This is a genomic window from Arthrobacter sp. SPT-J7, from assembly GCF_059089965.1.
On the sequence record NZ_JBNHFF010000007.1, the window covers coordinates 113,608 to 196,377 of the forward strand.

An 82,770-nucleotide genomic window follows, 5' to 3' on the forward strand; every position below is an offset into this window, starting at 1 on the left:
ATGCGCGCGTTACAGCTCGATGGGGTTGACGAGAACGAGCAAGCTTTCGGGGTGCGCCGATTCGGCTGCATCGGTGGAGGTTGCATGGGCCATGGATGCGAACGGGCAGTCTGTCGCCACCCGTTATGAGTACCTGCAGCTCTTCGGCCGTGGGGAGGATCTTAGGGGATCAGTCCGGTCCGGTGCATCAGCCAGGTCATGTGCCGGGGCAGTTCGGTGCTCCACATGCGCCAGCTGTGCCCGCCGGGCACCTTGTCGAACCGGACGTGCATCCCTGCTTGCCGTGCCGCAGTGTAGAGGGGGTCGAGTTCTGTCCCGTACTTGTTGTCAGCGGTACCGGACACGAAGAAACCGGCGGTTTCGGGAAACTTGTGTCGGTTCAACACATTCAGAGCGTTCTGGCGGGTGAAGGCTTTTTCGTTGCCGTCGAAGTATTCGTCAACCAGTAGCCCGCGGCCGCCATGGATCGAAGGTTCGGACTCGCCTGACATGTCCAGGAAGGTGGAATAGGCGCGCGGGAAGTTCACCGCGATCTGGAAGGCGCAGGTTCCGCCGGAGGAGAGGCCGCCGATGGCCCATTGCCTTCTGCCGGCGGTGCCGGCGCCCAAAGTGTTGCGCACCCAGTGTGGGACGTCCACGCCGAGGTAGGTGGCTGAGTGGTCTACCTGCGAGTCCAGGCACAGCGGCAACTTGGAGGCACCTCGCGCGGTCAGGTCCGGCATGACCACCACGGGGGCGAGACCGCGGTGGGCGGCGGCGTAGTTGTCCATGGTTTCGGCGAGGTTACCGGATGATATCCAAGAGCCCGCTCCGCCCGGGGTGCCATGGATCATGACCAGCACCGGCAGGTTGCTGCGGTGCGGGTCGGCCACGTACGCCGGCGGCAGGTAGACGTAGGCATGGCCGCCCCGGTACCCGGAGACTGTCCCGGGGATCGGAACCGAGTAGACATTGCCGTGGGCGGGCAGATCCTTCGGCGGGGTCCAGTTCGCTTCCGTGGTGGCAGGGACGGTGGCGGTGGAAGCCGGGCTCCCGTTGCCGGCTACCGTCGTGATGGGACCTTGGACCAGATCTTGGGTCGTGAACATGCTGGCCACGGTGGGAAAAGCGGCATACACCACGTTGGCCTGTGCGACGGCGGCCAACACCACGCACACCGCCGCCGGTACTGCGAGAGCCCGCCAGAGCGCGCCGCGCCCGAAGAATATGCGGGGGACCATCAGGATGACCGCAGATACCGCCGCAGCGGTCCAGATGTAAAGAAAACGGGGGAACGTCTGGTCCCACCACCCGTAGGCGACTTCTGCCACGCACCACAGCAGCAAGGCACCCACTGCGCCGCAGAGGAGCGCAGGCAGCACAGCACGCAGCCAGTACCGCCTTCCTCCGGCCAACAGCCAGAGCCCTCCGAGCGCGGCCAAAATGTTGAACATCAGCGGCAGCGTGCCGTCCACGAGTGAGATGCTCGGCATCCTGGCTCCTTTCGCAAGGCCGGTCGGCCCGGACTTCAGGGATTGCGGTTCAGGTGCAGGACCTTGTGCAGCAATCCCACCGTCTGGCGCACCAAGACATCTGGGAGGTGGCGAGGGCGACGGCGCTGCCGATCCTGGGCAGGGCCGCCGCGTCCGGGTACAACAGGAACAAGGGTAGGTAGCTTGGCTGGAATTTCTCCTTGAATACCAGCCAGGGAGAGGAACCCGTAGACCGGCTCCAAGGCCGAGCCCAGCCATTCCAGGAAATTGTCGAGGCTCCCGGCCGGGGCGCCGAGCACGATCAAGTCCGTGCCCGGAGCTCCGGAGACGTCCATCGTGGACCCCATCATGCGCCTGCGTCCCGAGGCCGGCATGAGGCAAACGTTCCGTGTCTGGAGGAAGACGTTCGTCTCGTTCTGGCTGCGGACGAATGGCTGCGGGTGTTTGTAACTTATCTCGACTCTGCGGCTTCGATGGCCGGTTGGGCCTACTCCACGAGCTTGCCGGCTACCGAGTCGTCGGCGTCGGTCTCGGCCAGCGAGCGGAAGGAGTCCGACGCGGGGGCCAGAGCCTCGAAGCTGACTCCATCTCCTGGCGACCAGACGAAATTGCCTCGCAACCCCGGATCAATGTGGGGGAAGTCCGCACGGTTGTGGCATCCTCGGGTCTCACGGCGCTCCAGGGCGCATTCGAGCGTTGCGCGGGCCGCGAGCAGCGATCCCAGCAGGTCATAGGCGTGGGCCAGGTCGTCGAACCCCGCGATGTCGGGGTGGGCGGTCACGTGCTGGGCACGCTCTTCTAGGTCGGCCAGTTTGCGCAGGCCTTCCTGCAGTCCCTGTTCGGTACGCACGACGCCGGCGTGATCGGTCATGAGGTTTCGCACTTCGCGCTGCAGCCGCCGGGCTGACTCAATTCCGCGTCCACTGAGCAGTGATTGCATTTCGGTGCGGGCCAGCCCGACGGCGGAGGGATCCCGGTGGACAGCGGTGCGGGAGGTGACGTACTCGGCGGCGTGCTCTCCAGTGATGCGTCCGTAGACGAGCAGCTCTATCAACGAATTCCCGCCCAGGCGGTTGGCACCGTGAAGTCCGGAGGAAGCTTCACCGATTGCGTACAGCCCGTCCACGCCCGTGCCGTGGTCTTCCGGGGCTACCCAAACCCCGCCCATGGAGTAGTGGGCGGTCGGAGCGATCTCCATCTTCGTTGTGGTGATGTCCAGCATCTGCAGGTCGATCAGGGTGCGGTAGACACGCGGCAGCTTCTGCAGGATGACCTCCCGGGGCAGGTGGGAGACATCCAAATAAACGCCGCCCTTCTCGGTCCCGCGGCCCTCGGCGATCTCGGTGTACCCGGCCAGGGCCACCCGGTCACGGGTGGAAAGTTCCATGCGCTCGGGGTCATAGCGATCCATGTAGCGTTCACCCAGCGCGTTGGTGAGGATGCCGCCTTCGCCGCGCGCTGCCTCGGAGACGAGGGTGCCGGCGGCGTCGTCGGGCTCCAGCAGTCCGGAGGGGTGGAACTGGACCAGTTCGGCGTCCCGAATCCGGGCCCCGGCCAGGGCGGCCAGGCGGAAGGAGTCCCCGGTGTTCTCGTCGCGCCGGGAGGAGGTGTGGCGCCAGATGCGGGTGTGCCCGCCGGCGGCCAGGATGACCGCATCGGCATGGATCTGCACGGGCGTGCCGTCCACTATGTCGAATCCATAGGCGCCGAAGACTGTACCGTCGGCCACCAGGAGGCGGGTGATGTAGATGGTGTCGATGATCTGCACGTCCAGTTCGGCGGCACGGCGCATGAGGGTGCGCTGGATTTCCAATCCGGTGTAGTCACCGGCGTAGGCGGTGCGGCGGTACTTATGGGCGCCAAAGAAGCGCTGGGAAATCCGCCCGTCTTCCTCCCGCGCGAAGGGCATTCCCCATTTTTCCAGGTCCCGGATACCGTCGGCCGCGTTGCGGGCCACGGTCTCGACGATGGCCGGGTCGGCCAGGAAATAGGATTCGCGCAGCGTGTCGGCGGCGTGCTGCTGCCAGCTGTCCTCGGGATCCATCGTGCCCAAGGCGGCGTTAATGCCGCCGGCCGCCAAGGTGGTGTGCGCATCGTGCTTGCGCCGCTTGCCCACCGCCAGCACCTGAACTCCGCGCTGGGCCAGTTCAATCGAGGCCCGCAGGCCGGCACCGCCGGTGCCGATGACGAGGACGGAGGTGGACAGTAGTCGTTCAGAGGGGTGGTGGGTGCTCATATCGACAATGCTAGGAACCCGCGTATGATGAGTCCAATGCATTGTTCTGCTCACGCTGATGCGAAAGCGCTATGATGAAACTCGACCAGTTATCTTCCTTTGAGGCCGTGGCCCGAATAGGTCACTTCACTCGGGCTGCCGAGGAGCTCTTCCTCGCCCAACCCTCGCTGAGCCGGCAAATCGCAGCTCTGGAGGCTGATCTGGGTGCAAAACTGTTCCGTCGTGGACCGGCCGGGGTGACGCTGACCGACGCAGGCGAAATCCTGTTGCCCATCGCCCGGCGGATGCTCGGCGACGCGCGCTCCGCCCGCGAGCAGATGGACGAATTGGCCGGGCTACGCCGCGGCCATGTCCGGTTAGGTGCCCCGCCGACCCTCTGCGTGTCCCTGGTAGCCGACGTGCTCGCAGCCTTCCGGACTGCGCACCCCGGAGTGAGCCTGCACATCACCGAGGCTGGCTCACGCTCCCTGGTCGACGCGCTGAATGAAAACGCCCTGGACCTGGCCCTGATGGTCACCCGTGACACGGACCCATCCGTACCGGGCACCGAACTGATCCCCTTGCTTTCCGAGGAACTGGTGGTGGTCTCGGCCGCTGGCTCACCCCTGCCAAGCAACGTGCGGGAGCAACGCGGCGAGAGCCTGGCACCGACCGAGATCACACTGGCGGAGCTGGCGCAGATCCCGCAGGTCGCGTTCAACCGCAGCTACGACCTGCGCCTAGCCACAGACGCCGCATTCTCCGCCGAAGGACTGACCCCTACCATCGCCGTCGAGGGCGCCGAGATGGACGCCGTGCTTCGTTTTGCAGAACGGGGAGTGGGAGTGGCAGTGGTCCCGGCGATGGTAGTCATCAACCGTCCCGGCCTGCAAAGCACGCGCCTGGTAAACCCGCAACTGACCCGAACCGTCAATCTTGCCCGGCGCACCGATGTCGAACCCTCAGCTGCGGCCTCGGCCATGCAACAGTTCGTCTTCGACACCGTGGACTCGCTCACCGCCCCCGGCACGGACCTCGCACGCCTAGTCACAGCCGCACCGCGAAACCGGCGGAGCGCGTAGTAGACGAGGGCCAGACAGGCAAATGGGGGCAGCCCACTACCATCCGGCGAGGGTGTACAAAAGGATCCCGGTCGGCACAGCGGCCGCCAGAAGCCCGTCGATAAACGTCACCCTGCCCTCGGCAGTCAGGACTCGGCTGGGCGCGGTGCTCGGCGGCCAAAACAAGTCCTGACTGGATGGCCAGCTAGATAGCCAGGTCAAGGAACGCCCAGGCAGTCAGCCTCAAGGCGGTCCGTTGTCGAACTTCGCCGGCACCGGAGAGCTCACAGATCACCACGGTGCTGGCACCGATTTCGATCAGAGAGTCCAGGCCGAACCCGGCCAGTGCCACCGGCCCGGGCATGGCGGAAGCGACGGCTAAGACGGAGGCCGGGTGGTGGGGAGCGGGCCGCGGTTTTCATTGTTGTGTCTGCCCGGTGGTGGGAAAATGGTCGGAGAGTTGGGCTTGCCCCGACCAGGGATGCCGGCAGTACGAACGGCACGCGCCCAGCCTGAAGACAGAGGCGGCGGTGACTGAGCCATGACAGAGCACCATCTGCAGCAGCGGCGGCTGCGCGTGTCCGACATCAACGTTGTCAACCACCGCACCCTGCGGAAAGCGCTCGGCGGGACCATTGTGGGCAACACGATGGAATGGTACGACGTCGGCGTGTTCGGCTACCTGATCACCACCATGGGGCCGGTGTTCCTACCCGAGGCGGACCGGGCGGTGCAGAACCTGTTCCTGCTGGGCACATTCGCCGCCACGTTCATCGCCCGGCCGGTGGGCGGCATTTTCTTCGGCTGGCTTGGTGACAAGATCGGTCGGCAGAAGGTCTTGGCAATGACCCTGCTGCTGATGGCTACGGCGACATTCGTCGTCGGCCTGCTGCCGGGATACAACGTGCTCGGCATCTGGGCCGCGGTGCTGCTGGTGGCCACCAAGCTGGTCCAGGGCTTTTCCACCGGCGGCGAGTACTCTGGTGCCACCACCTTCGTCTGCGAGCACGCGCCTGACCGCCGCCGCGGCTTCTTCGTAAGCTTTCTGGACATGGGCAGCTACCTCGGCTTTGCACTCGGCGCGGCGCTGGTGTCCGTTCTTCAGTTGCTCTTGGGGGAAGCGCAGATGGTGGCGTGGGGATGGCGCATCCCGTTTCTGATCGCAGGTCCGCTAGGCGGGGTCGCCATCTACTTCCGTCTGAAGATCGAGGAGTCGCCTGCCTTCAAGGCGACGCTGGAGGCCGAAGCCGTGGCCGCCGCCCGTCACGAGGAAGGGGACAAGCTCCGTCCGGTGGGCCCGGTGGGGATCTTTAGGGACCACTGGCGCAGGATCGTGCTGGCCATGATTCTTGTGGCGGCCGGAAACGCGGTGGGCTACGCGCTTACGTCCTACATGCCTACATATTTGACGAGCACCAAGGGATACGACGAGATCCACGGAACGCTGCTGACCGTTCCAGTCCTGGTGGCCATGGCTGTGTGTATCCCGCTCGCCGGACGCCTCGCCGACCGGATCGGGCGGCGCCCCGTGCTCTGGATTGGGGCCATCAGCACAGTGGTGCTGTCACTTCCGGCGTTCCTGCTGATCGCAATCGGAACGGTACCGGCGACGCTCGCCGGCCTGGCACTGGTCGCGTTCCCCGTGACCTTCTTCGTGCCCAACCTGGCCTCGGCGCTGCCTGCGCTGTTCCCCACGGCCCACCGCTATGCGGCCATGGGCATCGCGTACAACTTCGCGGTGGCGATCTTCGGCGGCACCACGCCGTTCATCATCGCCTCGCTCATCCAGGTGACGGGCAACGACCTGACGCCTGCCTTCTACCTCATGGCGACGTCGGCCATCGCCGCCGTCACCATCTATTTCCTGCCGGAATCCGCCCGGCGGCACCTGCCCGGTTCCATGCCCAGCGTGGACTCGGATGACGCGGCCCGGGAGCTGGTCGCGACGCAGGACGCGAACCCCCTGCTCGAGATGGACACACTGCCGTTCGACAGCAGTTACGAGGCGGCGCGAGCGTCTCATCGGAGAGGCACTGACCGGCCGACGGTCATGTGAGCACCGCGAAATTTTCCGGCGATCCGAACCTTGTTGGCGGAGGGGAAGCTCCGTAGGTGCCGCGGAGCCGGAACGCATGCTCGTCATCGGTTTGGGTGACGGTCAGCCGACGTGTACCCATGGGCGTCTGGTGACGTCCGGTTCTGCTTCCCGTAGCACCTCGCGGGTGACGGGTGCGATCTCGCCCTCGCCCAGGAAGAGGAAACGCAGGAGGTTGATGATGGGGTTCCCTCGGTCCAGCGGACGGTGACGTTTCGAGTGCGGAAGTCCAGCCGGCCCTCGCCGCAGGCACTCCCCGGTAGGCAGGAGCCGCACGGGAAGCGGACGACCGTGGTTGAGGAGGGGACGCGTATCACCGTGGCCCTGGTAGACGACCAGCCCTTGTTCCGGTCAGGTATCCGCATGCTGATCGAGAGCCAGGAGGATCTGGAATTCTCGGGAGAGGCCGGTGACGGGGAGGCATCGGTGGACCTTGCAATCGAACGGCGTCCGGACGTGATGCTGATGGACCTGCGCATGCCGGTCATGGATGGCGTCGAAGCCACCCGGCGGATCGTGCAGCACGCCGCGGCGGCCGGAACCGACAAACCAAAAATCATTGCGCTGACCACGTTCAACAGGGATCAGGCAGTGGTCCAGGCCGTGCAGGCCGGGGCGAGCGGGTATCTGCTCAAGAGCGCGGAACCGGAATTTCTACTGGCAGCGATCCGAACCGTTCACTCCGGCTACTCCGTCATCGCCCCAGGATCCGTCCACTCTCTCTTTGAGCATGCAGCCCGCAACGTTCCCGCTATCGGTCCGGACTTATCGGTACTAGACGTGCTGTCCGTGCGGGAGCGGGACGTCTTCCTGCTCGCAGCAAAAGGCCTGAGCAACGGATGATCCCGTTCTTGTGGAACGTCTACGTCACCTGGCGCAGTGGCAAGAAATTCGAAGTCGACGACCCCTGGGGGTTCGGTGCCTCAGTGGAATGGGCCACCTCGTGCCCGCCGCCGCGGCACAACTTCTCCTCCATTCCGCGGATCCGCTCCGAACGTCCCGCATTGGACCTGCACCACCCAGAAATGGCTCCCCGGTTCCACGACGCCAGCCACTCCCCGGCAGCGGCTGTGTTGGGAGCGGCTGACATCGGAACCGGAGATACCAACAACCCAAACGCCAATGACTAGCTGGGGAAGCCTTGCCGCCGGCGTGAAGGAGTGGATCGTGCAGCACAGCGAAAAGCCGGGCGCCCGGCGGGCATCCGCTAGTGGCACCTGTAGTGCATGATGGATGCTGCGCGGGCCTATGCAACGATTATCATTATCTTCACCCCAAACAGCACCGGTGATGCACCGAAGCTGGCGGAGCCGCTCCGCGACGGGCTGAAGGAACTGCTGCCCTACACACCGGACATCAGGGTGCGGCCGACCGGGCATGCCGGCCATGCCGTCTCACTGGCGCGCGAGGCGGCTGCCGGAGACCGTAACGTTCTTATCGTGTCCGTCAGCGGTGACGGCGGGTACAACGAAGTGGTCAGCGGCGTCATGCAAGGCGGCAACCCCGATGCCCTGTGCGCTGTCATGGCGGCAGGAAACGCGAACGACCACCGGCGGACCACGGGCACGATGCCGCTGGCAGAAGCCATCGCTCAGGTCCGGGTGCGGCATTTCGACCTGCTGCGCATCCACACGGGCCAGGGACCGGAAGCCCCGGGTGAATATGCGCACTCCTATGTCGGATTCGGCGCGGGTCATGGCCATCGATCTGGAAAAGGGAAGCAAGGGCGCGTTCAAGGAGATGTTCTCCGTGGTGCGGACGTTATCAAAGTTCCAGCCCTTCCAGATATACGCCGGCCACACGGTCAACGGCCAAGCGACGCTGAACTACATCACCACGAACATCTGGTGCAGGAGGGCAAGTCCTGGGGCATGACTGAGTCAGCGGCGGCATCCGCGGTGACCGAGCTGCTGGAGAAAGTAGCCGCAATCTCTTCCGGTGTACCCGCCGCCGCGGCGATCGGCTTCGTGCCCGGGCTGGTCAACTTAGAAGGGTTCCGCTTCTCAAGGTCGTGACAGGACAGCCCGAGAAGTGTCAGTTGAAGGATTCACAGGGTCGGGGATGATCAGTCATGACGCCCGGGCCGGGGCCATCCGAGGAGTGCCCGCCAGCATGGCGCCGCGCTGCCGGGGCCGTGGCCGTTGCCGGCTGTCTGGGGGGGTGCGGTGCGGCCAACGGCCGTTTGCGGGGGTGCCTGTGCCGGCGGCGCGCTGATGGAGCATATCTGTACGGTCACGTTGATGTTCTGGTCCGGAGCCGGGGCGCCGAGCTGCGCGCGGATAGCCGCGGCAACCTGCCGGGCCGCTGCGGGGGCGGGCGTGCCGGCGTGGATGCCGAGGCGGACGGTGACATTGATGCCGGAGCTGTCGATGCTCACCGCGACGGGCGGGACGGCGTCGGGGGAGGGGGCTCGGGCCGTCTTTTCCGCCGCGGTGAGCAGGGACGGGCGGGCAGGATAGAGGGTGGCGACGGCGTCGAGAGCCAGAATGATCTCGGTCAGCCGTGCCGCGGTCTGTGCTTCGGGGGTGGTCACGGGTCGCTCCCTTCGGCCGGGACGGCCTGTGCGTGGATGTCCGTGACGGTGATGTCGATCCCGGTGATGTTGAGCTCGGTGTGGCGTTCGAGTGCATCGAAGATCCGGCTGCGCAGTGTCCGGGCAAGTCCGGGGAGCGGATGGCCCCAGAAGGCGGCGACGTTGACGTCGACCCGCACTTCGGCGCCGGGCGTGCCGAGGTCCCCGTGCAGCCGGCACCTGCCGATGGTTGCCCCGTCGATGGTGTCTCCGACGGTGCGGATGAGGGCGATGACGGAGCCCTCTGTCTGGGAGAGATGGTTCTCCGGGCGGGAGGAGGTGAGCGGGATGGTTCTGCCGGTTCTGGTTTCGAGGCGGAGATTGTCCAGGATGGTGGTGAGCCAGGGTTCGTCTCCCGTCCCGGCACGGTTGATGTCGTCCTGGATGAGGGCATCGGTGAGTTCATGGAGGCGTTTGAGAGCGCTGAGTGCGGCCTGGCATTCGGGGCACGCCGCGAAGTGGGGTTCAAGGTCGGAGTGGCCGGTGCGCAGGTATTCGTCGAGTTCTTCGAGGCTGTGGCCGCAGCCGGGTCCGCTGGCGGCGGTTGTCATCGCCAGGCCTCCATTTCCTTGATTAGGGCAGTGCGTGCTCTGGAGAGGCGTCCGCGGACGCTGGCGGTGCTGATGTTCAGGATGGCGGCGATGTCCTCGTAGGACTGGCCGCCGATTTCCCTGAGTATCCAGCATTGCCGTTGTGTGTTCGGCAGCCGCCGGAGCGCTTCGGAAAGGGCGCGCATCCGGGCTGCGGCGATGGCAATTGTTTCCGGCGAGGGGCCCTGATCGGCGGGTTCGGGTCGGTCCTCCAGGCGCCCGCTGTGGCTGCGACGGCGCAGCAGGTCAATGCTGCGGTGGCCCGTGATGGCCATGAGCCAGCTGCGCAGCGCTGCGGCGTCCTTGAGGTGCGGCAGCTGGTTCCAGGCCTGGAGCAGGGATTCCTGAACGATGTCGTCGGCGTCGGGAACGGAATTAGTCAGTCGCCGCGCGTAGGCGCGCAGCGCCGGAGCGTGCCGGCGGGCCAGAACCTCGAAGGCCGCCACGTCACCGTCGGCGGCGCGTTCAGCGAGCAGGGCATCGGTCAGCGACGCCAGACTCCCGGCGGGCTTCGGCTCCGGGCGCTCCATCTTGTTTCCCCGTCCGTTGGATATCGGTTTGCGTGATGGCTATGGGCACATCCTACCGAGCGGCGGGAGATGCGGGTCATGGGTCCCGGCCGCCGCCGGGAGGGGTTCTGCCGAACGGGCCGGGGCACTGAAGGACGGAGGTGCGGGGCAGGGGTGCCGCGGTGTCAGCGGACGCGTTCAGGGCGGGCGAAGCGGGTGCGGGTGCCGGCGCCGATATGGACCAAAACCGGGATCTGCTCACCGAGCAGCGTGTCCAGCCCGGTGATGATTTCCTCCGCCTTTGCCGCGATCTGCCCGGGTGAGACGTCTCTGCGGACCTGGATCGCGATCCTCAGCCCGTCGGTGCCCCTGACCTTCCATGAGGACAGGTCGGTGGACAGGATCCGGGGATCCTCGGCCATCGCCTCCCGGATGGCCCGGGCAGCCAGGGTCGTGTCCACCGTAGTGATCCCGTCTCCGCGGCTGCTGCCGTGTGCTCCAACCTGGTCGGTCCGGCCTCCGCCCTGCGAGGCGATCCAGCAGATAAGAAGAATGATTGCCAGGATCAGGGCGGCCAGGATGGCCACGGTCCACCAGCTGATGCCCGTGTCGGCAATGGGTGCGGAGCGTATCTGCTGCAGGGCCCACGCCTGGCCGTCCGCTCCTGTCCGGGTCCAGGTCCGGGCAATGTCCGGATTGATTCCCGCAGCTGCCGTCAGTACCCCGGCAGCGATCAGGATCAGGCCCAGCAGGACCAGGAGCAGCCGGTTCAGGCCGCGGTGCGTGCCGCTCATACGCCCACGGCTCCCCGGTCGCTGATACGGATTTGCACTGCCGGCTCCGGCCGGAGGCCGTAGGCGGAGAGCTCGTGCCGGACCGTCTCGCCTATCGCCTCTTCATCAAGCGGGATCCCGGAGGTGGGGCGGATCGTCAGCTGCACGCTGTCCCGCCGCACCAGGGTGGTGACCTGCTCCGGGGTCAGTCCGGCGGTCCGGCAGGCGGCGCGGGAAAGCGCCGCGTCGATGACCCCGTCATCGACGACGATGGCGCAGCGGTCACTGGCGATGATGTGGCGGGCTCTGGCTCCGGGGAGCAGCCCGAGGAGGACGAGCAAAAGGCCGGCAAGGGCCAGCACAGCCCCGGCACCGACGAGGAGCGCCGGCAGGGTGTTCTCCGGTATCCCGGCCAGCCACCGGACCATCTGGACCGGCGATGCCAGCAGGGCCGGTGCCCCCACCGCGGAGAGCACGGTTTCGGTGCCCAGCCACACCAAAACCGCGATCAGCAGGGCCGCGGTAATCACGGAGGCCGCGGCCCTGGAGGAGTGGGTTGCCCTGCGGCATATCCAACGCAGGTGCGGCCCGGTGCCCGCCCGGGTGGTCAGCTGGGTGCTCATCGAAGCTTCGCCTCCTTTTCCCTGTGCAGCCCCGACAGGCGGATATCCACCCGCCCCACCGTGTAGCCGGTGAGCTGGCGGGCCCTGTCGATGATGCGCTGCCGGGCCGCATCGGCGCGGTCATAGAGCGAACCGCCGTGCTCGGCTGCGGCGGCCGGGTTCCGGGCGGCCTGTGTCAGCGGCGGGATGGCCGCCGGCACGGCAACGGAAACCCAGATTTCACCCCGCTGGTCCCGCAGCCGGGCCTGAACGCTTTTGACCGGGGTCGCAAAGGCATCGGCCGTGATCGCCTCCAGAGTCCGGGTCAGGGCGTGGGAGCTGATTCTGGTATGCCCGGCACGCGGCTGGCGGCGGCCGGGTGCCGGCGCGGTGGCCGGGGCCGCGGAACTCATGAGTAGGAGCTCCTGCCGCGGATGGCATTCATGACTCTGGCAGGATCCAGCCGGCCTTCGGCGATCCTGCCCAGAACGGCCCCAATGGCCATCGCCACGGCGACCAGCAGCAGGCCCCAGAAGCCGAAAACGAGGGCCGAGATGGCAAGGGTGGCCCCGATAGCCGTGCCGGCGAGGGTGGCGCTCATGAGACCCGCTGACCCTTCGCCTCGACGTCATCGATTTCCGGGATGTGGATGTCGCTGACGGCAACATTCACCTCGGTGACCTCCATGCCGACCAGGTCCTCGATCGTACCGTAAACGGCGTCGCGGACGTTTTCCGCGACTTCGTGCAGCGGGTGTGGGTAGTCGACAACAAGGTTCAGATCCACGGCCACCTGAGTGTGGCCGACCTCGACCTTAATCCCTTGGCCGAGGTCGTGCTGTCCCAGAGCATCACGGATTGAGCCCATGGCACGCGCCGCACTGCCGCCGACAGCATAGACTCCCGGGACCTTCACCGTGGCATTGCCCACGAGCTTCGCCACCACAGTGTCGGCGATGGTGGTAGTGCCCCGGTCCTCGTCTTTTATCACGGAGGTGGAACCGACGGAGGTGGAACCGGCGGGGGTGCCCTGCGTGTTCATGGTTGGATTGTCCTGCGGCTGACTGGTCACAATGATCACTCCCGGATCGGCTGGACGACCATCCGTGCGGATGGTCACATATATAAGGCGGATCCCGGGGGCAAACCTCCCGCACCCCGGCGCGTGATCTGTGTCACATCAAATCCCCATGCCGCGTGGACCCTGCCGGGGTCGTAAGTTGCCGGTCAAAGACAGGCCGCCGTTATGGATGGGCCGGGAGTGGCAACGGTGTTGCCCGCGTGGATGACGCGGCCACCGGGCCCGTCCGCGACCTGCTCCTCGCGGCGGTCCTCGCCGGATCAGTGGTCCACGAAACGGCCACGAGCGCGCCCTTTGCGGGTGCCTCCCATCCTTTGGTCGTGTCGCTGGACGATCAGCTTGAGCGTTTATTAGAGTCCTTTACTACGGAAACCGGCAGGGCGCGTTCAGCGCCCAGGGAGGAGGAGCGCATCACCGCTGACCAATACCAGATATCAACTTCCGAACCCGCTGAAAGCCCCTCTCGAGGGGCTTTCCCTTTTTGTCGGCCGGTACTACGCAGTCAGCCTGGGCTCTATCACTTAAGGACGGGTCCTGCTGAGGCCAGAAACTGCTGAGTTTGAGCAGCGAAGGGTTTACGTCGGTGGTCGTAGGAACCGCCTAGGACGAGGACTTGTGCATCGCCGATAACCGTGAGTGTGTCTGAAGTTTTTAGGAGTCACCGCTAGCTGGAAGCGGTCAGAGGAATTGGCGCCAGCGCAAGCGGCCGGAACCGGCTCCCTTGTTCTGGAGGCGAGACCGGAGGGTTCGCGTACCCGGGCCGTCGAGCTCGTCCAGATAGGCTTCGCGGCCCGCCATGGCCGCCCTGAGGGATTGTGTTCCTGCTGGGTGGCCGGGCGTCCCGAGGCGGCGAGGGTCCCTGAGATAAAAGCTGGTACTCAAGGTGCCAACTGATCCCACACGGCGTCCGCCCACATGACATGCCCGGACTCGTTGGGATGGAAAAAGTCTCTGGCCAGCGTCTTCATATACTGCGCCATGGAAAGCCTGACACTGGGGGTGTAGACATCGGCGACTCTATGCGCTCTCGTGGCAGCTGCATCCCGAATCGCCTCGTTGACGAGTTGTACGCGTTTGTCATAGGGCCAATGACCGAAACGGGGCACTAGACCCATCACGGCGCCGACAGGCAGGCGCGCAGCGATCATCTCCATGGTTTGGGCGAAGGCCTGGGCGTCAAATCGCAACCGGGCCACATCGTTGCCACCAACAACACATGTCACGGCCATGTTGCCCGACGGGTCGGGCATATTGGGTATCTGATCCCGCAGAAGGTCCTCGGCGGTAGCACCACTCACAGACAGGTTCACGACACGCACGTGGCTGCCCGTGGTGCTCTGAAGTCGTTGGGCCAGGAGGGCCACGTAGCTGCGGCGGGGGTCATGAAGGCCCACCCCAAGTCCGGCGGAATCACCAAGCGCCACGTACGTCAGCGTCTCCGACTGAGGTTGGTCCCAGTACGCGCGGTGTGTGTACGACTGTTTGTGGCTTCGTCCAAGCAACGCTCCCATACGGTAAATATACCCCCCACGGGTATAAAGTTTCGACTCGGGCGTGCAGCCACGCACATCCCAACGCCGCTCAGTTAGGGAGCGAGGAACTCCATAGTGCTGTTCAACGGGCGATGAAAGGTGAGTCAGGGTGATTACTCCTGGACCTGGCACCCTCAAATCGAAGGCGTAGGCGCTGGCGGGTTGTCCACCTCGATGGTGGAGCGCGTGCCATCTCAACTGGGGCTAGTGTCGCGGTGGAGGACCGGCTAACGGGCGCCTTCCTTGGTGACGCTCAGCGCGGGAAGGTGAGGTCGCGCATGAGGGTGAGTTCCTCGGTCTTGCCGGTACGGCGGGCGAGTGAGACTGCCGCCAGCGGGGCGAAGATGCGACACCAGAGCCACAGCCGGTCTGCGTCTACGGGATCAGCGATGTCTGCAAGCTGCCGGCATCGATTGCGGATCTCCGCTTCGCTGGCCGCTCCAATCGTGGCGAGGTCAGTGAGGTCCATCGCCGGATCGCCGATGCAAGGGCGTGGGTCGATGGCAACGATCCCGCGACCGTCGTGGACCCGCAGAAGATTGCCGAGGTGCAGATCGCCGTGAAGCAAGGACTCACCTTCACCCGCCATGTCCAAAGCAAAAGCGTGCGATCGACGCCACACGCTGTCGTCGATTGGAGAGTCCGGGAGGGACCGGCGGCGGCGATCCCACAATTCGAACACGAACTCCACGCGCTCACGAGCGAGGGGAACATCAGGTGGCGGAGGTGTCCGCGGCGAGAAGAGATCAGCGATGAGATCCTCGACCTCGGCGATGTCCCAGGTGTCGGCAGTCAGCTGGGTGGCCTCGGGGAGCCACTCAAGCAAAATCGCGCTGTGCGTGATGTCCGCGTCCATCAGATCGACCACCGTGTTCGCGTCTGCCCAGTACCTCAACGCGGCAGCCTCCTGCTCTGTTATTCCGCGGTCAGGTGAGAGCTTGAGTGCGCGCCGCGTTCCGTCCTCGGCCGATACGCACTCGACAACGGCGCCTGTTCCACCCGCGTGAACGGTGCGTGGGTCAAGTGCCCACTTCTGGCAGAGCCCGCTCACGATCACTCCGAAGTCGTCGATCCAGGACGCGGCCGCACCACCGAATCGATTAAGAAGTCGGTCCCTGGCAGCAAGAGGCATTGCAACTTGTGTCATGTACCGACGCTACGTGATCCCTCGTCGGTGTCGCGCGGGTCCACCGGCTTACGGGACGGTTTGAACGGGCGCGAGTGAGAGACATGATTCGCTGTGTTTCGTGGGGTGGTGGGTGCCCTGAAAGGTAACTCGATGGATCGGGCCGCTTCTTGGTCCGGTTTGGCCCCCTCTACGTTGGGGGGAGGACATCGAGAGCTGCCTGCAAGAATGGGGCATGCCTCCGCATAACTTTCCGATCAGACGGGTGGGCGAAGACCCAGCGCACCTCCTTGACCGAGGCCGGTGGCCGGGGGTCTTGCCCCCTGTCGCCCAGGTACTAGACCACGGGCTCGATTTGACGCCCGCGACGATCTTCGTCGGCGAAAATGGGTCGGGAAAATCCACTCTCGTGGAAGCCATCGCGCTGGCCTATGGCTTGTCTCCTGAAGGCGGGTCTACAGGAGCCCGCCACAGCACCAGGTCTACGGAGTCCACACTTGCCGATCACCTGCAGCTTGTTCGCAACGCCGGCGCCACAAGACGCGGCTACTTCCTGCGCGCGGAAACCATGCACGGGTTCTTCACCTACCTCGAGAAGAACCCGAGCACCTCGGGTCCGGACATCTCGTTCCACGACATGTCACACGGCGAATCGTTCTTGGAACTGGCGGTGGACCGCTTCCGAGGACGCGGATTATGGGTCCTCGATGAGCCGGAATCGGCGTTGTCCTTCGCAGGATGCCTCAGCCTCCTCGCGGTCTTGAAAGATCTCCTCGCCGAAGGCTCCTCGCAAGTCATCATGTCCACGCACTCCCCGGTTCTTGCAGCACTTCCCGGCGCGTAGATTCTCGAAGTCGGCCCGTGGGGACTCCGGCAGAAAAAATGGTCCGACCTCGATCTGGTTTCGAACTGGCGATCATTCCTGGACTCACCTGAACGATACCTGCGACACCTCTAGGGCCAGCCCGGTCCGGGATCCTCAATCGGCACAGCAATGAGCCCTGATGGAACGCGCATTCCATCGCCCAATGGCTACTCACGTACTTGCATAAGCTCTCGCTCATCCATGACGCGGTGGGGGGACCGGCTTGCGCGACACTAAGCCGGCGGTGGTATCGCTAACGCTGCCCGGTCCGGCCGGCGTCTAGCCGACAACGACGAGTACGGTTCCGACGTTGCGGATTTTGCTCCGTACGGCGTCCTCTACGGAACGTTTGAGTTCGGCCAGCTCGGCCATGCTCCACTGCGGGTCGGCCGGGACGGTGACTTCGACGTGGAGCCGGTGGCCGCTCCAGCGCAGGCGGACGGCCGAGGCCGGCGGCGCCACGGGCGAGATGGCGGCCTCGGTGCATTCCACCAGCTCGGGGTCGACACCGTCCATCAGCCGCCGACCGATGTCACGGGCGGTTCCCCAGAGCAGGACGAAGATGGCGATGGAGATAAGGGTGCCGATGATCGGGTCTGCTAGGGGGAAGCCGAGCCACACACCGATGACGCCCGCGACGACCGCCAGGGAGGTGAACCCGTCGGTCCGGGCGTGGACCCCGTCCGCGACCAGTGCCGCCGAGCCGATCTCCTTGCCGACCCTAATCCGGTAGACCGCCACAAGCTCGTTGCCGGCGAAGCCGATCAGGCCCGCGGCCAGGACCCAGCCGAGGTTTTCCAGATGCTGCGGCTGGAAGATGCGGATCACGGACTCGACCGCTGCCACGATGGCCGACAGCGCCACCACGGCGATGATGAACAGGCCTGCCAGGTCTTCGGCCCGCCCGAATCCGTAGTTATAGGTCCGCGTTGCCGCCCGCCGGCTCAGGATGAACGCTATCCACAGCGGTACTGCGGTCAGGGCGTCGGAAAAGTTGTGGATTGTATCGGCCAGCAGGGCGACCGAGCCGCTGAACAGAAACACCACCAGCTGCAGCAGCGCGGTCACGGCCAGAACCGCCAGAGAAATCTTCAGCGCCCGGATGCCCTTGACCGAGGACTCCATCGCCTCGTCCACCGAATCCGCCGCATCATGGCTGTGCGGAACAAAAAGGCCCTGGAGGAAGCCTCTTAGCCCCCCGGGATGCTCGTGGTCGTGGTCGTGGTCATGACCGTGCTCGTGCCCATGACCATGACCATGCCCGTGGTCATGGCTGTCGGTCAGTCCCTCAGCGCCGTGGCTGCCGAGGACGTCTTCTCTGCGTTTCATGCCGGGTTAGTCTCCGTCTGCGGGTGGTGGTGGCGGGGCGTGCCTCCCAGAGAATGTTCGGCCTGGAAGATGGCATCGGCCACCAGCTGGCGGGCGTGCTCGTTTTCCAGCCGGTAGTACACATGCGTGCCGTCCTGACGGGTGGAGACGATGCGGGCCAGCCGCAGCTTCGCCAGGTGCTGGGACACGGCCGCCGGGGACTTCCCCACGGCCTCGGCGAGCCGGTTCACTGGCAGTTCGCCCGCGTCCCTGAGGGCCAGGATGATCCTGACCCGGGTAGCGTCGGCAAGCATCGCGAACACCTCCACGGCCAGCTCGACGTACTGGCTGTCGGGGAACCGGCCACACACAACGCTGTCTGCATCCATACGCAGATAATTGCATTATCTCGGCGGGAGTCCAAGCCGGGCTATTCTGCCGCCGCGTCTTCAGGCGCCGCCCTGCTGCGGGTGGAGAGGCGCCGGGTATTGGGGCTGTGAGCCAAGTCTCCAAAGGGACGACGCCAAAGATGACCAGGGACAGGGACGGGCATTGGAGCGTCACTATGCTCCAAGCCGATGATGTGCCGGAGCAGGCCTGACGGCAACCGCACGCTTGGGAGGCGGCCGTCAGCGCGTAGTGTCCCGGCACAAAAGGCCGGTGGGGCGGACACGGTGCAGGCACGATGCGGGAAGGCTTTTCGCTGACGGAGTCCTGCGCGAATAATGAGAGAAGGTGCGGGCGCACGGGCGTCGGCCTGGCGCCGACACCGGGCCTGTCGCCGCGGGATGGCCGCCTTCCTGTGCCATTGCCCGGACCCTTGACGGGCCGCAGGAAAGGGTAAGGAGGCGGGATCATGGAATCCAGGTGCCGCCGAGTGTCACTGCTGGTCTGCCTGCCACCCTTCCTGCTGCTCGGGCCCGTGGCCTGCGCGGTGCCCGCCTCTGGGCCGGAGTCGCTGCCGCTGACCCTGGTCCGGGACGTGGAGCTGCCCGGCGGGGCAACCCGGCTCGATTACCAGGCTGTCGACCCTTCCGGGCGCCGGCTGTATATCGCCCACCTGGGTGACGGCACGGTGCACGCCGTCGACCTTGCCAGCAACACCGTGGCGGGCACGGTCACCGGCCTGGAATCCGTGCGTGGGGTCGCCGCCGCCCCGGACCGTCACCTGCTCCTGGCTGCTGCCTCGGGCAGCAACGAGGCCGTCCTCATCGATACCCGGACCCTCGCCGTCACCGGTCGGGTGCGCACAGGCGAGGGCCCGGACGGGATCGCCTACGACCCGGACCACGGCAAGGCCTACGTCTCCAACCAAGGCGGCCGCGCCGAAACCGTCATCGGCGTCGGGGCAGGCACGGCCGTCGGCTCGATCGACATCGGCGGAGAAGCCGGCAACACGGTCTTTGACCCGGCCGACGGAAACATCCTCGTCAACTCCCAGGCCCGGAACGAATTGCTGACTATCAACCCGGCCACCGATGCCGTCACCGGCCGCATCGGGCTCGACGGCTGCCGCGGCAACCACGGCTTGGCCGTCGACGGCCAGGCCCGGCTCGCGTTCATCGCCTGCGAGGACAATGCCACGCTGCTCGTGGCGGACCTGCGAACAGGCAGGCCCACGGAACGGTTCGCCACCGGGGATGGCCCGGACGTGCTCGCCTTCGACCAAGGCCTGCACCGCCTCTACGTCGCCTCCGAGAGCGGGGTGGTGAGCATCTTCGACGAAAAAGACAGGTCACTGCAGCCCATTGCATCCGGCAAGCTCGCCGACCGTGCCCACACCGTGGCCGTCGACCAGGCGACCCACCGGGTCTACTTCCCGCTCCAGGACGTCAACGGGCATCCGGTCCTGCGCATCATGGCCCCGCCCCAATGAGTCCCCGCTGGACACCGGTGATATCTACCGGACAGGCCGCGTGGCCGGTTCCTTGTTCCGGCGGGCAACCGTGGCAAGCCAAATGATCCACACCAGCATGAGGACATAGCCCGCCAGGGTCGCGAACGCCCTTGGTGTCGGTCCTGCGACTTCAAGCTATGTCGAGTTCGATGGGCGCCAGAAACGGGAAATTTCCCCTGAAGGATACGAGATGCGGGGTGGCCCGAGCCCGCGCCAATCCGAGGCTGGGTATTCAGCGCCTGGTCTCATACCTGGTCAGGAGTACGCCGTCGGGAAACGTCCGGGTCTCCACCAGGTTCAGGTTCGCCCAGTTGTCCAGGGCGGTGAAGAACGGCGTACCGCCGCCCACCAGGACCGGGTGGGTGACCATCGCGTACTCGTCGATCAGCCCGGCCCGCATGGCCGCTGCAGCGAGGGTGGCACCGCCGACGTCCATGGGACCGCCATCCTCAGTCTTGAGCCGGGTGATCGCGGTGACCGCGTCACCGGTGACGAGGCGGGCGTTCCAGTCCACCCCGCTGGTCGTCGAGGACAACACCACCTTCGGCATGTCGCGCCAGCGGCGGGCGAACTCGATCTCCGCCGGTGTGGCGTCAGGATGTTGGTCGGCGGTCGGCCAATGGGAGCTCATCGTCTCCCACAGTTTGCGCCCGTAGAGCGCCAGGCCCGTCGCTTTTACCCGGTCGGACCACCACTGGAACAGCTCGTCGCTCGGCGCGCTCCAGCCGAGGTCGCCGCCGGGCGCGGCGATGTAGCCGTCCACGCTCACGTTCATGCCAAAGGTCAGTTTCCGCATGGTGATAGCTTCCCGCGGTTGGTATTCGGCGTACGGATGGTACAGGCGGTCTGTTGCCGTTTGGGTGGGTGGCAAGTCGCGTCAGCTTCACGAACTCATCGATCCTTCTCATTGGTAATCGTGGTTTCACGCTCGCAGGGTGAGGCAGCAGGGTGGTTATACGGCTGCCCAGTCCGATGGCCGCGACCCGAGTGGGATGTCAAGCACGAAGCACAACTCGGCCAGCGACCGCCAGCCAGGGTCGTAGTGGGCCGCCAAAATAGCCCCTGAATATCCGTCGGTTACCGTGGTCAACTAGTTCTTCCCGCGCGGACCGCCGGGGCGTAGCATGTGCCTACCAGCGTCCCAAGGACGCAGACCGGGGGAGTCAACGTGCTAGGTGAAGAAGCCATTTTGCAGCGTTTCCAGAAGCATCCTGATCGCCGCATACGGCTGTGGTCGGTTGTGCTGTGCGCGGCACTGGTCGGCAGCGTTGCCGCCTGTACGGACGAGCCGCGGCCGCCCGTGAGGGTGGAGGCCCCGCCGGACCCGTCTGTGGTTCGGGAGGTGGTGGAGCCCAGTGCGCTGACCCGGCACCTGGAAGCGCTGCAGGCGGTGGCAGACGCGAACGGCGGGAACCGGGCCAACGGCACCGGGGGATACGAGGCGTCCGCGGACTACGTCGAGAAGCAACTGCGTGCGGCGGGCTACGAACCGCGGCGGCAGGAGTTCAGTTACGGCCGGCGCAACCCGGTGGACGCGTTCAACGTCCTGGCCGACACCGGCGGCGATTCCGGGAGCATTCTGGTGCTCGGGGCGCACCTGGATTCGGTCGAGGACGGGCCCGGGCTCAACGACAACGGCAGCGGGGTCGCCGCGGTGCTCGAGGTCGCGCAGCGGCTCGCGGCGGAGGGCGCCGTGCCGCGGGATCGGATCCGGTTCGCGTTCTGGGGCGGCGAGGAGGACGGACTGCACGGCTCGGAGCACTACGTCGAGGAGCTCTCCGGCGCGGAGGCCGCCGCGCACGTCGCGTACCTGAACGTCGACGTGGTGGGCTCGCCGAACGCGGTGGCGTACGTCTACGACGGCGACGGCTCGGACAGCGAGGAGGCCGGGCCCGAGGGGTCGAGCGCCGTCGAACAAGTACTCGTGGACATCCTGCGGGGCGAAGGGGTTCAGGCGCTGCCGTTTGGGTTCATCGAAGATTCGGACTACGACGCGTTCGTGAAGGCCGGCATCCCGGCCGGGGGTTTGTTCACCGGCGACGCGGGGACCAAAAGCGAGGCCGAGGCGAAGACGTTCGGCGGGCAAGCCGGGGAGCAGTACGACGAGTGCTACCACCGGGCCTGCGACACGATCAAGAACGTCGACATGACCGTATTGGAGCAGATGACCGAAACGCTCATGAGCGCGACGGTCTCGCTCGCCGGCGTCAAGGGCGGCCTTGCCAAGGGCGCGACAGACCCGGCAACGGGGCAGGGCGCCGGCTGAGGCGCCGCGTACTTAAACCTGCATGAGGGCCGGCGCCTCATCGTTGGCGATGGTGCGCGAGGCGAGGTAACGCTCGATGCTGACGGGACAGTATCCCAGCCCGCCGCCCTGTCCCCGGCGGCGGAAGTTGACGACCTGGCCGGTTCTCCCGCACCCGCAGGTGCCGGTCTCGACGTCGCCCACGTCGTCGGTGAGGAGGAAACCGGGGTAGCTGGTATTGAGGGCGTCCAGTACGGCGATGATGCCGGTGTTCCCGGGGGCGAGCTCCTTGCTGATCTGGCCGGGGTCCCGGATGGAAATGTAGCACCACGGCGGGACGTGCTTGCGATGCAGGTGGCATTCGACGGCCAGCATGTTCGACTCGATCATCCCGTACATGTCTCGCACGTTTCCCGGGCGCACGGCGAGCAGGTCGTGGCACCGCTCCCGGAAGCCTTCGTCAGGGATGGCCTCCGCCGTGTGCCGCTTCCAACCGCCCAGAGTGATGATCATGCTGTACGGGTCCAAGCGCACATTGATCTTCTCCTGCTCGAGGAACCGGAGGAGCCGGCCGATGAGGAACGGCGGACCGACGATGTGCCGGGTCATGTGGCCCTTCCACCGACGCAGGTGCTCCAGGGCCTCCCGGGCGTCGAACGCCTGCTCGGCAACGAGGTATGCGTGGTGGTCGAAGACGCTGTTCAGGATGTTGAAGTCCTTGAGCAAGCCCATCTCCGAGGCTTCGGCGTCCGACGGGTTCAAGAAAAGGCCCGCGCCCCCGGACAGGTTGAAGAACTCCCGGTAGGTCCCGATCAGACCAACCAGTGCCCGGGTCACTGTCTCGCTGTTGCGGCGGGCGACGGACGGAATACCCCGGGTTCCGCTGGAGCGGGTTTCGGTCTCGACGTCGGCCAGCGAGCAGGTGAGCAGCACCTGGGCGTCGGGACGCTTAAACATGCCGACCGACAGCAGGGGCAGGTCTTGCAGGTCGTTAATGTCGTTGATCGCGGCGGGATCGACTCCCAACGCGTCACACTGGGCTCGGTAGAAGCCGTTTCCGGCCTGATGGTAGATCGCGGCGTCCCGCAGGACGTCAGTGACCGACCGTGCCCAGTCCTCAGGGGACTGCGCGTGTGCCTTGGACACATTCCCCAGCATCTGCGATAACGAGAGCATTGTGTCACTCCTCGGTGGGTGCGAATCAATTAACGTGTTTGGGCCGCCGGGTCAACCGTACCGGCGAAGCTCAGAGAAGAAGTCCTCGACAACGCGGAGCTGCCCGCTGCTGGCAAGTTCGTCGTAGACGTACTTGCCCACCGCCAGGTCGAGCACGCCCAGGCCGAACGGCGAGAACACTACGGGACGGTCGTCCGCCAGCGATACCCTTCCTTCCATAACGTCGGCCAAGGTGCCGTCCACAAAGTCCCGGTGGCCGACCATCTGCTCCACGAGGTGGGCCGACGTCCCGGCTTTCAAGCAGTGCTCGACGTCGTCGAGGATGTTGGTCGATGCCAACAGGATCTCCGGGGCCAGGTCGCGCAAGGACACGTGCAGCACCAGCGGGTTGTGCTCGAACCACGTCGTGTCATGCACGTGCGGTTCGCCCGCCACCGTGGCGAACACGACGAGGTCGCTGCTTTTGATCAGCTGCTCAGGGCCGTCGTGCACGGTCACCCGGGCCTGGGTCCCGCTGCGTTCGAGATAGCCCTTGAACCCCTCAGCGCTCTCGCCCGAGAGGTCGAACACCCCGATCTCGTCGAAGGACCAGTCCGTCGCGTTCAGGAAGGTGTGGATGTAACGGGCAATGAGGCCGACGCCGAAGAACCCGATGCGTCTGGGACGCCTGCGTCCCCGGCTGAGCCAGTCCGCAGCCGCGGCGGCCGATGCGGCCGTCCTGGAGGCGCTAATAATTGAGCTCTCCATGCACGCGAAGGGGTAGCCGGTAGCCCGGTCATTGAGGATCAACACCGCTGAGGCGCGCGGAATCCCCGACGACACGTTGTCCGGGAAGCTGGAGACCCACTTGATGCCGTCAACCTCCACCTGTCCGCCGACCGAGGCGGGCAGGGCGATGATGCGCGAGCTGGGCCGGTCCGGGAAGCGCAGGAAGTAGGACGGGGGATTCACCGAGTCTCCCGCTGCATGCACCCGGTAGGTCTGCTCGACCAGCTCGACGACTTGCTTTTCCCGCCCCTGGAGCACCTGCTGCACCTGGGCCCCTGCAATGACGGCGAACGATGGAACCGTCTTCGGCTCTACAGCCGCTGCGGCTGGGGAAGTGGCGAATTCTGTCATCGTGCACCGTCCTGGGTGTGGGTATCGAGATCAAATACATTGCGCGGCTCGGCCATGCCGACGAGGATCTCCCGAGGTCCTTCGTACGCCTCCCGGCTGTGCGCCATGCGGATGTTGTCGACGAGCATGAGGTCACCTGTCTCCCAAGGAGTTCGAAGGGTGTGGGCCTCGTAGATCTCGTTCAGGAGGGCGACGATGTCCTCCCCGATCGGCTCGCCGTTGCCGAAGCGGGTGTTGAACGGCAGCCCGTCGGGACCGTAGACGTCCACCAGGTACTCCCGCACCTCGGACGCGATCGTCCATTCGCTCAGAAACGCGACCTGGTTGAACCAGCTGCGTTCGCCGGTCGCCGGGTGCCGAACCACGGCAGGACGCCGTTGCCGGGTGCGCAGCTCGCCGTCGGGCTGCCACTCGAACTCGATCTCGTGCGCCTTGCAGTAACTCTCGACGTCGGCGCGATCGGAGACCCCGAACGCCTCCTCGTAGGAGGCGCCGATGTCCTCGTTGTAGCTGCGGGCGAGCAGCCACCCCTCGCTCTCGAACCGATGGACGATGTCCGAAGGAATGGCGTCGAGCACGTCGCGGGCATCTGCCACACCGGTCACCCCACCGACGCGGGGTGCCTGGAGGCAGGCGAAGAGCATCAGGCCGGGGAACTCGAGCGCGTAGCTGAGCTCGTGGTGCATGCACATGGGCTGGTTCGCGGGCCACGTGAGGGATGAGTACACGCCGTCCAAGTAGGGCTGCCTGGTGGCGAAAGCTTCCCTGTCCGGCATGAGGCCGCCTTGAACCAGCCGCTTGAAGGTATCGGCCACTTGGGCCGGATCACGCAGGCCCAGGCCGCGGACCAGGACGGCGCCGTGTTCATCCACCGCCGCACGCAGCGCCGCACGGTTTTGTTCGGCCCAGCGCACTGGGTCGTGGCCGTCCTCGACGGTGAGCATCGGAGCCCGCCCGGGTTGGCGTTCAACGTCTAACTGGGTCCTGGGTGATTGAGACGACATCAGAGGTCCTTTTGCTTCACAGGTAGCGGATGGGAGCGGCTAACCGGTCCTCCCGCCGGGGCCATGGAATCGGGTCGCGCGGCGGTTCCAGCCGGCCGCGGGGCGGGGGGAACAGCAGCGTCCGCCAGGGCCGAGGCCTCGAGCAGCTTCGCTAGGTCCGCCAAAGCGGGCGTCTGCATGATGTCCTTGATTGACACCGCGCGCTTGAGCAGGACGGCGAGCTTCACAGCGGACAGCGAGGTCCCGCCCAGCGCGAAGAACGAGTCCTGCTTGCCAATCCGGCCCGCCGGGAGGCCGAGCACCGTCGCCCACGCCTCGGCGAGCCGCTGCTCGCTGGCCGAGAGCGCGTCCGTGGCGGTGCCGGTCTCGGGAACGACCTCCCGCGCCATGCGGGTCAAGGCCCTTCGGTCGATCTTCCCGTTGTCCGTCAGGGGCAGGCTTTCCTGCCACCTGTACGCCGACGGAACCATGTAGGCCGGTACGCGTGCGGCCATCTCGCTGCGGATGACGTCGACGTCGAGCGCCCGGTTGCCGGAGTAGAACGCCACCAGGAACTTGGACTGCCCGGCGCCTTCGCCGACGACGACGGCGCCGTCGCGCACGCCGGGAACCCGCAACAGCGCGTTCTCGATGTCGCCGATCTCGATGCGGAATCCGGAGATCTTGACCTGGTTGTCCTGCCGGCCCAGATACTCCAGCTTGCCGTCCGGGGACCAGCGGCCGTAGTCGCCCGCACGGTAGAGCCGCGCGCCGTCCACGTAGGCGTCAGCGGAGTATGCCTGTGCCGTGCGCTCCGGATCGTTGATGTAGCCGCGGCCCACACACACTCCGGAGAAGGCGATCTCGCCGGGTGCCCCGAGCGGCACGAGCCGTTGTCGCTCGTCCAGAATGTGAATCCGGACGTTGGGGATTGGTCGGCCCAGTGGCACAGAGCCGCCGGAAGGCACGGCAGTCATCACCTCGTGGTTGGTGTCGTCTGAGGTCTCCGTCAGTCCGTAGGCGTTGACCAGCTTCACATTCGGCATCACGTTGAACCAGTGGCGGACCAGTTCCTGTTTCAGGGCCTCCCCGGTCGCCGAGACACAGCGAAGGTGCGGCAGCGCGCGTGGCTTACCGTCCAGGTATGCCACCAGGGCGTCCAGGTAGGACGGGACCACCTGGAAGACCGCGACGCCGCCCCGTTCCACCGCGTCGACGAACCGCTCGACGTCGAGGATCCGGTCCTGCGCAACGATGAGTGTGCGGCCGCCGACAAGCAGGGCCGATACCAGCTGCCACAGCGAGATGTCGAAGCACTGGGGCGCGCTCTGGGCGACGACGTCACCGGGGCCGATCCCCAGGTCCTCGATCTTGGCGTACAGGTGGTTCACCATCCCGGCGTGTTCGCACATCGCGCCTTTCGGTTCGCCGGTGGAACCGGAGGTGAAGTAGACGTAGGCGAGCTGATCGGGACGAATCTCCAAGCCGAGGTCGTCGGCGGCGTGCCCGCCGGCCTCGACCTCTTCGAAGAGGAGCTTTGCGACCGCGGGCATTCCGCCGAGAGCTTCGTCGAGCGTGGCGGTGCTGCCTTCCTCGGTCAGCACCATCTGGCATCCGGACCGGGTCAGCGTTCTGGCAATCCTGTCGGCGGGGAAGTGGGGTTCGATCGGCAGGTACGCGCCCCCGGCTTTGAAGATGCCGATGACGGCGGCCATCCATTCCAGGCCCCGCTCGGCGACGACGGCCACGATGTCCTCCGCCTGCAGCCCCTGCGCGAGCAGGGCGCGGGCGAGCCGGTTGGCACGGGCATTGAGCTCCGCGTAGGTACACTCCCGGGAGTCCTGGACGGCGGCGATGCGTTCGGGATGCTGGCGGACCCGCTCCTCGAACAGCTCATGGAAGCGGTGTTGAGGTCGGGGCCGCTCGGGCCCGGCGAGCTGCTCAAGCTGGAAGCGCCGCTCTTCGGGTGCGACGAGGTCGGCGTCGGCGGGCTCCGCGTCGGGGTCGGCGACCAGATGGCGCAGTGCACTCAGGTGATAGCCGGCGATCCGGAGGGCTGCGGGCTCGTCGAGGACGTCACGCCGGTAGCGCAGGCGCATCGCTTCGCCACCTGCGCCGTCGCCGAGGGACACGCGCAGGACGATGCCCTCCGCGAGCTCAGGATCGTCGTCGTGGTCGGTGCTGAGCAGCACCTCGTACGCGGCCTGAGCCGGCGCCTGCGGTCCCCCTGCTCGACCGGTCTGGGCCTGTACCTGCCCGACGCGCGCCGCGGAGACCAGCGCCCGCCACGACCCTTGCCCAAGATCAAGTTCGCAGGTCCACGTCCCTGAAGTGTCCCTGAAGCCGGCGGTGACCTCTGTTTCGCCGGACAGCGCCTGGAGCACCCTTACGTGAGCCGCCAGCCAGATCGATTCAGGCGTCGCGTCCAGCGTGCGGGACAGTGCCCGCACGGCCTGGCGTAGGTCCTCCGGAATAGCCACCTCAACCCACCCCTGACCCGGCTGGCCGTCCTGTGTCCACCGGGGAATCGATGTCGGCGCGGCACCCGTGGGAACGGTCCGGTCGTTGCCCGGACCCGACGAGTGGTCGGCGGCGGTGCGGCAGGTCAGCGCAGAGGTGGTGGTCATGTTACGGGCCTTTCCAGTGCGACGGGGGACGTGGCCGCGGCTCGGGCCTCTTCGGCCGGGTTGCCAGCCCACAGGGTTCCCCGAGGGAGGGTCGTCCCCTTCATCACGAAGGAGTCGGCGGCGACAACGGCACCGTCTTCAACGGTCACGCCGTAATGGACAAAGGCGGCGACGCCGAGCGTGACGTCGTTCCCGACCACGTTGTAATCGGACTTAAACATCCCGTCTTCCTGGGAATGGGACTGGATCGAGGTGCCGTTGTTCAGCGTGCACCGGGAGCCGATCGTCACCAGTCCCCGTTCGGGAATCCCGAGGCCGTCGTCGAAGACCCGGGAGCCGATCCGCACGCCCAGCAGGCGCCAAATCAGCGGCTTGAACGGTGTTCCGTTGAACAGAGCCAGGTACCGGCTCTGGGCCTGCAGCTTCCAGTACCGCTCGTGCCACCAGAAGTAGGGGTTATAGATGGAGCACAGCTGGGGCCGCAGCCGCCGGAACCCGGTGGCGAGGTGCTGGATGCCGACGGGGACCAGCACGCCGAGCACGAGCATGACGACGAACGACGCGCTGAGCGCAAGGAAACCGAATTGGTCGGACAGTTCGAGGCCGGCGAACATCGCCAGCAGGGCCACCGTAGAGTTGAACCACCGCGCGAGCATCAAGAGGGCCATGGTGCGCACGTTGTGGTGGTTCTTGGCCGCTAGGTCCCGGCGGAGGCGGTCAGGGCTCCTGTGCTCCTCGGGGAGGGTGTCCCTCAGCACGGACCGGGGGATCTCGAAGGCCGGCGATCCGAGCAGGCCCACGTCCTGGCGCACCGGCCCGTCGATGGGGACCATGACCTTGGTCGCGAGCAGGCAGTTGTTTCCGGTCCTGGCTTCGGCGGGGTACAGCACGACATTGCCCAGGAAGTTGTGAGCACCGACCGCTACCTCGCTGACCTTGAACGACGTGGCCGAATAGTCCGTGTTCATGAATGACACCCCGTCGGCAATCATCGTGCCGGTGCCGATGGTCGAAAGGAACGGGTTGTCGTGCTTGAACACCGTGCCGAAATTCGAGCCGCTCTGTTGGACCTGCGGCTGCTTGTACCCGATGGCCCGCACGTAGTTCACCACGTAGGAGCTGTCGCCGAACAAAGCCCCCAGCATGGGGCTGTTGGTCATCCTGGCCACGATCCGTGCCGCCGCGTCACGTAACCCGAACAGCGGATACACCTTGTCCGGCTTCACCGCGAGTTGGAACAGCGGTGGCAGGGTCGTGATGAGGAACAGCGCCAGTACCGTCCCACCGAAGACGGACACCCCGGCGTAGACTGCGGCGTCGGCGTAGAAGACCCAGTTGGTGAACGCCAAGTCCTGCGGCTCCAGAAGCGCCGCGACGGTCGGGTTCGCAAGGATAATCAGCGCGATCGCCAGTCCCCACATAGAGCGGCCCAACCCAACCGTGCTCACGAGCTGGGAAACGGCGAACCATCCCCGGCGCCACGGCCGGTAGGGTGTCGGCTCGACTGTGGCGTAGTCCGCACTCCCGGGCCTGCCCGGTGAACCGTGCCACCGCTCGCCCTCGGGCACGGCTTGACCAGTGTAGAGAGTGGACCGGTGGCCCAGTTGCGAGTGGTCACCCATCGACGTGTTGATGTCCAGCACACTTCCCTCGCTGATAGTCACGTCCCTGCCCAGTGTGACCCCACCCACCTGGATGACGCCGCCGTGGGCACGGTACCCGTTGAGCATGACGTCCTTGCGGATGACCGTTCCCTCGCCGATCGTCAGCAGGTCCGTGCAGATCGGCAGCCGGTTGGTCATGATCATCACGTTGCGGCCGACCTTCGCGCCCATCGCCCGCAGGTAGAAGGTCGTCAGCGGCGAGCCGGTCATCAGCGAAAGGGGGGAAGTGCGCATCAACGCCTTGACCAGCCAGAATCGGAAGTAGGCCAGACTCCAGATGCGGATCTCCTTGGGCCGGAAGCGCCCGATGAAAATCCATTTCGCGGCCACCGGCAGGATGCACAACACCACGAACGTCGCAGCGGTGTAGGCGATCGACCGCAGGTAGAGCGCCCAGAAGTCCGACCCGTGGGTTAGCCAGTGGTGGTTGCCCGGCGCCGCGGCCGGGAACAACCATTGGTACCCCACCACCATGATGACGCCGGCGAACAGGCAGTAGCCGATATAGACAAGCACCTGCAGGGCGCCGCAGGCGACATACTCCCACGTCCGCGCATCCATGGGCGGCGGCGTTTCCGGCACGGAGGCCACAGCCGGCGAGGGCTCCGCCTCCTTGTCCTGCTGCGCCGGGGGAACCTGCAGTGCCGCTGCCAGTGCGGAAATATTTGGGTTGCTGTAGATCTCCTTCATGGATATCTGGGGCAGATCCGGCTGCTTGCGCACCCTGGCGCAGAACTTCGCCATCACCAGCGAGTCCGCGCCCAGGTCGTGGAAGAAGTCATCGCCCGCCGCGACCTGTTCTACGCCGAGCACGCCGGCGAGCACCTCGGCCAGTTGGTCCTGCACCTGCACCTGCGCCGTAGCCTCTTCCGCCGGTGCAAGGGCCGCGGCCAGCGCCGAGAGCGTTGGGTTCTGGTAAATGTCCTTGATTGACACTGCTGGCAGATCCGGCTGCTTGCGCACCCTGGCGCAGAACTTCGCCATCACCAGCGAGTCCGCGCCCAGGTCACGGAAGAAGTCGTCGCCCACCGGCACCTGCTGGACGCCAAGCACGTCGGACAGCACCTCCGCCAACCGGTCCTGCATCAGCGCTGTCGCCGATACTGTCGCCGACGGCTCTTCCGCTGGTGCCAAAGCCGCGGCCAGCGCCGAGATCGACGGGTGCTGGTAGATGTCCTTGATCGACACGGCAGGCAGGTCCGGTTGCTTCCGCACGCGGGCGCAGAACTGCGCCATCACCAGCGAATCGGCGCCCAATTCGTAGAAGAAGTTGGAGTCCACGGGGACGTCGTCCTTGTTCACCACCAATGCGAGAAGATCCGCCAGCCGGCGCTCCAAGGCCACAGCCGCACCTGTGGCTGGCGAGCCCTTTCCGGCCGAAGCCGCAGGTTCCGCGGGAGTCGTGGAATTCGTCGGAGGTGTGGAACGCGGAGCACCCTGCAGGTCGTCGACGCGGATTTTCACTGCAGGAATCTCCTTAGCGAGGCGGTGGCAACAGAATGGGCCACGGGTGCGGGAGCCGTGTTCCATGGCCCCAGCCCCGAATCGGACCATTGGCCCGGAGCCACCGTCAAGTCGGCGGTGGCGAGTGCTTCGGTGCCCAAATGGTCGTGCACCCAGTCGGGGTCGTAGACGGTGTCCAGGTAGGGTCGGCCCAGATCCGGCGAGATGGCCACCGCCGTGGCGTCCTGGGCGTCGTGGTCGGCGAGCCAAGACATGGCGCCGTGAACCACGGTCCCGGTGGAGCCACCGAGCATGAACCCGCCCGCCGCAAGGCGGTGGCAGGCGCGCACCGTGTCCAGCTCCTCGACCATCACCACGTCATCGATGAATGATTCGTCGAGCTGCGGCGGCCGCACACTCATGCCGAGTCCCGGGATCAGGCGGGTGGCCGGCTGGCCGCCGAACGAGACCGATCCTGCGGCGTCGACCGCGACAATCCGGACGTCGGGCCGGTGCTCACGGAAGTACCTCGCGCAACCCATCAGGGTTCCCGTCGTCCCGGCTCCCACGAACAGCACGTCCAGTTCGGGGAACTGATCGGAGATCTCGGGGGCGGTCCAGCGGTAGTGCGCTCCCCAGTTGCCGGGATTGGTGTACTGGTTGAGCCAGAGGTACCGCTCGTCGGATGCGCAGAGGTCCCGGACGTGGTTGAGACGGGCCCCGAGGAAGCCGTCGACGGGATCCGGTTCGGTGACCAGATCCACCTGTGCCCCGAGCGACTCCATGAGTTGCCGGGTCGCCGGGTTGCAGCGCGGATCGATCACGCACACGAAGCGGTAGCCCTTGCTGGCGGCGATCATGCTGAGCGCTACGCCGAGGTTCCCCGAGGAAGACTCCACCAGAATGGAGCCGGGGCCGATCAAGCCCTCTCGCTCGGCGTGCTCGACCATCTCGCGCGCGGGCTTGAGCTTGATCGAGCCCGCGAAGTTAAACCCCTCGATTTTCAGGTAGAGGCGGCGGCCCAGCAACCCTTCCAAGTCGACGAACAAGCTCTGCTCGTTGAACAGGTGCGGCTCCCTGATAATAGGCATGGTCTCCCTCGTTCTCCTGCCATGAGCTTGGTCGCAAGGGTCACCAGGGAATGACGGGTGGAATCGGTGCGCATCGCTTTTCTCCCCCAGAACCCCATAAAGCTTCAGTTGCAATGCCCTTACAGTGAACTCTCGCTCACGTTATCGGGCCGTTATTGGGCCGTTATCGGCACGGGAAACCGGCCCCACCTGCCGGTACAAAAAACTGAGCAGGTGACTTGCACGCCAGGGATCGGCTCGCCAAACAGGACGGAATCACTAGGCTAGGGTGTGGGGAAAAGCACTAGGACAGCATTGGGCCGAAAGGTAGAGAATATGCCAAAAGAAGTGGACGTCCACGCCCTGCAGCAAGCCACTGTGTGGGACAGCGCCGACCGGAAGCTGGGCGTGGTGGGCCAGGTGCACCAAGATCCTGTCACCGGAACCATCACCTGGATCACGGTGGGTCTGGGCTTGGCGGACAGCCGCGAGAAGTTCGTGCCGATTGCCGGGGCGCGGATAGATAAACACGATGTGTTCGTGGCCTACAGCCAGGACACCATCAAAGACGCGCCTTCGGCAGCAGCCTCCGAGGGCCTGACCCCGGAGGAAGAAGCCGAGCTGCGCCGCTACTACGGTACCGAGTTCTGAGGTCCCGTCAGCCCCGGGTGCTGACCGTCACCGTAAACTTTGGGTTCCGCGCCACCTGACGGGTCGGCCCCACCAATCGGTTCAACGCCGGCTTGTAGGCCAGATGGCTGTTCCACACTGTCCAAAGTTCTCCGCCGGGAGCGAGGACGCGGCCGGCTTCGGCGAAGAGCTTCAGCGCAATGCCGGCATGCACGGCGTTCCCGATATGGAACGGCGGATTCAGCACTACCAACTGCTCGGAAGCGGTGGGCAGCGAGGACAAGGCATCATCCCGCCGCACCTCCACCCGGTCCGCAACCGCGTTCGCCTCGGCCGTAGCGCGGGCTGATCTGACCGCTGAGGCCGACTGGTCCATGGCCAGCACACGGATGGCTCCGCGGGTCAGAGCCAGATACGCGGCGATCGTACCGTTGCCGCATCCAAGGTCCACCGCACGGCCGGCCTCCCGGGCACCAGCGAGCAGCGGGAGCAGGAACCGGGTGCCCGGGTCCACCTTGGGGCCGCCAAAGGTGCCGCCGAAGGCGACCAGCCGCAGCGGAACCGGAAGGCCGACGTCGTGCTCTTCGGCGCGAGGGAAACGCGCACCCACAGACGGCAGCGGACCGGTGGCGGTCAGGATCCGCGCTTTCTGCCGCGCCAGGCCTGCCGTCACGGAGGAGAACGATGTGGCGAGGACGGAGTTCATCGCTGTGCTCATGTGCTTGACCCGGCCGCCGGCCAGCACCGTGACTTCGGCGGAAGCGGCCACGGCAATGCAGTCCGCCATCTCCTCCAGCGCATCGAGCGAGCGCGGCAGCTGAAGCAGCACCAGCCGGACACCATCGAATGCGGCGGGCTCCAGCGGGCGGTGGCTGTACCCAGCCAGCCCCAGCCGGGAGGCATTGTTGTCCAGTGCGTGTTCCGAGCTGAGGCCGTCCTGCACCACGCGGACTCCCTGTTTGCCGGCGGCAACCAGCGCCAACGTGAGCGCGCCGTAGTGGTCGTTGACCACGGCGATCCGGCTTCCTTCCAGACCGGCGGTCAGCGGCTCGGCTGTGTCCAGCAGGAGCTTGTCGGCCGCGTCGTAGGCGAACAGGTTGTCCGCTTCCACGTCCGGCCATCGCCGGAGGCTGGCAAAGTCGAAGGCTGGCCGGAGGGTCCCGGCGCCGTTGGTGTCGTCGTGGTGTTCAGCCAAGGTCCACCCACTCCGTCCCCAACTCAATAGGCGCGGGGCCTCCCGATGTCAGTGCTGCCAGTTGATCTTTGAAACGCTCGATCACTTCCGGAGTGTCTTCCACGGCCAGCCGGATCCGCACCTCGGCGGCGCCATAGTCGCTGCCCAGCACCACGGTTCCCGCTGCCCGCAGGTCATTTTCCAAGCGGCCGGCGTCCGCGTGCCTGGTCGGGGCCGCGAACAGCCGCATCCTGCGCCGCTGAACCATGTCGGCGGTGCCAACGGCCTGTGACACCGATTCTGAATAGGCCCGCACCAGTCCGCCCGCGCCCAACAAAATCCCACCAAAGTAACGCACGACGACGGCAGCTACGTCGCTCAGGTTCGTCACCCCTGGTGCGGTCTCGCGTTTGAGCAGGGCTTCCAGCATGGGGATGCCGGCGGTGCCGGAGGGCTCACCGTCATCATTGGAACGCTGGATAGCGCGGTCTGGGCCAAGCACGAAGGCGCTGCAGTGGTGCCGCGCGTCATGGAACTCGCGGCGCAGCTCCGACACCAGGCTGCGGGCCTCGTCCTCGGTCTCTGCCCGGCGCAGCACGGTGATGAAGCGGGACCGCTTAATCTCGATCTCATGACGGTGTTCGCCGGCAAGGGTGGTGTAGCTGCTGGCGTTGGACGGATGGGGCACATCCACCAGCCTAATCGCCTTTCCCCCAGGCGCCGGAGCCCGGCGTTGCACACTGCCAATCGATGTCCACGCCCTTGTCCGGCCGGCCGGACCGTGCTTAGTGTGGCGGTACGTGGCCGCCCAAAACCGGTGCGGCCGTCCCGCAACGAACGGTGGAGCCATGGCGAAGAACCAGCCCGAATTCGATCGGCGCATTCAGGACGAGCAGGAACACGGCTCGGCCACGACGGACAAAACCGCCGCGGAACGGGTGTCCGCCGATCAGGGCGACTCGGCCAATCCCGATCCTCAAGACCAGAACATCACCGGGCTGGAACCCGGCGGCGGCGTTCCGCCCGGCGAAACCCCGCCGGCCGAGGACCAGATGAGCGCAGACCAGGGGCACGAGGAATAACCCGGCCCGCAGCAGCGGCTGTCGCCCGCCCTCGCCCGCAGAGGCACGACGACGGCGCGGGAGACCGGCGTGCCACGGACCATGTCGGGGTGCTGGCTAGACTGAGGCCGTGTTGAGAATCGGACTGACAGGTGGAATTGCTGCCGGAAAATCGCTCGCTGCCCGGCGACTGGCGGAGCTCGGCGCCACCCTGATCGACGCCGACGCAATTGCCCGCGAAGTAGTAGAGCCGGGCACCGAGGGCCTGTCCGCCGTCGTCCAAGCCTTCGGCCCTGGAGTTCTGGACGCCGAGGGCCGCCTGAACCGCCCGGCGCTGGGTGCCCTGGTGTTCAATGATCCAGCCCAACGCGAACGACTGAATGCGATTGTGCACCCGCTGGTCCGCGCGCGTGCCGCGGAGCGGGCAGCGAAGGCCGGTCAGGGGGCCATCCTTGTCCAGGACATCCCGCTGCTGGTGGAAACCGGGCAGAGTCCCTCCTTCCACTTGGTTGTGGTGATCGATGCACCCGAGGACGAGCGGCTGCGGCGCATGGTCGAAGACCGCGGCATGACCGAAACGGATGCCCGCTCCCGGATGGCAGCCCAGGCCTCCTCGGCAGAACGGCGGGCCGCCGCCGACGTCGTGCTGGAGAACACCGGCACCCGGCAGCAGTTGCTGGCCGCCTTGGACGCCCTCTGGGAGGAGCGGCTGGTGCCCTTCAACCAGAACCTGCTGGCCGGCAGACTGGCTCCACGCATTGGGCCACCGGTCCTGCTGGATCCGCAGCCGCAGTGGCCCGCGCAGGCAGCCCTGCTCGCGGAACGCATCAGGCGCACCGACCCGCTGATCATGGCCGTGGATCACATTGGGTCAACGGCCGTTCCGGGCTTGCCGGCCAAGGACGTGCTGGACCTGCAGGTCACGGTGGCCAGCATGGCGGACGCCGATTCCGTCGCCGAGGCACTGGCTGCGGCCGGCTTCCCGCGGTGGCCCGGCGCCTGCCGCGACACCGCGGCACCGCAGCATCCCGAGCCGGGCGACTGGGCCAAGAGGCTGCACGGTAACGCCGACCCCGGCCGGGCCGTTAACGTGCACGTTCGCGCAGCGGGCTCGCCCGGATGGCGCTTTGCCCTGCTGTTCCGCGACTGGTTGCGGGCCGACCCCGGCGCAGCCGAAGCGTACTTGGCTGAGAAGCGGCGGCTGGCCGGCTTGCACGCCGCATCCACCGGCCACTACGCGCGGGCAAAGCAAGACTGGTTCAGCCAGAAGGCAGACCCGCAGATGATTCGGTGGGCCCTGGATACCGGGTGGGAACCGCCCGCCCTCGGCGGCTAGCGCTGCTGCTCAGCCGGACGCCGGTGTGAACTGGCTGGCGGTGAAGACGGCTCCGAACGGGTCACTGATCGTCGCGTCCCGCGTCCAGTCCGTGTCGGTTCGGTTCAGCACCTTCCCGCCCAGGCGTTCGGCGTCGAGCGCGGTCGCATCGCGGTCGGCGACGGTGAACGCCACGTGCCAGTGCGGCGCTTCCCCGGGCCGCAACTCCATGAGCCAGCCGATGGCATCGGCGAATCCCGGTGGAACGTTGACTCCTGACTGGCGCTCGCGGATGTCCGGATCACTGGTCGCCTGCAGGTGGTCGCCGTAGCCGGGGACGCGGATCATGCTGCCGAAGCCGACGTCGTCGAACTGCCAGCCGAAAACCGCGCCGTAGAATTCCGAGGCCGCGGCAGGATCGGCGGTGTGCAGGTCGCTGAAGTTCCACGCCCCCGGCACGTTACCCGCCTGGGCACCCGGCCGGCGCCGCGCCTGCCAGAGCCTGAAGAGAACTCCGGACGGGTCGGCACACACCGTGGCACGGCCGCCCTCCCCGGCCTCGTCCGGGCCGGAGAGCACCTTTCCGCCCGCGGCACGGATCCTGCGCACGGCTGCCTCGGAATCCTCGACCGCAACGTACGTGTTCCAGGCGGGCTCGGCACCGCCGGATGTGCCGTCGCCGAGACCGGCGACGTCGCGGCCGTCGAGGGCGGCGATCACGTAGCGAGGGGAGACACCCGGCGGTGTGGCATCGGCGAACGTCCAGCCGAACAGGCCGCCGTAGAAGTTTTTGGCCTTCTCAATGTCCTGATGTTCGACGTCGATCCACGACGTCACTCCCTCGGGATAGGTCCGGACCGGGTCCATGGTGCGCCTTCCGTTCGCGGTCGAGTGCAGGTCGAGTGCACGGACAGATCTACCGCACACGGCTGCGCGGGGCAATGGCGCACAGACTTTGCCGCAGCGGCGGAGGGCCCGATTTAGGCCCAGAGCGATTCAGGACCCACACTGACCGGAATCGGGTCTACGGTTAACGGCATGAGTCTTGCGCAGGACATCAAACGTGTTGTGGCGCCCTTCGAAGTGGTCAGCGAGTTCCAGCCGGCCGGCGACCAGCCCGCGGCGATCAAGGAACTGACCGAACGGATCCAGGCCGGGGAAAAGGACATCGTGCTGCTCGGCGCCACCGGCACCGGCAAGTCCGCCACCACGGCCTGGCTGGTGGAACAGGTCCAGCGGCCCACGCTGGTGATGGTGCAGAACAAAACTTTGGCCGCCCAGCTCGCCAACGAGTTCCGCGAACTGCTGCCGAACAACGCCGTCGAGTACTTCGTTTCCTACTACGACTACTACCAGCCGGAAGCCTACGTGGCACAGACGGATACCTTCATCGAGAAAGACTCCTCCATCAATGAGGAAGTCGAACGTTTGCGCCACTCTGCCACCAACGCGCTGCTGACCCGGCGCGACGTCATCGTGGTGGCCACGGTGTCCTGCATCTACGGTCTGGGCACGCCCGAAGAATACATCTCGGGCATGGTCACGCTCCGCAAGGGCGCCGAAATGAACCGGGACGACATGCTGCGCCGGTTCGTCGCCATGCAATACGCCCGCAACGACATCGACTTCCACCGGGGCACCTTCCGGGTGCGCGGCGATACCGTGGAGATCATTCCGATGTACGAGGAGCTGGCGGTGAGGATCGAATTCTTCGGCGACGAGATCGAGAACATCCAGACGCTGCATCCCGTTACCGGGGAGATCATCCGTGAAGAGACGGAAATGTACGTCTTCCCGGCGTCGCACTATGTGGCCGGCGAGGACCGGATGAGCCGAGCGATTAGGGACATCGAGGACGAGCTGCGCGACCGGCTGCAGGTCCTTGAGTCGCAGAACAAGCTGGTGGAGGCGCAGCGGCTGCGGATGCGCACCACCTACGACCTGGAAATGATGCAGCAGATGGGGTTCTGCAACGGCATCGAGAACTACTCGCGGCATATTGACGGCCGCGGTCCGGGCACCGCACCGCACTGCCTGCTGGATTACTTCCCGGACGATTTCCTGCTGGTGATCGACGAATCGCACGTTACCGTGCCGCAAATCGGCGCGATGTACGAAGGCGACATGTCCCGCAAGCGCAACCTGGTGGACTACGGTTTCCGCCTGCCGTCCGCGATGGACAACCGGCCGCTGAAGTGGGACGAGTTCCTGGAACGAATCGGCCAGACGGTCTACCTTTCGGCAACGCCGGGAAAGTACGAACTGTCCAAGTCCGACGGGTATGTCCAGCAAATCATCCGGCCCACGGGCCTGGTGGATCCCGAGGTCATCGTCAAGCCGACCAAGGGCCAGATCGACGACCTGCTGGGCGAGATCAACGCTCGGGTGGAGCGGAACGAACGCGTCCTGGTCACCACGTTGACCAAGCGGATGGCCGAGGACCTGACCGACTACCTCAACGAGCACGGCGTGAAGGTTCAGTACCTGCACTCCGATGTTGACACGCTGCGCCGCGTGGAGCTGCTGCGTGAACTGCGGATGGGCACCTTCGACGTGCTGGTGGGCATCAACCTGCTGCGCGAGGGCCTGGACCTGCCCGAAGTCTCGCTGGTGGCCATCCTTGATGCGGACAAGGAAGGTTTCCTGCGCAGCAGCACCTCGCTGATCCAGACCATCGGCCGTGCCGCCCGCAACGTCTCCGGTCAGGTGCACATGTACGCGGACAAGATCACGGACTCAATGGCCAACGCGATCGAGGAAACCAACCGGCGCCGCGAGATTCAGGTGGCCCACAACAAAAAGCACGGCGTGGACCCGCAGCCGCTGCGCAAGCGGATCGCGGACATCACCGACCAGTTGGCCCGCGAAGACGCCGACACCCAGCAGTTGCTGAAAGACTTCGACTACGGCAAGGGCAAACGAGGCATTTCCGCCGCGGTGTCGAAGGACAAGATCCGCCGCGACGGGCTGGCCGCTGCGCCGGCCGAGGACCTGGGCGAGCTGATTGCGCAGATGACCGAGCAGATGCACGCCGCTGCGGCGGAACTGCAGTTCGAACTGGCGGCCCGGCTGCGTGACGAGGTCTCCGACCTGAAGAAGGACCTCCGGCAGATGCGCGCTGCCGGCCACGCCTGAGCCTGCGCTGCCTGCCGGGGCAGACCGAATGGTGAGGATGACGACGGCGGTGTGCACCGCCGTCGTTATCCTGCCTTGCGCTACACTTGACCGAGCGTAGGGGAGTATCCCGAACACTGTGAACGTCAGCACGCGGGGCATCGAAGCCTCGCCGGGCGCAGTGGCCTGGCCGATCAGGGCAGGCGGAGAGACTTGCGGCGAACACTCGCACCCGCGCACCGCACGCGCGCGGCATCTTCTGTGAAAGGCAAGGTTCCGTGTCGGACCAATTATCCCTGCCCTTTGAGATCATCTCGTTTGTGGTCCTGGGCATCATCCTGCTGTTTGACCTTCTCTACGTGGTCAAGCGGCCGCACGAACCGTCCATGAAGGAAGCCGGACTGTGGGTAGGCTTCTACGTCTCCCTGGCCCTGATCTTCGCCGGCATGCTGTTCTGGCAGGCCGGACCGGACTACGGCCAAGAGTTCGTCGCCGGCTGGATCACCGAGTACAGCCTCAGCGTGGACAACTTGTTCGTCTTCATCATCATCATGGCCAGGTTCTCCGTGCCCCGGAAGTACCAGCAGGAAGTGCTGATGTTCGGCATCATCATTGCGCTGATCCTTCGCGGCATCTTCATCCTGCTGGGCGCCACCGTGATCGCCCACTTCAGCTGGGTGTTCTACATCTTCGGAGCCTTCCTGCTCTGGACCGCCTGGAAGCAGGCCACCGACTCCGGCGAAGACGAGGAAGAAGGGTCCGAGTCCGGACTGGTGGCCCGGCTGACCAAGAAGCTGCCGGTCAGCGAGCACTACGACGGCAACAAGCTGCGCACCACGGTGGACGGCAAGCGCCTGTTCACCCCGATGGTCATGGTCTTCATCACCATCGGCATGACCGACCTTCTGTTCGCTGTGGACTCCATCCCGGCGATCTTCGGCCTGACCCAGAGCGCCTTCATCGTGTTCACCGCGAACATCTTCGCGCTGATGGGCCTGCGGCAGCTCTACTTCCTGCTCGGCGGTTTGATGGACCGTCTGGTCTATCTGAAGCACGGCCTGTCCGTGATCCTGGCCTTCATCGGCGTCAAGCTGATCTTCCATGCGCTGCACGAGAACGAGTTGCCGTTCATTAACGGTGGCCGGCACATCGAGTGGATCCCGGAGATCAGCACCGGGTTGTCGTTGGCGGTGATCGTCGGCACCCTGGTGGTTGCCACGGTGGCCAGCCTGCTCAGCCCCGCCGGGCGCCAGGCCGCCATCGACGCGCGGCTGGCCAAGGACGCAGAACGGGCCCAGTCCGACACGGAGTAATACCGGCATCACCGGTACAACCGGCTGCCCGTCGACTAGGCTCGGCGTGTGAACGAATTAGCCAACGCGGTGGTGAACGCAGACCCTCGCACGAGGGCCGTCCAGCGCCGCGTTGTGTTTTCCCTGTCCATGGCGCAGCTGTTCAGCGGCCTGGGCCACGGCGCGGGGCTGGCCATCGGTTCGCTGCTCGCGGTGGAACTCACCGGCAGCGAGGCGCTGGCGGGAACGTCCACCATGGCGATTTCGCTGGCCGCCGCACTGGCTGCCCTGCCGTTGGCCGGCGCCGCGGCCCGTTCAGGACGCCGGCGTGCGCTGGTCACCGGGCTGCTGCTGGCCTTGCTGGGTTCGGCGCTGATGGCGCTCGCACCGGTTACCGGATCCTTTGCGGTGCTGCTGGCCGGTTCGGCCCTGCTGGGGGTCGGAAACGCCGCCAACCTGCAGGCCCGCTTTGCCGCGGTGGACCTTGCCGTGCCCGAGCACCGGGGCCGGGACCTGGCCTTCGTCGTCTGGTCCATCACCGTGGGCGCCGTGGCGGGGCCGAACCTGATCCGGCCGGGGGCAGAGCTGGGCGCGGCGCTTGGCCTGCCGGAATCGTCCGGTCCCTTCCTGTTCTCGATGGCCGGCATGGCCATCGGCGCCACCCTGCTGCTGGTGGGACTGCGGCCCGACCCGCTGCGCTATGCACGCTCACGCGGCACCGGAGGCGGTGCCGGCGCCGGCCCCGGAGGCGGTGCCGGCGCCGGCCCTGGCGAAACGCCGCCGGTCAAGCGCCGCGGGACGCTGCGCACCGGTGTCGCAGCGGTCCGGCAGCGTCCGATGGCTATGCTGGGGCTCGCCGCTGTAGTGGGCGCCCACCTGGTAATGGTGGCGGTCATGGCCATGACGCCGGTTCACCTGCAGGCGCTGGACCATGCGGGCGGACACCAGCACAGCCAAACCGATACGTTCGCGATCATCGGCTTCACCATTTCGCTGCACATGGCCGGGATGTACGCTCTCTCGCCATTGATGGGCTGGCTGACCGATCGCTTCGGTCGAACCCGAACCATCGCGGTGGGACAGCTGATGCTGCTGGCCGCGACGGCCCTTGCCGGCGTGGGAGAACGGGACACCTGGCTTGTTGGGGCCGGACTGATGTTGCTGGGCCTGGGCTGGTCAGCTTCGGTGATCGCCGGATCCACCCTGTTGGCCGAATCGGTCCCGGAGTCGGGACGCGTTCCCGCTCAGGGCCTGTCCGACACCCTGATGGGCGCGGCCGGGGCAGTGGGCGCCGCGTTCTCCGGACCAGTGCTGGCCGCCGTGGGATTCGCCGGCCTGAACGCGGCGGCGGCAGTGGTCGCCGTTGTCTTGCTCGGTGCCGCTGCCACTGCCGGGCGGCGGGGTGTGAGGGCGACAGCCAGCGACAGGAGTCCAGCGTGAACTACCGACAAGCCTTGATCATCGCTACTGCTGTTGCGGTCGGTATTTCCGGCTGCGGTCAGGAGGGCGCACCTGCAGCTTCAGGCTCCGTCATCACCGGTCCGGCGGACGAGATCCTGCTGGTGAATCCCGACAGCGGTCGGGAAAATTTCGAGATGGAGGCGCTCTTCGAGGGGACGCTCGAGTTGTCGGCGGAGAAGTGCGTCATCGGCGAGGACGAGAGGGGCCGCGAGGTCATGCTGGTGTTTCCGGCCGACGCCACCTTTGGTCACGGGGAAGAATTAACGATCGAGGTCGAGGGCCGATCTCTCGCGATCGGAAGCCCCGTGTCGCTTGGCGGGGGAGCCCTCAGCGACGAACATCTCGACCGTCTCACCAAGGCCGCGCCCCCAGGCTGTTTCCGGGACAACACCTTTTACGTGCAGACCATCGGGTAGATAAGGCGTTGCCCAACTTCCAGGCGGCCGGCTAGCCCCAGACCATGCCGAGCAGCCGGGCGAAGATGGCTTCGCCGTCGTCGGCAATTCCGTCATGATGGAAATCGCCGGTTTCCCAGACCTGAAGCCCGTTGACCTGGGCGGCCGTCTCCAGCGACAGGCCGCGCTCCACGTAGATATCGTCGCGGTACACGGCCGCTGCCACCGGAACGGTGTTCACCGCCAGCCGGCCGCGGTCGTAGAGGGCCGGCCAGTCGGACTTGGCGGCCAGTAGGTCGGCGACCTCGCGGAGCGGGATGAGTGCCGGATCCTGCTCGAAGTACCAGGGGTAGACCATCTCGCCGGTCAGCAGCGGCTCCGCGGCCTTGGGTGCAAACTGTGGGAACTCCTGAAGGACCCGCCAAGCCGCCCAGTCGGTGGCTTCGCCTTGGGCATAGATCGACTCGTGCATCAGCGCATACAGCGGGTTGGGTGCCCGGCCCACCAGTGCGGCCAGCTGATCCACAAAGGCATCGGAAAGCCGCGGGCCGGATGGCGTCTGGACGAAGGCGTCTTCCAGCAGGTAGTGCAGGGCATCGATCCGGGTGTTGCCGCCCAGGAACTGCCCGGCCATCTGGAAACGGCCGACCGTCAACCGCTCACCGGTGGGCAGATATTCGGGCACCGCGTCCAGATGCCGTGCGAGGGCGGTGACCCGCTCGCGGTCCTGCGGGTAGCGGTCGAAGTACTCCCGGTTACGCGCTTCCACCCGAGGGAAGGTGGCCCGGTACACCCGGTCGGCGCCTCCCGCCAGCGGTGCCAGGCCGCCGGTGATCAGCACTTCCTGCAGCCCCTCTGGAGCGAGCGAGAGGTAGGTCAGGGAGCAGAAACCGCCATAGCTTTGGCCGAAGATGCTCCACGGCCCGCTGCCGAGCTGCTGCCGGATCAGTTCCGCGTCCCGGACGATGGAATCCGCGCGGAAATGCGCCAGGTAATCCGCCTGCTCCGCGGCACTACCGCGCAGCGGCAAGGTTTGCCGGTTCACTGGAGTGGAGAGGCCGGTGCCCCGCTGGTCCAGCATCAGGATCCGGAAGGACTTGGCCGCTTCTTTCATCCAGCCGCCCAGCGAGGTCACCCGGTTGCCGCGCCCGCCGGGCCCGCCCTGCAGGAACAGCAGCCAGGGCAGCCGGCCCGCGGCGTCGTCGTCGTGCTCCAAGGAAGAGTATTCCCGGGCAAAGACCTCCAGCGTTTCGCCGCCGGGTTCGGCATGATCCAGCGGAACGGTGAAGAAATGTTCCGCTGTCCGCATCCCGCGGAGGCGGTACGCGCCGGCCGCCCGGTGCGGCTGCCCGGTCACGCAGACACCCGGTCCGCCGCCCCGAAGGCAGCCAGGGCACCGCCGGTCAGCCGGAACGTTGACCATTCCTCCTGCGGACGGGCACCCAGGCTGCGGTAGAACTCGATGGACGGGGTGTTCCAGTTCAGCACCGCCCACTCCACCCGGGCGTAGCCGGCCGCCACCGCGTGGCTGGCCAAGGTCTGCAGCAGGGCCTTGCCGTAGCCGCGGCCGCGGGCCTCGGGCCGTACATAGAGGTCCTCCAGGTAGATGCCGTGGACGCCCTCCCAGGTGGAGAAATTCCGGAACCAGAGCGCGAAACCCTGCACGCCGCCGTCGTCTTCGGCAACGTGAGCGAACACCGACGGCTGCGCCGAGAACAGCGCGTCGTGCAGCTGCTCCGGTGTGGTCTTGACCGCGTCCGGTTCCTTTTCATAGACCGCCAGATCGCGGATCAGTTCGAGGATGACGGGAACATCGGCTTCTGTGGCAGGACGGATCATCGACATGATCAGAGCCTATCGTCCGGAAGCAGGCCGCGTTGGTAGGGTCGGTCCATGGACGCGACGTTGGGGAAATTCGTTGACGACTTCGCTGCGCTGGTGGCACTGGCACAACAGGCGCAGCAATCCACGGTCCGCGGGGACAACCTGCTGGACCGCCTAGGCACCTATTTGGAAACCGACGTCCGTGACCTGCCGACCGTCGTGGAGGAGGTCCCGGCGCACCGCTTGGCGGACGCCGACATCATCCTGGCGGAGTTCGCTGACGACGATCCAAAGAGCGCGCTGATCGGAATCGGCGGCGGCGATCAACGCCACCATATGTCGCTGAGTGACATCCTGCAGCACGCATCGCACTACGGAGGCTTCCCGGTGGGACAGCCGGACTACGCCAACCTGGCCGTCGGGCCCGCGCAGCAGCGCCAGGCACTGGCCCTCGGCATGCGCTTGTTCCGCCGTCAGGGCCACCCGCTGGCAGTGCTGATTCGGCGGCAAATCCCCGCTACGGGCAGACCGCGGCAATGCTGGAAGTCCTGTCTCCGGAGCCGGACGTGGCGGCAGGGTTCCTGACCGCTTTTCGGGAACGCATGCGCACCCAGAGCGTGCTGAAGGGGCAGGTGGTTTCATTCACCATGCAGGAGTTCGGCGCCACCGGTGCCGGCGTGACCTTCCACGAGCGGCCACGGGTGGAGGCTGGCGACGTGATCCTTGCCCCCGGCGTCTTGGCACGGATCGTCCGGCACGTGGTGGAGATGGCCGATGTGCGGGGGAACCTGCGCAGACTGGGCCAGCATCTCAAGCGCGGCGTCCTGCTCTACGGACCGCCCGGAACCGGCAAGACCCATACCGTCCGCCATTTGCTTTCGCGCAGCGAGGGCACGACGGCGATCCTGCTCTCCGGCGGCTCCCTCGCCTTCATCTCGGAGGCGGCCCGGATGGCCCGCGCGCTGCAGCCTTCCATCGTGGTGCTGGAAGACTGTGACCTGATTGCCGAAGACCGCAGCTTTGGCAACGGGCCACAGCCACTGCTGTTCGAAGTCCTGGATGCGATGGATGGACTCGACGAAGACGCCGACGTTGCCTTTGTGCTGACCACCAACAGGGTGGAAGCACTGGAGCACGCGCTCGCGCAGCGGCCCGGGCGGGTGGATCTGGCGGTGGAGATCCCGCGGCCGGACACCGAACAACGCGAGGCCTTGATCCGGCTCTACGCCCGCCGTCTTGCCTTGGGATCCGAAGTCATAACGGAGGCCGCGGAACGAACCGCAGGTACCACCGCATCGTTCGCCCGCGAGCTGGTGCGCCGGACGGTGGTGGCTGCTGCCGCCGGAGGCAGGGAGCCTGCCGACGCGGACTTGCTGGCAGCAGTCGACGAACTGATGGCTGACAACGAAGCCCTCACCCGCAGCCTGCTGGGCAGCGAGGGGGACGGCGGGGGACCGGGCGGACCGCCGCAAGGGATGCAGGCCGGCATGCCGCCGGCAGCGGCAGGGTCCAGCGGCTACTTCGCCTACGCCGGCGAGCTGCCGTTGGACTCGGACGAATCCTGAAGATCTGTACCGCGTCCGTTAGGGCTTAAGCACCACCTTGATACAGCCGTCTTCTTTCTTCTGGAACTTTTCGTACATTGCCGGGGCGTCGCTGAGCGGGGCGGTGTGTGTGACCAGGTCGCCGACCCCCAGCGGATCGGCAGAATCGGCGGCGAGCGGCACCAGGTCGTCGATCCACCGGCGGACGTTGCACTGCCCCATCCGCAGCGTGATCTGTTTGTCGAAGAGCGTCAGCATCGGCATCGGGTCGGCCTGGCCCGCGTAGACCCCCGACAATGAGATGGTGCCGCCGCGGGCAACCACATCGATCGCCGTGTGCAGGACGGAGAGGCGGTCCAGGCCTGCAGTCGACATCAACTTCTTGGCCACGGCGTCGGGCAACAGGCCGACCGCGAACTGCGCCGTGGCCGCTGCCGGCGCCCCATGCGCTTCCATGCCGACGGCGTCAATCACCGATTCGGGACCGCGGCCTTGGGTTGCGTCACGCAGATCATCGGCGATCTTCGAGCCCCAGACCAGGCTCTCGATGCCGTGCCTGCGGGCCATTTTCAGCCGCTCGGGCACCAGATCAATACCGATCACGCGATGCCCCAGATGACGGCCGATCCGGGCGGCGAACTGGCCCACCGGGCCTAGACCGAAGACCGCGAGCGTGCCTCCGTCCGGAACCTGGGCGTAGTCAACTGCCTGCCAGGCGGTTGGCAGGATATCGGAGAGGAACAGGTACTGCTCATCCGGCGCCTGATGGTCCTCAATTTTGATCGGCCCATAGTCAGCATGCGGGACACGCAGGAACTCTGCCTGGCCGCCGGGGACCGAACCGTACAGTTCCGTGTAGCCAAACAGTGCGGCCCCTGAGCCTTTGTCCTTGACCTGGGTGGTTTCGCACTGCGACTGCAGGCCCCGGCTGCACATGTGGCAGCGCCCGCAGGCGATATTGAAGGGAACCACCACCCGGTCGCCGGGTTTAAGGCCCGGCACCGCGCTTCCGGTTTCCTCGACGATGCCCATCGGTTCATGGCCCAAGACGTCGCCGGGGGCCAGGAAGGGGCCGAACAATTCATAGAGGTGCAGGTCGGAGCCGCAGATCGCGGTGGATGTGACCCTGATGATGGCGTCGGTGGGTTCCTGCAGAACCGGGTCCGGCACCTCCTCCACGCTGAGCTTCCGTTTGCCCTGCCACGTCAGTGCTTTCATCGTTCATGCTCCCGTCGTTTCCGTGCCTCGCGTTGGATGACGTGGTGGTCGGGCCGGGTTCGTCAGGGCAAGCACCGGCTCAACAAGCTAAGTGACTTATTACCCTAGGGAGGGGGCGGAGGGCCCGCAAGGGGAGGAGCGGCGCTGGACCCCGGCGGCGGTGAAGGCACGCGCCGCGCGGAATCAGTCCGCGGCTTGGCCCGGCTCAGGCTCCGCCGACGGGCCCGACGTCGAGGATCCGGACCGCCGCGGCGCCGGACTCGTTGCTGGCCGCCAAGTCCACCTCGGCACTGATGCCCCAGTCCCGGTTGCCGGCCGGGTCGTCGAAGATCTGCCGCAGCTTCCACACTGCCGGCTGCTCCTCGATGATCAGCAGCGCGGGCCCCCGTGCGTCGGGCCCGGTGCCGATGTCGTCGTATTCCTCGTAATAGGCATCCATCGCGTCGGCCCAGCGGTCGGCGTCCCAGCCGGCCTCGGCATCCAGGGCACCGAGCTCTTCTTCCTGTTCGTCCGCGAAAAGCTCGACCCGTCGGAACATCTCGTTCCGCACCATGACGCGGAAGGCCCTGATGTTGTCGGTCAGCTTCGGCGGCTCCTTGGTGAGCACCGACTCGGCGGCGTGTTCGGCGGCCAGATCGGCTGCGCCCTTGCCGGCGGCCAGTTCTTCCCATTCGTCCAGCAGGCTGGAGTCCACCTGGCGCACCAGTTCACCCAGCCACGCAATGATGTCCGCCAAATCCTCGCGCAGCGCGTCGGCCGGCACGGTTTGGCGCAGGGCTTTGTAACCGTCGGTCAGGTAGCGGAGCACAATGCCTTCGCTGCGGGCCAACCCGTAGAACTGTACAAATTCGGCGAAATTCATTGCCCGTTCGTACATGTCCCGGATGATCGACTTCGGCGCCAATTCGAAATCGCCCAGCCACGGGGCGCCTCGCCGGTAGGTCTCGAAGGCGGTCTCAAGCAACTCGGCGAGCGGCCGTGGATAGGTGACTTCGTCCAGCATCGCCATCCGCTGGTCGTACTCGATGCCGTCCGCTTTCATGGCGGCCACCGCTTCGCCACGGGCCTTCTTCTCCTGGGCGGACAGGATCTGGCGGGGTTTCTCCAGCGTGGCCTCGATGACCGACACCACGTCCAGAGCGTAGCTGCCGCTCTCGGAATCCAGCAGTTCCAGGCTGGCCACGGCGAACGGAGAAAGCGGCTGGTTGAGTGCGAAGTTCGGCTGCAAATCCACCTTCAGCCGGACCAGATGGCCGTTCTCGTCCGGGGCGTCCAGTCGTTCCACCAGACCGGAGACCACCAGCTCCCGGTAAATGCCCAGTGCCTTCCTGATCAGCTTCAGCTGCGAAGCCCGCGTTTCATGGTTGCGGGTCAGCAGCCGCTTGGCCGCGGCGAACGGGTCGCCCGGGCGCTCAAGAACGTTCAGCAGCATCGCATGGCTGATCGTGAAGCTGGAGGTCAGCGGTTCGGGCTCGCTTTCCACCAGCTTCTGGAAGGTCGGCTCGCCCCAGCTCACAAAGCCGGTCGGCGGCTTCTTCTTCACCACCTGGCGCAGCTTTTTCTGGTCGTCGCCAAATTTCGCCACCGCCTTGGCCATTGCCTTGGTGTTCTCGACCACGTGCTCCGGGGCCTGCACGACGACGGTGCCCGCCGTATCGTACCCGGCCCGCCCTGCGCGTCCGGCGATTTGGTGGAATTCGCGGGCGTTGAGCAGGCGGGTGCGCACGCCGTCGTACTTGCTCAAGGCGGTCAGCAGCACGGTGCGGATGGGGACGTTGATGCCCACCCCCAAGGTGTCCGTCCCGCAGATGACCTTCAGCAGGCCGGCTTGCGCCAATTGCTCCACCAGCCGGCGGTACTTGGGCAGCATGCCCGCGTGGTGGACGCCGATGCCGTGCCGGACCAGGCGGTTGAGCGTCTTGCCGAAGCCGGCCGCGAAGCGGAAGCCGGAGATCAGCTCGGCAATCCGGTCCTTCTCCTCGCGGGTGCAGACGTTGATGCTCATCAGGTTCTGGGCGCGCTCGATGGCCTCCAGTTGGCTGAAGTGCACCACATAGACCGGGACCTGTTTGGTGGACAGCAGTTCTTCCAGCGATTCCTGCACGCTGGTCTGCACGTAGTAGTAGTGCAGCGGAATCGGGCGCTCCGCGGAACTGACGGTGACCGTCGTCCGGTCGGTGAGCTCGGTGAGTTCCTTCTCGAACCGGGTGACGTCGCCCAGGGTGGCGGACATCAGCAGGAACTGCGCCTGGGGCAGTTCGAGCAGCGGGACCTGCCACGCCCAGCCGCGCTGCGGATCGGAGTAGTAGTGGAACTCGTCCATGATCACTGTGCCAAGCTCGGCAGCGGAGCCTTCGCGCAGCGCGATGTTCGCCAGGATTTCGGCAGTGCAGCAGATGATCGGAGCGTCTTGGTTCACCGCCGAGTCGCCGGTGACCATGCCGACGTTCTCCGGCCCGAAAATGTCGCATAAAGCGAAAAACTTTTCCGACACCAGCGCCTTGATCGGGGCCGTGTAGTAACTGACGGCCCCGGTGGACATGGCGTGGAAATGGGCGGCGATGGCCACCATCGACTTTCCGGACCCGGTGGGAGTGGCCAGGATGACGTTGTTTCCGCTGACCAGTTCCATGACGGCTTCATCCTGGGCAGGGTAGAGCGACATGCCGCGGGATTCGACCCACTCGGTGAACCAGGTGTAGACGTCGTCGGGATCTGAGGCAGTGCCGGCGTCCGGCAGGAGTTGGAGAAGATTCATGTTCTCTCCAGCTTAGGCGGTGGCGCAGCGGGACCAGGCGGGGCAACGGTCGGCCGTCGTCCGTGGCGTAACGTACTGCCCATGCACTGGGACCCGCACAAGTACGTGGAATACGCCGACTACCGGAACCGCCCGTTCTTCGACCTGACCATCCGCATCGCTGCCACTGATCCGGCCGTGGTGGTGGATCTGGGCTGCGGCCCCGGCGGTTTGACGGCGGCGCTCGCCGAGCGGTGGCCTGCTGCCAAGGTCACCGGCGTGGATTCCTCAGCAGAGATGATCCGCCAAGCACAGCAGCGGAACAACCCGGCCAACGTGGAGTTTGTCTCCGGAGATATCCGTGACTGGACGCCGCCGGACGGACTGGATGTGCTGGTCTCCAACGCCGCACTCCAGTGGGTGCCCGGCCACCAGGGCCTGATGCGTTCGTGGCTGCGCGCCATGAAGCCCGGCGCATGGCTGGCCGTCCAAGTGCCTGGAAACTTTGCCGCACCATCGCATGCGCTGATGAGGGCGCTGGCCGAATCGCCGAGCTGGCACCGCAGGTTGGACGGAGTGCTCCGGCATGCGGACGCGGTGTCCGAACCGCAGGAATACCTGGAGTTGCTGCTGGACGAAGGCTGCGAGGCCGACGTCTGGGAAAGCACCTACCAGCAAGTGCTGACCGGCCCGGATCCGGTACTGGAATGGGTCCGTGGCACCGGCCTGCGGCCTGTCCTGGCTGCACTGCCTGCCGCCGAAGCGGCCACGTTCGAATCCGAGTACGCCGCGCTGCTGCGCGACGCCTACCCCGAATCCGAACATGGCACCGTCTTCGGCTTCCGCAGGATCTTCGCCGTGGGGCGCAGGCTCGGCTGAGCCTAGCTGGTGCTGGTTTGCTCCCACACGATGACCCTTCAGCGCGCCGGCCGTCAGCGCACCGGCCAGCGATCAAGCCGTGGGTTGGCTCAGGGCGTGGGGGTCCCGCCGTTGACGTTCAGGGTCTCGCCGGAAACGTAGCTTGACTCCGGCGAGGCCAGATAGACATAAGCCGGAGCCAGTTCGGTCGGTTGTCCTGCCCGGCCCAACGGCACATTCTTGCCGAACTCTGGCAGCTTCTCCTTGGGCTGGCCTTCGCTGACCTGCAGCGGGGTCCAGAACGGTCCGGGTGCCACTGCATTGACCCGGATGCCCCGGCTGGCCAACTGCTGCGCCAGACCCTTGGTGAAGTTGTTGATGGCGGCCTTGGTAGCGGCGTAATCCAGCAGGAAGGGCGACGGGTTATAGGCCTGGACCGATGTGGTGTTGATGATCGTCGAACCGGGCTGCATGTGAGGCACCGCCGCCTTGGTGATCCAGAACATGGCGAAGATATTCGTGCGGAAGGTGTCCTCGAATTGCTCGTCGCTGATGTCTTCGATCTGCTCGACGGCGATCTGCCGCCCGGCATTGTTGACCAGGATGTCCAGACCGCCTAATTGCTCGACCGCCTTGGCTACCAGATCCCTGGAAGCATCGGCATCCGAAATGTCGCCGGGCAGCAGCACAGCCTTCCTGCCGTCCTTCTCGATCACGGACGCGATGTGCTGGGCGTCGGATTCTTCCGCCGGCAGATAGGAGAGGGCGACGTCGGCACCTTCCCGGGCGAAGCCGATGGCAACGGCTGCGCCAATGCCGGAGTCGGCTCCGGTAATGAGGGCCTTGCGGCCGGTCAGCCTGCCGGTGCCGCGGTACGACTCTTCACCGCGGTCGGTTTTCGGTTCCAGGTCCTCGTCCAGCCCGGGCTCCGGCTGGCTCTGCTTGGGCGGCGAGATGCTGGGGTAGCGGTCAACAGGATTCTGGAATGTGTACTGATCCGTCGTCATGTGTGGCTCCTTACGTGGCCTGCTCCGGAGGCACCCGGCAGCAACGGCTGCTCTGGCCGGCATGCTGGATCCGGACGGCACTAATGGTCAGTATGCTGATCGTGATGCCACCCTACGCTGTCACGCAGCGGCCGCATAGCCCGGCCGCGTGAGCCGGAGGGCTCGCCGGCAGGACCGCAAACCACCAGGAAAGGGCGCCGCGATGGCACCGGATGAGCTGCAACCCCTCCCTGCCGACTGGCGCCGGGCGCTGGTCCTGATGGCACATCCCGACGATCCCGAGTACGGAATTGCGGCCGCGGTCGCGGAATGGTCCGGGCAGGGCAAGGAGGTGGCCTACGTCTTGGCGACCCGGGGAGAGGCCGGCATCGCCGGGCTGCCTCCGTCGAAGGCAGGGCCGCTGCGCGAACAGGAGCAGCGGGCCGCCTGCCAGGCGGTGGGCGTGGAGGAAGTGTCGTTCCTGGATTATCCGGACGGCAGGCTGGAGGAAACGCTCCAGCTGCGTCGGGACCTGGCCCGCGAGATCAGGACCTACCGGCCCGACGTTGTGGTCACTCTCAACCACCGGGACACCTGGGGCCCTGGAGCATGGAACTCGCAGGACCATCAGGTCATGGGCCGGTCGGTCCTGAACGCAGTGGCCGATGCCGCCAACGAATGGATCTTTCCTGAGTTGGCAGACCAAGGGCATCAGCCGCACACCGTTTCCTGGACGGCGGTCGCCTCCACGCGGCCCACGCATTACCTCGACGTCGGACAGCAAGCGTTGGACTGCGCGCTGCGCTCGCTGTTGGCGCACCGCCGCTATCTGGAAGCGCTCAGCGACCGACCCGTGGAAGAACAAGCGGCCGAACAACTCGCGCTGGTGACCGGGGGCCAACCCCGCATCAGCTTCGAATTGTTCGGCCTGTAGCCGGGGTGGTCGATCGTTTCAGGCAGCAACTCAGGGCAAAGGTCAGCAAGCTTTCTACTTGGCGTGAAGCGAGGTAATCTGGCTTTACCTGTTGGAAATCCTGAACCGAAAGAGGTGCTGTGATGGGTATGGGCGACAAGTTCGAGGCCGCGAAAGACAAGGTCAAGGGCAAAGTCAATGAAGTCGTGGGCGAGGCGACCGATGACCGCTCGCGGGAAATGAAGGGCAAGGCCCAGCAGGTCGAGGGCGCAGCAGAGGACAAGATGGCCGACGCCAAGGCTCATCTGCATGAGGATGCCGACCGGACCACCGATGACACCGAAGGCGGCGGCCTGCGCTAAGCGTTTTGCCGATTCGGAAGCCTCCGCGGACCACCGGTCCGCGGAGGCTTCCGCGTACGGGGCTTGGCATCAGGGGTCGCGCTGCGGCCAGAGCGCCGGCAGGGCACCAGTCCGCATGGACACGGCAGCGCAAAATCCTGGTGCCGCCCGCCGGGGGAGCGGCCTGTAACTCTTCAAATTCGCCCCAGCCTGTGGTAATCCTAAGTAACCTTATAAACCTGCCTGTGCGTTCATCGCTGCTTGCAGGGCGGTGCACGCGAAGCGGCTCGAATAATCTGAAGGGACTGATGTCCGTGACTACCGCAAGGGAAATCATGACCGGTGGCGTTGAATGCATCGGAGAGAACGAGACGCTGGAGATGGCCGCCCAAAAGATGAAAGACCTTGATGTCGGATCGCTGCCCATCTGCGGCGAGGATAACCGGCTCAAGGGCATGGTCACCGACCGGGACATCGTGATCAAAGTCCTGGCCGACGGCCAAGATCCTCGCTCGGTGAAGGCCGGCGAACTGGGCCAAGGCAAGCCCGTGACCATCGGTGCCGACGACAGCATCGAAGAGGCCATTCAGACCATGCAAAGCCATCAGGTGCGGCGGCTGCCGGTCATTGACGGGCACGATCTGGTCGGAATCCTCAGTCAGGCGGATGTGGCCCGCAACTATCCCGAGGACCGCGTGGGTGAACTTGTCGAGTTCATTTCCTACTGACCGGGGCGTCCACCATGGCCGAGCAACTGCCTGAGGGGTATGCCAGATACGTGGCCGGGCTGGAGGAGAGCCAGGCAGATGCCATTCTCCCTGTGCTGAGGCAATCGGCCGCTGATGGTGAGCGCGGCGTGCTCGTGAGGTTCCTTCCCAATGAAGTCCAAGCCATGGCGTCCGAGGACGTCCCGTTCGGCACCATCAGGGAAGAACGTTACGACCAATAGGTCCCGGCTGTCTTCAGGTATTTGTGGCCCGGGAAGCTTGAGCATCCCGGGCCACAACGAAATTTCGCAGATTCACAGATGGTGCCTCCTGACTCATTGCCGGAGGGGGAGGAGCGCTTGTAAGCTCACTGCAGTGGAGCCGCAACGGCTCTTGGGGCTACCTGGAGGCAGCGCATGAACGGGTCAACTGCCGGTCTGTCAGGAGTGCCGCTTTTAGGTTCGGGGATAGCCTAATGCGGCACCGCCACCTGCTTCCCGCTGACGAGTTTCCGGTGGAGCTGGCCATCCTCGGCGACCCCGAGCTGCTGGCCTTGTACGGCAGGGCCATCCGGCAACTCGAGCGGGAAAGTATCCAATTCGGGGCGGCGGACCCGGAGACCGAGTTCCGCTTGGAAGAGCTGCGCGTCGAATTGGACCGGCGGGACAGCAGGGATGCACTAACGGCGAGCAAGCGTCGGATCCGAGGGCTCAACGGTAAAGCCGGAAGCGAGCCGCCGGACTCACTCTACGGCGGTGACGCCTAGTCCCGGCCCGCCGGGTCCTCCTTGCCGCTGTGGCGGGCGCACTGTGCGCAGCAGAACATGCTGCCGGCCACTTCGCTGCCGCACCCGGTTGCGAGCGCCCCTGGCCTCGGGCCCTAGGCCATCCCCTGATTCGTGCCCTGCCGGCATCGCTGCATCTTCCCGGCTTCGGTATAGTTATAGACAGTAGCCTTACCAATAACGAAGTTAATTCGAAGGGGCAGACGATAATGATCGCGAACGACAGTTCACGCGCCCACGCGGGCGAGCACGAATTCGGTGAATCCGGCGGCGGATTGCCGGATCCTTGGTGTTCCGACTGCAACAGCGACGAATACCTGGTTTTCGACGCCGTTACGCTGCTTCCGCCGGGGCCCGACGCCCCCGCAGTGCCGCGGTGGGACGTTAGCTACTGGTGCAGTCACTGCGACAGCTATTACGGCCACCAGACCTTCAAGGTGCCCGCTTCGGAGACAGGGACTGTGGGGATCGATTTCGGCGCCGACGGCTACATGCATTGCGGGGAACCCATGCAGCCGGTGGAGCGAGTCGACCAAGCGATTCAGGACCCTGTGGACACTGCTTCCCCTGAGACCGGTCCGCTGCCAACGGTGCGGGTGAACGTTGAGATTCTTCGCTGCCGCTGCGGCTTCAAGATGGAGGTACCCGTCTGAGGCTCCGACGGAGCAACATCCGTGCTCCCGGCATTACCCGACGACGGCACGGCACCGGATTCTCCTATCGCCACCCCGATGGCTCGAAGCTTTCCGGCGACGAGCTGCGCAGGGTCAAGGCGCTGGCGGTCCCGCCTGCATGGGCCGACGTGTGGATTTCACCGGCGCCGAACGGCCACATCCAGGCGGCGGGAACGGACGACGCCGGGCGGCGGCAATACATCTACCATGCCCGTTGGCGCGAACTCAGGGACCGGGAGAAGTTTGACCGCGCGCTGGCCTTCGGCCGCACCCTCACGGCAGCACGGCGGAGAGTGACGTTGCTGCTCCGGTCCGGGGAGACGACCCGGGAGGTGGCCTGCGCCGCAGCGTTCCGCTTGCTCGACAGTGCGTCCTTGCGGATCGGCTCCGAGGTCTACGCCGAGGACAACGGGTCCTACGGAGTCACCACCTTGTTGGTGCGGCACGTCCAAGTGCACGGGGACACCATCCGGCTGGATTTCCCGGGCAAGAGCGGACTGCAGTGGGACGTGGAACTAAAAGATCCGGACCTCGCCGCCTGGCTGGCCGTAGCGAGAGGGAAGAATGCGGATGATCCGGCCATCGGCTACCGCAACAACGGCGGCGCCTGGTCGTCGCTGGCGGCGTCCGAACTGAACGATTTCATCCACGCACTCTGCGGGCCGGACTTCAGCGCCAAGGATTTCCGGACGTGGCAAGGGACCGTTGCCGCTGCGGTCGAACTGGCCCGCTACAACGGCAAACCCGGCTTGACCGCCCGGCGCAAAGCAGTAGTGGCCGCCATCAAGGCGGTAGCGGAGCGGCTTGGCAACACGCCCGCCGTGGCCCGTTCATCGTATGTCGATCCGCGGCTGATCGACCGCTTCATGGACGGTCAGGTTCCCGACGCCGTCACGTATTCCGCCGCCGAGCGCAGCCTGCCGACTTTCCTTGCGAACTAGGAACAGAAATCGCCCGCGGCGCTAGAATGAGAGTGCCCCGGCAGGCGGGATTCCCCCCAACGTCCACGTCTGTCGGGGTTGTTGACGCAGCCTACCAGCCGCGGGACTTCCACTCATCCAGATGAGGCCGCTCCGCTCCCAGCGTTGTTCCCTTGCCATGGCCGGGATGGATGACGGTGTCGTCGGGCAGGTAGCCGAACAACCGATCCCGGACGTCATTGAAAAGCGAAGCAAAACGCTCCGGATCCTTCTGCGTATTGCCTACCCCGCCGGGAAACAGCGAGTCGCCGGTAAAAACATGTGCGGGACCGTCCGGAGCGCGGTAAAGCAGTGCCACCGAGCCCGGGGTGTGTCCTCGCAGCTTGATGGTTTCCAGCGAGAATCCGTCGAACCGGCCGATGTCCTGATGCTCGAGGGAAACATCAATGGGCACGTCAATCGCAGGAATATCCTCCGCGCCCGCGGCCGTCTGCGCCCCGGTAGCGGCTACCGTGTCCCGCAAGGCGCGGACATGGTCCCAGTGGCTGTGCGTGGTGATGATCAACGCGACCTTAGCGGTCCCAGCCGCATCTGCGGCCCCGTCACGCAAGAGCTGCTGAATGGCCGGAAAGTCGTCGGCAGCATCGATCAGTACCTGCGTGCCGGATTCTTTGGCGGTCAGCAGATAAACGTTGTTGTCCATTTCGGAGACCGAAATGCCGCGGATAGTGACTGCAGGATCTTCATGAAGCAACATGTGTTCCAGCCTACCGACAGTCGACCCGGACGGCTCCGGATGTCATTCTGGTTGTAGCAGTGGACAGGCTGTGGACACGACGAGGAGCGGGCACCGGCGATGGAAGCGAGTGGTTTTGACTGGCGGATGAACCGCGACAGCGCCGTGCCGCTGTTCGAGCAGCTCAGGCTGCGGATCATTGAAGCGGCCGACGCCGGGGAGCTGCCGGTGGGGACCAAGCTGCCGCCCGTCCGGCGGCTGGCCGATCATTTGGGTGTGGTGCCGAATACGGTGGCCCGCGCCTACCGGGAACTGGAAACCGCCGGCCGGGTGGAGACGCACGGCCGTGCGGGTACGGTGGTCAGCGCCGGAGCAGGCAAGGCCCGGCAGCAACTGGGCGACGCTGCTGAAGCCTTCGCCCTGGCGGTTCACGGCCAGGGGATTGGCACCAGAGAAGCCCTCGCCGCCGCCAAGGCCGCCATGGAACGCCACGGCATCAAGTAGCGGTACATGAAGTAGCGCTATACCACGCAGGCGGAGCGAAGCTGGAGAGCCGGGGCTCGATGCAGCCGGCCCAAGAACTTTGCCGAGCTCCGCCGTCGTGCTTGGCGGCTGCTCCAGGCGACTCTCCATCCCGGACGGTAGTTGTCCGCGGCAACCGTTGGCCGTGACCAATGCAATACAAGTTCGAACGGGCTTTCGATTAGAGTGGATACCGTGCTAAAAGCAAGTGAAACGTCCGTCCCGGCGACCGATTCCGACTCTGCCACCCCCGTTTCCCGCCCCGCGGATATGTCACGCTTGGTCGTCAAGGGCGCCCGCGAGCATAACCTGCAGAACGTCAGCGTCGATCTGCCCCGCGACTCCATGATCGTTTTCACCGGGCTGTCCGGCTCCGGGAAGTCTTCGCTGGCTTTCGACACGATCTTCGCCGAGGGCCAGCGCCGGTACGTGGAATCGCTGTCTTCCTACGCGCGGATGTTCCTGGGCCAGGTGGACAAGCCCGATGTCGATTTCATCGAGGGCTTGTCGCCTGCGGTGTCCATCGACCAGAAATCCACCAGCCGCAACCCGCGCTCCACCGTGGGAACCATCACGGAGATCTATGACTACTTGCGCCTGCTGTGGGCCCGGGTGGGTCGCCCCTTCTGCCCGCAGTGCGGGGAACCTGTGGAGAAGCAGACCCCGCAGCAGATTGTGGACCAGCTGCAGGAGCTGCCCGAGGGTACCCGCTTTCAGGTCCTGGCGCCGGTGGTGCGTGGCCGCAAGGGCGAGTTCGTGGACCTCTTCAAGGAACTGAGCGCCAAGGGATTTTCCCGGGCCAAGGTGGACGGCAAGCAGATTCAGCTGTCCGAACCGCCGAAGCTGGGCAAGCAGTACAAACACACCATTGAGGTGGTGGTGGACCGGCTGGTGGCCAAAGAAGGTATCCATCAGCGCCTGACGGATTCGGTGGAGACGGCCCTGGCGTTGGCCGAGGGCCGAGTGCTGGCCGACTTCGTGGACCTCGACGAGGACGACCCGGGCCGGACGCGTGCCTTTTCCGAACATCTGGCGTGCCCGAACGAGCACCCATTGGCCATCGACGAAATCGAGCCCCGCTCGTTCTCGTTCAACAATCCTTTCGGCGCCTGCCCCGCCTGCACCGGTATTGGCAGCAAGCTCGAAGTCGACGTGGACTTGGTGGTCCCGGATCCGGACCGCAGTCTGGCCGACGGCGCCATCGCCCCGTGGTCGCTCGGCAAGGCCACCCAGGAGTATTGGACCCGGCTGCTCGAGGGTCTCTCCCATGAGCTCGGATTCTCCATGGATGAGCCGTGGAAGAACCTGCCGAAAAAAGTCCGCGACGCCGTGCTGCTCGGCAAAGACTTCAAAGTGGTGGTGCAATACCGCAACCGCTTCGGACGGGAGCGTAAGTACTCCACCGGTTTCGAAGGCGCCTTCCAGTACATCCAGCGCAAGCATGAGGAAACCGAGTCCGAAATGGCCCGGGACCGCTACAAGGAGTACATGCGGGAAGTGCCCTGCCCGGAGTGCAACGGCGCACGGCTGAACCCCGCCTCGCTGTCCGTGCTGATTAACGGCAAGTCCATTGCGGACATCTCCGCCCTGCCGCTGCGCGAGGCCAGCGCGTTCCTGGACACCCTGGATCTGACTGCCCGCGAAGCCCAGATTGGCCACCAGGTGCTCATCGAGATCCAGGCGCGGCTACGCTTCCTGCTGGATGTGGGCCTGGAGTATCTGAATTTGGAGCGGGCGGCCGGCACGTTGTCCGGCGGCGAGGCCCAGCGGATCAGGCTGGCGACGCAAATCGGCTCCGGCCTGGTCGGCGTGCTCTACGTATTGGATGAGCCCTCGATCGGTTTGCATCAGCGGGACAACCGCCGGCTGATCGAGACCCTGACCCGACTGCGCGATCTGGGCAACACCCTGATTGTGGTTGAGCACGACGAGGACACGATCGCCGAGGCCGACTGGATCGTCGATATCGGACCGGGCGCCGGTGAGCACGGCGGCGAAGTGGTCCACTCCGGCTCCCTGCAGGAGCTGCTGGACAACACGCGTTCCATCACCGGCGACTACTTGTCCGGCCGCCGCCGGATTGAGCTTCCGGCCAAGCGCCGCAAGGTGGACAAGAAGCGCCAGCTGAAGGTGGTCGGTGCGCGCGAGAACAACCTCCGCGGCATCGATGCGCAGTTCCCGCTGGGCGTTTTCACCGCGGTCACCGGTGTCAGCGGCTCCGGCAAGTCGACCTTGGTCAACGACATCCTCTACAAGGTGCTGGCCAACAAGCTCAACGGGGCCAAGCATGTGGCCGGCCGGCACACTCGGGTGGAAGGGGTGGACCAGCTGGACAAGGTGATCCACGTGGACCAGAGCCCGATCGGACGCACCCCCCGGTCCAATCCGGCCACCTACACCGGTGTCTTCGACAACATCCGCAAGCTGTTCGCCGAGACCAACGAGGCCAAGCTTCGCGGCTACCTGCCCGGCAGGTTCTCGTTCAACGTGAAGGGCGGGCGCTGCGAAGCGTGCTCGGGCGACGGCACGCTGAAGATCGAAATGAACTTCCTGCCGGACGTCTACGTCCCGTGCGAGGTCTGCCACGGCGCGCGCTACAACCGGGAGACACTGGAAGTCCACTACAAGGGCAAGACCATTGCCGAGGTCCTGGACATGCCCATCGAGGAGGCGGCGGACTTCTTTGCCGCGTTCACCCCGATTGCCCGGCACCTGCGGACCTTGGTCGACGTCGGACTGGGCTATGTCCGGCTCGGCCAGCCCGCCACCACGCTGTCCGGCGGCGAGGCGCAGCGGGTCAAGCTGGCCAGCGAACTGCAGCGGCGCTCGAACGGTCGCAGTGTCTACGTGCTGGACGAACCGACCACCGGCCTGCATTTTGAAGACATCCGCAAGCTGCTGCAGGTGCTGCAGGGCTTGGTGGACAAAGGCAACACGGTGATCACCATCGAACACAACCTCGACGTGATCAAGAGTGCCGACTGGGTCGTGGACATGGGTCCCGAAGGCGGTTCCGGCGGCGGACAGATCATTGCCAGTGGTACGCCCGAGCAGGTTGCGGCAGCCGAGGGAAGCCACACCGGCCGGTTCCTCGCGGAGGCACTCGTTCGCCAGTGAGCCGCGACGGGATGACATATTCCGCCGCGGGAATGGGTCCCGGCCGATCCGCGGATCTATGGGAAAATGCCCGGGTGACTCAAATGCCTGCGCTGGTCTTGTTCGACCTTGACGGAACCCTTGTTGACCCCGCGGGCGCCATCACCAGTGGGCTTGCCGGTGCCTTGCAGGCTGCGGGGCTGCCGGTTCCCCCGGAGGAGACGCTGGCGACCTTGGTGGGGCCGCCGCTCGGCGACTCGCTGCGCGGCGCCGGCGTCCCGGAGCAGCGGCTCGGCGAAGTGATCGCCCTGTACCGCGCGGGCTACCGTCAGCACGGGATGGCCGCAAGCCGCCCGTACCCGGGTATCGCCGCACTGCTGGAGCGGCTCCTGGCAGCCGGCATGAAGCTGGCAGTTGCCACGCAGAAGCCGACCGGCTTGGCCCGCGAACTTCTCCGTCTCAAGGGCCTGGATACCTTCTTCGAGGGCATCCACGGAGCCGACGGCGACGATCCGGCCCCGAACGCCCCGAACCTGGGCAAGGTGCCCATCCTGCAGGCGGCGCTGGACGCTGCGGACGGGTTCGGCCCGGTGCTGATGGTCGGCGACCGACTCTACGACATGGTTGCCGCGCGCCATCTGGGCATCCCGGGCATCGGCGTGAGCTGGGGATTTGCCGCCGACGGCGAGCTGGAAGCCGCCGGTGCGTCCGCTGTCGTGCATTCCATGCCGGAACTCGAAGCCGTCATCGGACGGCTGGCTGTTGCGCAGCCGGCGACTGCCGGGGCACCGGGGCCGGCCGCATGAAGACCTTTGAAGTGACCCGTGCGTCGTTCCGCGCCGCCCTGCGGGGCAGTTGCCGGCCGACCATCGAAGGCATCGACAACTTTCCCGACGCCGGCCCGGTCATTGTCGCGCCGAACCACCTGTCCTTTTTGGACAGCATCATCATCCAGGCCATGATGCCGCGGAAAGTCGCGTTCTTCGCCAAGGCCGAGTACTTCACCACGCGGGGGCCCAAAGGGGCCGCCATGCGCTGGTTCTTCAGCAGCGTCGGCTCAATTCCGGTGGAACGGGGCGAGCAGGCCGCCAGCGTGGCAGCACTGCAGAGCGCGGTGGACGTGCTGGAACGCAACGAGGCCTTTGGGATCTATCCTGAAGGAACACGGTCCCGTGACGGCAAGCTCTACCGCGGGCGAACCGGTGTGGGATGGCTGGCCCTGACCACCGGAGCACCGGTACTGCCGGTTGGGCTGATCGGCACCGAGCAGCTTCAGCCCGCCGGGAAGATGATGGTCCGGCCGAAACACTTCACCGTCCGGATCGGCAAACCGCTGTACTTCGAGCGGACTGGGCCGGGGCATTCGCTCCCGGCGCGCCGTTCTGCGACGGACCAGATCATGGACGCGATCGCCGACCTGACCGGCCAGGACCGCTCACACAGCTACAACAAGACGCCGTCGGACTGACCGGCCGTGCGGCACCTGAGAGGACGAAGGGAGTGACCGACAATGGCTGATCCTGCCTCCTACCGTCCGCGGACGGGGGAGATCCCCACCAATCCCGGCGTCTACCGCTTCCGGGACGAGCACGGCCGCGTCATCTACGTGGGCAAAGCGAAGAACCTGCGGTCAAGGCTCAACAACTACTTTGCCAGTCCCAAAAACCTGCTGCCCAAGACCTATGCCATGGTGCACACGGCGGCGTCAGTGGAGTGGACGATCGTGGGCAGCGAGCTGGAGGCCATCCAGCTCGAGTACACCTGGATCAAGGAATTCACGCCGCGCTTCAACATCATGTTCCGGGACGACAAGTCCTACCCCTACCTCGCCGTGACGATGGGGGAGAAGTTCCCGCGTGTCCAGGTGATGCGCGGGGAGCGGCGCAAGGGCGTGAAGTACTTTGGCCCGTACTATCCGGCCAAAGCTATCCGCGAGACCGTGGACACCCTGCTGCGGGTTTTCCCGGTGCGCAGCTGCAGCACCGGCGTGTTCAACCGCGCTCAGCGCACCGGCCGGCCCTGCCTGCTGGGCTACATCGACAAATGCTCGGCGCCCTGTGTAGGCAGGATCTCGCCTGAGGATCATAAGGCGCTGGCAGCCGAGTTCTGCGCATTCATGGGCGGCGAAGCCGACCGGTTCATCCGGGCACTGGAGAAGAAGATGGCAGCGGCGGTGGCGGAACTCGACTACGAGGCGGCCGCGCGGTACCGCGACGACATAGCCGCGCTGCGGCGCGTCTTCGAACGCAATGCCGTCGTGCTCAGTGAAGACACCGACGCCGATGTGTTCGCGCTGGCGGAGGACGAGCTGGAGGCGGCTGTCCAGGTGTTCCACGTGCGCGGCGGCCGGATCCGCGGCCAGCGGGGCTGGGTGGTGGAGAAGGTGGAGGACCAGAGCACTGCCGACTTGGCCGAGCACCTGCTGCAGCAGGTATACGGCGACGCCGACGGGCCGGACAGGATCCCGCGCCAAGTGATGCTGCCGCAGGAGCCGGAGAACGCCGCCGAGCTGCAGGCGTGGCTGAGCACGCTGCGCGGCAGCAAGGTGCAGATCCACGTGCCGAAACGCGGCGACAAGGCAGCCTTGGTGGCCACCGTCCGGGAGAACGCCGAACAGGCCCTGGCGCTGCACAAGAGCCGGCGGGCCGGCGACATCACCACGCGCTCGGCGGGCTTGCAGCAACTGCAGGAGGCGTTGGATCTTCCGGTCGCGCTGCTGCGGATCGAGTGCTACGACATCTCCCACGTGCAGGGCACCAACGTGGTGGCCTCCATGGTGGTGGTGGAAGACGGGCTGCCGAAGAAATCCGATTACCGCCGCTTTGCGATCACCGGCGACGCCGCCCGGGACGACACGTCGGCGATGTACGACGTCATCAGCCGGCGGTTCCGGAACTATCTGGTGGATCAGGGACGGCTGGCCGCCCCCGGCCCAGCAGGCACAGCCGGCGCAGCGGACGCAGCAGCCAGCGAAGCCGCAGAGCAGGCGGCGCAGCCTCCCACAGGAGGTGGGGACACCGCCGTCGTGCTCGAAGAGACTTTGACGCCGGCACCGAAGACCAAGTTTGCCTACCCGCCCAATCTTGTGGTGGTCGACGGCGGGCCGCCGCAGGTCGCCGCGGCCTCCCGCGCACTGGCTGACCTGGGCATCACCGATGTGTTCGTGGTGGGCCTGGCCAAGCGGCTGGAAGAGGTGTGGCTGCCCGACGACGATTTCCCGGTGGTCCTGCCGCGCTCGTCCGAGGGGCTGTTCCTGCTGCAGCGCATCCGCGACGAGGCCCACCGCTTCGCCATCGCCTACCATCGGCAGAAGCGCGGCAAGGCCATGACGGTCTCCGTACTGGACGGCGTGCAGGGGCTGGGCCCGGCCAAGCGGAAGGCTTTGCTAAAACATTTCGGCTCGGCCAAGAAACTGAAGGCAGCCAGTGTCGAAGAGCTGCAGCAGGTGCCGGGCATCGGTCCCGCCATGGCGGCGTCGCTGAAGCGGCAACTGGCGCCCGGAACCGCAGACGAGGCCGCGCCGGCCGTGAATATGGCTACCGGCGAAATCATTGAATCTTAGTTAGGCTAGAGCTGAAATCGAGGGGTGTGTGGTCGGGATGGATGGTTTGACAATGACGGTGGACGAGGATTTGACGCCGGAGAAACCGGTGGAATCCGAACTCCTGGTGGTCACCGGCATGTCTGGAGCCGGCCGCACGACGGCAGCCCACGCGCTGGAAGACCATGGCTGGTACGTGGTGGACAACCTGCCTCCGCAGATGCTCGGAACGCTGGCCGAACTCGTGTCGCGGATGCCGCAGTCGCTGCCCAAGCTGGCCGTGGTGGTGGACGTGCGCAGCCAGAGCCTGTTCCGCGATATCCGCGAGGCGCTGCATGCCCTGGCCGCCAGTGGGGTCCACTACCGGGTGCTATTTCTGGACGCTTCCGACGAGGTCCTGGTCCGGCGGTTCGAACAGGGACGGCGGCCGCACCCGTTGCAGGGCGACGGCCGGATTTCCGACGGCATCACCGCCGAACGTGAACTGCTGGGCAGTCTGAAGGATTCGTCCGACCTCGTGGTGGAAACCACCGACATGAACGTGCACGCCCTGGCCACGGCGATTACGGAGCTCTTTACCGACTCCGGTCCGATCGTGCTGCGCATGAACGTAATCAGCTTCGGTTTCAAGTACGGGCTGCCGGTGGACGCGAACTTCGTCGCCGACGTCCGCTTTATCCCGAACCCGCACTGGGTTCCCGCCCTGCGCCCTTTCACCGGACTCGACGAGAAGGTCCGTGACTTCGTGCTGGTCGATTCCGGCGCCCAAGAGTTCGTCGATCGCTACGTGGATGCGCTGGAGCCGGTGCTGGAGGGCTACCGGCGGGAGAACAAGCACTACGGAACCATCGCCGTCGGGTGTACCGGTGGCAAGCACCGGTCGGTCGCGGTCGCCGAGGAGATTGGCAAGCGGTTGGCCCAGCTGCCCAGCGTGAAGGTGACCGTCCAGCACCGGGACCTAGGGCGCGAATAGTGGCAATCCTGACCGGACCGTTGCCGCTGGTTCCGGTCGCGGGTACCTCCCGCAGCCGGGCCGGGGAGAGCGGGGCGCCGCCTTCCGTCGTCGCGCTGGGTGGCGGGCACGGGTTGTCCGCCTCGCTGGGTGCGCTGCGCCTGCTGACCACCGAGCTGACCGCCATCGTCACGGTAGCGGACGACGGCGGGTCCTCCGGCCGCTTGCGCGAGGAGTTCGGTGTTCTCCCGCCCGGAGATCTGCGGATGGCACTGGCCGCCCTGTGTGACGACACCGACTGGGGCCGGACCTGGCGCGACGTGATGCAGCACCGCTTCAAATCCTCCCCGGGGTCGCAGCAGTCACTGGACAACCATGCTCTGGGCAACCTGCTGATTGTCACGCTGTGGGAACTGCTGGGGGATCCGGTGGCGGGCCTCAAGTGGGCCGGAGCCCTGCTGGGAGCACGCGGCGAAGTACTGCCGATGGCCACCGTACCGCTGACCATCGAGGGCGATGTGCTGGTGGAGGACGAGGACGGGCGCTTACGGACCGCGCTGATCTCCGGCCAGTCCCGGCTCGCCGCGGCCGGACGGAACAGCCACGTTAATGACGTTCGCCTACTGCCCGACGATGCCCCGGCCTGCGTCGAGGCGCTCAATGCCGTGGAGTACGCCGACTGGGTGATCTTGGGTCCCGGGTCCTGGTACACCTCAGTGCTGCCGCACCTGATGCTGAGGGAGATGCGCGAGGCGCTGTGCAACACCCAGGCACGGCGATGCCTGACCATGAACCTCTCCGTGGATACCAAGGAAACATCGGGCATGACGGCGTCGGACCATCTGGCCGCGGTGAAGCGCTGCGCTCCCGGCATGCGCTTCGATGTGGTGCTGGCCGATCCGCGGGTGATCGAAAACCGCGGGCAGTTCGAGGAAGCCGCCGCAGAACTCGGTGCGCGCGTGGTCTTCGGTAGAGTAGGAAGCTCAGGCGGACGCCCCGTACACGATCCGTTGAGACTGGCGAGTGCCTACCACGACATCTTCGGGGACAGCAAGGATTAGGTAAGGACAAGGTGTATGGCGCTGACCGCAGCAGTCAAGGATGAGCTTGCTCGCCTCGACATCAAGAAGTCCCAGGTCCGAAAGGCGGAGGTCTCCGCGACGCTCCGTTTTGCCGGCGGACTTCACATCATTTCGGGCCGCATTGTGATTGAGGCCGAAGTGGATCTGGCTGCGACGGCCCGGCGTCTGCGTACCGCCATTGCTGAAGTGTACGGCCACAGCGGCGACATCATCGTGGTCTCCGGCGGCGCCCTGCGCCGCGGCAATCGCTATGTGGTGCGCGTGGTCCGGGACGGAGAGTCCCTTGCCCGGCAGACCGGCCTGCTGGACGGCCGCGGCCGACCGGTCCGCGGGCTGCCGTCCGTGGTGGTCAACGGCTCGGCTGCCGACGCGGAGGCGGTGTGGCGCGGCGCTTTCCTGGCGCACGGATCGCTGACCGAGCCGGGCCGCTCGTCCGCGCTGGAAGTCACCTGCCCCGGACCGGAAGCGGCGCTGGCTCTGGTCGGCGCGGCCCGCCGTTTGGGGATCGCCGCCAAGGCACGTGAGGTCAGGGGAGTGGACCGGGTGGTGATCCGGGACGGTGACAGCATCGCCGCGCTCTTGACCCGGATGGGCGCCCATGATGCGCTGATGGTGTGGGAAGAACGCCGGATGCGCAAGGAAGTGCGGGCCACCGCCAACCGACTGGCCAATTTCGACGACGCCAACCTGCGCCGCTCGGCGCAGGCCGCGGTGGCGGCCGGGGCACGCGTCGAACGGGCGCTGGAGATCCTCGGTGAAGATGTGCCCGAGCACCTGCGCTACGCCGGTGAACTGCGGGTGGCGCACAAGCAAGCTTCCCTGGACGAACTTGGCCGCCTGGCGGACCCGGCGATGACCAAGGACGCCATCGCCGGCCGGATCCGCCGGCTACTGGCCATGGCCGATAAGCGTGCGGCCGAGTTACGGATTCCGGGCACCGAAGCCAATGTCACGCCGGAGATGCTGGACGACTAGACAGAGGATGGGCAGTACGCCGGTTTGACGCCGGCGGGACCGGTCAACGACGACCGGTTTGAGAGCTACCGGGCGGAAACCTCCGTCCGGTTGGACAATCCGACCCGGCCGCGGACCGCGGGCTGGGAGACAACGGAGGAAACCATGAGCACATACGAACTGCCCGAGCTCGACTATGACTACGCAGCCCTGCAGCCGCACATCTCGGCCCGGATTATGGAGCTGCACCACTCCAAGCACCACGCCACCTACGTGGCCGGCGCGAACACCGCGCTGGAGCAGCTGGCCGAGGCCCGCTCCAAGGGCGAATTCGGCAACGTGCCGAAGCTGTCCAAGGATCTGGCCTTCCACCTCGGCGGGCACACCAACCACTCGATCTTCTGGAAGAACCTCTCCCCGGAAGGCGGCGACAAGCCCACCGGTGAGTTGGCCTCGGCCATCGATGAGTACTTCGGTTCCTTCGACGCGTTCCGCGGCCACTTCGACGCGGCAGCGCTGAGCCTGCAGGGCTCGGGCTGGGCTGTGCTGGCCTATGAACCCCTCGGCGGCAACCTGGTCATCGAGCAGCTTTACGACCAGCAGGGCAACATCCCGGTGGGCACCATCCCGCTGCTGATGCTGGACATGTGGGAGCACGCCTTCTACCTGGACTACGTCAACGTCAAGGCCGACTACGTCAAGGCGTTCTGGAACATCGTCAACTGGGCCGACATCGCCGCCCGCTTCGACGCCGCCCGCTCCGGCGCTTCAGCGCTGATCACCCCGGCCAGCTAAGGCCGAACCCACAAGGCACCGATCCGGTGATACAGGGACACCACCCACCGGGTCATAATCTCCTTCAGGAGGTAGAAGCACATGACTACTCGAGTTGGTATCAACGGATTCGGCCGCATCGGCCGCAGCTACTTCCGCGCAGCTCTGGCCCAGAAGACAGAGCTCGAAATCGTGGCGATCAATGACTTGACCGATGCGGACACGCTCGCCCACCTGCTTAAATACGACAGCGTGCTGGGCATCCTTCCGGACACGGTGGAAGTAGACGCCGGCAACCTGATTGTCGGCGGCCGGAAAGTGCGCGTTCTGTCGGAGAAGGACCCGGCAGCCCTGCCTTGGGGCGATCTCGACGTCGACATCGTGATCGAATCCACCGGGCGGTTCAACAAGAGCGGAGGCGCCCGCAAGCACATAGAGGCCGGCGCCAAGAAGGTCCTGGTCTCGGCGCCCGCCAAGGACGAGGACATCACCATCGTGATGGGAGTCAATGACAGCGAGTACGACGCCGATGCGCATCACCTGATTTCGAACGCCTCCTGCACCACCAACTGCCTGGCACCGCTGGCGAAGGTGCTGCACGACACGTTCGGCATCGAACACGGACTGATGACCACGATCCACGCCTACACCGCGGACCAGAACCTGCAGGACGGACCGCACCGGGACCTGCGGCGCGCCCGGGCGGCGGCCATCAACCTGGTGCCAACGTCAACCGGCGCCGCGAAGGCCATTGGCCGGGTACTCCCTGAGTTGGAGGGCAAGTTGGACGGCTTTGCGGTTCGGGTGCCGGTACCCACCGGGTCGATGACGGACCTGACCGCCACGCTGTCCCGAGAAGCGACCGTGGAAGAGGTCAATGCGGCCTTCAAGCAGGCCGCCGCGGACCCGCACTGGGCCGGGATCCTCACTTATACCGAGGACCCGATCGTGTCGTCCGATATCGTCACAGACCCGGCGTCTTCGATCTTCGACTCCGGACTGACTAAGGTTATGGGTAATCAGGTGAAAGTTGTTGGCTGGTACGACAACGAATGGGGCTACTCCAACCGCCTGTTGGACCTGACCAACCTGATCGCATCAAAGCTGTCCTAGGTAGGCACCACCCGTCCTCCGCACGAAGGTAGAAATGACTGCACATTCTCTCGATGAACTGCTGGCCGCCGGAGTCCGCGGACGCCGCGTGTTGGTCCGTTCGGACCTGAACGTCCCGTTGGAGGGCGAATCGCCGGAGCTGAAGGTGTCCGACGACGGACGCATCCGCGCGTCGCTGCCGGTCATCACCAAGCTGGCGGAGGCCGGAGCACGGGTCATCGTGACGGCACACCTCGGCCGCCCCAAGGGTGCGCCCGAGGAGAAGTTCTCGCTGCGCCCCGCGGTCGCCCGGCTGAAAGAGCTGGCGACCGTCACCGTCAAGTTCGCCGAGGATACCGTGGGTCCGGCAGCCCGGGACGCAGCTGCCGGGCTGCAGGACGGCGAAGTGCTGGTGCTGGAGAACGTGCGCTTCGACCCACGCGAAACCAGCAAGGACGACGCCGAACGTGAGGCCTTTGCGGCCGAACTGGCCGCCCTGACCGGTGATAATGGGGCCTACGTGGACGATGCGTTCGGTGCAGTGCACCGCAGACATGCCTCGGTCTACGACATCGCCCGCAAGCTCCCGGCCTACCAGGGCGATCTGGTGCGGACGGAACTCCAGGTGCTGAACCGTCTCACCGAAGCCCCGCAACGGCCGTACGTGGTGGTGCTGGGCGGCTCCAAGGTCTCCGACAAGCTGGCCGTGATCGAGAACCTGCTGGGCAAGGCCGACTACCTGCTGGTCGGCGGCGGCATGGTCTTTACCTTCCTTGCCGCCCAAGGGCATCAGGTCGGCGCCAGCCTGCTGGAGAAGGATCAGTTGGACACCGTGCGTGGCTACCTCGCCCGTGCCAAGGAACTGGGCTGCACGTTCATCCTGCCGACCGACATCGTGGTGGCGGAGAAATTCGCCGCCGACGCCGCCTGGGAAGTGGTGCCCGCGGACAGCATCGAATCATCATCGTTCGGCGCCGAGGGCATTGGCTTGGACATTGGGCCGGAGTCGGCCGAAGCTTTCGCCCACCAGATCCATTCGGCGAATACGGTCTTCTGGAACGGGCCGATGGGCGTGTTTGAATTTGATGCCTTCGCCAATGGAACCCGCACCGTGGCAAAGGCGCTCACCGGGAGCGACGGCTTTACCGTCGTCGGTGGCGGCGATTCCGCGGCTGCGGTGCGCACCCTCGGCTTCGACGACGACGCCTTCGGCCACATTTCAACCGGCGGCGGCGCCAGCCTCGAATACCTCGAAGGCAAGGAACTGCCCGGCCTGGCCGCACTGGACGGCTGACGCCGGCCGGGGCCGTCGCCGCTAGCCGGTTTGGTTCCGGAATTTCCCAAGCCACAGCGCGGCCCGCCGCGCCAAACGACGCACAGCACCACAGATGGAGATCGCAGTGACCACTTCGACCAACGGCAAGTTCGACCGCAAACCGCTGATCGCCGGCAACTGGAAGATGAACATGGACCACGTCCAGGGCATCACGCTGCTGCAGAAATTGGCCTGGACGCTCAGCGATGCCCGGCACGACTACAACCGGGTCGAGGTTGCTGTCTTCCCCCCGTTCACGGACCTGCGCGGCGTGCAGACGCTGGTCAACGGCGATGACCTGAAGCTCGTTTATGGAGCGCAGGACCTCTCGCCGCACGACTCAGGCGCCTACACCGGCGACATTTCCGGACAGTTCCTCGCCAAGCTGGGCTGCAGGTATGTGCTCGTGGGCCATTCCGAACGGCGTGAAATTCACGGCGAGGACGACGCCCTGCTGAACGCGAAGCTGAAGGCGGCCTACCGGCACAAGCTGACGCCCATTCTGTGCGTCGGCGAGGGCCTGGAGGTGCGCCAGGCCGGAGGCCACGTGGAGCACACGCTCAGCCAGTTGCGTGCAGACGTGGCCGGCCTCGACGCTGAGCAAGCGGCTAGCTTGGTCATCGCCTACGAGCCGGTCTGGGCGATCGGCACCGGGGAGGTGGCCGGTCCGGATGATGCCCAGGAGATGTGCGCAGCCATCCGCGCCGAGATGGCCGTCCTGTTCGACGAGACCGTGGCCGCCGGCGTCCGCCTGCTCTACGGCGGATCCGTGAAGGCGGGTAATGCCGCCGCCATCCTGAACGAGCGCGATGTCGACGGCGTGTTGGTAGGCGGGGCCAGTCTGGACGCGGGCGAATTTGCTAATATTGTCAGGTTCGAACACCATCTGCTGACAAAGTGATGTCTGCCCGCCACTGGGATATCCCGACAGCTGACGAAAGGCCACTGTGGAAGCTCTGAAGATCACTCTGCAAATCCTGCTCGGCATCACCAGCCTGCTGCTGACCCTGCTCATCCTGCTCCACAAGGGGCGCGGTGGCGGCATGTCCGACATGTTCGGCGGTGGCATGACCACCAGCCTGGGATCGTCCGGCGTCGCAGAGCGAAACCTCAACCGGTTCACGGTGGTTCTGGGATTGGTCTGGGGCGCGGTGATCGTGGCTCTCGGCCTGATGATGCGTTTTAGCGCCGAATCCTAAGCGCGGAATCCTCACCAACTCTTCGCCGGGCCCTCCGCTTTCCGGCCCGGTTTCGGCCGGCCGGAATTCCGAGAGACTTTGCCCCAACCCCTTAACCCTGCGCTGTTCCCACCGTAGACTGGTGCCCGATGCAGGGGGCATCCATTGTGGTAATCGGGGGCAAACATGGTTGATCCGTCGAATTCCTTCCGGGCCGTCCGGGTCGGTTCCGAAACGGGTGCCGGGCTTGCCGGTTGGCAGGCCGTTACCGGCCGGACGGTCGTCCCGGTCACCAAGGTCCCGGTCACCTACTGGTGCCCGAAGGGACACGAGACCACACCGGTCTTCGCCAATCTCGGCGAAGCCGATATCCCGCCGCTGTGGGATTGCCCGCACTGCGGCCAAACAGCCGCCAGGGAGCCCGGCGGCGGCGGTGCCGAGGCCCGGAGCAGCGAGGAGCCCTACAAGAGCCATCTGGAGTACGCCAAGGAACGGCGCAGCCCGGATGAGGCCGAGGCCGTAGTGGAGCAGGCGCTGGAAAAGTTGCGCCGGCGACGGCGGGAAGCGCTTCGGCGGGCCGAGTCAGCCCGCCAGCGCCAGAGCGACTAGGGACACCTCTGTGGCCGTCTCCGGCTGCCTTCAACCCGCAGATCCACCTTCTTCGCCGGCCGCGCCGGGAGAATCAGGCTTTTAGTCGTCGCCGTTTTCGGCCGGCGAGAGCAGGGCCTCCGGGAGCTTGGAGGCCGCGTCCTGATCCAGCAGCCAGACGGTGCGCTTGCGTCCGCGCGCGCCGGCGGCGGGTACCTGCACCGGGCTGGCACCGGCCAAGGCCAGCCCCACAGCGCCGGCCTTGTCGCTGCCGCCCACTACCAGCCACACCTCGTCCGCGGAATTGATCGCGGGCAGCGTGAGGGTCACGCGTTCCGGCGGCGGTTTCGGCGCATCGGTTTCACCAACTGCGGAGCGGTCTTCAGTTCGGATACCGGCCATCTCGGGAAACAGCGATGCAATGTGGGCGTCAGGGCCGACGCCGAGCAGCAGCACATCGAACTTCGGTAGCGGGCCGCTGGTGCCCTCGCCACCCGCAGCCTGCCGGAGGGCCGCGGAATAGGCGACGGCGGCCGCCTCCGGGTCGGCGTATTCGCCGGCGGCGCCGAAGGGGTGCACGCGGGCTGGATCCAGGGGGAGTCCGTCCAGCAGCGCTTCGCGCGCCTGCCGCTCGTTGCGGTCCGGGCTGTCCTTCGCGACGAAACGTTCGTCTCCCCACCAGACATTAACCTTCGACCAGTCGAAACCGGTGGGAAGCCCAACGGCGGCGACCGCCTTGAGCGTGTTGATGCCCAGGCTGCCGCCGGTGAGCACCACGGTGGCTTCGCCGCGTTCGGACTGGACGGCTGCCAGCCGTTCGACCAGTCTCTTGGCGGTCGCGGCCGCGAGGGCGGCGACGTCGGGGTGGACGATGACGTGTGGTTCAGCGGTCACTGCGGCGCACGCTCCTCAAATTGGTCCGGGGCAACCCGTGTATCAGCACTTCACCGAAGACCTCATCCGGGTCGAGCCGGCGAAGCTCTTCGGCCAGGCATTCTTCCAGCGGCCGGCGCGGCAACGAAATCCGCTGGACCGGTTGGCCGGGCATCAGGAGTTCGGCCACGCTGGGGCCGGGGCGCAGAATGCGGATGTCGCCGGTAGTCCGCGAGATCTGCACTCCTCGGATGCCGGTGCCCGCGAGGTCTTCCACGATGGTCACCGGAGCGTTCAACGCCAATGTCAGCCACGCCGCCAGCAAGACCGTGCTCGGGGAGTCGGATGCCCCCTCCACCGCGACGGACGTGACCGGGGCCGGCTCCAGTTGGTCCAGGACAGCGGCCAGCTGGATGCGCCATCTGGTCAGCCGCGTCCAGGCCAGATCGGTATCGCCGGCGGTGTAGGTGTCGCGCAGGCTGAACAGCGCCTGCTGCGGGTCGGACTCATTGCCGGAATCCGTGATGCGGCGGTGGGCAATCCGTCCGACCGATGTGCGCGAGGCATCCTTCGGCATGCCGTGCGGCCACCAGGCCACGATCGGGGCATCTGGCAGCAGCAGGGCGGCGACCAGGGACTCGCTTTCGGACGCCAGCTGGCCATAACCGTAGAGCACGATGACCTCGGCTGCCCCGGCGTCGCCGCCGACCCGGATCTGGGCGTTGAGGCGGGTCTTGGCCTCCGATCCCGCATCCACCAGCACAATGATCCGGCAGGGATGTTCGCGGCTGGCGGCATTGGCAGCGGAAATGGCCTCCTCCTCATGACCCAACGAGGTCACGACCACCAGGGTGAGCACCCGTCCCAGCGCCACGACGCCGCCCTGCTCGCGCATGGCCACGATTTCCTTCGAGACCTTGGAGGTAGTGGTGTCTTTGAGGTCTTTGATCACGGCCTTCTCCAAGTGCGTCCGTCGCGGGCCAACAGTTCATCGGCCGACGCCGGTCCCCAGCTGCCGGGGGAGTACGGCTCCGGCCTGGTCCGGCTTTCGGCCCAGTGTTCCTCAAACGGATCCAAAATCTTCCAGGAGAGCTCAACTTCCTGGTGCCGCGGGAACAGCGGCGGCTCGCCGAGCAGCACGTCCAGGATCAGCCGTTCGTAGGCCTCGGGGCTCGACTCGGTAAACGCATGCCCGTAGCCAAAGTCCATCGTGACGTCGCGGACTTCCATTTGGGTGCCCGGTACCTTGGAACCGAAGCGGATGGTGACCCCTTCGTCCGGCTGGACGCGGATCACCACCGCATTTTGGCCGAAATCGTCCTCAGTGTGGTTCGGGAACAGCAGATTCGGGGCCCGCTTGAAGACGACGGCGATCTCTGTCACCCGGCGGCCCAACCGTTTGCCGGCCCGCAGGTAGAAGGGAACACCGGTCCAGCGCCGGGTGTGGATGTCCAGCCGCAGCGCCGCATAGGTCTCGGTGACCGAATCGGGATTAAAGCCTTCTTCCTCCAGATAGCCAATGACCCTTTCGCCACCCTGCCAGCCGCCGGTGTACTGCCCCCGGGCCGAATGGGCCGAGAGATCCTCGGGAAGCTTGACGGCGGCCAGCACCTTTTCTTTCTCCGCCCGCAGGTCCTCCGCGTTAAAGGAGATTGGTTCCTCCATCGCGGTCAAAGCCAACAGCTGGAGCAGGTGGTTCTGGATGACGTCGCGGGCCGCGCCGACGCCGTCGTAATAGCCCGCTCGGCCGCCAATACCGATGTCTTCGGCCATGGTAATTTGCACATGATCCACATAGTTGGCGTTCCAGAGCGGTTCAAACAACTGGTTGGCAAAGCGAAGGGCCAGCAAATTCTGGACCGTCTCCTTGCCCAGATAGTGGTCGATTCGGAATACCGCGTCCGCCGGGAAAACCGATTCAACGATGTTGTTCAGTTCACGGGCGGACTGTAGATTATGGCCGAAGGGCTTTTCAATGACCACCCGACGCCATGGCGTGCCCGGCGCATCTTCGGTGGCCTGGGCGAGGCCGTGCGAGGAGAGCATCTGGCACACCTGCTCGAACGCCTTGGGCGGGATCGAGAGGTAGAAAGCGTGGTTCCCCTGGGTGCCGCGCTGTTCATCCAGCTCCTTCAGCGTGGCCCCCAACTGCTCGAAGGCGTCGTCGTCGTCGAAAGCTCCTTCGACAAACCGGATGCCGGCGGCCAGATGCGTCCAGATGTCCTCGCGGAACGGGGTGCGGGCGTGCTGCTGCACGGATTCCTTAACCTGTGCCGCGAACTCGGCGTCGTCCCATGGCCGGCGGGCAAAGCCGACCAGCGCGAAGCTGGGCGGCAACAGTCCGCGGTTGGCCAGGTCGTAAACGGCCGGCATCAGCTTCTTGCGCGCAAGGTCTCCGGTCACGCCGAACAGGACCAGGGAACAAGGGCCGGCAATGCGGTCAAGCCGCCGGTCGCGGGGGTCCCGCAGCGGGTTTGCCGGACGGCGGGGTGGAGTGGAAGGTGCCATTACTACTTTCCGGCGAGTCGGGATACGGCGTCGATCACCTGGCGCAAGCCCGCTGCTCGGTCAGCCAAGTGAAGGCGCAGCACGGGCCGGCCGGCCTCGCGCAGGACGTTGGCGTCGCCGGCTGCCTGGGCTTCAATTAGTTCGCCGAAGCTGAACGCGCGGCCCGGGATGGGGATGTCCGCGGCGGCTTCGCCGGTCAGCTGCAGGTAGACGCCGGTGGCCGGTCCGCCCTTGTGGAACTGGCCGGTGGAGTGCAGGAAGCGCGGTCCCCAGCCGAACGTGACGGGACGGCCGGTTGCTGCGGCCAACAGGGGGCGGATCCGTTCCAGCTCCGCCTGGCCGAAGCGGTCCAGATAGGCCTGGACGCTGAGGTAGCCGTCCGGTCCAAGTTTGCCCAGCAGGTCCCGGAGCGCGTCGTCAAGCGAGCTGCCCATGCCGAGTCCGCTGCCGCGTACCTGGACCGCACCGTCGGTGAAGTCAGGAAGCATTGCCTCCGGACGCTCTTCCAGCAGTCCGCGCGCGGCGGCCTTGGCCGCTTCCACATCCGGCTGGTCGAAGGGGTTGATGCCCAGCAGGCGGCCTGCCACGGCCGTGGCGTACTCCCAGAGCAGCAGTTGGCTGCCCAGGCTGCCGCCCACCGCTATTTCGTCAGCCCCGAGGGTCACCTCGTGATCGGGAGAGACCAGCCGGACTACCAGCACATCGGCGGCTTTGGAGACTGTCTCGGGGTCACCGGAGTTGACCACCACCGGCAGCACGCCGGTGCCGAGCTTGCCGGTGGACTCGGCTATCAGCTGTTCGGCCCAGTCGCCGAAGCCGACGATCCCGGAACCTTCATCGACAATGGCGATTTTGTTGCGGAGCGGCTCCGTACCGGCCATCGCCGCACCCAGTGCCAGGGCCATGTTGTCGGCGGAGTCCTCGGAGAGCACTTCGGCTGCCTCTTCGGCGTCGTCAAGCAGCTTTTCGATGTCCACGCCGGCCAGCCCGGAAGGGACCAGACCGAAAGCGGTCAGCGCGGAGTACCGCCCGCCGACGTCGGGATCGGCGTTGAACACCGCGCGGTAGCCGGCTTCGCGCGACGCCTGATCCAGCGGCGACCCGGGGTCGGTGACCACAATGATCCGGGAAGCGGCGTCCAGGCCCGCGTCGGCAAACGCCTGCTCGAAGACCCTGCGCTGCGAATCGGTTTCCAGGGTGGAACCGGATTTGGACGCCACGATGATGGCGGTATCCGCAAGCCGTTCCGCCAGGGCGGCACCCACCTGCTGCGGATCCGTGCTGTCGAGCACGGTCAGCTCCACCCCGGCGGTATTGGCGATGACTTCGGGGGCCAGCGAGGAGCCGCCCATACCGGCCAGCACGAAACGGGTCACGCCTTCGGCGGCAAGTTCCCTGCGGAGCTCCAGAATGTCCGCCACCAACGGGCGGGACAATGCGGCGGCATCCACCCAGCCGAGGCGGACTGCGGCCTCCGCTTCGGCCTCCGGGCCCCACAGGGTATTATCCTGCGCGGCAATCCGGGACGCGACCCGGTCCTTGACCAAGGTGTCGATGTGCCGGCGGACAGCGGCCAGCGCAGCTCCCGATGCTTCGAAGGCCAGCGAACTCATGCCTTCGAAGCTCCCGGTGCCGAGTCCAGCGCGTTCTGGACGGTCTCGCGCAGCTGCTGCCAGCTAGTGACGAACTTCTCCAGCCCCTCCTCCTCGAGCAGTTCGACCACTTCGTTGTAGGAGATGCCAACCTTGGCGATCTGGTCCAGCACCTTGTTCGCGTCGTCGTAGCTGCCGGTGATCCGGTCGCCCTCGATCTTGCCGTGGTCGGCGACGGCTTCCAGCGTCTTCTCCGGCATGGTGTTGACCACGTTGTCAGCCACCAGTTCGGTGACGTACAGCGTGTCGGGGTAGTCCGGGTTCTTCACGCCGGTGGAAGCCCACAAGGGCCGCTGCGGGCGGGCACCGGACGCGGCCAGGACCTGCCAGCGTTCGGTGGCGAACTGCTCTTCGTAGATCTGGTAGGCCAGCTGGGCGTTGGCCACGCCCGCCTTGCCCTTTAGCGCGATTGCTTCATCGGTGCCGATCGCGTCCAGGCGCTTGTCGATCTCGCTGTCCACCCGGGAAACAAAGAAGGACGCCACCGAGTGGAGGCTGGCCAGGTCCTTGCCGTTCTCCTTGGCCTGCTCCAGGCCCAGCATGAAGGCGTTGATCACTTCGCGGTAGCGCTGCAGCGAGAAGATCAGCGTGACGTTGACGCTGATGCCGGCCGCTAGGGTCTCGGTGATGGCCTCGAGGCCTTCGGTGGTGGCGGGAATCTTGATGAACGCGTTCGTCCGGCCCACGGCCTTCTGCAGGTGCTTGGCCTCGGCGACGGTGCCTTGGGTGTCGCGGGCCAGCCGCGGGTCCACCTCGATCGACACCCGGCCGTCCACGCCGTCGGTGTCCGTGGCGAGTGCGGAGAACAGGTCACAGGCTTCGGCCACATCGGACGTGGTGATGGCGAAAACCGCTGTGTCCACGTCGGCGCCGTCGGCGGCCAGCTGGTTCACCTGTGCCTCGTAGCTGCGGCCGTCCTGCAGGGCCGCGGCGAAGATGGACGGGTTGGTGGTGACGCCCACAACGTTCTTTTCGTCGATCAGCGCCTTCAGGGTCCCGGAACTAATCCGTTCGCGGGAGAGATCATCGAGCCAGATGGAGACACCGGCATCGGAGAGAGCCTGGGTATTCGGGTTGGACATCGCGTCCTCCTTAGGAGTTGTTGATCTGTGCGAGCGAGTCACGGGCGGCCTCGACAACAGCCTCGGCCGTGATGCCGAATTCGCGGAACAGGGTTTTGTAGTCGGCGGAGGCACCGTAGTGCTCCAGGGACACGCTGCGGCCGGCGTCGCCGACCAGGCCCTCCCAGCACTGCGCGATGCCGGCTTCCACCGAGACCCGCGCCTTGACGCCGGCCGGAAGCACGGATTCGCGGTAGGCGGCGTCTTGGCGGGCGAACCACTCGAGGCACGGCACGGAAACCACGCGGGTGGCGATGCCGTCGGCCTGCAGCGTTTCGCGGGCCTGGACGGCCAGCTGCACTTCGGAGCCGGTGGCCAGCAGGATCACCTGCGGGGTGGCGTCGGTGCCGCCGGACTGGGCTTCGGCCAAGACGTACGCGCCCTTGGCCACGTTATCGGCGGAGGCGAAGCCGGCATCTCCGCGGTCGTAGACCGGCAGGTTCTGCCGGGTGAGCACAATGCCGGCCGGGTTGCTGTGGTTCTCCAGCATCGCCTTCCACGCCTGGGCCACTTCGTTGGCATCGGCAGGGCGGACGACGTCGAGGCCCGGGATGGCGCGCAGGCTCGCCAGCTGCTCCACCGGCTGGTGGGTGGGGCCGTCTTCGCCGAGGCCGATGGAATCGTGCGTCCACACGTAGATGGAGGGCACGCCCATCAGTGCGCCCAGCCGGATGGCCGGCCGCTGATAGTCGCTGAAGATCAGGAAGGTTCCGGAGAACGCCCTGGTGTTGGAACTGAGCACAATGCCGTTGACGATGGACGCTGCCGCATGCTCGCGGATGCCGAAGTGCAGCACCCGGCCGTAGGGGCCGCCGGACCACATATCGGTCTGCCGCGACTCCGGAATAAAGGACGGAGCGCCTTCGATCGTGGTGTTGTTCGATTCGGCCAAGTCGGCCGAGCCACCCCACAGTTCCGGGAGTACCGGACCGATGGCGTTGAGCACCTTGCCGGAGGCAGCGCGAGTGGAGACGTCCTTGCCAGCGGGGAACTCGGGCAGCGCCTGCTCCCAGCCTCGCGGCAGCTCCGAAGCCTGCACGCGGTCCAGCAGGGCAGCGTTCTCCGGGTTGGCTTCCCGCCACGCCTGGTAGCCGGCGTCCCAGTCCGCGCGGACCTGCTTGCCGCGGGCGGCAACCTGCCGGGCGTGGTCCAGCACCTCCTGCTCCACGGCGAAGTGCTGCTCCGGATCGAAGCCGAGCAGTTCCTTGACGGCGGCGACTTCCTCGGCGCCCAGCGCCGAGCCGTGGATCTTGCCGGTGTTCTGCTTCTTGGGGGCCGGCCAGCCGATGATGGTGCGCAACGAGATGATCGAGGGCCGGGACGTTTCGGCCTTCGCGGCCTTCAACGCCTCGAACAGGGCCGGAATGTCTTCGGCGTACTCACCGGTTTCGGTCCAGTCCACGCGCTGGGTGTGCCAGCCGTACGCTTCGTAGCGCTTGAGCACGTCCTCGGTGAAGGCGATGTCGGTGTCGTCTTCGATGGAAATCTTGTTGTCGTCGTAGAGCACCACCAGATTGCCCAGTTCCTGGTGCCCAGCCAGCGACGAGGCCTCCGAGGTGACGCCTTCCTGGAGGTCGCCGTCGGACGCGATCACCCACACCGTGTGGTCGAAGGGGCTCTCCCCGGCGGCAGCATCGGCGTCGTACATGCCGCGGGTGCGGCGCTGCGCATAGGCGAAGCCGACGGCGGAGGCGAGGCCCTGGCCCAGCGGACCGGTGGTGATTTCAACACCCGGCGTGTGCTTGTACTCCGGGTGGCCCGGTGTCAGCGAACCCCAGGTCCGCAGGGCCTTCAGATCGTCCAGTTCCAGGCCGTAGCCGGAGAGGAACAGCTGGATGTACAGCGTCAGCGAGGTGTGGCCGGGAGAGAGGACAAAGCGGTCGCGGCCCACCCAGTGCGGGTCCGTCGGGTCGTGCCGCATGAACTGCTGGAAGATCAAGTAGGCGGCCGGCGCCAAGCTCATGGCGGTGCCGGGGTGGCCGTTGCCGACCTTCTCCACGGCATCGGCGGCGAGCACGCGCACCGTGTCCACCGCCCGCTGGTCCAGCGACGTCCACGACAATTCCTGATCTTGCATATGCGGCACCAAGGGGCCCTTTCTGATCGACATCAGCAGCATCGACGGTCCGGAAAAGGCGCCCGCAGCCGCGGACCCGGTGGACTACGCCGTTCATACTGCCTTGAGCATTGTTGCGCCACATCCCCGCGGATTGGCGCTCGGTCCCCACTCTATCCGTTGGGCCTGCAATGCGCAGGAAGCTATACGGTGCGAACAGTCACACAGGCCCCCATTGTTTTGCCCCAGCCGGCGCGGCCACCGCGTGTGTCGGTTTCTACGACAGATAGAAGGAGTATGATGTAGGTGCACCTTGACCCGCCCTCAGCGGCCGGGCGTTTTCGTGTGTCAGATGGACTCCAGCAGAACTGAGTGGTTTTTCCTTGAATATGCAGACCGTGCCGGACCAGGCGTTGGCCGTTCCGGCCAAGCCCGGCTTTTCGCGCAAGGCCAAAGCGTACATAGCGCTCACGAAGCCCCGTGTCATGGAACTTCTGCTGGTCACCACCCTGCCCACGATGATCTTCGCCCACGGCGGCTTCCCTGACCTCTGGTTGATGGCCGCCACGATGATCGGTGGCGCGTTGGCCGCGGGGTCCGCCGGGTCCTTCAACTGCTACATCGACCGGGACATGGACAAGCTCATGCACCGGACGGAGAACCGGCCTCTGGTGACCGGTGAGCTCACCCCCCGTGAGGCTCTGGTCTTCTCCTGGGTGCTGGGCGTTGTGGCCGTCGCGCTGCTCTGGTTCGGTGCCAATCCGCTGGCCGGCATGCTCGGCGTCGGCGCGATCTTCTTCTACGTCGTCATCTACACCCTGATCCTCAAGCGCCGTACCTCGCAGAACATTGTCTGGGGCGGCGCCGCCGGATGCTTCCCGGTGCTGATTGCCTGGGCCGCAGTGACCAACACGCTGGCCTGGCCCGCCGTGATCCTGTTCATGGTCATCTTCCTGTGGACACCGCCGCACTACTGGCCGCTGTCGATGAAGTACAGCGACGATTACAACGCCGCCAACGTCCCGATGCTTGGCGCCATCGCCAGCGCCCGCCAGGTATCCGTGCAGGTGGTTCTGTACGCCTGGGCCACGCTGGCCTGCTCGCTGCTGCTGGCTCCGGTCGGCGGCGCTGGCTGGGTCTACACCATCGTGGCACTGGTGAGCGGTGGCTACTTTGTGTACGAATCGCACCGCCTGTACGCGCTGGCCAAGCGGGGTACCGAAACCCCGGCCGCCACGAACAAGAGCGCCATGCGCGTGTTCCATGGCTCCATCAGCTATCTGACGGTTCTGTTCCTGGCTCTGGCGGTTGACCCCTTCATCGGCGGCCCCGTCTTCGGCTAACCACCGCCCGGTTCGAGGACGCCTTTGGCTTCCTTCTGCCAGCGACGCCTGTGCCCCGCTGCACGGCGCCGTCGTCCATCACCGGCACTTGCTGTGTCCTGGCGGCTCCCGCGCTGACCTAAGATAGCGGGATGAATCCCTTCCGCGGTCTCATTGCCTATCCGGTGACTCCTTTTCACGACGACGGTAGCGTCAATTTCGCGGAGTTGAGCCGCCACGTTTCCGCAGTGGCCGAGTCGCCCGTCGACGCCATCACCGTGCTTGGCAGCTCCGGCAACTTCGCCTATTTGGACCGTGCGGAACGGCGGGATGTCGTCACAGCGGCTGTGGAAGCGGCGAAAACAGTGCGCCCCGGGCTGCCGGTGTGTGCGGGCGTGAGCGCCGTGGGCACCCGTGAACTCCTGCAAAACATCGACGACGCCGCGGCGGCGGGGGTCGATGGGCTGCTGGTTTCCACCGTCTCCTACTATCCGTTGACCGACGAGGAAGTCGCAGCCCAATGCGTTGCGGCCGCGCGGCAGTCGGCGCTCCCGGTGTGCCTGTATAGCAATCCGCGCACCACCCAGTTCAGCTTTAGCCTGGATTTGGTGGCGGAACTTGCAGTTGAACCGAACATCGTTGCCGTGAAGGAGTCTGCTCCTGACGCCGGTGTCTTCCGTACACGTTATGAAGAACTCCGGCGGCGGCTGCCCGCAGAGGTGAAGGACTTCAGCCACGGCATGAGCGGCGATGCCTTGATCGCTGAAGCCGGATTCGCCGCCGACGCCTGGCACGGCGGACCGATCGCGGTCCTGCCGGCGCACTACCGCCTGCTGCGCGATGCCCTGGAGGCAGGTGACATGGAAGCAACAGACGCGGCGCGCGCCGTGCTGGCACCGTTGATGGCCTACTTTGGGACGCTCAGGCCCCTCAGCAACCTGTACGGCCTGGCCAGGGCGGCTGGCATCGACGCCGGCGACCCCCGCCTGCCACTGCAACCGCTGCCCGGAAGCAGTCGTCGCGAACTGGCCCGACTGCTCGAAGGCATTGAGGCATTCCGACCGGCTGAACCGGCGTCGGCGGGGGAGTAGCGCACCGGGGCACGGGCGGGGGAGGATCGCGCCACTGCTGTCGGGCGGCACACCTGTCGCCCCACCCACTCTTCATCACCGCTATTTCCCCAGCGCAAGCTGCCCACTGACTCCCGTTGCCGATCACCTAGTCTGGCTGTTTGGCCACCGTCCGCCAACTCGGACTTCAGTAGTTGGCACGATCTTAAATTGTCCTACCCGGCTGGTTGGGTTGGGTCATGGAGGAGAACGCTGAGCGGGAACCGGTCTCCGGGAAGGGCCGGCGGTTGCCGTCGCAGGAGGAGCGTGAGGCGGCGATCGCGTTGATTCTGGCGCGGATGAAGCCGGCCCGGACGGAGCCGGTGC

General features: G+C 66.0%; 77 protein-coding genes and 2 pseudogenes. 41 read left to right on the forward strand and 38 right to left on the reverse strand.

The window, feature by feature from the left end:
• Positions 1-161 precede the first annotated feature (161 nt).
• The 3 genes from AC5RWX_RS13080 to AC5RWX_RS13090 form a co-directional block, all read right to left on the reverse strand.
• A complete protein-coding gene (locus AC5RWX_RS13080) occupies positions 162-1,472 on the reverse strand; it encodes an alpha/beta hydrolase (protein WP_493939646.1) in 1,311 nt (436 codons plus the stop codon).
• A 35-nt stretch (positions 1,473-1,507) separates the two neighbouring features.
• Positions 1,508-1,846: a hypothetical protein gene (locus AC5RWX_RS13085; protein ID WP_494097510.1), complete on the reverse strand. Its 339-nt coding sequence runs from the start codon at positions 1,844-1,846 to the stop codon at positions 1,508-1,510.
• A 113-nt stretch (positions 1,847-1,959) separates the two neighbouring features.
• The gene (locus AC5RWX_RS13090; RefSeq protein ID WP_493939648.1) at positions 1,960-3,708 is read right to left on the reverse strand and encodes an FAD-binding protein; all 1,749 of its coding nucleotides are present in this window, start codon (positions 3,706-3,708) and stop codon (positions 1,960-1,962) included.
• A gap of 74 nt (positions 3,709-3,782) precedes the next feature.
• Here AC5RWX_RS13090 and AC5RWX_RS13095 point away from each other — a divergent pair, with 74 nt between their 5' ends.
• Positions 3,783-4,769 (forward strand): LysR family transcriptional regulator, encoded by a 987-nt coding sequence (locus AC5RWX_RS13095; RefSeq protein ID WP_493939689.1) that lies wholly within the window; start codon positions 3,783-3,785, stop codon positions 4,767-4,769.
• 184 nt (positions 4,770-4,953) lie between these two features.
• Here the strand turns inward: AC5RWX_RS13095 and AC5RWX_RS13100 are convergent, their stop codons facing one another.
• The gene (locus AC5RWX_RS13100; RefSeq protein ID WP_493939649.1) at positions 4,954-5,112 is read right to left on the reverse strand and encodes a hypothetical protein; all 159 of its coding nucleotides are present in this window, start codon (positions 5,110-5,112) and stop codon (positions 4,954-4,956) included.
• 177 nt (positions 5,113-5,289) lie between these two features.
• Here AC5RWX_RS13100 and AC5RWX_RS13105 point away from each other — a divergent pair, with 177 nt between their 5' ends.
• From AC5RWX_RS13105 to AC5RWX_RS13120, 4 genes and pseudogenes are all read left to right on the forward strand, one after another.
• The gene (locus tag AC5RWX_RS13105) at positions 5,290-6,804 is read left to right on the forward strand and encodes an MFS transporter (protein WP_493939650.1); all 1,515 of its coding nucleotides are present in this window, start codon (positions 5,290-5,292) and stop codon (positions 6,802-6,804) included.
• Between the two features lie 357 nt (positions 6,805-7,161).
• Positions 7,162-7,686, forward strand: coding sequence for a response regulator (locus AC5RWX_RS13110; RefSeq protein ID WP_493939651.1), 525 nt, complete (start codon positions 7,162-7,164; stop codon positions 7,684-7,686).
• Positions 7,683-7,973, forward strand: a pseudogene (locus tag AC5RWX_RS13115) (aa3-type cytochrome oxidase subunit I); the annotation flags it as partial. The gene AC5RWX_RS13110 and the pseudogene AC5RWX_RS13115, both read left to right, overlap by 4 nt.
• Before the next feature lie 96 nt (positions 7,974-8,069).
• Positions 8,070-8,858 (forward strand): acylglycerol kinase family protein, encoded by a 789-nt coding sequence (locus AC5RWX_RS13120; RefSeq protein WP_493939652.1) that lies wholly within the window; start codon positions 8,070-8,072, stop codon positions 8,856-8,858.
• 50 nt (positions 8,859-8,908) lie between these two features.
• Here the strand turns inward: AC5RWX_RS13120 and AC5RWX_RS13125 are convergent, their stop codons facing one another.
• The 10 genes from AC5RWX_RS13125 to AC5RWX_RS13170 all read right to left on the reverse strand — a co-directional run bounded on the left by AC5RWX_RS13125 (position 8,909) and on the right by AC5RWX_RS13170 (position 15,648).
• A complete protein-coding gene (locus AC5RWX_RS13125) occupies positions 8,909-9,376 on the reverse strand; it encodes a hypothetical protein (RefSeq protein WP_493939653.1) in 468 nt (155 codons plus the stop codon).
• Positions 9,373-9,966 carry an Asp23/Gls24 family envelope stress response protein gene (locus tag AC5RWX_RS13130; RefSeq protein ID WP_493939654.1) on the reverse strand — a complete coding sequence of 198 codons (594 nt, stop codon included), beginning with the start codon at positions 9,964-9,966 and terminating at the stop codon, positions 9,373-9,375. The genes AC5RWX_RS13125 and AC5RWX_RS13130 overlap by 4 nt, the downstream gene beginning before the upstream one ends.
• Positions 9,963-10,535 carry an RNA polymerase sigma factor gene (locus tag AC5RWX_RS13135; protein WP_493939655.1) on the reverse strand — a complete coding sequence of 191 codons (573 nt, stop codon included), beginning with the start codon at positions 10,533-10,535 and terminating at the stop codon, positions 9,963-9,965. Before AC5RWX_RS13135 ends, AC5RWX_RS13130 begins: the two co-directional genes overlap by 4 nt.
• Positions 10,536-10,699: 164 nt before the next feature.
• Positions 10,700-11,308, reverse strand: a complete 609-nt coding sequence (locus AC5RWX_RS13140) for a hypothetical protein (protein WP_493939656.1) — start codon at positions 11,306-11,308, stop codon at positions 10,700-10,702.
• Complete coding sequence (locus tag AC5RWX_RS13145; protein WP_493939657.1) at positions 11,305-11,910, reverse strand: hypothetical protein; 606 nt, start codon at positions 11,908-11,910, stop codon at positions 11,305-11,307. The genes AC5RWX_RS13140 and AC5RWX_RS13145 overlap by 4 nt, the downstream gene beginning before the upstream one ends.
• Entirely contained in the window at positions 11,907-12,302 is a 396-nt protein-coding gene (locus AC5RWX_RS13150) for a hypothetical protein (RefSeq protein ID WP_493939658.1), read from the reverse strand. The genes AC5RWX_RS13145 and AC5RWX_RS13150 overlap by 4 nt, the downstream gene beginning before the upstream one ends.
• On the reverse strand, positions 12,299-12,490 hold the full coding sequence (locus AC5RWX_RS13155; RefSeq protein ID WP_493939659.1) for a DUF2273 domain-containing protein: 192 nt from the start codon (positions 12,488-12,490) through the stop codon (positions 12,299-12,301). Before AC5RWX_RS13155 ends, AC5RWX_RS13150 begins: the two co-directional genes overlap by 4 nt.
• Entirely contained in the window at positions 12,487-12,930 is a 444-nt protein-coding gene (locus AC5RWX_RS13160) for an Asp23/Gls24 family envelope stress response protein (protein ID WP_493939660.1), read from the reverse strand. The genes AC5RWX_RS13155 and AC5RWX_RS13160 overlap by 4 nt, the downstream gene beginning before the upstream one ends.
• 917 nt (positions 12,931-13,847) lie before the next feature.
• Entirely contained in the window at positions 13,848-14,393 is a 546-nt protein-coding gene (locus AC5RWX_RS13165; RefSeq protein WP_494097511.1) for an SGNH/GDSL hydrolase family protein, read from the reverse strand.
• 361 nt (positions 14,394-14,754) lie between these two features.
• A complete protein-coding gene (locus AC5RWX_RS13170) occupies positions 14,755-15,648 on the reverse strand; it encodes an aminoglycoside phosphotransferase family protein (RefSeq protein ID WP_493939662.1) in 894 nt (297 codons plus the stop codon).
• A gap of 214 nt (positions 15,649-15,862) precedes the next feature.
• Here AC5RWX_RS13170 and AC5RWX_RS13175 point away from each other — a divergent pair.
• Positions 15,863-16,585, forward strand: a pseudogene (locus AC5RWX_RS13175) (AAA family ATPase).
• Between the two features lie 186 nt (positions 16,586-16,771).
• Here the strand turns inward: AC5RWX_RS13175 and AC5RWX_RS13180 are convergent.
• Positions 16,772-17,821 carry a cation diffusion facilitator family transporter gene (locus AC5RWX_RS13180; RefSeq protein ID WP_493939663.1) on the reverse strand — a complete coding sequence of 350 codons (1,050 nt, stop codon included), beginning with the start codon at positions 17,819-17,821 and terminating at the stop codon, positions 16,772-16,774.
• Complete coding sequence (locus tag AC5RWX_RS13185; protein WP_493939664.1) at positions 17,818-18,189, reverse strand: ArsR/SmtB family transcription factor; 372 nt, start codon at positions 18,187-18,189, stop codon at positions 17,818-17,820. Before AC5RWX_RS13185 ends, AC5RWX_RS13180 begins: the two co-directional genes overlap by 4 nt.
• Positions 18,190-18,656: 467 nt before the next feature.
• Between AC5RWX_RS13185 and AC5RWX_RS13190 the strand changes: the two genes are divergently transcribed.
• Positions 18,657-19,676 carry a YncE family protein gene (locus tag AC5RWX_RS13190; protein WP_493939665.1) on the forward strand — a complete coding sequence of 340 codons (1,020 nt, stop codon included), beginning with the start codon at positions 18,657-18,659 and terminating at the stop codon, positions 19,674-19,676.
• Between the two features lie 253 nt (positions 19,677-19,929).
• Here AC5RWX_RS13190 and AC5RWX_RS13195 read toward each other — a convergent pair whose 3' ends face one another.
• The gene (locus AC5RWX_RS13195) at positions 19,930-20,493 is read right to left on the reverse strand and encodes a dihydrofolate reductase family protein (protein WP_493939666.1); all 564 of its coding nucleotides are present in this window, start codon (positions 20,491-20,493) and stop codon (positions 19,930-19,932) included.
• A gap of 372 nt (positions 20,494-20,865) precedes the next feature.
• On the opposite strand from AC5RWX_RS13195, the gene AC5RWX_RS13200 reads away from it, so the two are divergent.
• Positions 20,866-21,963, forward strand: a complete 1,098-nt coding sequence (locus AC5RWX_RS13200; protein ID WP_493939667.1) for a M20/M25/M40 family metallo-hydrolase — start codon at positions 20,866-20,868, stop codon at positions 21,961-21,963.
• 12 nt (positions 21,964-21,975) lie between these two features.
• Here the strand turns inward: AC5RWX_RS13200 and AC5RWX_RS13205 are convergent, their stop codons facing one another.
• From AC5RWX_RS13205 to sbnA, 6 genes are read right to left on the reverse strand one after another with little or no spacing between them, the layout of a single operon-like run.
• Positions 21,976-23,118, reverse strand: a complete 1,143-nt coding sequence (locus AC5RWX_RS13205) for a LuxE/PaaK family acyltransferase (RefSeq protein ID WP_493939668.1) — start codon at positions 23,116-23,118, stop codon at positions 21,976-21,978.
• Between the two features lie 51 nt (positions 23,119-23,169).
• A complete protein-coding gene (gene sbnB, locus AC5RWX_RS13210) occupies positions 23,170-24,237 on the reverse strand; it encodes a 2,3-diaminopropionate biosynthesis protein SbnB (protein ID WP_493939669.1) in 1,068 nt (355 codons plus the stop codon).
• On the reverse strand, positions 24,234-25,241 hold the full coding sequence (locus AC5RWX_RS13215) for a TauD/TfdA family dioxygenase (RefSeq protein WP_493939670.1): 1,008 nt from the start codon (positions 25,239-25,241) through the stop codon (positions 24,234-24,236). Before AC5RWX_RS13215 ends, sbnB begins: the two co-directional genes overlap by 4 nt.
• Positions 25,241-27,847, reverse strand: coding sequence for a non-ribosomal peptide synthetase (locus AC5RWX_RS13220; RefSeq protein WP_494097512.1), 2,607 nt, complete (start codon positions 27,845-27,847; stop codon positions 25,241-25,243). Before AC5RWX_RS13220 ends, AC5RWX_RS13215 begins: the two co-directional genes overlap by 1 nt.
• Complete coding sequence (locus tag AC5RWX_RS13225) at positions 27,844-30,975, reverse strand: Pls/PosA family non-ribosomal peptide synthetase (RefSeq protein ID WP_493943045.1); 3,132 nt, start codon at positions 30,973-30,975, stop codon at positions 27,844-27,846. Before AC5RWX_RS13225 ends, AC5RWX_RS13220 begins: the two co-directional genes overlap by 4 nt.
• On the reverse strand, positions 30,972-32,045 hold the full coding sequence (gene sbnA, locus AC5RWX_RS13230) for a 2,3-diaminopropionate biosynthesis protein SbnA (RefSeq protein WP_493939673.1): 1,074 nt from the start codon (positions 32,043-32,045) through the stop codon (positions 30,972-30,974). The genes AC5RWX_RS13225 and sbnA overlap by 4 nt, the downstream gene beginning before the upstream one ends.
• 315 nt (positions 32,046-32,360) lie before the next feature.
• Here sbnA and AC5RWX_RS13235 point away from each other — a divergent pair, with 315 nt between their 5' ends.
• Entirely contained in the window at positions 32,361-32,675 is a 315-nt protein-coding gene (locus AC5RWX_RS13235) for a PRC-barrel domain-containing protein (protein WP_493939674.1), read from the forward strand.
• 7 nt (positions 32,676-32,682) lie between these two features.
• On the opposite strand, the gene AC5RWX_RS13240 is transcribed toward AC5RWX_RS13235, so the two are convergent.
• Both AC5RWX_RS13240 and AC5RWX_RS13245 read right to left on the reverse strand, forming a co-directional pair.
• Complete coding sequence (locus AC5RWX_RS13240; protein WP_493939675.1) at positions 32,683-33,849, reverse strand: class I SAM-dependent methyltransferase; 1,167 nt, start codon at positions 33,847-33,849, stop codon at positions 32,683-32,685.
• Entirely contained in the window at positions 33,842-34,525 is a 684-nt protein-coding gene (locus tag AC5RWX_RS13245; protein ID WP_493939690.1) for a YigZ family protein, read from the reverse strand. Before AC5RWX_RS13245 ends, AC5RWX_RS13240 begins: the two co-directional genes overlap by 8 nt.
• A 151-nt stretch (positions 34,526-34,676) precedes the next feature.
• On the opposite strand from AC5RWX_RS13245, the gene AC5RWX_RS13250 reads away from it, so the two are divergent.
• Both AC5RWX_RS13250 and coaE read left to right on the forward strand, forming a co-directional pair.
• A complete protein-coding gene (locus AC5RWX_RS13250; protein ID WP_493939676.1) occupies positions 34,677-34,910 on the forward strand; it encodes a DUF6480 family protein in 234 nt (77 codons plus the stop codon).
• Positions 34,911-35,019: 109 nt separating this feature from the next.
• Positions 35,020-36,225: a dephospho-CoA kinase gene (gene coaE / locus AC5RWX_RS13255; protein ID WP_493939677.1), complete on the forward strand. Its 1,206-nt coding sequence runs from the start codon at positions 35,020-35,022 to the stop codon at positions 36,223-36,225.
• Between the two features lie 9 nt (positions 36,226-36,234).
• Here coaE and AC5RWX_RS13260 read toward each other — a convergent pair whose 3' ends face one another.
• Positions 36,235-37,071 (reverse strand): VOC family protein, encoded by an 837-nt coding sequence (locus tag AC5RWX_RS13260; protein WP_493939678.1) that lies wholly within the window; start codon positions 37,069-37,071, stop codon positions 36,235-36,237.
• A gap of 171 nt (positions 37,072-37,242) precedes the next feature.
• On the opposite strand from AC5RWX_RS13260, the gene uvrB reads away from it, so the two are divergent.
• The 4 genes from uvrB (at position 37,243) to AC5RWX_RS13280 (ending at position 42,487) form a co-directional block, all read left to right on the forward strand.
• Entirely contained in the window at positions 37,243-39,339 is a 2,097-nt protein-coding gene (gene uvrB, locus AC5RWX_RS13265) for an excinuclease ABC subunit UvrB (protein ID WP_493939679.1), read from the forward strand.
• Between the two features lie 257 nt (positions 39,340-39,596).
• Positions 39,597-40,631: a TerC family protein gene (locus tag AC5RWX_RS13270; RefSeq protein WP_493939680.1), complete on the forward strand. Its 1,035-nt coding sequence runs from the start codon at positions 39,597-39,599 to the stop codon at positions 40,629-40,631.
• A gap of 48 nt (positions 40,632-40,679) precedes the next feature.
• On the forward strand, positions 40,680-42,050 hold the full coding sequence (locus AC5RWX_RS13275; RefSeq protein ID WP_493939681.1) for an MFS transporter: 1,371 nt from the start codon (positions 40,680-40,682) through the stop codon (positions 42,048-42,050).
• Positions 42,047-42,487 (forward strand): hypothetical protein, encoded by a 441-nt coding sequence (locus AC5RWX_RS13280; RefSeq protein ID WP_493939682.1) that lies wholly within the window; start codon positions 42,047-42,049, stop codon positions 42,485-42,487. Before AC5RWX_RS13275 ends, AC5RWX_RS13280 begins: the two co-directional genes overlap by 4 nt.
• Positions 42,488-42,518: 31 nt before the next feature.
• Here AC5RWX_RS13280 and AC5RWX_RS13285 read toward each other — a convergent pair whose 3' ends face one another.
• Complete coding sequence (locus AC5RWX_RS13285; protein WP_493939691.1) at positions 42,519-43,775, reverse strand: alpha/beta fold hydrolase; 1,257 nt, start codon at positions 43,773-43,775, stop codon at positions 42,519-42,521.
• Positions 43,776-43,819: 44 nt separating this feature from the next.
• Entirely contained in the window at positions 43,820-44,311 is a 492-nt protein-coding gene (locus AC5RWX_RS13290) for a GNAT family N-acetyltransferase (protein WP_493939683.1), read from the reverse strand.
• A 48-nt stretch (positions 44,312-44,359) separates the two neighbouring features.
• Between AC5RWX_RS13290 and AC5RWX_RS13295 the strand changes: the two genes are divergently transcribed.
• Positions 44,360-44,875 (forward strand): hypothetical protein, encoded by a 516-nt coding sequence (locus AC5RWX_RS13295; RefSeq protein WP_493939684.1) that lies wholly within the window; start codon positions 44,360-44,362, stop codon positions 44,873-44,875.
• The gene (locus AC5RWX_RS13300) at positions 44,827-45,855 is read left to right on the forward strand and encodes an AAA family ATPase (protein ID WP_493939685.1); all 1,029 of its coding nucleotides are present in this window, start codon (positions 44,827-44,829) and stop codon (positions 45,853-45,855) included. Before AC5RWX_RS13295 ends, AC5RWX_RS13300 begins: the two co-directional genes overlap by 49 nt.
• Positions 45,856-45,873: 18 nt before the next feature.
• On the opposite strand, the gene AC5RWX_RS13305 is transcribed toward AC5RWX_RS13300, so the two are convergent.
• A complete protein-coding gene (locus tag AC5RWX_RS13305) occupies positions 45,874-47,052 on the reverse strand; it encodes a zinc-dependent alcohol dehydrogenase (protein ID WP_493943046.1) in 1,179 nt (392 codons plus the stop codon).
• A 205-nt stretch (positions 47,053-47,257) separates the two neighbouring features.
• Complete coding sequence (locus tag AC5RWX_RS13310) at positions 47,258-49,810, reverse strand: DEAD/DEAH box helicase (RefSeq protein ID WP_493938922.1); 2,553 nt, start codon at positions 49,808-49,810, stop codon at positions 47,258-47,260.
• An 81-nt stretch (positions 49,811-49,891) separates the two neighbouring features.
• On the opposite strand from AC5RWX_RS13310, the gene AC5RWX_RS13315 reads away from it, so the two are divergent.
• The gene (locus AC5RWX_RS13315) at positions 49,892-50,668 is read left to right on the forward strand and encodes a trans-aconitate 2-methyltransferase (RefSeq protein ID WP_493938923.1); all 777 of its coding nucleotides are present in this window, start codon (positions 49,892-49,894) and stop codon (positions 50,666-50,668) included.
• A gap of 89 nt (positions 50,669-50,757) precedes the next feature.
• Here AC5RWX_RS13315 and AC5RWX_RS13320 read toward each other — a convergent pair whose 3' ends face one another.
• Positions 50,758-51,654: a glucose 1-dehydrogenase gene (locus AC5RWX_RS13320; protein ID WP_493938924.1), complete on the reverse strand. Its 897-nt coding sequence runs from the start codon at positions 51,652-51,654 to the stop codon at positions 50,758-50,760.
• A gap of 202 nt (positions 51,655-51,856) precedes the next feature.
• Here AC5RWX_RS13320 and AC5RWX_RS13325 point away from each other — a divergent pair, with 202 nt between their 5' ends.
• The 7 genes from AC5RWX_RS13325 (at position 51,857) to AC5RWX_RS13355 (ending at position 55,993) form a co-directional block, all read left to right on the forward strand.
• Positions 51,857-52,567, forward strand: a complete 711-nt coding sequence (locus AC5RWX_RS13325) for a PIG-L deacetylase family protein (protein WP_493938925.1) — start codon at positions 51,857-51,859, stop codon at positions 52,565-52,567.
• Positions 52,568-52,689: 122 nt separating this feature from the next.
• Positions 52,690-52,908: a CsbD family protein gene (locus AC5RWX_RS13330; protein ID WP_493938926.1), complete on the forward strand. Its 219-nt coding sequence runs from the start codon at positions 52,690-52,692 to the stop codon at positions 52,906-52,908.
• Positions 52,909-53,201: 293 nt separating this feature from the next.
• Positions 53,202-53,615, forward strand: a complete 414-nt coding sequence (locus AC5RWX_RS13335) for a CBS domain-containing protein (RefSeq protein ID WP_493938927.1) — start codon at positions 53,202-53,204, stop codon at positions 53,613-53,615.
• Positions 53,616-53,629: 14 nt separating this feature from the next.
• Positions 53,630-53,836, forward strand: a complete 207-nt coding sequence (locus AC5RWX_RS13340; RefSeq protein ID WP_493938928.1) for a hypothetical protein — start codon at positions 53,630-53,632, stop codon at positions 53,834-53,836.
• Positions 53,837-54,069: 233 nt separating this feature from the next.
• The gene (locus AC5RWX_RS13345; RefSeq protein WP_493938929.1) at positions 54,070-54,360 is read left to right on the forward strand and encodes a hypothetical protein; all 291 of its coding nucleotides are present in this window, start codon (positions 54,070-54,072) and stop codon (positions 54,358-54,360) included.
• Positions 54,361-54,587: 227 nt separating this feature from the next.
• A complete protein-coding gene (locus AC5RWX_RS13350; protein WP_493938930.1) occupies positions 54,588-55,031 on the forward strand; it encodes a hypothetical protein in 444 nt (147 codons plus the stop codon).
• Between the two features lie 32 nt (positions 55,032-55,063).
• Complete coding sequence (locus AC5RWX_RS13355) at positions 55,064-55,993, forward strand: DNA topoisomerase IB (RefSeq protein ID WP_493939104.1); 930 nt, start codon at positions 55,064-55,066, stop codon at positions 55,991-55,993.
• A gap of 91 nt (positions 55,994-56,084) precedes the next feature.
• Here the strand turns inward: AC5RWX_RS13355 and AC5RWX_RS13360 are convergent, their stop codons facing one another.
• Entirely contained in the window at positions 56,085-56,729 is a 645-nt protein-coding gene (locus tag AC5RWX_RS13360) for an MBL fold metallo-hydrolase (RefSeq protein ID WP_493938931.1), read from the reverse strand.
• A 99-nt stretch (positions 56,730-56,828) separates the two neighbouring features.
• On the opposite strand from AC5RWX_RS13360, the gene AC5RWX_RS13365 reads away from it, so the two are divergent.
• The 14 genes from AC5RWX_RS13365 to AC5RWX_RS13430 all read left to right on the forward strand — a co-directional run bounded on the left by AC5RWX_RS13365 (position 56,829) and on the right by AC5RWX_RS13430 (position 71,823).
• Positions 56,829-57,212, forward strand: coding sequence for a GntR family transcriptional regulator (locus tag AC5RWX_RS13365; protein ID WP_493938932.1), 384 nt, complete (start codon positions 56,829-56,831; stop codon positions 57,210-57,212).
• Positions 57,213-57,500: 288 nt separating this feature from the next.
• Positions 57,501-60,347 (forward strand): excinuclease ABC subunit UvrA, encoded by a 2,847-nt coding sequence (gene uvrA / locus AC5RWX_RS13370; protein ID WP_493939105.1) that lies wholly within the window; start codon positions 57,501-57,503, stop codon positions 60,345-60,347.
• Positions 60,348-60,430: 83 nt separating this feature from the next.
• Positions 60,431-61,132 (forward strand): HAD hydrolase-like protein, encoded by a 702-nt coding sequence (locus AC5RWX_RS13375; protein ID WP_493939106.1) that lies wholly within the window; start codon positions 60,431-60,433, stop codon positions 61,130-61,132.
• Positions 61,129-61,794, forward strand: coding sequence for a lysophospholipid acyltransferase family protein (locus AC5RWX_RS13380; RefSeq protein WP_493938933.1), 666 nt, complete (start codon positions 61,129-61,131; stop codon positions 61,792-61,794). The genes AC5RWX_RS13375 and AC5RWX_RS13380 overlap by 4 nt, the downstream gene beginning before the upstream one ends.
• Before the next feature lie 42 nt (positions 61,795-61,836).
• On the forward strand, positions 61,837-63,888 hold the full coding sequence (gene uvrC, locus AC5RWX_RS13385; RefSeq protein ID WP_493938934.1) for an excinuclease ABC subunit UvrC: 2,052 nt from the start codon (positions 61,837-61,839) through the stop codon (positions 63,886-63,888).
• 52 nt (positions 63,889-63,940) lie between these two features.
• Positions 63,941-64,840 (forward strand): RNase adapter RapZ, encoded by a 900-nt coding sequence (gene rapZ / locus AC5RWX_RS13390; RefSeq protein WP_493938935.1) that lies wholly within the window; start codon positions 63,941-63,943, stop codon positions 64,838-64,840.
• Entirely contained in the window at positions 64,840-65,880 is a 1,041-nt protein-coding gene (locus tag AC5RWX_RS13395) for a gluconeogenesis factor YvcK family protein (RefSeq protein ID WP_493938936.1), read from the forward strand. The genes rapZ and AC5RWX_RS13395 overlap by 1 nt, the downstream gene beginning before the upstream one ends.
• 15 nt (positions 65,881-65,895) lie before the next feature.
• Entirely contained in the window at positions 65,896-66,876 is a 981-nt protein-coding gene (whiA, locus tag AC5RWX_RS13400) for a DNA-binding protein WhiA (protein ID WP_353917920.1), read from the forward strand.
• Positions 66,877-67,020: 144 nt separating this feature from the next.
• Positions 67,021-67,650, forward strand: a complete 630-nt coding sequence (locus tag AC5RWX_RS13405; protein ID WP_493938937.1) for a superoxide dismutase — start codon at positions 67,021-67,023, stop codon at positions 67,648-67,650.
• An 81-nt stretch (positions 67,651-67,731) separates the two neighbouring features.
• Positions 67,732-68,742: a type I glyceraldehyde-3-phosphate dehydrogenase gene (gene gap, locus AC5RWX_RS13410; RefSeq protein WP_493938938.1), complete on the forward strand. Its 1,011-nt coding sequence runs from the start codon at positions 67,732-67,734 to the stop codon at positions 68,740-68,742.
• A gap of 34 nt (positions 68,743-68,776) precedes the next feature.
• On the forward strand, positions 68,777-70,015 hold the full coding sequence (locus AC5RWX_RS13415) for a phosphoglycerate kinase (RefSeq protein ID WP_493938939.1): 1,239 nt from the start codon (positions 68,777-68,779) through the stop codon (positions 70,013-70,015).
• Positions 70,016-70,121: 106 nt separating this feature from the next.
• Positions 70,122-70,937 carry a triose-phosphate isomerase gene (tpiA, locus tag AC5RWX_RS13420; protein ID WP_493938940.1) on the forward strand — a complete coding sequence of 272 codons (816 nt, stop codon included), beginning with the start codon at positions 70,122-70,124 and terminating at the stop codon, positions 70,935-70,937.
• 46 nt (positions 70,938-70,983) lie between these two features.
• Positions 70,984-71,235, forward strand: a complete 252-nt coding sequence (gene secG / locus AC5RWX_RS13425; RefSeq protein WP_493938941.1) for a preprotein translocase subunit SecG — start codon at positions 70,984-70,986, stop codon at positions 71,233-71,235.
• A 165-nt stretch (positions 71,236-71,400) separates the two neighbouring features.
• Positions 71,401-71,823 (forward strand): RNA polymerase-binding protein RbpA, encoded by a 423-nt coding sequence (locus tag AC5RWX_RS13430; RefSeq protein WP_493938942.1) that lies wholly within the window; start codon positions 71,401-71,403, stop codon positions 71,821-71,823.
• A gap of 81 nt (positions 71,824-71,904) precedes the next feature.
• Here the strand turns inward: AC5RWX_RS13430 and pgl are convergent, their stop codons facing one another.
• The 6 genes from pgl to tkt are packed head-to-tail and all read right to left on the reverse strand — an operon-like array spanning position 71,905 to position 80,033.
• A complete protein-coding gene (pgl, locus tag AC5RWX_RS13435; RefSeq protein WP_493938943.1) occupies positions 71,905-72,696 on the reverse strand; it encodes a 6-phosphogluconolactonase in 792 nt (263 codons plus the stop codon).
• Positions 72,686-73,627, reverse strand: coding sequence for a glucose-6-phosphate dehydrogenase assembly protein OpcA (locus tag AC5RWX_RS13440; RefSeq protein ID WP_493938944.1), 942 nt, complete (start codon positions 73,625-73,627; stop codon positions 72,686-72,688). The genes pgl and AC5RWX_RS13440 overlap by 11 nt, the downstream gene beginning before the upstream one ends.
• A complete protein-coding gene (gene zwf / locus AC5RWX_RS13445; RefSeq protein ID WP_494097513.1) occupies positions 73,624-75,183 on the reverse strand; it encodes a glucose-6-phosphate dehydrogenase in 1,560 nt (519 codons plus the stop codon). The genes AC5RWX_RS13440 and zwf overlap by 4 nt, the downstream gene beginning before the upstream one ends.
• Positions 75,184-75,185: 2 nt before the next feature.
• Positions 75,186-76,796 (reverse strand): phosphoglucose isomerase-related protein, encoded by a 1,611-nt coding sequence (locus tag AC5RWX_RS13450; RefSeq protein ID WP_493938946.1) that lies wholly within the window; start codon positions 76,794-76,796, stop codon positions 75,186-75,188.
• A complete protein-coding gene (tal, locus tag AC5RWX_RS13455; RefSeq protein WP_493938947.1) occupies positions 76,793-77,917 on the reverse strand; it encodes a transaldolase in 1,125 nt (374 codons plus the stop codon). Before tal ends, AC5RWX_RS13450 begins: the two co-directional genes overlap by 4 nt.
• Before the next feature lie 10 nt (positions 77,918-77,927).
• Complete coding sequence (tkt, locus tag AC5RWX_RS13460; protein WP_493939107.1) at positions 77,928-80,033, reverse strand: transketolase; 2,106 nt, start codon at positions 80,031-80,033, stop codon at positions 77,928-77,930.
• Positions 80,034-80,401: 368 nt separating this feature from the next.
• Between tkt and AC5RWX_RS13465 the strand changes: the two genes are divergently transcribed.
• A complete protein-coding gene (locus AC5RWX_RS13465) occupies positions 80,402-81,355 on the forward strand; it encodes a heme o synthase (RefSeq protein ID WP_493939108.1) in 954 nt (317 codons plus the stop codon).
• A 131-nt stretch (positions 81,356-81,486) separates the two neighbouring features.
• Positions 81,487-82,425, forward strand: a complete 939-nt coding sequence (locus tag AC5RWX_RS13470; RefSeq protein WP_493938948.1) for a dihydrodipicolinate synthase family protein — start codon at positions 81,487-81,489, stop codon at positions 82,423-82,425.
• Positions 82,426-82,770 lie beyond the last annotated feature (345 nt).

What these genes read in the sequence shown, in the direction of transcription:
- AC5RWX_RS13080 (WP_493939646.1), bottom strand. Translation starts at nt 1,472, where the DNA reads ATGCCGAGCATCTCACTCGTGGACGGCACGCTGCCGCTGATGTTCAAC.
- AC5RWX_RS13085 (WP_494097510.1), bottom strand. Translation starts at nt 1,846, where the DNA reads ATGCCGGCCTCGGGACGCAGGCGCATGATGGGGTCCACGATGGACGTC.
- AC5RWX_RS13090 (WP_493939648.1), bottom strand. Translation starts at nt 3,708, where the DNA reads ATGAGCACCCACCACCCCTCTGAACGACTACTGTCCACCTCCGTCCTC.
- AC5RWX_RS13095 (WP_493939689.1), top strand. Translation starts at nt 3,783, where the DNA reads ATGAAACTCGACCAGTTATCTTCCTTTGAGGCCGTGGCCCGAATAGGT.
- AC5RWX_RS13100 (WP_493939649.1), bottom strand. Translation starts at nt 5,112, where the DNA reads ATGCCCGGGCCGGTGGCACTGGCCGGGTTCGGCCTGGACTCTCTGATC.
- AC5RWX_RS13105 (WP_493939650.1), top strand. Translation starts at nt 5,290, where the DNA reads ATGACAGAGCACCATCTGCAGCAGCGGCGGCTGCGCGTGTCCGACATC.
- AC5RWX_RS13120 (WP_493939652.1), top strand. Translation starts at nt 8,070, where the DNA reads ATGATGGATGCTGCGCGGGCCTATGCAACGATTATCATTATCTTCACC.
- AC5RWX_RS13130 (WP_493939654.1), bottom strand. Translation starts at nt 9,966, where the DNA reads ATGACAACCGCCGCCAGCGGACCCGGCTGCGGCCACAGCCTCGAAGAA.
- AC5RWX_RS13135 (WP_493939655.1), bottom strand. Translation starts at nt 10,535, where the DNA reads ATGGAGCGCCCGGAGCCGAAGCCCGCCGGGAGTCTGGCGTCGCTGACC.
- AC5RWX_RS13140 (WP_493939656.1), bottom strand. Translation starts at nt 11,308, where the DNA reads ATGAGCGGCACGCACCGCGGCCTGAACCGGCTGCTCCTGGTCCTGCTG.
- AC5RWX_RS13145 (WP_493939657.1), bottom strand. Translation starts at nt 11,910, where the DNA reads ATGAGCACCCAGCTGACCACCCGGGCGGGCACCGGGCCGCACCTGCGT.
- AC5RWX_RS13150 (WP_493939658.1), bottom strand. Translation starts at nt 12,302, where the DNA reads ATGAGTTCCGCGGCCCCGGCCACCGCGCCGGCACCCGGCCGCCGCCAG.
- AC5RWX_RS13155 (WP_493939659.1), bottom strand. Translation starts at nt 12,490, where the DNA reads ATGAGCGCCACCCTCGCCGGCACGGCTATCGGGGCCACCCTTGCCATC.
- AC5RWX_RS13160 (WP_493939660.1), bottom strand. Translation starts at nt 12,930, where the DNA reads ATGAACACGCAGGGCACCCCCGCCGGTTCCACCTCCGTCGGTTCCACC.
- AC5RWX_RS13170 (WP_493939662.1), bottom strand. Translation starts at nt 15,648, where the DNA reads ATGACACAAGTTGCAATGCCTCTTGCTGCCAGGGACCGACTTCTTAAT.
- AC5RWX_RS13180 (WP_493939663.1), bottom strand. Translation starts at nt 17,821, where the DNA reads ATGAAACGCAGAGAAGACGTCCTCGGCAGCCACGGCGCTGAGGGACTG.
- AC5RWX_RS13185 (WP_493939664.1), bottom strand. Translation starts at nt 18,189, where the DNA reads ATGGATGCAGACAGCGTTGTGTGTGGCCGGTTCCCCGACAGCCAGTAC.
- AC5RWX_RS13190 (WP_493939665.1), top strand. Translation starts at nt 18,657, where the DNA reads ATGGAATCCAGGTGCCGCCGAGTGTCACTGCTGGTCTGCCTGCCACCC.
- AC5RWX_RS13195 (WP_493939666.1), bottom strand. Translation starts at nt 20,493, where the DNA reads ATGCGGAAACTGACCTTTGGCATGAACGTGAGCGTGGACGGCTACATC.
- AC5RWX_RS13205 (WP_493939668.1), bottom strand. Translation starts at nt 23,118, where the DNA reads ATGCTCTCGTTATCGCAGATGCTGGGGAATGTGTCCAAGGCACACGCG.
- sbnB (WP_493939669.1), bottom strand. Translation starts at nt 24,237, where the DNA reads ATGACAGAATTCGCCACTTCCCCAGCCGCAGCGGCTGTAGAGCCGAAG.
- AC5RWX_RS13215 (WP_493939670.1), bottom strand. Translation starts at nt 25,241, where the DNA reads ATGTCGTCTCAATCACCCAGGACCCAGTTAGACGTTGAACGCCAACCC.
- AC5RWX_RS13220 (WP_494097512.1), bottom strand. Translation starts at nt 27,847, where the DNA reads ATGACCACCACCTCTGCGCTGACCTGCCGCACCGCCGCCGACCACTCG.
- sbnA (WP_493939673.1), bottom strand. Translation starts at nt 32,045, where the DNA reads ATGCCTATTATCAGGGAGCCGCACCTGTTCAACGAGCAGAGCTTGTTC.
- AC5RWX_RS13235 (WP_493939674.1), top strand. Translation starts at nt 32,361, where the DNA reads ATGCCAAAAGAAGTGGACGTCCACGCCCTGCAGCAAGCCACTGTGTGG.
- AC5RWX_RS13250 (WP_493939676.1), top strand. Translation starts at nt 34,677, where the DNA reads ATGGCGAAGAACCAGCCCGAATTCGATCGGCGCATTCAGGACGAGCAG.
- AC5RWX_RS13260 (WP_493939678.1), bottom strand. Translation starts at nt 37,071, where the DNA reads ATGGACCCGGTCCGGACCTATCCCGAGGGAGTGACGTCGTGGATCGAC.
- uvrB (WP_493939679.1), top strand. Translation starts at nt 37,243, where the DNA reads ATGAGTCTTGCGCAGGACATCAAACGTGTTGTGGCGCCCTTCGAAGTG.
- AC5RWX_RS13285 (WP_493939691.1), bottom strand. Translation starts at nt 43,775, where the DNA reads ATGCGGACAGCGGAACATTTCTTCACCGTTCCGCTGGATCATGCCGAA.
- AC5RWX_RS13290 (WP_493939683.1), bottom strand. Translation starts at nt 44,311, where the DNA reads ATGTCGATGATCCGTCCTGCCACAGAAGCCGATGTTCCCGTCATCCTC.
- AC5RWX_RS13295 (WP_493939684.1), top strand. Translation starts at nt 44,360, where the DNA reads ATGGACGCGACGTTGGGGAAATTCGTTGACGACTTCGCTGCGCTGGTG.
- AC5RWX_RS13300 (WP_493939685.1), top strand. Translation starts at nt 44,827, where the DNA reads ATGCTGGAAGTCCTGTCTCCGGAGCCGGACGTGGCGGCAGGGTTCCTG.
- AC5RWX_RS13305 (WP_493943046.1), bottom strand. Translation starts at nt 47,052, where the DNA reads ATGAAAGCACTGACGTGGCAGGGCAAACGGAAGCTCAGCGTGGAGGAG.
- AC5RWX_RS13310 (WP_493938922.1), bottom strand. Translation starts at nt 49,810, where the DNA reads ATGAATCTTCTCCAACTCCTGCCGGACGCCGGCACTGCCTCAGATCCC.
- AC5RWX_RS13315 (WP_493938923.1), top strand. Translation starts at nt 49,892, where the DNA reads ATGCACTGGGACCCGCACAAGTACGTGGAATACGCCGACTACCGGAAC.
- AC5RWX_RS13320 (WP_493938924.1), bottom strand. Translation starts at nt 51,654, where the DNA reads ATGACGACGGATCAGTACACATTCCAGAATCCTGTTGACCGCTACCCC.
- AC5RWX_RS13325 (WP_493938925.1), top strand. Translation starts at nt 51,857, where the DNA reads ATGGCACCGGATGAGCTGCAACCCCTCCCTGCCGACTGGCGCCGGGCG.
- AC5RWX_RS13330 (WP_493938926.1), top strand. Translation starts at nt 52,690, where the DNA reads ATGGGTATGGGCGACAAGTTCGAGGCCGCGAAAGACAAGGTCAAGGGC.
- AC5RWX_RS13340 (WP_493938928.1), top strand. Translation starts at nt 53,630, where the DNA reads ATGGCCGAGCAACTGCCTGAGGGGTATGCCAGATACGTGGCCGGGCTG.
- AC5RWX_RS13345 (WP_493938929.1), top strand. Translation starts at nt 54,070, where the DNA reads ATGCGGCACCGCCACCTGCTTCCCGCTGACGAGTTTCCGGTGGAGCTG.
- AC5RWX_RS13350 (WP_493938930.1), top strand. Translation starts at nt 54,588, where the DNA reads ATGATCGCGAACGACAGTTCACGCGCCCACGCGGGCGAGCACGAATTC.
- AC5RWX_RS13360 (WP_493938931.1), bottom strand. Translation starts at nt 56,729, where the DNA reads ATGTTGCTTCATGAAGATCCTGCAGTCACTATCCGCGGCATTTCGGTC.
- AC5RWX_RS13365 (WP_493938932.1), top strand. Translation starts at nt 56,829, where the DNA reads ATGGAAGCGAGTGGTTTTGACTGGCGGATGAACCGCGACAGCGCCGTG.
- uvrA (WP_493939105.1), top strand. Translation starts at nt 57,501, where the DNA reads ATGTCACGCTTGGTCGTCAAGGGCGCCCGCGAGCATAACCTGCAGAAC.
- AC5RWX_RS13375 (WP_493939106.1), top strand. Translation starts at nt 60,431, where the DNA reads ATGCCTGCGCTGGTCTTGTTCGACCTTGACGGAACCCTTGTTGACCCC.
- AC5RWX_RS13380 (WP_493938933.1), top strand. Translation starts at nt 61,129, where the DNA reads ATGAAGACCTTTGAAGTGACCCGTGCGTCGTTCCGCGCCGCCCTGCGG.
- uvrC (WP_493938934.1), top strand. Translation starts at nt 61,837, where the DNA reads ATGGCTGATCCTGCCTCCTACCGTCCGCGGACGGGGGAGATCCCCACC.
- rapZ (WP_493938935.1), top strand. Translation starts at nt 63,941, where the DNA reads ATGACGGTGGACGAGGATTTGACGCCGGAGAAACCGGTGGAATCCGAA.
- whiA (WP_353917920.1), top strand. Translation starts at nt 65,896, where the DNA reads ATGGCGCTGACCGCAGCAGTCAAGGATGAGCTTGCTCGCCTCGACATC.
- AC5RWX_RS13405 (WP_493938937.1), top strand. Translation starts at nt 67,021, where the DNA reads ATGAGCACATACGAACTGCCCGAGCTCGACTATGACTACGCAGCCCTG.
- gap (WP_493938938.1), top strand. Translation starts at nt 67,732, where the DNA reads ATGACTACTCGAGTTGGTATCAACGGATTCGGCCGCATCGGCCGCAGC.
- AC5RWX_RS13415 (WP_493938939.1), top strand. Translation starts at nt 68,777, where the DNA reads ATGACTGCACATTCTCTCGATGAACTGCTGGCCGCCGGAGTCCGCGGA.
- AC5RWX_RS13430 (WP_493938942.1), top strand. Translation starts at nt 71,401, where the DNA reads ATGGTTGATCCGTCGAATTCCTTCCGGGCCGTCCGGGTCGGTTCCGAA.
- zwf (WP_494097513.1), bottom strand. Translation starts at nt 75,183, where the DNA reads ATGGCACCTTCCACTCCACCCCGCCGTCCGGCAAACCCGCTGCGGGAC.
- AC5RWX_RS13450 (WP_493938946.1), bottom strand. Translation starts at nt 76,796, where the DNA reads ATGAGTTCGCTGGCCTTCGAAGCATCGGGAGCTGCGCTGGCCGCTGTC.
- tal (WP_493938947.1), bottom strand. Translation starts at nt 77,917, where the DNA reads ATGTCCAACCCGAATACCCAGGCTCTCTCCGATGCCGGTGTCTCCATC.
- tkt (WP_493939107.1), bottom strand. Translation starts at nt 80,033, where the DNA reads ATGCAAGATCAGGAATTGTCGTGGACGTCGCTGGACCAGCGGGCGGTG.
- AC5RWX_RS13465 (WP_493939108.1), top strand. Translation starts at nt 80,402, where the DNA reads ATGCAGACCGTGCCGGACCAGGCGTTGGCCGTTCCGGCCAAGCCCGGC.
- AC5RWX_RS13470 (WP_493938948.1), top strand. Translation starts at nt 81,487, where the DNA reads ATGAATCCCTTCCGCGGTCTCATTGCCTATCCGGTGACTCCTTTTCAC.